We start from the raw sequence: 115,343 nt of genomic DNA, 5'->3' as shown, positions 1-115,343 counted from the left end.
TTGCTATTTCTCTTGCTTTTTCTTCTTTAGCTTTTACTATTTCTTGCGCTTTCGGTTCTTCTTTGACTTTTGCCTCTTCTTTAGGCTTTACTATTTCTTGCGCTTTCTCTTCTTTTTTAACTTTTACTTCTTCTTTGACTTTTAACTCTTCTTTAGGCTTTACTATTTCTTGTGCTTTCGTTGTTTCTTTCGCTTTTGCTACTTTCTGCGTCTTTACTTCTTTCTTTTCTTTAACTGATTTTTGTACTTTCGCTACTTGCTTCGTTTTCTCTTCAGTTTTCTTTTCAGTTGGTGCTGTACTTGATAGGAAAGAAACGTTTGCATAAGCAGTTTTTCCTTTATACTCAAATTGCAGCCATCCGTCTTTTACTTGATGCGTTGATTCAATTACATCATCTTTTTTTAGTCTGCCAAGAATTTCTGAATCCGTGTTTGCTTCAGTGCGTACATTTAACAAATTCGCCGTTACATGATATACATCTTTTGTAAACTCCGAACTTACAAACACTTCTTTACCATTCAACTCAATTTTTGACCAGCCATCTTCGGTATTTATGACTTTTAACTCTTGCCCATTCTTTACTTTTTCGACCACTTTTGATTCTGTAGTCGGTTTTTCACGTACGTTAAGTACATCTGCTGTTACGATTGTTTCTGCGGTAGCAGTTGTGGTAAACGCTCCCAATCCAAAAACAGTTGCTGTTGCTGCGCCAATTACTTTTTTCATATTAACCTCCATTAAATTTTTTTGAATTTTATCAAATGCCTCCGTAAAATTGTATAATTTTACATAATATCAAAACATTTGCAACAGTATATTAATATTGTTTAATATACTGTTATTAAAACTCCTTACTCCAATACTATCAAATTCTCATTTCTAATTCTATATATTATAAATCTCCTTATCTTTTATAAAAGCTCCATACCCTTCTTCACACTAAATAGTTGTGGCAATTCCCGCCAAAAATAAACTTACGATTGCTAAAATTTGAGTAGCAACAATAGCCCCTCTTAAATGAAACTTATAATCTTTATATCCTTTCATACCTTCCGTACTAGGAATCACAACAAACCTTGGAGTAATCCAGCAAAAAATTAGCAAATCAATTATAAGTAAATCTACTAAATTGAAAATCATTAAAATACCAAAAGTGTGTAAATAGGCATCCATATACATTAACTTTTCATGCTTATGTAGTATATATGTAGAAACGAAAGGACTACCGAAAAGAATAGTATTATATACAATATTAAAATAAATGCTTTGCTTTTTTTCATGAATCGATTTTGGAAAAACTACTTTTTGAATATCTTTCGGATAATCAGTTAACGATAGTCGAGGATTATAATATAAGGACCCTAAAATCATTACAGATAGTACAATAGACATGATGACACCAACGTACATCATTTGCTCAAATTGATTCATATGCTGTATTCACCCTTTTCTGTAATTACTATGATGGTCATTCACTTAATTACATATTGTATGTACGTACATAATCAAAAATTAACAACTAGCTTTAATAGCGAAGCAAACAGATGTAAACGTACTAAAAGCAATTATCGATCCGAATAATATCCCTTCTCGCAAAATTTTACTAAGTGTAGGTTTTACATCGGAGAAAGTTTGTGAGATTGATGGATTACCTGGGGAAATTTTGAGCACATACATATAATTCCAAAAAGGCAGCGCTACTTATGTAGCACTGCCTTTTTCTTTATTGGAATAATCCTTTTCCTTTATTCATTTACTTATAAAGTATTGTCAGTTCTTCTTTATGTTCTGTATTTCCACATTATAAATATTTCACGTCAAGGAGAGATGACTGAAATGAATAATCAAAAAATTGAACTTACTGGTCGTATCGTTACACCTAATGATCCTGATTATAATTCAGCGCGTGAAGAATTCAATACATTCTTCAACAAATTTCCGTTAATCATTGTTTTTGCTCAAAATACGCAGGATGTAGTAAACGCTGTTCGCTGGTCAAGGCTACATAACGTTCCTATACGCATGCGCTCTGGACGTCATAATTATGAGGCATTATCCGTCAGTAATGCTGGTCTTGTAATTGATGTAAGTGAAATGAAACAATTAGAAATAGATCACAATAATGGAACTGTAACTATCGGGACTGGATGGAGAAATATTTCTTTAATTGAAACACTTGCAGCTGAAGGGTTAGTTGTGCCGAGTGGTGTTTGTCCTACTCCCGGGATTGCAGGTGTTACTTTAGGTGGCGGACATAGTATTCTCTCTCGTCCGTTTGGATTAACTCTCGATCATTTACTTGAATTAGAAATGGTAGACGCGAATGGTTGTATAATACGCGCTAACGCCAAGTGTAACTACGATCTCTATTGGGCTTCGCGCGGTGCTGGTGGTGGTAACTTTGGAATATGTACTTCGTTTAAGTTTCGAACACATAAAATTAATACGGTAGGATTTGCAGAAATAAGCTGGGGGATATCAGATTTAAAACCTGTATTAACCTCTTGGCAAGAATATACGCTACCTTGCGCTAATAAACGATTTACAACTACTCTTTTTATGTCTGCAGAATTAGAACCATCATTATTAATGCAAGGTGTATTTCTCGGTTCTGTACAAGAATTGCAGTCGCTACTACAGCCATTACTAGAAGCTGGTTCACCAATGCAAGTAACTATCGAAGAAATACCATGGGCAGAAGCAGCAGCGAAAATAGCTGAAAAGCAACCTGCAACACCTTTACCATTTAAAAGTGTTGGTCCATATGTATATGAACTATTACCAGAAGAAGGATTATCCATTATCGATCACTTTATTAATAATGCACCTCCCTTTTCCACCACCTCCGTATTTTTCCACGGATTAGGCGGTGCTGTTGCTGAGGTGCCAAATGAGGCAACTGCTTACTTTTACCGAAAAGCACTATCAAACATGTCAATATTCGCTACTTGGGAGCAACCAGAAGGTGCCGCTGGAAGTATTCGATGGGTTGAAGACTTCCGCTTAGCGATGCTTCCATTTACAAAAGGTGTCTACGTTAATACGCCTGACCTATCCATTAAAAATTGGCCAGATGCATACTTCAGTTGCAACTTTGACCGATTAATGGAAGTAAAAGCGAAATATGATCCGAAAAATATTTTTAACTTTCCGCAAAGTATTCCGCTTTTTTAAACTATATATTACACCTAATATATTAAAATATAAAACATCCATTTTTTAAATGGGTGTTTTATAAATAAAGTTTACATAATATAATTATTGGTTAATTCTTTTACTAAATATCTATTCAACAATCCAAAGTAACACTTTCTCAAACTCTTTTTTGGACAACATACTTTCGTTTATATAGCCATTCTTTTAATTGTACTTCATCCAAAGCTCCGTTCCCCTCTCATGATCCTTCACACTATATTCGCTCGTTTTTCACAAAAGGTTCATTTTACATGAAAATTTATTTATTACAATAAAAATATAAGGTATATTTTTATGAAAAGGAGGAATTCAAGAATGAATACAGAGGATAAAATTTACGCTGAAAAAGTGTTAAAAAATCTCTTTATCGGATCACAAGTTGATGGATTACAATTATCCCTTCTGAATCTTTAGCAATTTTCTATGAAACAGTTACATCTTCAAAGTTCTTCAGAAAATCTGATGAGCTGAATGAGTTAGCTTCAAAAATTGTACAAGCTACAGCAGAACAGAAGTACATGATCCATTATGGGGTTTAAATGTAATTCAAAAAATGCTTAGGATTTCTCCGAAGCATTTTTTGTATGTTACTAATACATTTATTCCTTAACCATTTAGTCAATGCTTGAGCCTATGGTCCCTTCTTTTACAAGTGAGGGCGCCCCTATTAATCTAAATAAGCGTCTCATTTCCAATCTTCCAGCTAAACCATCTCCCATGCCCTTCTGTTTCTCCAACCGTTTCACGATATTCGTTTCCGTTAATATAATAATCAATATGAAGGTCACGATCCCACATGTTGTTATACAGGTGGAATACATCACGTTTTGCGCCAATTTCTTGTATTTGTTTTTCTAACTTATGTTTTACTTGTTCTTGTATTTGATTTGCGACGTGTGTATGGAAAATACAAATAACAGCTTCTTCACTTATTTGTTCAATAATAGATGATAATAGCTCTACACCGTCTCCTTCTATTAATTGGACAGATTCATTTTTCACTAAAGATGCAGCTTGATCAAACATCTCAAACCTTTCTTTATGCTCTGGCCAAATTAAAGCACGTAACCATAAATAATCTTCCTCATTATGTAAATCATTCACATGTAAGTCCAGTCCGATTCTTTCTACGACAGATGGGCTTTCTTTTAGAAAATGCGGCACATTCTCCCCTCTTATTTCAGAAGTTACATGCACATTTGAATCTATATTTCCGTACATTTCATCCGTCCCGTACGAATAACGATATTGGTCCCAGAACAGTTGCAACCCAGAACTTGTCCCAATTTCAATTAACGCTAACGGCTTCTTCACTTTGTTAAATATGTAGCAGAAACTTGGGTATAAGTATGCGCACCGTCTTACTTCATTTGTTTGAACGAGTTTCGTTTGTAACAAAGTAATGATTTCTTCTCGGTACTCTTTACAGAAATCTTTAAAATGATTAAAAGCTTTATCTAAATTTGTATCAGCATTTTCAACTAAACTACTATAATACGTTTTTAAATGATGTTCTTTCCCTGCTAGCAATAAATAATGTACTGCACCTAATAGTAAGTTTGGGACTGGTTGACCTATCTGAGCATAGGACGATAGTGTAAGTACTTCCTCATCTTCAGCAATTTTCATTGATAAATATTCATATAAATCACTTGACCCTTTACATTCCTTTATTGAAAAGTTTCGAAATAAGTTTGAAATTTGTTCTTTTGTACACATTAGAGTCCCTCCTTTTTATTTTTCAGAATAATCTTACCATTACGGAAAGAATAATCCCATAAAAAGGTACTCGATTTAGTCACTTAAGGATACGTAAGCTTTTTCGAGATAATTTTAAACTGTAATTTTTTTCTATTTACCACCTTAAAAGAGCTTGTTAAATAAGATTTTTAGCGAATAAAACGTTAAATAGTTTAAAATTATCAGATAACACTAGATATTTTAGTCTATTAATTATTATAATAGAGTATGAGATGGTTATATAATTGAGACAAAAAAGGTATACACCTAGGTGGGGCCTAGGCGGTGTTTCTCTTTTACGGCTTAGACATAGAAAACACCTACACTTTTTTGCCAATATAGGGGATGGAGAGATTATCATGAGCAACATGCAGCAAAAAACAGACGTTATCTTAATTGGTGCAGGAATTATGAGTGCAACATTAGGCTCATTACTAAAAGAATTAGCACCAGAATGGGAAATTAAAGTTTTTGAAAAACTCGCAAGTGCCGGGGAAGAAAGCTCTAACGAATGGAATAATGCAGGTACAGGGCATTCTGCGCTATGCGAACTGAACTATACTTCCGAAAAAGCTGACGGATCTATAGATATTAGTAAGGCTGTAAAAGTGAATGAGCAATTCCAGCTTTCAAGACAATTTTGGGCATATCTTGTAAAGAGCAAATTAATTCGTAATCCACAAGATTTTATTATGCCACTACCTCATATGAGTTTAGTACAAGGGGAAAAAAATGTTGAGTTTCTAAAAAACCGTTTTGAAGCGCTTTCAAAAAATCCACTGTTTCAAGGAATGGAATTTTCTGATGCTCCTGAAACATTAAAAAAATGGCTTCCACTCATTATGGAAGGTCGCACATCTAATGAACCGATGGCGGCAACGAAGATTGACTCTGGAACAGATGTTAACTTCGGTGCATTAACACGTATGTTGTTTGATTACTTAAAAACAAAAAATGTCGAGCTAAACTACAAGCATAGTGTCGAAAATATTAAGCGCACGAAAAATGGTTTGTGGGAAGTAAAAGTACACGATATGAATAGTGGTAAAATTGAGCATCATACTGCTAAATTCGTCTTTATTGGCGGCGGTGGCGGTAGCCTACCTCTACTCCAAAAGACTGGTATCCCTGAATCAAAGCATATTGGTGGCTTCCCAGTAAGTGGACTATTTATGGTATGTAAAAACCAAAAAGTTGTAGAGCAGCATCATGCGAAAGTGTACGGTAAAGCTAAAGTTGGCGCTCCGCCAATGTCTGTACCTCATCTAGATACGAGATATATAGACAATAAAAAAGCTTTACTGTTTGGACCATTCGCAGGCTTCTCACCTAAATTCTTAAAAACTGGCTCAAATCTTGACTTAATCGGTTCTGTAAAACCGAATAACGTCTTAACGATGTTAGCCGCTGGTGTAAAAGAAATGGGACTTACAAAATACTTAATTCAGCAAGTTATGTTATCACATGAAAAACGTATGGAAGAATTACGCGAATTCATTCCGAACGCGAAAAGTGAAGATTGGGATATTGTAGTTGCTGGACAACGTGTACAAGTAATTAAAGATACTGATGCTGGCGGTAAAGGAACACTTCAATTTGGTACAGAAGTAGTAAGTGCAGCTGACGGCTCAATCGCCGCATTACTAGGCGCATCACCAGGTGCTTCTACTGCTGTTCACGTCATGCTTGAAGTATTAGAAAAATGTTTCCCAAGCCGCATGGTAGAATGGGAAGAAAAAATAAAAGAAATGATTCCTTCATATGGCATTTCACTAACTGAAAATCCAAGATTGTTCCAAGATCTTCACACTTCTACTGGTCGTACACTTGGATTAAACGAAAAAGAAACTGTTCATAATTAATGCAGAAATAAAAAAACGTCCGATATATTCGGACGTTTTTTTGTCTACTAAAAATTATACTTATCAATATTATCTTTCGTAAATACAACTCGTTCTGGTAATACGATAATTCCGTTCCCTTCTGCCTCATAATCATATCCTTGAATGGAGTTTGGCTCTACTTTCACTTTTCCAATTCCTTTTACTTCGAAGCTATCCCCTACTTTTAACTTCTTCCCTTTTACAACAATTTCATTTGCTACATACGTTGCGAGAGCACCTTGTTGTTTTACATCCCATAAACCAAATTGTTGTACTGTTCCTCGTTTTACATAATCACGCATAACGTTCGGTGTAGAAAATCCAGTTACCACTACTTTTTTATCCATTTTTAAGTTTTCAGCTGCCTGCGCCATTGCTGGGAGTGCTGTTGCATCTGGACAAATAACTGCGTTAATATCTGGATACGTTTTTAATATGTTCTCCCCTACGGATAAAGATTTTTGTGCATTATTTTCACCGTACTGCGTCGTTACAATTTCCCAGTTCGGATATTTCTTTTTAATAATTTCTTTCGCTTTCGTTACCCATTGGTTTTGATCCGTTACTGTCGGGCTAGAATAAAAGAATGCTACTTTTCCTTTATCTCCAATTTGCTTAGAAGTCATTTCTATTAATAAGTTAGCAAGTTGGTCTGGTGTTCCTTGGCTTATATAAAAAGAACGATCTTTCGGATTCACATCAGAATCCCATGTTAACACCGTCATCCCTTTTTTCTTAGCACGTTGCAGTGATTGCGATAGCCCCTCCACTGACGTAGATGAAACCATAAGTGCATCATAGTTTTGGTTAATAAAATTATTTATATACTTTACTTGCCCTGATACACTCGCTTCAGACGGTCCATCATACTTCACTTGTACGCCTAGCTTATCTCCCATCTCTTTTGCCCCTTCACCGCCCGATGTAAAGAAGCCAACTCCTGTTAATTTCGGAATAAATGCAAATTTCACATCATCCGCTTTTTTCTTATCTGCCGTTTGACTGGAACAAGCTATTAAACCAATTAGGCAAATACATACGATCAATACAATCCCTAGTTTTCTCTTCATGACATTTCCCCCTTATGCAAACTCTGTCTTTTCCCCGCTAAAAATTGATGTAATTTGAAATGTCTCATAATAACTGAAAGAATAAGGATAATACCTATTACTACATTGGATTGTTCATTTGTTAAACCCGTCATTTGCAAGCCATACTGCATGAGCCCAATGAAAATACTCGCCAGTACAGTACCGATAATGCTTCCTTTTCCGCCTGTAATAAGTGTACCGCCTAAGACGACTGCTGTAATGATTGGTAATATTGTTTCGCTTCCTATATCAGCACGTGCAGAACCGAAATATGCAGTTAAGAAAGCTCCTCCTAATCCACCTCCTAACCCAGAAAGTATGTAAGCAATGATTACTACTTTCTTCGTCTTAATCCCGGTGTATTTTGCTGTATTTTCATTCGCACCTGTTAATTGTACGTGGCGCCCATATATCGTTCGGTGAAACAAAATCGTGCATACAATTGTTAATAAAATAAGTAGCCATAATAAATTGGGTATTCCTATAAAACTACCATTTGCTAGTTGTACATAAGTATCAGGTAAACCGCTTATCCCTTCATATCCAGAAGCACCTGCCCCTCCTGAAACGACAAGCGCAATTCCTCCGTATAAAAACATCGTTCCGAGTGTAACGACTAGTGGCTCTACATCTGTCATTTTTATAATGAGTCCATTTAAAGCTCCTGCTAAGCAACTGACTATAAGTGCCATTATTACTGCTAGTAAAATATGAATCCCATTCATCCAAAACACACCAATTAAAATCGAGGTTAGCCCCATAATTGATCCTACAGATACATCAATTCCTCCTGTTACTATAACAAAAGTCATTGGTATCGCCGCAATTGCGATAAATAGGAAATCATTTGTACTAAAAAGGAGATTACTAATATTTAAGAAATCGCTATTTATAAAACTAAAGAGAATGAATTCTATAAGAAGTAATATGATTAACACACCTTCCCATCTGTAAAAATACTTCATAGATTCATCCTCCTTTCTGCTTTCCACCTCTTCATGACGCTATCTAATATGATAATAAGTAATAGTAAAAAACCTGAAATAGCATTATTCCAAAATGCTGGTATTTTTAAAAAGACGAGTGAGCTACTTATTGTTTCTAAAAATAACGCTCCTAATGCAGCTCCAAATAAAGATCCTGTTCCTCCTTTTAAATGAATTCCTCCTAGTACAGCGGCTGCCATTACTTGTAATTCTAATCCTGTACCTGTTTGATTTGGGACGAACCCGATATTCATAACAAATATGCAACCAGCGAGCGCAGCGCTTATGCCTGAAATCATAAACGCATATATCTTCACTTTATTAACAGGTATACCAATAAGCCTCGCGCCATCTTCATTATCACCTACCGCATAAAAGTATCTTCCCAATGGCACTTTTCTTAAAAAGAAGTATAGTAGTAGTAAAATAATAAGAACGAACCATACAGTTATAGGTAAACCAAGAATGATGATAGATGACAGCTGCTTAAAATCGTTTGGAATATCTTCAATCCACTTCCCGCCTGTGAAGATTAACATTGCCCCCCTAGCAATTCCTAGCATCCCTAATGTCATAATAATGGCTGGTACCCGAAACTTTGCGACGCCAATCCCGTTTATGAAACCAATACTAGCACCAAGCATTACAGCAGCAAAAATTGACAAGAATGCATTATACCCGTTCGTTAACAACATCCCGCAAACTGCCGCGCTTAATCCCATAATTGAGCCAACTGATACGTCTATATTTTTCGTAAATAAGACAAACGATTGACCGATTGCTAGCACGACTAAAATAACGCTTGATTTCATCAGTAAAGATAACGAGTTAAATTGAATAAAACTAGGGTTTATCATCCCTACAGTAGCTATATAAATTAGTAGTAACAGTATGATAGACGTTTCGTGCATTTTATACATACGTTTCATTCCGTTACACCTCCGTATGCAAGGCGTGTAACTTCATTCACACTCAGTTGTTCTTTTTCCATATGAGAAACAAATCTCCCATTTCTCATTACATATACACGGTTTACTAATTGGATAATTTCTTCAACATCTGAAGAGATTAATAAAATTGCGAGTCCTTCCCTTTTCATTTTTTTTATCGTCTCATACACTTCAAGCCTTGCTTTCGCATCAATTCCGCGAGTCGGCTCATCAAGAATAATAATTTTAGGATTACATGCAAGATACTTCGCAAGCACGACCTTCTGCTGATTACCTCCTGATAAAGATGCCAATTCTTTATTCATATTCTGTACAACAATTCGGAACTGTTCTATAAACGAATTAACTAAAGCGCTTTCTTTTTCTTGATTTATAAAAAAGCGATTATTTTGATATAAACTTGCTGCTGCAATATTTTCTTTAACAGAAGCAATTGAGAAAATTCCATTCCTCACTCTATCCTCTGGCACATAAACTAGGCCTTCGTCTAGCCTTTTATGCAAAGAACACGTATCAATTGATTTTCCACCCAATAAGATAGACCCTGATTTTATAGTTTTCAATCCAAATATCGCTTCTGCTAATTCCGTTCTGCCAGATCCTATAATGCCAGCAACACCTACAACCTCACCCGCATGTACAGTGAATGATATATTTTCGAATGCGTGACCATTTATATCAACCACTTCTAATATTTTTTTCGTCTTTGCTGTCTCTTGAACTACTTCTATTTTCTCTTTCTGTTTATATCCTTTTGGCAATAGTCCCTCCATCAGCATGTCATATGTATAGTCACATACATCACCTTGGCTTACAACCATTCCATCACGTAGTATTGCTACTTTGTTGGCAATTTCAAAGATTTCTGGAAAACGATGCGTAATATAAATCATCCCAATTCCTTTTTCTTGTAAACTTTTCATCAACACAAAAAGACTCTTAATTTCGTGTGTTGTTAATGTCGATGTTGGCTCATCTAGAATAAGAATCTCAGCTTCTCTTATTAATCCTCTAACGATTTCTACTAACTGTTGTTGCGCAATAGATAACGATTCTCCCTGTTCATTAAGATCAATATCCCAACTTAAACTGTCAATTAATTGCTGAACTTTTACTTTAAGCTTCTTTCTATTCCCCTTTAATCCAATACATATATTTTCTTCAATGGTCATATGCGGAAAAATGAGCGGTTCTTGTGGTATTAAATAAATCCCTTCTTGGTGTGCTTCTTTTGGATTTGCAAACTGCTGTCTCTTTCCTTTCACATACATTTCTCCACTATCATACGAATATAACCCCGTTAATATTTTCATTAATGTCGATTTCCCGGCGCCATTTCCACCAACTAAAGCGTATATATCACCATGCTCTACTTGTAAGTTCACTTCCTTTAGCACAAGTTGATTCGAAAACGCCTTACTCATTTTCTTCACTTGTAATAAGGGCACATTCTCCACATGATGTCACCTGCCTTTACCCAGAACATTTTTTGAGAAAATGATTATTTGTTCTACTTGTTTTGTAGCATTGTATATTCCTTTTTTCATATCTAGAACACTTTTTTCAATGTACTATTAATCGTTTCAACTGGAATAAACAAAATATGTGACACATATGTTTAAGCATTGGTCAATTGTTGAAAGGGATGAAGAGTATGTCACAGCTGAACTTTGAAGAAAATTTATTAACTAAAGTAGCCTGGTACTATTATAAAGATCAATTAACACAACAAGAGATTGCTTCACTTCTTCATATTTCAAGAAATAAAGTCGTCCGGTTATTAGATAAGGCACGCAGTGAAGGTATCGTTACATTTCACGTAAAAGGAACCGGTTTGCATTGCTTGAGCATTGAACGTGACTTAATGAAAAAGTTCCACTTAAAAGATGCTTTCATTATCCCTACTCCAATAAACAATTATGCTACTTCTCTCGGAAAAGCCGCTGCACAATATTTAGAAACTCATCTCCAACAAGGTGATTTACTCGGCATCGGCTGGGGTGAAACGATAAGTAAAATGCTAGAAAACATTCATTTTGAAAGTTCTATTAATCTTTCATTCGTAACGCTAACAGGCGGAGTAAACCACTATCTCCCAAGAAAACAAAACTATTTACACTACATGCAAGGTGATCTTCATATTATTCCTACTCCTTTTCTAGCATCTTCTACTGAAATGGCACGAAGTATTTTATCAGAACCAAGTGTGAAAGATATGCTTCATGTCGCTTCACTTGCACATACAGCAGTTGTCGGTATTGGCGGGTTATCTCAAGACGCTACAATTGTAAAAGAAGAAAAATTAACGCTACGTGAAATGACATATATTCGAAGTCAAAACGGGGCGGGCGATATTTTAGGACAGTTTTATAATACGAATGGTGAGTTATTAGAGCTCTCGCATCATAATCGTCTAATTGGCACGCCTCTCTCTATTTTGCGCAATATGAATCATGTCGTCGGTGTTGCTGGAGGTATAGAAAAGATAGATGCAATTTATGGTGCCTTAAAAGGAAAGTTTATTCATACATTAATTACCGATGAGGAAACTGCCCTCTCCTTATTACGAAAGGATGGTGATTGTTAATGTCCCATTTATTAGCTTTCGATGCTGGTACAGGGAGCATTCGAGCAGTTCTTTTTGATTTACATGGTAATCAAATTGCAGTAAGTCAAAAAGAATGGATTCACAAATCTGACCTTCGTTATCCAGGCTCTATGAACTTTGATGTAGTAGAAAATTGGAAGCTAGTACAAGAATGTACGAAAGAGGTGCTTCAAAAAAGCAACACTCCTGCCTCTTCTATTCTTGCTATTAGCGCTACAAGTATGCGAGAAGGATTTGTTTTATATGATCAAGATGGGCAAGAAATATGGGCGTGTGCAAATGTTGATGGGCGCGCATCCGTCGAAGTTAGTGAATTAAAAGAAATTCGGTCACATCTTGAAAAAGATTTATATACAAAGTCTGGTCAAACTTTTTCATTAGGTGCTTTACCACGCCTACTCTGGATAAAAAAACATGAACCCGACGTCTATAATAATATTTACTCTTTTACAATGTTAAACGATTGGATTTTATATAAACTAAGCGGCGTACTACAAATTGATCCCTCAAACGGATGCACGTCAGGTATTTTTGACTTACAAAATAGAGTGTGGGATAACGATGTCGCTAAGGAGTGCGGTCTATCTTTGCCATTTTCACCAACAGTAAATGAAGCTGGTACAGTAATTGGCAACGTTACAAAAGAGTGTGCAGCATTAACTGGTTTACTTGAAGGGATTCCTGTCGTCGCCGGGGGTGGAGATGCTCAAATGGCATCGCTCGGAACAGGAATCGTGAAACCGAATCAAACGTTAATATGCGGGGGTAGCTTTTGGCAACAAGAAGTGAATGTTACTGAGCCAATAACAGATCCACATGCTGCGATTCGAGTAAATTGTCACGTCGTTCCGAACCTATGGCAATATGAAACAATCGCCTTTTTCCCAGGTCTCGTTATGCGCTGGTTTCGAGACGCTTTTTGCCAAGAAGAAAAGAAACTTGCTGATAAACTCGGTGTAGATGCTTATGAATTACTAGAAGAACAAGCGAAAGACGTACCTGTCGGTTCACATGGCATTATCCCTACTTTTTCAAACGTTATGAACTACATTTCTTGGCGTCATGCCGCACCTTCATTCTTAAATTTAAGTTTAGACGCTGACAAATGCGGAAAAAAGGAAATGTTCCGTGCTATTGAAGAAAATGCCGCCTTCGTTACACTTGGAAACTTAAAACTAATTGAAAATCTTACTGGTACATTCCCTTCTGAAGTCGTTTTTGCTGGCGGTGCCGCTAAAGGAAAACTATGGCCACAAATTCTATCAGACGTACTCGGTATTCCTGTAAAAGTACCTGTTGTGAAAGAAGCAGCTGCTTTAGGAACTGCGATTGCTGCTGGAGTTGGTGCTGGCATATATTCATCTATGGAAGAAACTGCCGAAGAGTTTGTACAGTGGGAGCAAACATTCGAACCAGTTACTGAAAATCACGAACTATATAAAGAGTTCTATGAAACATGGAAAACTGTATATGACAGTCAGCTCGCTTTAGCTGATAAAGGGCTCACCTCACATATGTGGATTGCGCCTGGTGCACTGTAACACATTACATAAAGGAGTGAACTGTATGTTAAAAGCGAATGAAAATGACTTCTCCTATCGCTTCGGTGATAACGGGCCGAAATATTTAATACAAGGTCCAAATATTGATCTTGGCCTTGTTGTCATTCAACCGGGCCAGGAGTTTCAAAACCATTATCATACGACGTGCGAAGAGGTCTTTTATGCATTAGAAGGTGAAATAGACTTCTATGTAAATAACGAAAGAGTTCCAATTAAACAAGGTGATGTCCTGCAAGTTCGCCCTCATGAATCTCACTATCTGATTAACCATTCTGACAAACCTTTTAAAGCTGTTTTTATAAAGTCACCACATTTACCAAATAAAGATACGGTACAAACGGAAAATCCAACATTAACGAAGGAGTGATTTGGAATGACTTGGGGATTTAAAAATCGATTAAATACAATTTTACCTGATGGCAGAGCGGTAATGTTAGCGATAGATCACGGCTACTTTTTAGGACCAATTCACGGGCTTGAACAGCCACTTGAAACTGTTAAAAACTTACTTCCTTACACGGATTCTCTCTTTTTAACGCGTGGTGTACTTAGCTCCTGTATTCCTGAAAACTGCAGCACACCGATGGTTATGCGTGTATCTGGCGGCGCTACTGTCGTCGGTAAAGATTTAGCGAATGAAACAATTGTTACACCTGTGAAAGAAGCAGTAAAACAAAACGCAATTGGCGTCGGCGTTTCTGTTTTCATTGGATCAGACTATGAAACACAAACTGTTACAAATCTCGCAAATGTAGTTTCTGAAGCTCATGATTACGGCCTGCCAGTACTCGGCATTACCGCAGTCGCAAAAGAATTACAAAAACGTGAAGCTCGCTTTCTAGCACTTGCTTCCCGCGTATGTGTTGAAATGGGTGCTGATATTATTAAAACGTATTACTGTGAAGGATTCGAAAAAATAACGAGCACATGCCCTGCCCCAGTTGTCATTGCTGGTGGACCAAAATTAGATTCAATTGAAGACGCATTAAACATTACGTACAATGCGTTGCAAGAAGGCGCAATTGGAGTAGACATGGGCCGAAACATATGGCAATCCGAGCACCCAGCTGCGATGATTCAAGCAATACATGGCATTGTAAAAAATGGATTGAATGTGAAAGAGGCACTTGAACTTTATGATGATGTGAAGAATTAATGTGAAAAGACAGACTATTTATTAGTCTGTCTTTTTTACTTTACAGTGAAACTTTCTTAATCCGTCTTCTAATATGATACATACTTAAATTCTATACACCTTCAAATGATTACTCTAGATGATTACTATTAAGCTTTGAAACTTTCTTACCTTCTCTATAATCAAGACAAGACACTTCAATTAATAAGCCATTAAATACTGTAAAATAAAAACCATAACTACTACCTCGCATCAAATAAGGTTCCTTGTCTATTTCAATGCCGCCGGCTACTAAACGATTATACGCTTGATCCACTTCACTTGATGTATCCACTAAAAAACCAATATGAAAAGCTTCCGGATACGTAACTTCCTTATTCCCTTTAAATGCTTTTGGATCACTTAGTACAAGTATAAAACCACTCTCATCACTCATCACTACAAGTGCTTTCCCTTTTTGCTCCAAAAATTGAAAATCAAAAAATGTTTCAAAGAAATGTCTCGCTTCCGATAAATCATCAACACATAAATTTAAATGATTCAGCTTCATGTACTCATCTCCTTTTAAACAGAGGGTATATGGATTCATTTTCATAACACTTAAATATGTAAGGCAAGATATTCAAGCGTTCCATCTAAGACTATGCTTTATAAGTCTAATATTTTTTTCTATAGCCTAGAACGTTTTTTATGACTGTAATTCCATAAACTGTTCGACGCGAAATATTATTTTACCTATATAAAATAGCCACATTATTTATTTTTCAAATTGTGTAAAACCCACTCAATCAAGAAAATTGCTGCAGAGGTACGTTCTGTCGTATCACCTAAAAACAGTTTATTGATAAAACCTTTAAAATGAGTTGGTACTTTAGATAATGTTTCAATATACTTCAAAACAGATCCCGCTGGTGGTATAGGCTTATTATTAACAGCCCATATCCCATCTAACAATGTCCAAGTTGAAATTTGAACTATGTATGAAGCTTTTAACTCATCATTTGCTTTCAAGGCAGATTGAATTTTAATTAATGAACTATGCAACCAATGAGAAATGCCCTTCATTTTGTCGCTAGAAACACGATAGTTTTCAAATTCATATGTAGCTATTTCCTTTAACTTTTTCAACTCACCGCTTTTATCAAACAAAATTTCCCCTTCTAGAAATGAGTAAAATTCCATCGGATTGTTTTTAAAGTTTACTTGAATTTGATTAAAATCTGCACTCTTATATTCAACTAAAATATCATCACTCGTTTCAAAATGAAATTTTTTCTTTTGCCCTTCTTCTAAAAGAATATAGAAATCTAAATCCGAATCAGGATATGCGTCACCTCTTGCGACAGATCCAATTAGCATGAATCCATTTACTTTATCTCTAAATAAATATTCATTTAAAATTGTTTGTACCAATTTTTTATGTTTTTCATTTGTAATGAATGAAAAACTCTCCATCATTTCCATCCCCCATTACTACAAAAAGAGGATACATGTTAGCATCTACAACATGTATCCTCTACTTATATATTACGACTGTTGATAAGCCGATTTCGATGATTTCACATAATAAACCGCATGATCCACATTAATAATATGATCTGGCTTCGGTTTACCACGGCCCGCTCTATGTCCAGCTAAGTGTTCTTCACTTGTTTCCCAGTTTTTCCATGCTTCTTCCGATTCCCAGCGAATCATAACGACAACTTCTTCGTCTCCTCGTCTTACTTTTTTCACAAGAACACTCAAGTCGATAAAGCCTTCAAATTTTTCAATAATACCTTCTCCAGTGAAACGTTCTACAACTATATTTGATGTACCTTCTTTTACTGTAAATGTTTTCGTTTCGATAAACATATATCCCACTCCCTCTTTGTAATACGAATACTAGTATTCTTCTATTATAATTGATTATGATAATTATTTTCAATTGTAAAGTTTTAATTTTTTGAATTATGCTGATTTCTTTTCTATCGCCTCATCTAAAAATTTGAAATATGGAAATAACATCCCTATTAAAGATGTAACACATATAATTGCACCGATAATTACATATAGCGCTCTTACTCCCCACATTTCACTCAATATTCCCCCTACTAACACACCTAATGGCATAGCGGATCGTATAAAAAATAAACGCACTGAAAATACTTGTCCTATCATATTATTTGGGACGATTTGTTGGCATATTGTTGTGTTATGAACATTGAAAAATGCAATACAAATCCCTGCTATTACTTCAATTATTATTGCAATGATAATACTATGATTGAACCCTAATGAAATGTATGTGAGCCCCCCTATAAACAATCCTCCAAGCATAAGTATACGCCGGCTTTTATATGTTACTTTTCCCACTAATACTGAGCCAATTACGTAGCCAAGTGGAAAACCTGCCATAAAATAGCCGTACTCTGCATATCCCGCTAACAGCTCGTCTTTTATATAAGGAAGATTTGTGACCATCGTTACCCCTACTCCAAACTGCACGAAAGTAAGAAATATACCGAGCCAAACGATGATTGGTTTTGTAAAAAAATATGTAAAACCTTGAAGAAATTGTTCTAGCCACGTTTTTCGTATATCTGTTGTAGTCCTCTTTTCTTTTATATAAAGTAAGAAAGCACCACTAACAAATAGACAAATACATACGAAAGATAATGTAAGTTCTGTTCCAATGAAATGAATGACTACTCCGCCCAATACTGGCGCAAGAAACATCATGAGACGAGTCATTCCATCAATATACGCATTTGCGTCTTGAAGTTGTCCTTGACTTACAATGCTCGGTGTAATTGCCTGACTCGCAGGTGTATAAAGAGGTGTAATAAGTCCCACTACAATTTGAACAACATAAATGTGCCAAACTTCTATACTACCTGTAACTAGCATCACCAAAGGTAATAAGAATACGGACGCCCGTATCCATTGTGAAAAAATCATAATCCACTTCCGGCTCCATTTATCAATAAATGGGCCACTTATTAATTGCAGTATGAGTGATGGGATGAAATATAATAGCCACATACTACTTAAAGCCATTTCCGATCCTGTTAACTCATATACTAGAATTGAATTACATAACGTTCCGAAAGCCCCTCCTAATTCAGAGATTGCACTACCAATCCACATAAAAAAGTACGAACGATTTTTCAATATATTTTTCAATTTCACACACCAACTTTTCTTTTATATTCCTCCCTTTATGTACATTCTCGTTGTTAATTATCTATTCAAAAACATATCTAATTCTTTCGCTAAAGACTGTACTGCTTTCTTTCTTAATACATACTTTCCGTCATGTATATCAACTAACTTCGCTGCACGTAACAATTTCAAATGATGGTGTACTGTCGATTTACCAAGCTGTAATCTTTCCGTTATTTCCTGTAATGTACGTTCTTTTTCAAACAACATTTTTACAATTCGCAATCTCGCCTCATCCCCAAGAGCCTTATGTTTTTGAACTAAAAAATAATTCGGTTCATACGGATCTTCAGGATGAATGCTTTCATTCGCAACTGGATAATGAAATACTTTCGTATCTTCAATATCCGCTTCAATATTCCACGGTCTGTACGTCATTTGCGGGATAAGAAGCACGTAATGAACACTTGGTTCTGGCATATAGTTAATGCCACCAGTAGCCCACTCAACAAACTCTTCTGGTTTCATCTTTTTATTCATTTCATTTTTTGCTTCATAATCTCGTTTTAATATAGAAAGTATTTGTTCTTCCTCTCTTTTAATAACACTCTCATACCAACCTGTCATAACAGCGATTAAATGCGATTTCAGCACTTGTACATCTACATTACATATAAAGCTAATATAAGTAGAAAAAAACTGATGATTATCTGTTAGTTCCTTTAGTTCGTGTATTGCACATACAACTCCCGTTGCAGCTAAACGTCTTTTCTCTTCATACTTCTCTCCTAAAAACGGTAAACATATAAATTTCAAATCTTCTTCTGAAAGTGAATCAATTTTAAAATTAAACTGCGATAAATCTTGAAAATCCTCTTCATACAATAACTGGAGTAACGCTTTCCACGTATTATGTTCTTCTACAAACTGTAAGTGTTCTCTCATTTCTTCTGTTAATGATTTCTTAATTTCTTCCCATTCACTTTGAGTCTTTTCAAGAGTATCAATTAACCTTTTATGAGTAATCGCTGCAATGCCAAGTGCACACTCGAAAAGTATCGAATATTTCACCTGAACGTTGTATGTTTCCCTTTTTCTGCTCGTTATATGATAGACCTCCATTTTTATCCCCTCCTTGTTTGCTATATAACATATTCTATTTTTATCGAATTTTACCTTCTATATTTTTAGAACCGTTTTGCAACTTAAAAAAAACTTTAATCAATGAGCAAACAGAAAAAGGTTTATACTCTTTTCATTCTGACTCAATGAAAGCCTTGATTATTAAATATCATATTAAAAATGAGATTTTTTAATGGCTCAATTATACGTTGTATTTCACTCTCTTGTTCAACTATAGAGAAGGTTTATTGAAGAGAAAAGCGAACGCTTCAAGTACATGATGCCTTACAATCTTCATTAACCGCCCTTCAAGAAGCAGAACTAGATCAACTAAGTCCTTCTCTACCAGTTTGGCAACAATATATGAATATCCTTTTGCATGATGCTTATCATACAGGACAAATTATACAGCTTCGGAAACTTCAAGGTTCATGGCCAACTCACCGTTCTTATTTATAAAGTGAAATTTTAATCAGCTCTTACCAATCGGGATTTTGCGGGCAGCCCATCCCCACTTCTTTGCTTTCCCTGAATTTTGAGGTAAAAGTCTTACTGCCCGTTAATCCGGGATAAACGATGTTTAAAATCGCATACGTTTAATATCCAACAAAACAATTGAAAACAACTAATTGTTCGATAATTACTGCGATTACTCAAAATAAAGCAAATTAAAATACATTGATTCCTAACATAACTTACATGCTTCATAACTTCTAATCATAATCCAAATTTGGAAGAATAGATGCTTTTTTATATACAAATAATAAGCCTCAAGGAGTTGTTGACATGCATTTCATATTGAATATGTTAGGGATTTTCGTTGTCATATTAATCGTTTTCTTATGTTCGCCTAATAAAAAACATATAAAATGGAGACCAATTGTAATTCTCATCCTATTGGAGCTTTTTATTACATGGTTTATGTTAGGCACAAAGCTCGGCAGTATTATCATTAATAAAATTGCGTCATTTTTCAGTTGGCTACTAGCATGTGCGAATGAAGGTATTCGATTTGCATTTCCTTCAGCTATGGAAAGTCAGCACATTGATTTCTTCTTTAGTGCGTTACTTCCTATCATTTTTGTTATTACTTTTTTCGATATTCTATCTTATTTCGGAATCTTAACTTGGATTATTGATAAAGTAGGTGCAGTTATTTCAAAGATTTCTCGTTTACCAAAGTTAGAAAGTTTCTTTTCGATTCAAATGATGTTTTTAGGAAACACCGAAGCACTTGCGGTTGTTCGTGATCAATTATCTGTGTTAAAAGAAAATCGATTATTAACTTTTGGAATTATGAGTATGAGTAGCGTTAGCGGATCCATTCTTGGCGCTTATTTATCAATGGTGCCAGCAACATATATTTTCAGTGCCATTCCATTAAATTGTATTAACGCATTAATTTTAGCCAATGTATTAAATCCTGTGGAAGTTTCGAAAGAAGAAGACGTTGTTTACACACCTTCAAAACATGAAAAAAAGGATTTCTTTTCTACTATTTCAAACAGTATGTTAGTTGGGATGAATATGGTTATCGTTATTTTAGCTATGGTAATTGGTTATGTAGCTTTAACAGCATGTTTAAATGGGATTTTAGGATTTTTTGTAACGGGGTTAACAATTCAAAAAATCTTCTCCATTATCTTTAGTCCTTTTGCATTTTTACTCGGTTTATCAGGCAGTGATGCTATGTATGTAGCTGAATTAATGGGGATCAAAATAACGACGAATGAATTTGTTGCAATGATGGATTTAAAATCAAACTTAAAGTCGTTACAACCGCATACGGTTGCGGTTGCAACGACATTTCTAGCTTCTTTTGCTAACTTTAGTACAGTAGGTATGATTTACGGAACTTACAATTCATTATTTGGCGGAGAAAAATCATCAGTCATCGGTAAAAATGTTTGGAAGCTTCTTGTTAGCGGGATGGCTGTTTCTTTATTAAGTGCTATGCTCGTTGGGCTATTTGTATGGTAAATAATTTTTATAAAAAAAGACACCCAAGCCAATTAAAATGTACCCTATAGAATAGACACTTGAAAAAAGTCTATTCTATAGGGTATTTCTTGTATAATAAAAGGAAAATTGGGATCGGAGAATGTTGAAAATGACAAAAAAACTATTTACAGAAAGAGAAATTCAAATTCTATCAAATAACCTATACGTAAAATCTGTAAGTCAGAAAGGTATCACTTATACAGAGGAATTTAAGCATATTTTTATTGAGGAAAATGAAAAAGGAAAGCTACCTCGAAATATTTTTGAAGAATGTGGTTTTGATATAGATATGATTGGAATGAAACGAGTTATGTCATCGGGAAGTAGATGGCGTGCTGCTTATAGAAAAAATGGTGTATTGGGTTTAAGGGATACACGTATCGAAAACGCTGGAAGAACTCTTGAGAGAGAGCTTACGTTAGAAGAAAAGTATGCCCGTTTAGAAGCCGAACGAAACTTACTAAAGGCGGAAAACGAATTGCTAAAAAAAATCAAACTTATGGAAGGGAGGATGAGAAGGAAATAACACTACCACCTAGTCAGAAATTCATCTTGATTCGTTCTGTCATCATGAAATACAACTTAAGGAATATGGTCAGTCATTTGTGTAAAGTAGCTGGTGTATCCCGTTCGGGATACTATAATTACTTTTCAGTTTCATCTCAAGAACAACGGAAACAAAAGAGTGATCGAGATGAAATCTTGAAGGAAACCATATTAAAAGCACTTCGATTTAGAAATAGAAACAAAGGGGCTCGTCAGATAAAGATGACATTGGCGGGTCAGTTTCAAGTTGTCTACAATTTAAAGCGTATCCGTAGAATTATGAAGAAATACGAGATTATCTGTCCGGTTCGCAAAGCGAATCCTTATAAAAGAATGCTTAAAGCTACAAAAGAACATCGAATAGTACCAAATCAATTAAATCGGGAATTTAAACAAAATACCCCAGGGAAAACACTTCTTACAGATATCACCTATTTAGTTTACGGTAAGAATCAAAGGGCCTATTTATCTACAATTTTAGACGGCTCAACTAATGAAATTTTAGCTTACCATGTTTCAGAACAGATGACATTAGAGCTCGTAACGACAACTCTCCATAAACTAAAAAGGAATCCGCGGATTCGATTGACTGAAGGTGCTTATATTCATTCAGATCAAGGATCCCACTACACAAGCCCTACCTATCAAAAGCTAGTTAAAAAGCTAAACCTAGGACAATCCATGTCAAGAAGAGGAAACTGTTGGGATAACGCCCCACAAGAATCATTTTTTGGTCATCTGAAAGATGAAGCTCATATAAAACCTTGCGTGTCCTTTAATGAATTGAAACAAGAGATTAAGAAATATATGACGTATTATAATCATTATAGATATCAATGGAATTTAAAAAAGATGACTCCTGTTGGATACAGAAACCATCTTCTTGATGTTGCCTAACTTTTTTCAAAATGTCCTTTACAAAGGGTACAGATTAAATTGAGTGTCTTTTATTATTATTTTCGAATTTGCCCATTTCCACGAATCACATATTTTGTAGAAGTTAATGCTGGAAGCCCCATTGGTCCTCTTACGTGTAACTTTTGTGTACTGATACCAATTTCCGCTCCGAATCCAAATTCGGATCCATCTGTAAAACGAGTCGATGCATTATGATAAAGTGCCGCGGCATCTACAGAAGTAAAAAACTTGCTGACGTTTTCCTCGTTTTCAGTAATAATCGCTTCAGAATGCATAGATCCATACGTATTTATATGATGAATCGCTTCTTCAACAGTGGAAACCACTTTCACTGCTAGTGTGAGAGATAAAAACTCAGTTTCCCAGTCTTCTTCTGTCGCAAGTAAGATAGAAGGATCAATCGCCACTGCTTTATTATCACCACGTAGCTCCACTCCTCTTTCCTTCAAGGAAGAAAACAACTCGCTACCATATTGCTCTGCCCAATTCTCATGAAGTACAATCGTCTCAATTGCATTACATACAGATGGACGCTGCGTTTTTGCGTTTATAATAATATTAAACGCCATTTGTTTATCTGCTGTTTCATCAATGAATATATGACAATTTCCCGCACCTGTTTCAAGTACTGGAACAGACGCTTCTCTCACTACTGTATCAATTAATTGTTTACCGCCTCTTGGTATAAGAACATCCAAGTACTCGTTCAATGTAAACAACTGTTTTGCACTATCTCTCGTTGTATCTTCTATGAGCTGTACACTTTCTGAAGGCAAGCTAGTTTGCTTAAGCGCCCGGTGAATAACGCTAACGATAGCTTTGTTAGAATGTATAGCAGAAGAACTACCACGTAGTATTACTGCGTTTCCTGTTTTTAAACAAATTGTAGCAGCATCAACAGTTACATTCGGTCTTGCCTCATAAATCATTCCGACAACACCAAGTGGTACGCGCATCTCCTGAATAGATAGTCCATTTGGTCGTTCCCATGCACTTACACATTCTCCAATAGGATCACGTAATTCAATTAACTGCTTAATACCCTCTGTCATATCAACAATTCGTTGTTCATTCAGCAAAAGGCGATCAAGGAGTGAATGAGAAAATCCTTTCTCCTTACCTTCTTCAATATCCCGTTTGTTTTCTTCTAAAATATAAGCTGTTTCTACTATCAGCTGATTAGCAATTGCAGCAAGTGCTTCATTTTTTTGATCTGTAGTTTTAAGCACAAGTTCTCTAGCAACCTCTTTTGCTTTTATCCCCTTTGCTAACACTTCATTCATTTTTATTTCCTCCTTTTTAAAGTGAAACCCAATGATCCCTATGGATGACTTCATAACTATGTCTCTCGCCTCTTACTTGAATATCTTGGCTTTGCATACCTTTTACATCTCTTAGTTCCTCTGCACTATATGTGCATTGTCCTTTTCCTATTACGCGCCCTTGTTGCGTTACAACCTCTACAACTTCACCCACTTGGAAAAATCCTGATACATTCGTAACACCAGCTGGAAGTAAACTCTTCCCATGCTGAATGATGGCAGTAGCTGCCCCAGCATCTACTTCAATTTGTCCGCTAACAAGCGAATGCAAGGCAATCCATTGCTTGTTCATCTTCATTTCTTTTTGAGGAGCATTACCAACATACGTTCCATCACCCTTACCCTTCAAAACATCTACAAACTTTTCCTGTCCACGTCCTGTTCCGATAAATACACTCACACCAAGAGAGAGTGCTGTCTTTGCAGCATCGATTTTTGATTTCATACCGCCAGTCCCAAGTTTTGAGCCTGCATCTCCTGCAAGAGAAGAAATTTCTTCCGTAACTTCAGGAAGAAAATAATATTTTTTTGCATCCGCATTTTTCTGAGGATTTTTGTCATATAACCCGTTCACATCCGTAAAGATCATAAGCATATCCGCCGAAACAAGCCCGCTTACTAAAGCTGACAGCATATCATTATCACCGAACGTTAGCTCCTCTAAAGAGATGGAATCATTTTCATTAATAATTGGAAGAGCGGAACGGTTTAATAATTCTCCTAACGTAGCGTAAGCATTACTATATTGTTCTTTTCTAGAAAAATCACTTCTCGTCAGCAAAAGTTGCGCAGTAACGATGCCATATTTACGGAATTCCTCCGTGTACGCCTGCATTAACAAACTTTGTCCGACAGCTGCTGCAGCCTGTTTCCCTTTAATCGTTACAGGTCTGCTAGGATATCCTAGCGCTGAAAAACCTGCAGCGACGGCTCCAGATGTAATTAACACAACCTCGTGCCCATCTTCTTTCAACCGAGCCAATGCGGCAACGTGATCTGAAAGCTGTTCTGTAGAGATGCCTCCATGACTATCTGCCAAGGAACTACTCCCAATCTTTACAACAATTCGTTGTTTTTTCACTTTTTTATCCCCCAAGTCTAAAATCAAAGTTTTTTTATAAATTACACTTCATTCACTTTGTAACTATATCTATTCTCATCAATGCTGCACTGAAGTATTTAAGAGCAAAATAAAAATGACCGCTTCGCCCTTAATAAAATAAAAAGGACGAAACGGTCATTGTTCCGCGGTACCACCTTAATTGATATACATAGATATCCACTTGGTGCCTATAACGCAGGCGAACGCCTAAACTTTCATTTAAGACTCAGGGATAGGTTCGATATATTCTATACGAGGAATCTTTCAGCCGGTGAATTCCACTCTCTTTCGCAAGAAGACATATGTACTAATTCCCTTCAACGATTTTCAATCTAATTTTTTTATATTATGCGATATAGTTCGATTCGGTGTCAAGAGGTATTTTTAAAAATAAATAGAGCCACAAGTTATTTGTATGAAATTATCGCCCTACTGAATGAAAATACAAAATGATATAAGTTTAACTCATATTCATAAACATAAAACCTTACATTATAGTGTATATATTTACATAATGTCGAATATAATTAATTTTTGTCTTTTAGTGTTGCAAAAAGGAATATATTCTCTTAGAATGTTTCTTTATATTGCACAGGGATGTTATTCTTATTCTAAGAAAATAATATCAAACCGATATAATTGATTATAAAAGGAGCAAGATTGAGTTATTATGGATAAACAAATTGGATTCATCGGTTGCGGAAATATGGGAATGGCTATGATTGGCGGAATGATAAACAAAAATATAGTATCTTCAAATCAAATTATTTGTTCAGATTTAAACACTGCTAATTTAAAAAATGCTAGTGAAAAATATGGGCTAACTACAACTACCGACAACAATAAAGTAGCTAAAAATGCTGATATTTTAATTTTATCAATCAAACCAGACCTATATTCATCAATAATTAATGAAATAAAAGAAGTAATCAAAAACGATGCTATCATCGTTACGATCGCTGCTGGAAAAAGTATTGAAAGTACTGAAAATGCCTTTAATAAAAAAGTAAAGGTTGTAAGAGTAATGCCTAATACTCCTGCTCTTGTTGGAGAAGGAATGTCTGCATTATGCCCTAATGAAATGGTGACAGAAAAAGATTTAGAAGATGTACTAAACATTTTCAATAGTTTTGGTCAAACAGAGATCGTAAGTGAAAAATTAATGGATGTTGTCACATCCGTAAGTGGTTCTTCACCAGCTTATGTATATATGATTATAGAAGCGATGGCAGATGCTGCTGTACTAGATGGTATGCCAAGAAATCAAGCATATAAATTCGCTGCTCAAGCTGTGTTAGGCTCTGCAAAAATGGTACTAGAAACAGGAATACATCCAGGTGAATTGAAAGATATGGTTTGTTCTCCTGGCGGAACGACAATAGAAGCTGTAGCAACATTAGAGGAAAAAGGATTACGAACAGCGATTATTTCAGCTATGCAGCGTTGTACGCAAAAGTCTGTTGAACTATCTGGTCAAACTAAAAAATAAAACTATAAAAGAGATTACGTTAGCTATGAATTCACATAATTTTAATTAAAAATTCACTACATGATAAACGGCCAAACTCATATAAAATTGAGCTTGGCCGTTCTACTTTTTAATTATATTAAAATAATTTGATTCGACTCTTCTTTAAAGGTTCTGTTTTATCCCTTACCTATTCCCTACTATGATTGTGTAATTTTATTAGAAACTAATAATTTTTCAATGCATTTCGGTAACATATCTAATAGTGTTTCAAATGCGTAGTTTACATCTAGACGTTCTGTCCATTGATGTGCATCTTTTCCTACCGGTCCCATATTTAATACTGGAACATCAAACTCTTCTAATTCCTGAAGCGGAATTGAATAGCCTTTATCCCATAATGGCATATTGTCTACAAGCGAACTCATTGAATCCAGTGGATACTGCAAGCCTACATAGCTTAAATCTGAAATCCCCCCAAAATAATTTTGGTTTTCAAATGTAATTTTATGATTGTAATGTGCATACTTTTCCATTTCTACAACTACCTCTTTTATTAAAGGATTGTTGCGTGAACTCACAGCTGGATAGTACGGCGGAGCGAAGAAAAGTACAATCATCGGTGCCTTTTCTTTACATAAAATCGCTAATTTATCTACTAAATCAATCGTTACCGCACGATCATCTTTATCTCCTCTATTTTTTATAATATTAGATTGAATATGATCTATTTTTTCTCGTCCATGTTGCTCAATTGCATATGTGATAAGCTCTTCATAAGTTAATACATTTACTTTGAGATTAGGTGGTATAAATGGATTATATTTAGAAAAACGATATGCATGTTTTTCATACGACTCTTCTATTTTCTCTGCTACTTTCGTTACTTTTTGACGTAACAATGAAACTACATCTGTCATTGATTTTTCTAATAAAAACAAATTAAATAATGTGACTGCACGATGCGGAATTTGTACAGAATAATCCTCTTTTAAGTCCCTTTGAAGTAAGTTAGTTGGTGGAGGACTCGCTTCCCCTTCTACAATATCACAAAGGTCTGTGTTTAACTCTAGTTCTGCTGTTATTAATGAAGCCATATAACTCCCATTTAACCCTGCAAAAGGTTCACCTACATGTGTCTCTTTTCCGTAGCAAAGAAAACCAGGTAACACTTTACCAATAGAGCCAGTGTAAATATACTTATTTTGGTCACCAGGATGTCTTGAAAACATAGGCTCTGAGTTTAAGACCGTTTTATAATCTAAATTATGCTCTCTTGCTAAATCTAATAGTCTCGGAACAGCGGCCCTCATCCCTACAGAATTCACTTCTTCATCTGGTACAGCCAATAAAAGAACATTCCCATCGAATCTTCCTTCACATGCTTGTTCAATCATTGCCATTTGTAATGCGAGGCCGCATTTCATGTCCATTGTTCCTCTACCAAACAGCCAATCTCCATGTTCTATATCTTCACGTACATGGTCTGGAAGTTCATCTTTATGAGAATAAAACATAGATGTTAACTTTTTAGGATTAAATGCATCTTCTTTCCACACTCCGTAATCTTGTACATCTACAACATCAAAGTGACTTACTAGAATTACAGTATTTTTTGTACTATCACTTTTCTTTACTAGTGCTGTAACAAAATATCGTCCGTCCCCCGTCGGATTTTTTTGCACATGGTGCGGGTTTTCTTTGAAGTACTGTAAATCAGATAATTGCTCCACAACAAAGTCTGGCAATATCACTTCAGCCTCTGTACCTGTAATACTAGGAATTTCAACAAGACTGCTTAATAATTGAATCAATTGTTCTTTTGATTGCCACCTTGACATATAAATCCCCCTATTTTTCCGCATTATGAAAACGAATTCCAGTATATGAATAAAAAATGACGACAGCCATCAAAATTATAGTTCTGATGTACTGCCGATTTTTATTGATATTTCATGAGCTGCTTGTTTTACCTTGCTAATAAGAAAAGATAGTCGATCATCATTAATACGATGACTAATTAACCCAACACTTAATGCTCCTACTACTTTATGATTAAATCCGATAATAGGTGCAGCTACTGAAGCTGTCCCTTCTGTTTTTTCACCATAACTGACAGCATATCCTTCATTTTTTATTTGCTTTATTTGATTAAGAAGAATTTGCTTTTGTTCTGGTAATGAAGAAAGTAAATGTTCTACAATATGTTCCATTTCATTCGTTTTCATATTGGCAAGCATCGTTTTATTTGCGGCACCAATTGAAAGTGGAATTTGTTCCCCTAGATTATCGATAACTCGAATTTTTAAAGGACTATCAATTCTTTCAATGATAATAGAATGTGTTCCGTTTGGAATATTTAAATAGACACTTTCTTCGACTTCAAAGGCCAACCGCTTCATCACTTCTCTTGCAACTGATCTGTAGTCTACCTTCTCCAATTGACGTAACCCTATTTCCATCCACATTGGTCCAATTTTGTACTGTTTTGTCTCTGGTATTTGTGTAACTAACCCATGCTCCATTAGAGAGTTAAGTAATCTATGTACTGTACTAACTGGGAGATGTGTTCCATCAGCTATATCAGAAATAGCCCAATACTCTTTTTCATTTGTAGAATTCAATAATTTAATAATACTTATCGCTCGATCAATGGACTGTACCATAACTCGCCTCAACTTTACTCGTAGTATGTTAGTACGTTTAATTAACTATCAATTTAGCAAACATTCGAAATGAAATCAATATATTTATTCAATTTTCTAACAATAAAAATATATCACTAACAACGAATTGAAAACGCAAACAAAAAAATATTGACTTTTCTTTTTAATTATCTGAAAATTATAACAAGATTTCACATCACGGAATACATTCCATAATACGGAAAAACATCAAACTTTATTCTATCAACTACGAAAGTGAGGAAAACAATGGCGCAAGTAAACAATACAAACAATGAATTAAAACGTACGATGAAAAGTAGACACTTATTCATGATTGCACTCGGTGGTGTGATTGGAACGGGGTTATTTAACGGATCTGGCTTTATAATAAGTCAAGCTGGACCTGGTGGATCCGTACTTGCCTTTATGGCCGGTGGATTATTAATGTATTTCGTTATGCTATGTCTTGGTGAACTCGCTGTAGCCATGCCTGTTTCGGGTTCTTTCCAGGAATATGCCACTAAATTCATCAATCCTGCAACTGGCTTTACAATCGGATGGTTGTATTGGTTAAGCTGGGCGAATACGACCGGTCTTGAATTTACAACTGCCGGTATTACAATGCAGCGCTGGTTTCCTGATATTCCTGTTTGGGCTTGGTGTTTAATATTTGGCGTTACAATCTTTACTATTAACGCATTATCTGCTCGTAGTTATGCAGAAACAGAATTTTGGTTTTCAAGTATAAAAGTATCTGCCATTATAGCTTTTATAATTCTTGGTGGCGCCGCTATGTTCGGCTTTATTGATTTAAAAGGCGACGAACCAGCTCCACTCCTTTCAAATTTCGTAAATCATGGTGGTTTATTTCCGAATGGACTTGCAGCTATTCTATTAACAATGGTTACAGTCAATTATTCCTTCCAAGGTACAGAGCTTGTCGGAATCGCAGCAGGTGAAAGTGAAGATCCAGCAAAAACTTTACCTCGTTCTATTAGAAATATTATATGGCGCACAATGTTTTTCTTCGTCTTAGCAATCTTTGTTCTTGTTGCTTTAATTCCTTGGGAAGAAGCAGGACTCACAAAGAGCCCATTCGTTGCTGTTTTTGATAATATCGGTATTCCATATGCAGCTGATATTATGAACTTTGTTATTCTTACTGCTGTTCTTTCTGTTGCAAACTCAGGACTATACGCTGCTACTCGAATGCTTTGGTCTTTATCAAAAAACGAAATGGCTCCAGCATTTTTAAAGAAATTATCATCACGTGGGATTCCTCTCAACGCTTTAATCATGACAATAGCTATTTCTGCTTTTTCTCTTTTAACAAGCGTCGTAGCTGCTGAAACGGTTTACTTATGGTTAATTTCCATTTCTGGAGTCATAACAATTATTGTTTGGATGTCAATTTGTGTTTCTCAATTCTTTTTCCGCAAACACTATTTAGCTGAAGGTGGGAAATTAGACGACTTGAAGTTCAGAACTCCACTCTATCCCCTTGTACCAATTCTTGGTTTTGGATTGTATGGCATTATATTAGTAAGTCTTATCTTTATCCCAGATCAAAGACTAGGCATTTATTGTACTGTACCATTTATCATCTTTTGCTATACTTACTATCACTTTAAAGTTAAGAAAAGAATTGCAACTAACACTCAAAGTGAAACTAAAATTAGCGAAACTTCGTAATATTGTACGATACAAAAAAGACAACACGTGGCGTTTCACTTCATGTGTTGTCTTTTTTTATTATTTAAATATGAGTTCACCTGAATTTAATGGATTTTTCTCTTCTCCTACAAAAGTAGTAAAATTTTCATTTGAACTTGCTACCTCAGTTGGATTTATCGTATTTCAATTTCGATATAATAATAAATAGGTATATCAGATATAGCTGTACATTATTAGAACTACATTCATTACTCAACTGGTAGTTATCAAGAAAGAAAGGAATGATCATAATGATACAGAACATATACGAAACTCATTTACATGTAAGAAATTTAGAAAAAGCGATAAATTTCTATCAAAACAAGCTAGGATTAACCTTAGCAAGAAAACTCTCCAAAAGAAGAGTGGCTTTCTTTTGGGTCGGAGAAAATAAAAAACAAATGCTTGGACTATGGGAAGTAAATAATATCGAAGACTTTGAGCTGAGACATTTTGCTTTTGGTGTAAATTTAGAGTTTTTAATGACTTCTAAAGCGTGGTTAGAGGAGCGTGGAATAGAAGTGATAGGAAGTCAAGGAAAAGGAAATCAAGAGCCAATTGTCCAAAGGTGGATGCCCGCTGCAAGTGTATACTTTCTAGATTGTGATAGAAATAAATTAGAATTCATTTCTATGTTACATGACAATCCAGATGAATTAGAATATGCATCCTATTTAAGTGTATGGAATGCGGAACACCAAGAAAAATGAATGAAATTTCCGTTCAAGTCTTTTCTAATTTTTTAGATATACTGTTGTACGATCCCCCTTTTGCTATTAATTTTCGTCGGATTTATGAACAGTTATCGTAATGGAAAATTCATGATAACTCCACTTGTTAACATAATGCATTTATTGTTATCTTGTATTTGTACTTACGTACTAGCAATTCCTAATCTGCTTCCATTACAATTTGAAACATTTAATTTTTCTTCTTATCTGGCATCTAATCTTTAAACAAAAACTCCCCTTAAATCGAAAATGATTAAGGGGAATTTTATATACGATGCAATTATAGTTCAGATTTCACCCGAACAGAAACATTATTTTTAATTATAGTTTTGACATCTTTAAAGCTAACAAAATTGTTACTTTTCTCATCCCAAAGACGGAAACGGAGTGAACGCAAGCTTGTAGCAAGCGTAATTGTTGGTACATTTTTTAAAGGAAGGGTATTGTTGTGTGCCTCTTCTAGTTTATAGTTAGGTACTCTTGGACTTAAATGGTGAACATGATGAAATCCAATATTACCCGTTAGAAATTGCAAAATTTTTGGAAGTTTATAAAAAGAACTTCCTTCCACTGCCGCTTTCACATATTCCCATTCTTTATCTTCTTCAAAATAAGAATCCTCGAATGTGTGCTGTACGTAAAACAGCCAAATCCCTATTGAACCTGCTATTAAAAATATAGAACCATGTACTAAAAGAAACGATTGCCATCCAATTGCCCAGCAAAGCATTCCTACAATAGCAACGATTAAAATATTCGTTAAATAAGTGTTCATACGTTCTTTTTTTCTAGCACCTTTTCGGTTAAATCTATTTTTAAGCAAGAAAACATAAATCGGGCCTAACCCAAACATAACGAATGGATTGCGATATAAACGATATGCTAAACGGAGTCTAAATGGTGCTGCTACATATCCATCTACTGTAAGCGTCCAAATATCCCCTGTACCCCTCTTATCCAAATTACCACTCGTAGCGTGGTGAATAGAATGCTCATGCCCCCACTGATCAAATGGGAATAATGTTAAAACACCCATACACGTTCCAACTATTCTATTTGCACGTCGACTTTTAAAGAATGAATAATGGGTACAATCATGAAAAATAATGAAAATCCTTGTCATAAATCCAGCGGCTAACAGTGCTGGAACTAATGTTAACCAATAAGAAACTGACAAACTTTTATAAGCAAGGTACCATAAAATAATAAATGGCACGATTGTGTTGATCAGTTGCCAAACACTTTTTTTAATCATTGATTTTTCAAAAGGAGCAACTTGTTTTTTAAATTTTTAGTATTTTCTAAGGTCATTGTTCTAATTCCTTTCCTTTTTGTTGCTAATTCATATTATAGCACACTATTAGTAGCAGGTGTTAAAAGTAGCTATAATAAATATTTTATACTATGAAAATCTCTTTTTTCTTACTCATTACTTACAAATTTCTTACGTCCAAAATAGCTTCTATAATTGGACAGACGGAGCATTTTATGTATCAAAGAAACTTCATATTTTTCCAATAAGTACATAAAAAACAGCGAGTTTTTTCACAAGAAGAAAAAAGCTGCAATCAGTCAGTTTCACCGACTTATCGCAGCTTCTCTTCTTTTTACCTTATTTTATCGATGAAGCCAAACTGCACCTGCAGACTTGTCTTCAGCTTGGCCTACCACTTCAAACTTCAGTCCTAGCTTCGGTAACTTACGTCCTGCATCAGGAATAACGCTGTTGATGTATTGCTTAGAATCATCAAATTTTGCCACTCCTGGTAATCCTTTATAATCAAAGATACCGCGTGTTGGTGAATTTACTTTCCATGCTGGTGTTTGATCAAATGAGAATGCCGCATCGGCAATTTGATAACGCGTACTGCTCTTCACAGTAGGTTGTCCGTTTAATGTCCCTACAATTGCCTCTGGATGAGAATCTACTACTCCTAAGAACCCTTCACCTGGATGAACGCCTACCCAGTTATCTGTAAAGCTTTGATCCGCATACCATACAACCATTCCTGTATTAAATACTGGGCCACGTGCATATTGTAACGCAGTGTCAGAACCAGCGTAATTTCTCCACTCTACATAGTAATTATGTTTTTTCTGTTCAAATCCGTTAGACACAGTAAAGCCTTTTAACGTCATTGCAGGCTGACCTTCTGCATCATCAGAGAAAACAACTTTTCCATCTACAGTTAAGGCTGCATTATCTAACGCAAATCCTTTATAAGCTACTGCAATATCTGTTAAGTACTCAAATTGCAGTTTTACTTTTTTTCCTTTGAATTGGCTTAAATCGTATGATTTATCAACCCACTTACCATCAGTTGTATCCGCGCCGCCTTTTATATCTTTTTCGCCCATTCTATCAATGCGTGTCTTCGTTCCATCTTCTGCAATCGCATATACGTCAAGGAAATCATACTTCGCTTCAAGTTCGTAAAATGCCTTATAATCGAACTTAGCATCCTTTGCATTTGTTAAGTCAAATACTGGTGTCTCAAGTGTTGTATGAATGTCATTTCCTTTTGTACTGTAATAGAACTTCTTACCAAACGCTGATTCGATATTTTTTATATCTTTGTCCGGCAAGTTAACACGAACAATTCCAGGTCGTTTAGATTTTGTAGTACTTTGATCTACATATGTTGCAACACCGATTCCTTTGCTAAGTTTGTCATAATCTACTTCAAGAATATTCGCCCAGTTCCCCTTCATATTCTTTTGGAAAAACTCTTTATTTTGTGGCGAGAAACTCGTTGGCTCTGTTCCTGCAATTTTTCCAGCCCAGCTACCACCACTCATAATAGACCATGACTCAACAGGTTCACCTTGTCCTGAGTACTTTGTATCATATTCATCTGGTAAGCCTAAATCATGGCCATACTCATGTGCAAACACACCAACTGCTCCGTCTTCAGGCTCGATTGTATAATCATATGCAGCCATCTTTCCGCCCCAGTTCGAAACAGAAGATTTCGTGCCATCAATTGCATATGGTTTTGAACCTAATTTTGAACGATGTGACCAAATCGCATCATCTTTCAATTTACCGCCGCCAGCTTCTTGACCAACACCAGCATGTACAACCATTAAATGATCAATAATGCCGTCTGGCTCGTTTTTATTTCCATTACCATTTTGATCGTACTGATCATATTGATCAAAGTCTGCTAAATTTATCCCTTTTGCTACCGCTGCTTTTAATGCTTCTTTCACAAGATCTTTTGGTCCTAAAGGTCCCTTGTTATCATGACCAGTACCCGCATCAGCACCATAATCTGATGCTTTTCCTGGAACAGTAAGCCATTCTGTTACAGTCCCATCAACTGTATAGCTACCACCAGATTGTTCTTCATAATATTGCTTAAATGTGTTAATCTTCGATCCATCAAATAAAGTAAATGGTTCATCACCAAATAACATTTTTTGATAATGTTCACGATTAAAGTCCTTAGAATACATGTATCCTGGCTCTTGATCAATATTGTTATGTTTAAAATCGCTAAATTCTACAAGTAAAACAAGTACTTTATCTTTTCGAACAGCTCCATTGTATTCTTCTTGCTTCGCTGATGTAGTAGGTACTTTTCCATTTAATTTCCCAGGGTTCAATGCTGCACCTTGTCCAGCTACTGGGCCTACTTCAGGCTGCTGCGCCTGTTCATTTTCCCTCATTTTTGCATCTTTTACTTTTTTCATAAAGTCAGAGGCTTCTTGCGTAAGACTATCTCCTGTTAAGATTTCTTTCCCAGGGTTTTCCCCTTTCTTTTTCTCAACATATTTTTCGACAGCCTTTGAAGTCTCAGCTTGTGATGCAGATTGATCAATTACCCCCCGTTGTTTTAGCGCTTCAGCCAAACGCTCCTCCGGTATTAAGTGCTCATCTATTGGTAGAGATGATGTTGGTGTCTCAGCATACGCTGCGTGACCTCCAAAAGCAAACGTACTACTTAGTACTGCTGCTGTTGTTAATACCGCTAATGGTTTTAATTTCTTTTTCTTTTTCAATGTATTTCCTCCCCAGTGTCTGCAAATTATCGTTTTTTGCCGATAACAACATAATATTCGTTATAATACGAATATTCAATATTTTTCAACAAATAAAATGTTGAGAAATATTTTTTTATGCAGGGTGAAATACATAAGATATAAAAACAAACAGACTCTCCTATAAATAACAGTGAACTTTTATATGTTCTTAGTTACAATCAAAACCCAGTAAATCTGGGATTCATGCTTTTTTAATAAAAATAAGAATTAAATATTTTCTATACTATTTAATCTATGGATTACCATATTACTCACTATTCTCATTATTACAAGCTAATAGTGGTTCGTACATCATTATAGCGTGATTCTCTGTTACATATTGATCTTCTATTAACTGTTTCTGTTGATTATATACTTTACGTTGAATCACATTATGTCGTATATAACCGCCCCAGTATGCAGGTTGAATTGAGTGTTCTTTCTCATACACTTCATATTGATAAAGTTGCGGATAGACTGTTCTCCATTCACCAACTAAATGTTCATCTGTCATATAAAGGTGAAGTTGATACGGTTGGTCCGTTTCATTTTTAATTTGTAAATCCAAATAGTTATAGGAACAAGTCGCCCCACTCCCAAACGGTTGAGTGCGCCTAGAGTCAGGAAAGACATCAAAGCTATGACGATATCGTTCTGTTACTGTCAGTGGTGTATGTAAAGTCATCCAATATATTAAATTCGAAAGCTGACAAAGACCTCCTCCAATACCTGTTTGAAAAGATCCGTAATGTAATACCATACCTTCTACATACCCTTTTTTCCTCGTTGGCTTACCTATTAAACGCCAGTAAGAAAATGTTTCTCCCGGTCTAATGACGATACCATTTAGTTTTTTAACAGCAATTTTCAAATTAACAACCTTATTCTGTTGATACCACATATCTACATCTTTGAGCTTACGAAGTAATATCGTTCGGTGCTGAATTGCTGTACAAGGTAGCTTTTCTTGTTGAAACCTTTTTGCATATGTTTTTCCGTCTGCTAACCACTGAATGTACCTCTTTGTAGAGTAATACCACTTCCCTAGCATAATGCGATACTTAGACCGCTGTTTAGGACGTAAGTGCACTATATTCATTTTATTCCCTCTCTCTTTCTTCAACTAAATTCTAATATATTTCTAATTCAATAAATTACAGTTTTCTTAGCTGCATAATAATTTCCGCAAAAAAATAATAAATTTACTCTAGTGGAGATTTTATTTTGATGATTGCTTTATAATTATATAAAACTGAGCTTCAATACAATAAATTGAAATAAACATATTATAAATATAACGGATAACCTTAAATAAAAAATAATGAACATTAAAGAAATTCTAAAGTATTAATATATTTTTCGTAAATATTAATTGATAACACATTAGACTTTACTATATGTATAACTTCTTATTCTACAAAACGAAATTTTTTAATGTAAGAAAAAAATATAATTTCCCTTTAACATTTATACAAGTCTCATATGGAAAACTTTACAAAACAATTCGAACACTTATATTTAGAATAAACACAAAAAATTGCCACCAGTTAGCTTAACTGGTTGGCAATTTTTTAACGAGAATGCTTTACAAATAGTTGAATTGCTTCTTCTGGTACATAGCACTTTCCATTACTCTCTACAATAATACTTCTTAATTCATACCCTTTACCATTGATACGAATTATATTTTTGTTACCAAATAATTGTGCTTCTACTTTATTATGTTTTACTACGAGTAACGGGTTTGCTCCTTCGGTTTTGTTGGCTGTTACAGTTGCACCGATTTTCTTAAAGGCTTGTTCACTCTCTAAAAATATTTTATTCGTTACTTCTTCTAAGTTAAAGCCCATCGCTTTCGCCATCGTCTTCGCAATGTCTGTATTTTGGATTAAGCCTTCTGGTTTTTGAGGTCCATAAGAATGTAAGAATACATCCTCACCTGTATGTCCTCCTGTCGTAAAGCCGATATTTGCACGATTAGCCAATAATGTAGTAAGAATTCGTCCTACATCCATTTTCTTTTTTGCCACTTTTAATTTTTCTTTTTCATCATGAGTTAGATTATCCAAACCGTATAGTTTAGCTACATCTTCTACATTTGATAAATCAGATTTCAGTTTATTTATAGTTCCTTCAAGTGTCATTTTCGCCTTTTTCAATGGATCAATGTATGCAGAAACCGGTGTAGTATTGTATCCTTTTGTCGTATTCCTATTCCCTATAGAGATGCCGCTGTTACCATGATCAGTTAAAGCGATGAGCATCGTATCCCCATCTTTCTTCGCAAATTGTAACGCCTTTGCTACCGCTTCATCAAATGCCAATACATCACTAATCATCCCAATTGGATCATTAGCATGAGCTGCCCAATCAGGCTTACTACCTTCTACGAATAAAAAGAAGCCATCTTTATCTTTTGATAATGTTTGAATTGCTTTTTCTGTCATTTGAGAAAGTGTTGGTTGTTCTGGATTTGTTGCTATACGATCCATATCAAACGCAAGAGCATGATGTGAGAAAGAGCCCCAAATTTTATTAGATTTGGAGTTCAATAACGCATCTTTCGTTTCAACAAAGTCGTATCCTTTGTTTTGAATCACCTTTACTAAATCTTCACCATCTTTTCGGATCCCATTACTTTTTATAGGTAGCAGTGCCGCTTTTCCCCCACCTAATACAACATCTATATTTTGATACACTTGTTGCTTCGCAATTACGTCAAAATGTTTGCGATTGACATGGTGAGCGGAGAATCCGGCCGGAGTAGCATGCTGAATTTCAGATGTAGCAACAATGCCAGTTGCACGACCAGTACGTTTTGCGCCTTCTAATACGTTTGCGACCGGCCGTAACTTGTCTTCTTCTTTTATTGGCTGTAAGCTAGGCGAACTTACAATAGAAGGTAATACACCTACATATCCTGAATTCGATTTATTTCCAGTTGCTAAAGCTGTTGCTGCTGGCGCCGAGTCTGTAATAGCTGATTCCGCCGAAAACGTACGAACACCTCCTGTTACAATTTGATCTAACGTAAGCGGTGCCCCTTTATACCAGCGAGCCAATGTTGTCGCCGTTGAACTCGTTCCGTCCATAACCATCATAATTATATTTTTAGGCTGGTGTTCTACTTTTTTCACCTTAGCTTTGGCCGAATGATAATTCATCATACTTTCCGTACTTAATACGCTTACTATTATAGCTCCCACTAATAGTAACTTTTTCATCTTCACACCATAATTCAACATGATTGTTCCTCCATAAACTTTGCATTCATTTCAATACACCTTATTTCCTTTTCCATACCAAAACCTACATATGTTTTATTAGTTCCCAATTCTCATAAAGCTAACAATAGTTACTTTCTCTTTCTTTAATTAAATATCGATATGTATCATTTATCTTATAAAAAAGATTTAACATCCTTTTCATTAATTACTTGTTTAACAATAAATCCTCGATTAAAAGAAATAAAAATTTATTGTTAAACAATAAATTTCATGTTAAATTAATAAGATATTAAATAAATGAGGTGCTTTTTATGAAACAAGGATCCACACTCTTTTTAAAGACCGTTGTAATTCTGATCGGAATCCCCGTTCTTGCTATGTGCATTTTTTTAGTCCCTAAAATAGGAAATTTCGCCGCAGAATTATATCCAGATATTGCATATATTAAATATCTTGTATTTATCAATTTATACGCAACAGCAATACCTTATTACTTCGCACTGTACCAAACATTTAAGCTTTTAAACTATATTGATAAAAATAACGCATTCTCAGAGCTATCTGTTCAAGCTTTAAAAAATATTAAGTACAGCGCATTGGCAATTAGTGTATTATATGTATTAGGTATGCTACTTTTCTATCTCGTGGCAGAGAGAGATGACGCCCCTGGCATTATTATTATCGGGATGATTATGATTTTTGCTTCAATGGTAATCGCGGTCTTTGCTGCCGTTCTCCAAAGACTATTAAAAGATGCTATAGATATAAAATCAGAAAATGATTTAACGGTCTGAGGTGAATAATATGGCAATTATTATTAATATTGATGTAATGTTAGCAAAAAGAAAAATGAGTGTAACAGAACTTTCGGAGAAGGTTGGAATTACAATGGCTAACCTTTCTATCTTGAAAAATGGAAAAGCAAAAGCAGTCCGTTTTTCAACTTTAGAAGCAATATGTAAAGCATTAGAATGCCAACCGGGGGATATTTTAGAATATCAACCTGAAGATACCGAGTAAAAAGAGTCCTTCATACGAGAAGGACTCTTTTTATTACACATTACGGCGCAAAACTAATTTGGCCAGTAAACAATAGGATAATTGCTATGATCCAAAATATAAAAAATGATGAGGACAGTATTAATGAAAGAATAGCAATTCCCTTCTTCTCTGTTCTTTTCGTCATTGTGATTATTGAAAGCATGATACCTACACCTGTAAGGGCAATTGTAATATAATCCCCAACTATATTACCTGCATTGGCTATCCTTGTTGGCGTTATAAAAACGAATAGAAAACACAGAATGCCGATGAGTAAAGATACATAGCTTATTATACTGTACTTCTTTTTAGGAACTATTTCAGTTTTCATACTAACCCCACCCCTTCTATATAGCTATGAGTGCATATTAACATGAATAACCATAATTTAGTTAAAATAAACTGGCCACTTCCTTAATAAAGATGGACGATTATCCTTTAATCTCTAGTAATTATTATATACAGAAAATAAAGTGAAACTTTAATCAGTGGAGGTTTTGTTCACCCTCCACTGATTATTAGTTGAAGCAATCAGGCTGCCCGTTATTACGGAATAAAATGAAAGAGTTCTAAAAAATAAAGACTGTACCTTTAAAATAAAAGATTCAGTCTTTATTAATAACTTTTTTTATAAAGAAAACTCTCTATCACTCACTATCTTAAAAAACTCCGAGTAATGTGATAAAGAATAATCCGCTACATCACAATTACCTTGAAACATACATGTTGAAATACCTAATTCTTTTGCAGGTAATAAATCTAATTCTCTATCTCCAATAGCTAAATCAATATTATGCTTTTTATGTAAATGATTATAAGCTAAAGAGTTGGGCTTTCGGGGAAAGCCATCGTCAATTGTAACCATATCTACAAAGTATTTTTCCCAGCCGTAATATTTTAAAATGTCCATAACTCCTGCCCTATGTTTATGGGTCATAATCACATTTTTATCTGCAAATTTCAAAACCTCTTCGACACCTGCAAAAGGTTTCATATCTTTTGGCGTGAATTTTCCCTTCAAAACTTTAATCTTTTCTTCCTGCTCGCATGAAATATTATAATACTGAATTGCATGAGAGTATGATATTTTTAAGTTTTTGTATATTTCTTGTTTTTCTACTGAGTCACCTAATATTTCAGAAAGCATTATTGTATATGCAGGATACGTATCAAATAACGTCCCATCAAAATCCCATAAAATATTCATTCTATTCACCTTCTATTTTCAAATCATTGGATGACTAAATCCGCCCTATCCCTCGGCAATTCCGTTTCTAAGTAATAATCCTCTGCTTTCCAATACCTATTTTCAAACTTTGAAAGGTTCTTCTGTGTCTCCTCACTCTCACGTAGAAACCTTGTCTCTCTTGGACAGTCCAAATAGACCATATAATGAAAGAAATCTCTCCATTCTTTTCGCTGCAGAAAAACTCCTTCAATAACAATTACGCCTACAATAGGAATCTGTACTTTTTCCATTTCACATATATCTGTTTCTTCGTGAAAGAAAGGTAATTTCAATTTTGTTTCATGTTGTAGCTTTTGAAAAAATTTCTGCCTTAACCATTCAATGTCCCATTGTAAATAATAATACTCGTACCATTCTTCATATCCAGTATGATATCGTTTATTACGCTCCACTATATGATCATCAATATGGAAAATATGAAACGGAATGCCTTCTTGTTTCATATTTTCTTTTAAATTGGCTACAAATGTTGTTTTTCCAGATCGACTTAAACCATCTATACCTAAAATGAATCTATTTTCCCTATGCTTCTTCATAATCGTTATAAGTTCGTTTGTACTCATTACTTCTTCCACTCTTCTTTTAATAAAGAATATAAAATAGTATCATGAGCAACTCCATTTTGAATCATATGTTTTCGAAGTAATCCTTCTTCTTGAAATCCTGCTTTACTTAATAATTTTTGAGAAGCTTTATTTTCTACATATACAACAGCAGCAACTCTAATAAGTTGCAATGTTTCAAACCCGTAAGTTAAAATTGCCTGTAACGCTTCCGATGCATATCCTTGTCCCCAATATGTATCGTCTAATTCATAACCAATTTCAGCTCGTTTATGATGATTATTAATTAAATGAAATCCGCACGTTCCGATTAATTGGCCCGTCCCTTTTTTCTCGATTCCCCAGCGAAATACACTGCCCTCTTCATAACGATTTTTAAACGTTTGAATCGTTGTTTTCGCTTGCTCGATATTTTCGAAAGAATCCATTCCGAAATAACGTATAACAGATTCTTTTGAAAAATAACGGAACATTGTTTCTGCATCTAACAGTGTTAGTTCTCTTAATTGTAAACGTTCTGTTTCTAGTCTCGGAAACCCCATCTCTTTTTCTCCTTTTATTCTAATGAACTGCAAATTTCAATATAATTCCCATCTGGATCGGCAATGTAGGCAATTGTTTGTCCCCACGGTTTCACAATTGGCTCCACTAAAATTTTAATACCTTGCTCTCTAAATTGCTCAATCGTTTCTTGTACATTCTCAACAACGAATCCTAATTCGAAATGAGAAGACTGTAATTCACCTTCTGTAAGCGGTAGTCCTGTTAATTCTTTCACATCTTGCCGCGTATTCATCGCTAAAATGGTAGTTCCAGTATTAAATTCAATATATGTTCCGTGCTCTGCTTTTATAGGTAACTGTAAAATATCTTTATAGAACCTTAAACATGCCTCAAACTTTTCTACATATAAAATGATGTACTTCATTTTTAAATTCATTTTACATCCCCCTTTATATCCATCCCTAAAATTTCGACAAATGTCTCATAAAAACCTTGTTTCTTATAGTAACGAGCACAAAAAAATGAGGCCGATTTCTCGGCCCCCCAGCTTATTGGCATAAAACAGGAGATTTGGTTTGGACATAACCAGTTCGTACTTTTATTATATTTTATTTTTTCTGAATTTTAAATACATTAAACACCTATTTATATTGAGAAAGTTTTTTGCTTGCATAAAATTAAAGATTTTAAGAAATGATACAAATGGAGGTGTATACATATGGAACCAATGCTATGTCCAAGTTGTAAAACAAACCGTACCCGCTTTAATATTCTTGAGCAACAAGTAAAACCAGTCAAATTAAATCCACAAACTGGTCAAGTAGAAGAAGAATACACAAATGAAACGATGAATGCTTTTCATATGGCCTATCAAGGACCTACTTATCGCGTCCAATGCGCTGTATGTGGGCTTGTTGAAAACCCAGAACAATTTATTAAACCTGCTCAAAATCAGTCTTTCTAATAAAAACATGATTATCCCTTATAGAAATAGATTTTTCTATAAGGGATTTTTTCGTTTAATAAGTTAATTAAAAATGGATTTCTTCCTTATTATATGTTAAACTTCGCACTCTTTTGGGAATGTTTACATAAGCGAGGTAAAACAAATAATAAAAAAATAACGCTTCCATCAATATTTCTACTATTAACTTGTCATATAGTCATCTTTTACTTTTGGATCTTCGATTGGGAGAAAATAACGACTCCTTACGGTCTAACAATATGGTTTGTTTCTACTATTTATAGTCTTTTACTTTACTACCATTTTAAAAATTAAAAATCTATTAAATTAATATTAATTGCTAGTTCGTTATTATTGATTATTTCTTCTTCATTTATGATTTTTTTAGGTGTTGTTACTGGTATTATGGTATATTATCTTTGTAACTGTTAGTTCTATGAATTAAAAAGTTGGTCTTTTATTATATAAAAAAGAATGAACAAAATAAATATATATAGAAATTAGAGAAGTTGATTCCCATCAATAATCTTCTCTAAGAATATCACTCTTTGTTAAAATATTTCCTTTTTCAACTTTTTAATCTTCCTAAATAAATTAATAAACGCATATAAATATATACAAACTAAAAACCCAACCATACCTTTATATAATCCTGATTCTGATACTCCAAGAAAACATAAGTAAAGCACTGGAATTAACATTACAAACATAATTGCAACGAACTGTATCAATTCAACAAATTTTTGTATCTTCGTTTCTTTGTCTGAATAAATATCAGGTAACTCATTTTCCACGTCTACTTCTTTACAAAAATAATTCCACTTCGCAAAACTCGTTACATGTTTCCATCCACACATTTCATATATTTCAATATATTCTTTTTGTTTTTCTTTTGAATCTTTATAATCCAGTCTAAAATCCGCTTTATATACTACATCTTTTGGTTCAGTTTTCTTAAACGTATACATTACATTATACTTTTGTAAAGCCCATCCTTTTTGATGCATTTTTCTTAAAAAAGCTTCTTCTTTTTCCAAACTCCATATCGCAAAAGGTTTGAATACCTTCTTTGTCTCCATTTCCCATTCACTCCCCTAATATACTATTTCCATTCCTTACAGATCTCTGCAATCTATTGTACTCCAGTTCCAGCACTTCTCTCCCAAACGGCGTTAACTCATAGCACTTCTTTCTGTCTGTAGAGGCAACTTCAACAATTAACTTCTCTTTTAGTAATTTCGTCGTATTTCCATATAAAGTACCAGGGCCGAGCTTTACTTCCCCATTTGTCATCTCTTCTACCATTTGCATAATTCCGTAGCCATGCAACGGCTTCACGAGTGACAATAATATGTAATATGTCGCCTCAGTTAACGGAATATATTTTTGCGCCTTCCCATTCATTATAACTACCTCCGATACATCGCCTTATGATATATCGACTTACGATACATCGCATATCGATATTGTATAATCATATTCCAAAATATGCAAGAGTAATTTAATAATTAAATATCCATTTCTTTGAATTAAAAAACCATACAAATTTTCTGAATAATTTGTTAAAATATAGAAATATTAGCTCTTTTATAATGAAAGGAATGGTACATATGATAAATAAATTGAAAGAAAACATCGGATCTGTGTTTGTTGGGAAAGAAAATGTTATTGATCTACTGCTCGTTTCACTTCTTGCTGGTGGGCATGTATTGCTCGAAGACGTGCCTGGTACTGGGAAAACGTTACTGGCGAAAACCATTTCCAAAAGTATTGGTGGTAGTTTTTCTCGCGTTCAATTCACCCCTGATGTACTTCCAAGTGATGTAACAGGTATTGAATACTTCAACCCAAAAACAAGCGAATTCGAATTAAGAATTGGACCAGTTATGACAAACATTTTGCTAGCAGATGAAATTAACCGTGCAATGCCGAGAACGCAGTCGAGTTTGTTAGAAGCGATGGAAGAACGACAAGTGACGCTCGAAAAACAATCTACGCCTCTGCCGAAACCGTTCTTTGTTATTGCGACGCAAAACCCAATTGAATCACAAGGGACTTTCCCTCTTCCAGATGCACAGCTTGATCGCTTTTTAATGACGATTTCAATCGGTTATCCTACTCCTGAAGATGAGCTACAAATGATGCGACGTTTTCGGAACGATTTACCATTAGAAAGTGTCACATCTGTCATCTCATTAGAAGATATTTTAGAATCTCAAAAACGAGTAAAAGAAATATTTGTTTCGGAACCGTTAGAACATTACATTATTAAACTTGCTCATGCTACAAGAAATCATGATTATATCGCTAACGGTGTAAGCCCACGTGCCACATTAGCTTTAGTACGTGCTGTTCAAGCTTTAGCCTTTTTACGCGGGAGAGAATATTGCACACCAGAAGATATACAATTGTTAGTTCCTTCTGTTTGGAATCACCGTATCGTCTTATCAATGGAAGGTGCCCTGCGCACGACTAAAAATGATATAATGCAAAGTATTTTAAAAGAAGTTGACGTACCTGTGGAGATTGAGCAAGCATGAATGGACAGCGTGTTGTAACTGTGCCTTTATTTTTTCAACTCCATATTATTCAACTAACCGTTCCAATCGCGTTACTTTTCACATTCTTTTTCCCGCAACGAATGCTTATGTTTCTCTTTTTCTTCTATTATATATTTGCGATTTTTATTTATAAATATGTCGCTTTCATAGAGAAGAAGTTTCAAATCATAAATGAGAAACAAACTACACGGCTTTTTCCTGAGGAATCTGGACAGTTTTTTATTCATTTAAAAAATGGAGCCAGCATACCGCTCGTTAATGGTGTTTGTTACTTTCATTTAAATTCGTCCCTTATACCGCATAAAGAGCAAGGCATTGAACAAATATCAAAAACATTATTCTCTTTCCCATTTTCACAACCCGCACATTCGGCACAAAAATAGGGTTTAACATTAACCGCAACGAAGCGTGGTGTGTTTCAAATTGAACAGTTTGAATGTGTATTAAAAGATCCATTTCATCTATTAACTGTACATTTACCTGTTTTTGATAAATTAAGGACTGAAATTATTGTGTATCCTTCTCCTAAAGAAGTAGCAGGTTTGCAAGAACTTCAGCAACTTTTGAATGGATTTTATCGAACGAATTTTTCTTTTTACAATGATGAAACATCTATTATCGGTGTAAAGCGATATGAGCGTGAGTCTTTCCGCTCTATTCATTGGAAGGCATCTGCTAAAATGCAACAATTACAAGCGAAGCAATATGAACCTGTAAAAAATTATAGTTGGACGATTTGTCTTTCTTTAGCTGCCGATCGTGGATTTGGTTGGAAAGATAATGTAGAAGAACTTATTTCATATGCAACATACATTTTCCAGTACACAACGAAGCACCACATTCCGTTTGAATTGTTTATTAGTGTATTAGCAGAAGGCGGTGCATTACATGTACCGTTAAATGAAGGACAAACACAATATGCAAAAGCTTTAGAAGAATTAGCCCGTATTTCAGATGATAGTACGTTACTTCCGAAACAAGGATTCCTTCATTATGTAAAGAGAAAGAGAGAACGATCGTCTACAATGATATACATTGGTTTACAAAAAAATGAACTCCCTCTTCTCTCGCAGCCAACGTTTCTCATTACTAGTGAAGGGATGGTGGAACCAGTTGAAAACTTGGCTATATCACATTCATGATTTCATTCTGCTCCTCCTGCTTTCATTATTAACAGAAAGAGATGAACTAATTAGTATTGCAATATTTTTAACAACAGGCTATATTGGAGTATTTCTTATTCATAAATTTATGCAGAAAAAAACAACAGGATTTGTAATACTTTTAGTTCTTCAAATCGTTCTTTTCTCTTTATTTTTACCTTTTTCTCTTTTTGGCACAATCATATTACCACTATTTTTCTTTATCGTACATGTGGTCGGACCTGGATATCCAGTTCAAAAATCTTTAGGTGGTATTGTATGGTTTGTCGTTTCAGCTATATTTTATGCACCCTTTCCACCGTTGTGGAAACTATTAATGTTAGCCTTGCATCTTATGATTACATTTTGGTTAACCGGGGCAAATCGCAAACAACAACTATTACGTTTTGCTTCTATCATTACGATTGGCTTAATGAGTATATTAATTGTTCAAGTATTTCCTTTCATTCGACTTATTTTTGGTTTTATAACGGAAGTAGTCGCATTAGGCGTCGGCTATGCTTTAATGCCATTAATTAAAGCAGCGGAATTAAAAGATACTGAAGATGTTTGGGCAAATAAAGGACATCTCTTAAAACCCAAAATTGAAGACGGAAAAAAAATTCCTGATTTTGATCCAATACTCATAAATAGCGCTACAATAATAGTCTGTACAGCTATCGCTATTTACGTCGTTTGGAAAATAGTAAAAAAACGAAAACATTTAAGTTTACCAAATATGCCCGCCTTCGAATCTACTATCATTACTGATAAAGAAGGAATAAGCCAAAATCGTTTTAAACGAAATAAACCGCCACATAACGAAATTCGGAAGGAAATTTTCAAGCTAGAGAGTAAGTTAACCTCTCCTTTAAATAGAAAACGGGGAGAAACTGTTGAGGCTTGGCTAGAAAGAATAAACGATGAAGAAGATGTAAATATTCAAAGTGATATTATTATAGATGCTTATAATACGGTGCGGTATTCAAATGGTGCAAACACTGTACTTCTACATGAATTTATGGAAGAGATTCATAAGCTTTATGCATATCAAAAAAGTTTGAAGAAACGAAAGAAATAACGTAACAAAAAGACTCCTATATTCATAGGAGTCTTTTTATACTTCTACGTTGCTTTTTAAATGGAAGCATTCTTCCCTGCTTCAATTTCTAATGACTCTTCATGCCACCAAAGTGTTTCTTCAGGATCTTCTTTAGCGATTTGGTGTGCTTCTTTTTTCGTTTCTACTGTAGGATATGAACCTTTTAGCGCACGCCCTGAAGTCGTAACGAATAGTACACTAAATACAACTAATCCAATAATACTTACACCTGCTAAATAAAATGCCGGTGCGAGCGGGTTACCAGTTGCATGAACTAAGTATGAACATACAAGCGGTGTTGTTCCACCGAATATCGATACAGAAATATTAAATGAGATCGAAAGTGCTCGATAACGTACATCAGTGAAAAAGAGTGATGGTAATAATGAAGGTAATGTTCCTTCATATACACTTAAGAAGAAACCTAGTACGAAAATACCTGCAAATATAGCTGCAATATGTCCGTTACCTATTAGTAAAAATGCTGGAATTGCAAATACAGTTAAACCAAGTAAACCAATTTGCACAACACGTTTATTACCAATTTTATCACTTAATTTACCGAAATATAGTGCTAGTGGAATCATAAGTGCCATCGTAATAGAAATAATTAATAAGCCTGTTGTTTCTTCGACTTTAAGTACTTGAGTTAGATAAGAAGGAATATACGAAAGAATCATATAATTTGTAATATTAAAGAAGGCGACAATTACTGTGCTTAATAAGAAGTCTTTTTTGTGATATTTAATAATATCCATAAATGAAAATTGTTCATTGTCTTCAGATTCCTCTTGTGCTTTTTCCATCTCTTCAAAGATTGGAGATTCATCTAGATGACGGCGTAAGTATAAACCGACCAAACCAATTGGTGCAGCTATTAAGAATGGAATACGCCATCCCCAGCTGAGCATTTGCTCATCTGTTAACAATAACGTCAAAATGGTAACAATTACCGATGCAGCAATGTAACCTGAGAGTGTTCCAATTTCAAGACCACTACCGAGTATACCACGCTTTTTATCTGGAGAAGATTCTGCGATATAAACCATTGCTCCTGAATATTCGCCGCCTGTAGAGAAGCCTTGAATCATTCGGGCAACTAAAAGTAGTATTGGTGCCCATACACCAATTTGTTCATAGGTTGGTAGTAATGCGATGAATAATGTAGAAAGTGCCATTAAAATAATAGTAGTACTTAACACGATTTTTCGGCCGTACTTATCTCCTATTCTACCAAAGAATACACCTCCGATTGGTCGAACGAGAAAGGCTGCTGCAAATGTACCGAATGTAAGTACAAGTTGCAATCCACTATTATCAACACCTGAGAAGAATAATTGACTTAAAATTACCGCTAAATACGCGTATAATCCGAAGTCAAACCACTCCATTGCGTTCCCTATACCAGTAGCAATTACTGCTTTCCTGGCTTGTTTAGGATTGACAATATTAACGTCTTGAGGTTCAAAATTTAAATCATTATTTTGTTGCATATAATAAAACAGCTCCTTATTTAATTTAACTTCTTTAAGCACACCTTCTCTTATTGAATAAAATTAATTCGAAGCACTTAAGGAAAAACAACGTCTCCTTATCTGTTATTATTATTTCACATAATTAATTATTTGTCCAATTAAATGCTCTTTTTCTATAAAGTTACACCCTGTTTAACTTTTATATAATGACGTGTAGCTTATATAATATATACCTTTACACTACAAATAAATCTTTAATTCATTAGATTGTACAACGTACCTATAATTATTTCCTCTAACTTAAAAACCAGTAACTTTTACTGAAATTTTGCATATATTTAGAAAAGCGAACTCATTAATACGAATTTCTTCTTATTGCATTCAACCATAAAAATATGGAGTATCATTAAATACCTAATTAGATAATATTATTATAATTTTCTTTTTGAAGGAGGATATTTTATGTTGGAGATAATATTTTTGCTTACTTCTTTGTCTTTTCTCTTAATCATTTCTGGTTTTTTCATCATCTTAAAACAATATAAAGAAATAAAAACCATAAGAACAATATTAACTACAAAAAAAGAAAATGAGAAAACTACATCCGAAAACTCAATCCCTATGCAATTAGATCTTAGTGTTCTCAATAATTTAATAGCTTCTGGTATAAACAAAGGTTCTAATTCAGTTAATGAAAATTCGGAGGCAGATAAAACTAAATAATTGCTATGTTTGTAACAAGAAAATATTTATCTCCTATTTTATCTATTCTTATTAATAACTACCTCTGATTAAAAAGGAGACTACTTATGTGTAAAAATCCAATCTCTATTATTATCCCCATACAGCATCAAACAAGCGTTTTACCCGAAATTCTAAAAGCATGTCAACAACTGAAACCTTTAGAAGTTATTCTTATTATTAACGGATGTATTGATGATTGTATTGATATTACACGATCTTACAGTTGTAAAGTTATTACACTAGAAGAATCAACAGAATATAATATTTGTTATACAATTGGAGCAAAAAAGGCAAGAGGTAATTGCCTATTATTTTTAGATGAAAATTACATTATTCAATCTTCCACACTTATACAATTTCTTCAACCATTACTAGACGGATCCGCTGATGTAGTATTAAATAATTTGGATTATTTTTTTTATAAGAAGCAACGGCCTAATATAGCAATGATGTGGCAGCAAGTTACGAATCATTTTTTTCATCGTTCAGATTTAAATGTTAACTCATTATTATTTCCTCCCTATGCAATAACAAAAAAAGTTCTAGAGGCAATTACTCCAGAAAGTTTATCAAATCCGATATTGGCACAAATGAAAATTATTAAATATAAATTTCAGATTTGCAATCATCTAAAAATTTATATACCTCAAATCCCCTCCTTCCCTTCAAAACAACTCACTTGTTATCATCTTGAAGCTATTGAACATTGGATAAATATAGCGCAAGATTCAAGAGGAAACTACACTGATAGTAGCCGAAGGCGGGATATTATTTTAGGGCTTCAAAACGGCGAACAAAAATATATGCCAAAAATAAGTACAGGTAAAGAATTTTATTCGAATACTTATGGGGATAAACAATTATCGGTTATCATCCCTGTTCAAAATGAAGAAAAAACGATAGAATCTGTAATTTATGAGGTACAAAAATTAAAACCTTTAGAGATTATCATTATTGTTAATGGAGCAACAGATAAAACAGAGGCATTGGCAAAGAATTGTGGTGCAACAGTTATTAGCTACAAAGAGCCACTTGGTAATGATACTGGACGTGCTGTTGGCGCACGTTTTGCAAAAGGTGATATATTATTATTTATAGATGGTGATTTCTTAATTCCTAGTTCTGATCTATTACCATTTGTACAATCTGTTCAAAATGGTACAGATTTAGCTTTAAATAAGTTAGAGTATTACTATATGTATCGATTTCCTTATTCTATCGTGACCGCATGTAAATATGTTGTGAATTTAGCATGTAATCGAAAGGATTTAGGGATGGGATCCACAATTGCTGTGCCTCATGCTTTTAGTCGCAAATGTATTGATACAATTGGTTTTGATTCACTTCTTTCACCTACCTCAAGTCAAGTTAAAACAATTTTAGCAGGCCTTCATGTGAAAAATGCCCATTCTGTCGATGTTGATAAGATGAATCGTGTTCGACCAGAAAAACACTTCTCTCAAGAAGGTTTTCTTTCATTAGCAACGCAACAAATCATTGGTGATCATATAGAAGCAATTTCTTACCTCATCGAACAAAAAAGAAACACTGAATGCTTTTAATTGTATATTCTTACCACCAAATAATATATGAATTTATTTTAAATATATAGCAAAATAAAAAAGATGGTTGTAACCATCTTTTTTATTTTTACATTAGATCAAAAGAAAAGTAGCAGGCAGGCTTTTCATTTCTGTATCTTTCTTAAGAAGTTTGAAAATAGAGGCTTGTTAATGAAGATGCAACACTTAAATCATCGTTTAGCGAGATTGAGAAACATGCAATTAATGGTAAAGTAATAACAATTGATCCACTAGAACTAATTACAATTGTAGGACTTGTCCCACATGTACCCCCACAATCCACTACTGCATCAATTCCACTTCCAGGGGTAATTGTAATCTTAAGGCACACATCAAAACAAACATTATTCGTAGTACATGCCATAACTCTCCCTCCTTTCTCTTAACAATATATGCAGTTACTTAAATTCGGATACAACTCTCTTACTAAATTTAATAAATTAGGTGCTTCTTTAATATTAATTGGATAGTTAATTAACGTTTTATTAAACTATCTAAATAAGATAAGAAACTAAAATCATCCTTTACTGAAATAGCTATACATGCAATGAATGGTATTACATTGAAATTAGATGGACATTCATCATTGCACCTTACAAATATTTCTGCCCCACCATTTGGATTAACTATAGATTCTAAGCAAATGTTAAAACAACTCTTGTTGATGCAAGACAAGATATTCCCTCCTTTCTTACACATAATATCAATTTATGAGAAAATAATAATATCGTTACAACTTTATTCAACCCTCACCAATCGTGCTATTATGGGCAGTTGATCTCCCACCTAACTTCTTTGCTACAGCCGAATTTTGAGGTGGGAGTTTTACTGCCCGCAAATAGTGAGATAAAATAAACTAAAGAGGTAAAAACTTCTTCAAATACATGAAGAGATTCTCAACTTTTAATTACAATATTCTATCTTCATAGAGCGTTTGTTTCATATATGGCATAATTTTATTCTTCTCTAAAGGGATGTGCCCTAATTGTTTATCAAAATATAAATCTAATTTAACTTTATTTACAGCATCTATCCTTTCTAATTCTTGTAATCCAGTTATAAAAGGCTCCAAATGATTTTTCATATCAAAATCAGCTGCTATATTTTGCAAGTAATAAATTGGCGGTACATAGCCTATCTTATTATAAAATGCAATAACATTTATTCTCTCTGCAAACGTATCTTTAATTTCTTGTATTGATAAGTTAGGATATGATAGCTGAAAAACTTGTGTAATAGGAGTAGTATACCAATTTGTTAATATGGTTTGAGGATTGTTGACCAATGCGAAAGTCCCTCTTAAATAACCTGCTAATATAAGGGACATAAATCCTCCACCTGAACTTCCATAAAGTAACACATTTTCTTTTAAAATATTTATCTTTCTTATTATTTTTTCTAAAATTATCGCTATATCTTTCAAGTAATACCTATCTATCGTTCCTTGCCCCCAACCTAAAGAAATTTCACCTAAATAAAGGGTTGGATCATTATAAAAAATTACAGATTCTTCGAAATCCTTAATCCAAGTGTATCTTTGAAAAATAGGTGGCGACTGCTTTTCACTTGCCCCCGAACCCAAAATAATAAGTTTTTTTGATTGTAATTTCATTCTAATAATAAACTCATAATTTATTCCTTGCCATTCTACACTTAGTAAAAACGGTTCTTCCATATTAAAATAAATGCCTTCAAGTTGCTCATATGAAATATTTATATTTCTCAATTGATTAATCGACTGAATCACCTCTTAAAATAGAAATAAATCTTTAAAATTCCTATGCTTCAATAAATACGAAAGGCCTTCTAAATGATCACCAGTAATTCTTAATACAGCTGGCGGATGCCCTATTGTCGCGAAGTGCTCATGTGGTCGAATACGATTTGGTTTCATTACATCTACATAATGAACACATTCTACTTTATATCCTTCTAATATTGCTTTTACTTGTGCAATACATGATGTGTGAAGAGTATCCCAGCCAATTCCCTCTAAACATTTTCTACTAATAGCATGAGGAACCGCTACAAGAGATCCCACTCCTAAATCTTTACGGTTACAAGCAATATTCAACATATATTTATATATATTTACAATATATAGAGGGAATCTAAGATTTAAATTTAAATCGTTTAAAGCAATATCAACACCGTCAGTAACAGCTTGCGTTAATGGATGTAAATCTTTTGCTGGAATAGCAAAATCGGCATCTATAAAGAGAAGTATATCTCCTATGGCCTCCTGCGCACCAATTGCACGCCCGACATCATGTCCTAACGCTTCTTGATAGACAATCACTGTTGCTCCTAATTGCTTTGAAATTTCCTCTGTCCGATCTGTCGATCCATTTATAACAACAATTATTTCTTTCGGTTCAATTTTTCTTGCCTCAAGAATAACTTGTTTAATCGTCGCTTCTTCATTTTGTGCTGGTATAATAATTGATAGCTGTTTTCCATTATAAATAGAAGACTTCATTCCCCATCCTTTATGGAAACGCAAATAATTTTTTTGTATTTTTAGTTGCTCTATAATTTCTCTTTTCCTTCCTCCATCCGTATAGTTACCTCTATCACCTTTTCGTTGTAACCAGTTTTCTAATACTTTTACATTTTTTTTAATCTCACGCACTTCTAATTTAGTTAATTCATTTCCAGAGAAAGAGTTTTTATTTGTAGATATATTATTCAAAGAGGTTTTAATAATTGCTGATGAGGTGTGTACTCGCCACCCTTTCTCAATAAGTGTTGCTTGAGCAAGTATAGGATTCTGTAAGATGTCATATCCAATGTCTTCAATTACTTTTTTTGAAATGGCATATGGCATAGATAACATCGAATCATACTTTAAATCCATATGTCCTAATACGTCATTTAATACTTTTCTATACACCATAGCAATACTCGGCCACTCTATTTTCATTTTTTCAAAATATACGGAGTCTGCGTTATTCAATATTACATCTGTTTCTTTTTTTAATAGCGGCTTTAAAAATTGTGCTAACTCCACTGAAAAAACAACATCTTCTCCGTCTAAAAATAAGACAGCATCTCCATTGGCTATTCTTGCCCCATTAACTGGTGCTTTACATTTGTTTTTCTCTTCAATAACAACAACATTACTTTCAACAATTGTCGTTATTGATTGTATAGTATTCATTCTATTATCAGCTACAATGATAATTTCTAGTGGTTTTAAATAATTTAATTTCTCTAAAATTCGATTTAATTTCGACTTTTGCTCTCCCACGACAATAACGACTGACAATTCCACTCCTTCTTTCACCTCTCTTACAGTCTGATTAGGTTTTACCTTTTTTATATATTCAATCGTTTCATTCTTCTCTAAAGCTGCATGCCCTGCTTTCTTGTCGAAATATAAGTCTACTAAAATTTGATTCACTTCCGTATTTTCATCCATTTGCTCTAACCCAGAAATAAATGGTAGTAAGTGATTTTGCACATCAAATTCACATGCGACATTTTGTAAAAAATAAATATTTGGAACGTATTCAATACTCTTAAAAAAATCCGTGATGTTAATTCTTTCGCCAAATTTCTCTTCAATTTCTTCTCTTGATAAGCCTGGATAAGATAAATTGAAAACTTGATTTACCGGTACAGGTATCCATTTCATTAAATTTGTTTGAGGATTATTAACTAAAGCTGTGGAACCCTTTACGAAACCAGCTAATATTAAAGACATAAATCCTCCCCCGGAACTTCCATAAAACAACACATTTTTCGAATCAACTTGCAACTTTATCAATAATAGTTTTAAAATATTTGCGATATCTTGTAAATAAAATCTATCTAACTCCCCCTGTCCCCAACCTAAAGATATTTCTCCATGATATAAAGTAGGATCATTATAATATATAACAGTATCTTCAAATTCTTCCATCCAAGAATGTCTATGAAAAATAGGTGGACCAATTGGTTGTTCTTGAAAACCACCTGCTCCAGAGCCAAAAACAATAACATTGGAAGCATTATGCTTAATACGAATTAAAAATTCATAAGCTACTTTATCCCAATCAATTTTGAGTATAAAAGGTTCCGTAGTTTGAAAATTCATTTGCTGTAATTGTTCATATGAAATATTGATTTTTTTATACTGATCTAACAGTTTAATCACCCTTCCCATCTATCTAAAATATACTTACATTTTGCTATGATTCAACAAATAAGAGAAACCCTCCAAATGATCTCCCAGAATGAGTGATATAGTTGGAGAAATTCCTTTCGCTACAACATTTTCATTCGGGCGGAGCCGATTATTTTTAATTACGTCTACATAATGTACACATTCTATCTTGTAATCATTTAAAATAGCGTTTACCTGCGCAACGCTTGGACAGAGTAATATATCCCATCCGATATCATTTATAAATTGTTTACTAATTGCATGTGGAATTGCTGTAAGTGAACCTACACCTAAATCTTTTCTATCACATGCTAAGTTCAACGCGTATTTAAATAAGGTGACAATATGAAGGGGAAAATGTTTACATAAAAAGGGATTTAAATCATTTAAGGCAACATCACATCCATCTGCAATAGCTTGTGGAAATGGATATAGATCTTTTGCAGAAACAACAAGATCACCATCTAAAAATAAAAGAATATCTCCCTTTGCTGCTACAGTGCCAATTGCTCTTCCCACATCATGCCCTAACGGATTTTTATACGTAATAACAGTAGCACCAAGTTGCGTAGCAACATTTGCTGTATTATCTGTGGAACCATTTACAACGACAATAATTTCTAGGGGCTCAATTTTTCTCACTTCACAAATTACTTGTCCAATTGTTGCTTCCTCATTCTGAGCGGGTATAATTACAGACAATTGTTTTCCGTTATATTTTTGTGATTGAATTCCCCATCCTTTTTGTGAAAAAGGGATGGTATTATGTTTTTTAAGAATATTTACAAGTTTTCGATTTCTTGTAACATCATGATACATTCCCCTAATTCCAGTTTTCATTAACCATTCTGCCATAGCAACTAAGTGTTTGTTCATATTTTTCTTTTCTATATCTACTAATGATCTTTCATTTAATGCTCTTTCTTCTAAACAAAACTCTTTAGCCAATTGTGTTTCTATAAAGTAATGGCAACTAAACTTTTTTTCTTCTTCAATAAGTCTTATTTGCGCCAAAACAGGGTTTTTAAGAGTTTCATATTTAATTTCTTGTAAAGCTTTTTTTGTAATTATATTTGGTAAAGAGAGCAAAGAATTTATTTTTAATTCATTCGCTCCTAACACTTCATTTATAATTTGTCTCCAAATAATATTAGCACCTGGAAATTCTTTTTTCTGTCTTTCAATAAAGAAAGAGTGCAAGTTATTTAAAACCACATCTGCATTATCTTTAATAGCAGGTTGCATAAATTGTTTAAGTTCACATGCAGAAATACTATTACTATCATCTAAAAATAACAATATATCTCCTTTTGCTTCTTTTGCCCCTATAACACGCATATTTTCTGAATCACTTCTAATACATTTAACTCCAGATTCAGTTAGAGTTTTTTTGTTTATGTTTCGCTTCTCATTTATTACTATAATAATCTCATATGGAAATAAACTTTTAGCACTCTGAATAATTTCATTTAACAAACCTATTTCATATTCAACTAATATGATTATGGAAAGTAATTTCTTCATTTTTACACCTCACCAATTCTCTTATATAACTCATTGCCCTAATCTAACTTTTCTATTAAGTAGGAGAGTGCTTCAATATGATCACCCAGAATTCTTAATACTGCTGGAGGATGCCCAGTGTAATCTACATGTTCTTTTAAACGAATTCTATTCGGCTTTACAACATCTACATAGTGCACACACTCTACTCTGTATCCTTGTAATATAGCTTTCACTTGAGCAAGGCTAGGGCATAATAAAGTTTCCCATCCTATTGCATCTAAACATGATCTACTCATTGCATGTGGAATAGCTACTAACGAACCATTACTTAATTCAGGACGATTATATGCTAAATTAAGCATATACTTTACAATATCAACAATATAAAAAGGCGGATTTAAACTTGGATTTAGATTATTTAATGCTATATCTACACCATCTGAGACTGCTTGCGTAAAGCAATGCAAATCACTTCCTGAAATACTAAAATCACCATCAATAAATAAGAGAATATCTCCTATCGCTTCAAGTGCCCCAATTGCACGTCCAACATTATGGCCAAGTCGCTCGTTATATTTAATAACAGTAGCACCAAGACTTTTAGCAATATTGGCGGTATTATCTGTTGACCCATTTACAACAACAATAATTTCTAGCGGTTCTATTTTTCTAGTCTCAAGTATCACTTGTTCTATAGTTTCTTCTTCATCCTGCACCGGTATAATTACAGAAAGTTGCTTTCCACCATAAATTGAAGAATGCATCCCAAAACCTTGATGATAACAAGGGTATTGTTTTAATTCACCTAACCTTTGAATAATATCTCTTCTTTTTCCTGCATCAGTAAACCCTCCTCTTCTCCCTTTTTCCTCTATCCCTTTAGATATTCCAATTAGATATTTTTTCACTTTCTCTTTTTCATTTTTTGATAGTTCCTTTTTTATTAAATATCCTTTTTCTTCTAAAGTTTCATCTTTAGATAAAGTGTTTATTGCATATTGATCGCTAATCCGCCACCCTTGACTCACAATCTTGATATGAGAAAGAATGGCATCTTCTATAAAATCACAACCGATATTAACCAATACTTCCTTCGTAAGCACATATGGTAATGAAAGCATTGAATTGCATTTTAAATCTGGCCGACCTAAAATTTCATTTAACATTTTTCTCCATACAATATCCACATTCGGACATTTATCTATTTCTATAAACTTATCTATTTTATTCAAAATTACATCAGCCTGATTTGTAACAATTGGTTCAATAAATCCCTTCATTTCATCTGTAGATAATGAAAATTTACCATCTAAAAATAATAAAGCATCTCCTCTTGCTTCCTTTATAAAAGCTTCATATCCGCGATAATGCCCACTATATTTCTCTGTCAAAACAATTCGGCATCTATATTTCTTTGCTATTTCATATAATTTACTTCTATCATTAGGGAGCATAACAATAATTTCAATTGGGTTTAGCTCCCATACATTTTTAATTAAATCTTCTAATATTTGTGCTCTATCACTATACGAAATAATAACTGTTAATGATCTCATTACAATCCCCCTTTTTTACACACCATGTGGCATCATTAATATGAACATAAAATATTAAGTATTACTATTCCCTCTAAATTTGCTACTTTATCAATATATTCAAAAATGGATTGTACTGTGTAAAAACAAACGTCCATTTTTTTGAAAATATATGCTTTACGCTTTTATCCTTCCCCCTTCTAATTATGTATATTACAACTCTCGCCTTTTAAAAATCATAAAAAAAGTCCTAATTTTTTAGGACTCTTTTTTAAGTTAATTTATCAATATGATTAATTTTATATAACACTTTCTTCCAGGTTATACCCCTATCTGTTGTAGTAAATATTTCTTCTTTACTACAAGCCCAGCCACTATGCTCATTTATAAAATGTAAACAAAATACATTTTTTAACAACGGATTACTTGATAATTTTATCCATTCCGATGCTTTTTTCTTTACTTGATACACATCTCCGTTCTCACTATTTATAACCCAACCATAATGTGCACTAAAAAAAGAAATAGCAACTTTACTAGTGTTTATTTTTCGATTTGGAGTATGCCATGTATTACCTTTATCAAATGAATAATTTATAAAAAATATATTATCATTCGTTTTAGTTGGTATCGCTAACAAGTTATTTTTATAGATCGTTTTATAAGCCATGGAATTCCCGTTATTAACCTCTTGAATATTCTGATTGTTTTTTATAGGGTGCCAAGTTCTACCACCATCTATCGTTTTATATATCGTTGATTCTTTATATTTTTTTTGTAGAGAAATAAAACCAACTAACCTATTTATAAATGTTACACCTGATATACTATCACTAATATTTATTTTTCTTATTACCTTCCATACTTGTCCTTTAGTTTTCAAATAATACAAATTATGCTCAAATTTATTCGATGCGAGTTTTCTAGATATTATAATCCATATACTATCCATATTCGTGGCATGCAATTGTACCTGAACATCAGTCGATTTCTCCCAATTTTCTTCAATTGGTAAAATAAACTCACTCCATTTTTCCCCTCTGTTAACTGTATAAAATATAGCAGGCACTAGATTATCATTCGTTTTTGTTAAACCATATGCCCAAGAGCTTCGAGAGTTTATCGGATATATGGATAATATTATAGAATTAAGAGGATTGACAATATCCCATTCTTCCCCTCCATTTCGAGTAAATAAAATAGCTTGCTTTTTATTTGTATATTGAATACCGGCCCACCCAAATCTATCAGTTCTCATTTGTAAGGACGTGAATTGAATATCCTTGTATTCCAACATATCACCTCATTCTCATTATATTTATATTCGTATGTTATTTTTTTGAAAATGTTCTAGCATTCTTATTTTTTGGCTTTTTACCAGACAAATGTCGTCTAGTAATATATAAATTACTAAATAAAATAATGCTTCTGAAATAAAACTTTTAAAATTCAAATCAATAACTCAAATTATTCCCCTTTTAGACACATTTTTTTGGTAGATGAAGACATACTATTTTACCAATCACAACTGAAGAAATAATTAAGAATATTTCATAGCTACTGATATATTTATGAAAAAAAGAATGTATTCTGAAGAGTAGAACTTGAAATTTATTTTTAAACAATTGTTAAAACAGCTACTTTAACCAGACAAGAAATAAACTGATTAATAAATGCATCAATTTCCTCTTTTGTAATAATATACGGCGGAAGTAATCGAATAATATTCCCTTGTGTTACATCGACTAACATTCCTTTATTCATTAGCTCAACCTGTAATTTCTTCACATTTTCATTCGTATCATTCAGACTAATTCCAAACATCATGCCAGCATGACGCACTTCCTGAATATAATAAGAATTTTCTTTCTGAATGTCTTGCAGTTTGTCATTCAAATATAGTGACGTTTCATAAGCTTCTTGCATTAACCCCTCATCAAGTAATGTATTTAATACAGTTAAACCTAAAGCTGTTCCCATTGATGAATGAGCAAATGTTGTCCCGTGATCTCCTGGTGAAAATACATCACATAACTTTTCACCTACAATAATTCCCCCTAGCGGTATCCCGCCTCCTGCTCCTTTACCAATTTGAATAATGTCCGGTGTAATATTAAAATTTTGATACGCAAACAGTTTCCCGGTTCTCCCCATACCACTTTGAACTTCATCAACGACAAGAAGTACATTATATTTTTCACATAAATATTGAATACCATGCAAATATTCACTTGATAAAGGATAAATCCCCCCACTTCCTAATACAGGCTCTAGCATAATCGCAATTGGGTTTTCTTTAATAATAGTCTCTTCTAATTGGTCTATATTTTCGCGCTCTACTTCGTATACAGGAATCGATGTTTCAGGGAAATTTTGATATACACTTTCTTGTCTCGTAAAATGTAGTGCCCCTAACGTACGCCCATGGAAACTATTCTTTAGCACTACAATTCCTTCACATTCTTCATTCATATTAGCTCTATATTTATCAATTAATTTCAACGTCGTTTCTGTCGCTTCCGTACCTGAGTTTGTAAAAAAGACCTTTCCGTTTTTTAATGAGCAATCCACTAATTTCTTAGCATACTCAATTGCAACTGGGTTTAAAAAATGAAACGGCAGATGCAACGATTTTGTAACTTGTTCCATTGTTGTTTGCACAATTTTCGGATGATTATACCCTAATACGTTTACTCCGACGCCAGAAAATAGGTCTATATACGCTTTACCATCCACATCATAAAGCTTGCACCCTTCTCCTCTTTCTATTGCAACCTTCGTACGACAATACGTAGACATCATATATTCCTTATCTAATTGAAACCAATCCGACATGTTAAATTCCTCCTAGTTATTTTCCCTGTTTATTTATGTTTATTCTCTATAAATTTATTTTTCAGATTAAAATTTTAATAGTAATTTTCTTCACGATATTCATTTTTCCATAATTTCTTCTATTTCAACAGGTCCACTACATGTGCATTTTTTTCATCTAGCGGTCTGTTACTACTTTGCATGTCATACATAATCAAGGTTATAAAATCATATTTAGTAACAATAGACGAAATAAATTTGGAGGCTATATCGATGAATGAAAACTATGATAAACAGGGGCAATCTTTACTAGGGAATGACTTTAATGAAGATAGAGAACGTAATGAACAAGCTACACTCCACTCACAAACAGTTGGTTCACGTGGACCTGTTCTAGAGCAAGATAGTGTACTTCACGAGACGTTACAAGAATTTATTCATGAAAAAATTTTAGAAAGACCTGTTCATGTAAAAGGATTTGGTGCGTTCGGTTATTTTCAAACGATATATTCGATGTCTGAACATACTAAATTAAGTTTTTTACAAAATTCTAATGAGAAAGTTCCTGTTATGGTGCGATTTTCGTTAGCTGTTAGTACGAAAGGAACACCGGATACTGCTAGAAATGTACGCGGTTTTTCTACAAAATTTTATACAAAAGAAGGCATTTTTGACCTTTTATGTAATCACATTCCTGTTTTTTCTGTCCGTGATCCGATGCGTTTCCCTGAAACGATTCAAGCATTATTGCCTTCACCTAAAAATAACTTAATAGACCCTAATAGATTTTGGAGTTTTGTCGCTAAAGCACCTGAATCTATTCATTTTGTTGTCCGTTTATACTCTAATAATGGTACGGCCAAAAGTCTTCGCCACATTCCAGGACATAGTGTTAATACATATGTATGGAGAAATGCGGAAGGTAATCGAAAGTATGTAAAGTATCATTGGTACCCGTTTGAAGGTGTACAGTACATTACTAGTAAAGAAGCAATTAAACTAGCTGCCGAAAATCCTGATTATAGCGGGAAAGATTTATATGATGCTATTGAAAATGGTAAACCAGTGGAGTATGGTTTATACGTCCAGCTCATGGATCCGAAAGATGAAGCGCACCTTTCTTATGATCCTTTAGATGACACAAAAGTATGGGATGAACAAACGTATCCTCTCATACCAGTCGGGAAAATGGTATTAAATAAAAATCCTGAAAATTTTATGGAACAAGTAGAAAAAGTCGCATTCTCCCCTTCTAATTTACTGGATGGTGCAGAACTATCAGATGATAAAATGCTGCAAGGGCGCGCTAACATTTACAGTGATTCACAAAGAAGAAGAATTGGTCCCGAATTTCGTAAATTAACGATTAACCAGCAGCAAGATTGGACACCTGCTAATCAAATTACAACCGGTGAAGGAAGGTACGTTGAAGGTAAACTTGAAAGAACTTCTATAACGAAACAGGATAACTTTACGCAGGCTAGTGAATTTTATACGAAGTTACAGCCAATAGAAAAAGAACATCTCGCTGAAAACTTAGCTAGTGATTTGAAAGTTATATCCGATGATATTAGGAAGATCGTTTTGGGGTATTTCAATCGAGTATCCACTGATTTGAAAACAAACATTGAGACAAAAATGAAAGAGCATTAAGAAGATTAAAACATGCTTTACGAATGAGAATTCAAATCTATATTAATTATTTTCTTATCAAAATCCAATGAGATTATTTAATTTAAAAATGTAAAGCCAATATATCCCTGTTCTATAATTAGAACAGGGATATATTGAAGTAGTTTAATGTTTAACATTAAACTACTTTATTTCGCTACAAAATGCGATAAGTAGCCTTTCAAAACAAACTATAGTAAACTATTTTACTTGTACCGTATAATTCCCTGTTCCACCACCATACTTATATACACTTAAGTAATATTTCCCTGGCTTTGCATTATAATTTCCAAGCAATTTGTTTCCATCACGTTTTGTTGCATAAGCTACATAATTATTTAGATCTGATTCAGAATATAATACCCAGTTCAATCCAAGATTTTGTTCGTTCGTAACCGAAATTTGTAAATCTTTTTGATCCTTTACATCAATAACAAATTTATCCCCCTGATCTTGATCGCTCAAGGTTCCTCTTAACAAAATATTCAAAGATAGTGGGTTTGCTGTTTCAAATGAATTATTTGGTTCTTTTTCTACAGCCGTACCTTCTTCCGTATTCACTCCGCTAAACACAACATCATATTCAAATTGCCCAGCATTATTTACACGGTAATTTACAAAATAAGCAGTCAATGTTTTATATCCAGTCCACTCTTTTCCTGAAAGGCGTTTCAACATATCATTTGTTGCTTCATTCATCACTTTCCAGTCCTCAACTTCTCCTTTAGCCGCACTTCCTGTATATGTCCCCTGTAGTGTAAATGTATTAAAGAATTGTGATTTATTCTTTGTTACTTTCACATCTTTTAGTTTCGCTTCATTCGTAATATCTGAAGTAACGTCCGAAAGCGATTTTGGATCATGCTGAGTTAAATACTCATCTGATACTTGTGGAATTGTATACTTATCACGATTATCAATAAGCATTTGCATATAAGATTGATATTCTTCATTTAACTTATTATCTTTGCTTAATGTAGCACGGTATTCATCGTAACTTGAAACATCATTTGCGCGAATTAAATCATGTACTTTATCGAACATTTCTGGGCGCTTATTATACATATATGATTGTAGTGCAAACGAATAATTATAAAAATCCCACGTTCCATATTTCGCATTTAATGTTTGTGATGCTGTATAACGTTTTGTAGGATCATTAGATAACCCACCAATTATACTTTTTCGTGGTACTACACTATCTAATCGCGTTGCACCTGCAAAGAACTCTGCATTCCCTTCTTCAAACCATGTTAAACGTTCATTTTGATACATTTCCCCTTGGCCCCATAATCCCTGAACTTCGTACCTTCCCTGTAAGTAGTGCGTAAATTCATGGCGGAACAATTCTTCCAGACTATAAATACTTTGCTCTGGTGTACGTTCATATGTAAAGAAAGTCCCTGTCCCTTCAATATAAATCCCACCATTATTCGTTTCATATCCGTACAGTTGACGATTAAATTGATACTCATCTGGGCTATTATAAATAACCATCGTTAACACATCATCAGCATGTCCACTTTCAAGTGGTTTATCGCTACCAACTGTACGATAAAATTGAGAACGCACTTCTTTTGCCGCCCAGTATAGACGTTTAATTTTCTCTTCGCTAACTTTATCCCCAGCTTTAAAGACAATTGCACCATCATCAAACGTATACGTTTTCGGTAAATATTTCTTTTTACCCTCTTCTCGAATTTGATCTAAATTTACAGTTTTTCCATTCGCATCTATTCCTCCATAATTTGTAGTAATTTGTTCTGCCGCAACAAAGTATTGCTCTCCTAAATATGGATAAATTCGCATTGCATCTGTAGCAACTTGTTGTCCTTTTGTCGGCGTGCTATGAAGCTTGCCCAATCGGCCAGCATAGTAAATTCCATTATTAATTAACCATCCGTTTTTATTTGTTACTGTACCAAGTAGTGCAAAACGATTTATTTCATTAATAAAGTTATCGATATTTCGATACCACATCGTATCTTTTGGCTCTTTTCCAGTCGTGTACATATCCGTCTGAATATCAAAGTCAATTCCCTTCATCAACTCATATATAGCGTCTCCTTTTGTTCGGTCTTCAATGAAAGTTGCAAGATTATCGTTATATTGTTTAAAAATTTCACCTGCATATAAAACCGTTTCAACATCTGCTGATGCATTTCCAATTAATTTTCCATATGATGCAATTACTTTATTTTGTTCTGATGTACCAAGTTTGAAATTTGGATTTTTTGCAATTGTTTTTAAAGCTGGTAAACATTTATCATGGTAGCTACGCTCATTTAGTTTGCTTAATTCATCATGGTAAAAACCTAAATAAAATGCTGCACGTAGAGCTTCTACTAATGTTTCAATTCCTTTTGAATCATCTTTCGTATAAGTTTGTCCTTGTTCTGCTAGTTTATTAATAATTGCTTGCATTCGACTATCATCTTGATAGAATTTAAGACTATCACTATTAAACTGAAATAATTCCGGAATTTGATACCATTTAATTGTCACAAGAAGATCAGTTAATTGTTTGTTATTTAATTGATTTAACTCAGCCATTGAATACTTTTTTTCTTCAGCTAACGGTTTAATATTATCGGTTGGTGCTAGTGGACGCTGCGATAAATCCGCTAATTTTAATCGTTTTGTAAAAGATGCATTTTCTTGTACTTTTGAAGGGTGCGCCAATTCATCAACAGATTTCTGTATTCCTACCGGCTCCATTTGTAATACGTTCTTCACATTTTTCTCTTTTGTCTCTGCTTGAATTTGCAAACCATTACATGTTATCGTCACTAGTCCCACACCAAGAATCCACTTAGAAATTTTCGAATATTTAACCATACCATTGCCCCCTAACAATTTAAAAGAAAATTCAGAATTTTAAAACCAAAAAACCACTTATTTGTATGTATTTACAGTTCCGCCATAAATACAAATATGATTAATAATGCAATAGTAGCTTGTTTTATACTATTACGAGTACAGATTCCTTACATACAATCTCCCTTCCTTACATGTAATACAAGCAAAAACTGTGCCAATTATATTTCTTATGAATAGCCAACATTTTTTATAAATACTGTAGAATAAAATATACATAGGTGATTCGGCAATGTATAAATCATTTGACACAAAATCTAATGTTTATGAAGAACAAATTCATTGAATGCTATAAGCTCATTAGCCAGTAAATAAATTTCAACTAACAACATCCCAATTTTTAAATCTCTCAAACAAAGGTAAACAAACATATTCCATAAAGCTAATATGTTCGTTTACCTTTGTTATTTCATATCAACAGCAAAATATCGTTGAATAAAATAGCATGAATAAGTATTTTGTTATTCATTTCTCTTTTTCATATAATCTTTTTCACATTGCAACGGCTTGAATTTCACTTTTTTCCCTTTCTTCTTTTTCGTTTTTATAACGAGCCATTCCCCTTTTTCAACGTCTAGTTTTAGGCTTTTCATTACATTGATATTATCTTGTTCTTTATAAAGTAAAAATGCTTCTTGCGCCCTCACAAATAGGCTGGGCTGTTCGCTAAATCTACCACTGTCATAAATTTTAGTTAGCGAATTATAATAAGAATCATTTTCCTTTCCACCATACATCAAATGGGCAGCCTCCAAATCTCTTTTACTTACTTCCCAAAAACTATGTTCATCAATATTTAAATTAAATGTGGATTTAATGTCCTGTATTATATTCTTCACATACTTTTCATCTCTAACTTTTCTTTCTTCGAGACAATCCGAAGATAACTCTGGTGCATCTGATTGGGAATGTACAACGTGTTGTATCGATACACACAGAATAAATACGCTTAAAATGTAAAATATTTTTTTCATATTTACATATCACCTCAAATGATTTAGATACTATATCATTTGAGGCTTACAATATTCTTATGCTAATAATAAGAAAGATCCTATAAAATAAAATTTTTATAGGATCTTTCCTTTTAATATTGCTTTATCAAATTCACGGGCGGGGCAACTACCTTACTACTTTTCACATCATATAATCCTATAGGTGTTACTCGTATAAAAGGCAAGTGCGTCGCAGAAAAGAATAAAATTGTAAATGCTGGATCATCATACGCGTAGCCACGCTCTTGTAGTAATTTCACCATCTGTTTCTCTTCCTGTATTAATTCTCTCATTTTTAAATTAGACATAATCCCGAGCAATGGTAATGCTATTTCGTGTAACACTTCATTGTTTTCTACTATGACCATTCCACCACCGAGCTCTTTTACTCTACGAAAAGCTGTTAGCATATCTTCTTTTCTTTTTCCGATAAGAATGATGTCACCTGTACCAGAATAAGAGCTAGCAAGCCCACCTAGTTTTTTCGCAAAACCTTTCACAGCTGTATTCACTTGCCAACTGCCATCACGGGCAATCATCATAAGGAAACATTCATCATGATCTGTGGACAATTCATCACAGTCTATATTGATTTCACTAGTGTATGGTTTTGTAATAACGTTATTTAATAAGTGTATCCCCGTTTTATTAGAGAAAATCATATCCTCTTTTTCTATTGACCAATCTAATGATAATGGAGTTACTTTATGTTTACTCCAGTCTATATGTAATGCCTCATGTGTATTTACACCGTCACGCTTCACCCATTTCCCCTTTGCAAGGACACTAATTGGTACTGGGTTTTCTTTACTTTCTAAAATATTGATATTAGCAATTCTACCTGTCGCAATCGAACCATGTACATGTTCCATATTATAATAACGAGCAATATTATAACTTGCCATATCGTATGCATCTATTACTGGCACTCCTTGTTTTATCGCGGTAGAAATCATAACGTTTGTCATTCCATTCTCATAAAACGAAGGATGTGAGCCGTCTGTTGTAAAAAAGAATCTATCAAACTGCTTTACGCCTAGTTCCAACAATTCTTTCAGTAAAACTTCTAAATCTGGGCGGATTGAAGAATTTCTTAGGGAAACAGTGTAACCTTGCATAAGACGAGTGAAAGCTTCCTGCCCTGTCATCGCTTCATGATCACAATCTGTACCTAACAGTTTTAACTTCGCTAAAGTCGTTTCAGATGCACCTGGAAAATGTCCTTCTACTTTCTTCTGCAATCGCTTCGTTTCCTGCATCCAAGTTAACATTTCATCATCGCCATGTAATAGTTTTGGCCACGCTGTTAGTTCGCCGCCTTGAAGAACTGCTTTATGCTTAAGCCATTCTATTATTTCTTCACGATTAAATAAAGTTTCCCCGTTTTGCAATTCAGTTTGTCCATCAAAACGACACCACCAATACATACTTGCTGGAACCTTTTCAAATTCATCTAATAAACGAAATGCTTCTTCACGTTGTAATGTGAAAAATAAAGTTAAATTATCATTAATAAAAGTTGTTGTCCCAAACTGCATCGCATGATTCGCTAAAGTTTCAGGATTATATAATTGATACGGATGTGCATGAGGTTCTATGTAACTTGGAACTACATACTTTCCATCACAATCAATGACTTCACATTCATGCAGTTGCACTGGCAGCTTTTCCCCTACATAAACAATCCGGTCATCATAGATCCAAATATTTGCTTGCATCCACTCGCGCATATAGGAATTTAAATAAGTTGCGTTCTTACATAAAATGTGCGGACTCCTTTTACCATCTATTACTTCAACATGTTCTCGTAATTGTGTGTTACTCCATCTAAACTGATTTTCTCCCAATGAATTTCACTCCAAATCAATTTACTTTTATTTATTAAAATAAAAACAATTAACAAACTAAAGTATTCTCCATTCATAACTCCCCTGTATATCCCCTATACCTTTCATTATATGGAATGATTGCAAAAATAACAATTTTCAAAATTCAAAACACACCTCTTTGATTCTCAATAAAAAAGGATGTCGTGTAACCGACATCCTTTTTTACCACCAGACTATAAGTTTGAATTACACTTGATGCCATACTATGAATACTAATACTGCCCTTAAAACAGGATCCCATTTACATTCTTTTCATTTATTTCTTAAATTCAATTTGCATCATTTTATTAAACTGTGTAAGAATACCAGCCGCACCTAAAGAGTTAACATTGACAGCAAATGTATGCTTGCCTCCAATTACTCCGCCAGCAAAAGTCATAAACCCAGGAATTGCTCCTCCGTGACCCCAAACTGAAACACCGTTTGGAAGTTTCGTCTCATAGATCCCAAGGCCATATCCATCACCAAGATCTTTTCCTTCTATTGGAACTGTAGTAAGCATTTCTTTTAGCTCGCGTTCTTTCAATAACTTACCACCGAGCAAAGATGAAAAGAACTTATTTAAATCGTCCGCATCTGAAATCATATCTCCCGCTGAATTAGCTAAACTCGGATTATAATACGTCATGTCTTTCAATTCACTTGTTTCGTCAATTTTCATATACCCTCGAGCATGATTCTTTCCTGGGATGACTGGTGAATTACCTGGTAAAAACGTATTTAACAAGTCCAAAGGTTCAATAATTCGCTTTTCAATTTCTTCCGCATAACTATTACCAGTTATTTTTTCAATAAGCATTCCTAGTATTACGTATCCCGTGTTTGAATACGACCAACCTTTACCTGGCGAAAAATCTGGAGGTAGAGCAAGCCCTATTTCCACTATTTCTTCTGCTGTATACGTTTTTTTCGAATTCATAATGTCAGCGTCTTTTGACTTTAAATATTCAGCTATACCACTTGTATGGTTCAAAAGTTGACGTATCGTAATTTGATTGCCATCATATCCATTTCCTTGAATGAGGCCAGGTAGCCACTTTTCAATAGAATCGTCAAGTTGTACACGATTTTCTCCTACTAATTGAAGAACAGTCGTAGCAGTAAAAGTCTTCGTCACACTTCCAATCCGAAAACGATAATCCGATTTCATTGGTTTCTTACTATTTAAATCCGCGACGCCTGCAGTATAACTACTAATCTTTCCATTGTTTGATGCCCTCGCTAATACCCCTGGTGTTCCAAGCTGTACTGTTTCCTGCATTATTTGTTTCCAACTATTCCGATTCTTTTGATCCTGTGCTTGTGACGGACTAGAAATATTTTGAGTAGACTCTGCTTTCACATTAAAACCTGGTGCGAAAAGAGTAGTACCCGCTATTAAAACTGCAAAACTTCCTAACTTTATTGAAGTACATTTTTTCATAAGGTTCTCTCCTCTATCCATATCGTATTGATTCAAGCTACACTTTCATCTTATATAATAAATCTCTCTTTTTTCTTATCCATTCCTTACGAAATACTTACTTTCAAAATTAGACGCCCAGATGAGAAAAAGTAATGTATGAAAATAAAAAAAGAACGTGTTTTCAATTTATCAAAACACGTTCTCTTACATACTTAAAACCCTATATCAACTTTTTAGTTCATTCACTTTTACCATCCTGCACTAGCGTTCATGCCATTCCCGATAAGAGTAAGTAGTAATGGCCACAGCACTGGGGCTAACGTAAGAAATAGATTAAACAGTATAAGTATTCTATATCTCCCAGGAATATTATAATTTTTACGATTAACAAATAATACAAAAACTAATAATATTATGGTCGTTACAAATAAAAGTAACACTAACAACCAATACCAAACCATTAAACTAAGACTCCATGGCTGTAATAGCTCGTGTACAATACCAAATGTGATTCCCAATACTGCAAAACTAAAGGTAGTAATTGTTGCTTTGATAAACAATTCACTTAATTTTTTATCGTATGTATACTTACAATATAAATCTATTAACGTGTATAAAGATAAAAAGGCCATTAATACACCTACCCAAGACAATAACCAATCTCCGTCTCCTCTAACTAACATAAATAGGAACCAACACATCCCTGCTGCAGAAAAAATAAAGGAAAGGAGTATGTTTTTCAATACCGGTTTCATTCTATTTTCACACCCTCACAAAAATTTAAATATAAATTATATTTTTTATTTACATGATACCCGTAATGGATTCATCACTTTTTCATTCTATATTGATGAAGTGAAGATAACCTCAAAAAAAATTCAACGAGCAATACTTTACTAAGGCTACCTTTTTACATTGGTAGAGATATAAAAAAGTAAGTATACATTACCATGTAATTAAATATAAGTAAATGAAATTAATTTACAGTTAATTTCATTTACTTATATTAATGTCACGCCTTCCCGTCTCGCTCTATCCATCGTACAGTCTTCTCTACATCTAACTCCGTATACGTCTTTTCTCCATATCGGACAGACTCATATATCGGAATAATATCTTGCGTTCTACAAATTCTGCTTAACCATTGTTGCATCGTTTCATATGACCTTCTCTGTTCATGAAACGGTAATGTTCTTTCCCATTCCACTAACGTTTGCCTTATCTTATCTTTAAGTAACGGCTGTTCAAACTGATGCTTCACTTTCTTGTTCTTTTCGGTTCTATCCATATTTTCTTTTGTTATCGATTGTTTATCCTGTTCTATTTCTAATTTCGTTACCTTTCTCCTCGTTAATTTATAAAAAGCATAGAGAATGACCACTGCAATAATTACATAAAAAACGACACTAATCCATGCATTTGAAAGAACAGAAAACACATCAGTCCATGAATTTTTTCGTACAAAAAGTGGAATTTTCCTATCTATTTTTGTTCTTGTATCTACAACTCCTGTTTCTTCATCTATAATTCTTTCAGGTTCATCAAACTGTTCATCTAAACTAGTAAAATCATAATTTCTTTCCGATATTGTCTCCGTCTTACTAGAAAAAAGCCCTTTTACTATGTCTTGTACATGCACAACACCTTGTGATAACGTTATCGCACTAACCGTAAAGAAAAGTATCATGAAAACTCTAATACTCCAAACCTTCACCTTCATATGTCGCTCTTTATTAGCCATAACATAAACCCCTTCTTATTCTTTAATTACGACCCATTTATTCGTTCTACTGTATTTCTTTGGGGAAGTACCAAGAATTAAAGGAACTGCATCCAATTCTTTTCGCCGAAAGCCTGCTGTGTAAAAATAAGTAGACGATACAGGAGTATCTTGGTCCGATATTGAGGCAAGTACTTTTAATACATTTTGCAAATGTTTTCGGTTATGACCGTTCTTTATATGTAGCAAACCGTTATCTTTTACGCTATTGATCCATACTTCAAATGAACAGTTTTGCATAAGCAGTTGTTTACATATGCCTGCCGTTAATTCAATGAGTTCCTCTGTATCATTTCGCAAAGAAATACCGCTTTTATTTTGCAAGTTGAGATATATCGCATATTTATCTGATTGTGTTCGCTCGTACTTTTTCGCGGTTATCGTCCCTGTTTTCGCTGTTGCACTCCAGTGGATAGAACGAAAATCTTCATTTTCATACGACTTCACTCCCATTACTTTCGTTTCATCATATAAGGGGGATGACATCGCTTTTCGAAACCCTCGTGACCATTCTTGCAATTCAGGAACTTGCATTTTCGGAACAGCTGGTAAAACTAAATAAGACGGCGTTCCAACTTGTTTATACGTTATATGGTTCGTTATGAATCCAAAGGGATCCGTAATGACAATTTCAACTTCTTCCCATTTCGCGATGCCTCTTTTTAACGCTACAGCTTGCAAATCAAATGAAACTGACTCCCTTCCTTTTAAATTAAAATTCATATAATAATTTGAACCTGTACTATAATTTTTGTTTATTTCATCATGATTCCAAGTTAGCTTATTTTCACATTTAAATCGAAATACGATATTAAGAATAGGAAATATCGACTTGTTTGAAATTTTCATTTTGCACATATTCGTTTCACCTATAAAAACATTCGAACTCCCTTGACTGTATTCCCATTCAACACGAGATACTTTACGTATATATACATGCATAGCACCTATTAAAATTACATATAAAAATACGAGAGATAAAAACAGTAGATTGCTTGAAAATACACTTAAAATAACGGCTACAACTGACATAACCCCCATTACGAAAGGCTCCGCTAAAGGTGTATACACAAGCTGTTGATTCATCGTACATTCTCCACTGGCACACTAATCGTATGAAGAATTTCTTTCATAATTTGTTCTTTCGTCGTTTTCATCTCTCCCTCAATCGTTAACGTTAAACGATGAGCACAAACGGATGCAGCGAGCGTCTTAATATCATCTGGCGTACAGTAATCTCTTTCATTTAATATTGCCCGTGCTTGAATTGCTCTCATAAATGCCAACGTTCCCCGAGGGCTTACACCAATTTCAATTAACTCATGGTTACGAGTTGCTTCAATAATTTCAAGGAGATAATCTTGCACATCATTCCCTACTAACACTTCTCTTGCACGCTTTTGCACTGTAATAATTTCTTCAGTTGAAATAATGGAATGTAACGTTTCTAACGGATCATTTGTTTGGAAACGATTCATCATCTCCTTTTCTGCTTCTCTTGTAGGATAGCCTTGGCGTATAGTAAGTAAAAATCGATCTAACTGAGCATCAGGTAAAGGAAATGTACCGGCGGATTCAAGAGGATTTTGCGTTGCAATTACTAAAAAGGGTTCTGGTAATGAATGTGTCTGTTTCGCAATCGTAACAGTACGTTCTTCCATCACTTCCAGTAACGAAGATTGCGTTCTCGGTACAGCACGATTTATTTCGTCTACTACTATATTTGCAAAAATAGGACCCAACCTCGTTTTAAATTCGGATTCCTTCACATCAAAATATTCAAGACCAATAACATCTCCCGGCAAAGTATCCGCTGTAAATTGTATTCTTTGAAATTTAGCGTCCACACTTTTAGCCAAGCTTTTCGCTAACGTTGTTTTTCCTGTTCCAGGTACATCTTCTAATAAAATATGCCCCCTTGCTATTAGAGCAATGGCTGCTAGTTCTATCGATTCGTTTTTTCCTATAATAACTTTCGAAATATTGTTAGTAATTTTCTTTAATGTACTCATATAGTAATCTACCACCTTTCAATTATCTAAAAATTAAGAATATATTTTTTCCAAATTATAACATGTATTTCAAAGATGAAATAGAGTGAAAATGAATCTTTTATTTTTTCTTCATTGCACGCAAAAAAGCACCTATTGTCGTATATTGACAATGAGGTGCTTAACTCAATCCAACACCCTTCTTTCCCTCTAATTTTTAGTAACGATACATCCTTTTTTCTGCCACGCATGCATTGTTTTCAATTAACTAGTAAAATGCATTCTAATATTACATATAATAAAAAACATTTCGATTTGTTCGTTATAGAACTTCCTCTACATCGACACTCTCTATCTTTACTTCATACATATTTGGGATACTTGCTTCTTTTGGTACCCATGCATAATAATTTTGATCATTTTCTAATATAAATTGAACTAACTTTGTTTCTGAAACATTCCAGAAATTTTTAAGATTATCAATGTAGTCTTCTAAATCTTCTTTATAGTCCAGTTGTAATATATAATCTCTTACCGTCAGGGCAAACACAATTAAACTTCCTAATAGATTTTTTTGTTCATTTTCTTCTTCATACTCTTGTGGTAAGAACCACACTTGACCTATTCCTATCGTTTTTTTGTATTTTTCATAAAAACTACTATCATCCATATTCTCATAGTCATGTATTAATTCATTGACCAATGAATGCCATTTTGGCGGAATAATATTTTCCAATGCAGGATTATGTTCAATTCCTTCTACTATATCCTCGATTTCTTCTGTCTCATCTTCATAGTGATATTCACTTAGGTCTATATGCTTGAATTTCATTTCATTTTTATAATGTGCCAAATCATATGGATAATGATTATTATCTTTTAAACTTGTATCATCAAGTCCGAGTATCTTTACTATTGCAGCTGTCTCAAAGCTCCAATACCCTACATATCCAGGTTCTTTATGCGCATTTTTCCATTCATAATCATAATGGCCTTTAAACCATTCTTTCTCCATGTACGTTTGTAATCTTTTAGATGCTTCTTTTTTATCTGCTTGTGCAAGTTCTATAATCTCTCTCGTTTTTGCATATGGATTTTCTTTAAAATAAACATTCGTCATTTTTGTGTATCCAATATCACTAGCGCATAAGAGGAAATCGATTACTGCATCGTTCATATTTTCTTTCTCAACTAGCTTAGCTAAACTTACAAGATTCTTTTTCTCCGTCTCTAATAAAATCCCTAGAGATATCATCCAAATTAGATTTAAATATCCAACTTCATTTTCCCCTATATGCCTCAAATCAATAAGAGCGTTGTCAAAATCTCCTTCTATTGTATGGATAGCTTCTCCTAGGGAATATTTTGCAATAATATCCTCTAACTCATAATTAAAGCTTGATAAGTAGGTTCCTTCTATAATACTATTATTATCCTTAGAATATCTTTGAATTCCCTTTTTCTCACCTTCTTCTAAACTTTTAATATCCTCTTTATTTTCTTGAATAAACTCTTTATTATATTCAATTCCTTCTCTACATTTTTCTTCTATAATTAAATAATCTCTCATTCTATTTGATTCCTCCTATAGATATTATGATTATTTAGATAAAAAAAACAGTGATAATTCCTAATTAGTTCTGCATCAATCTTACTTCTAGCTCACTAGATCCCTTACCAACATTACCCTTATAGATACTTTAACACAAACTAAAAAATCCACAGTGTAAAAAGTTGAACACTGTGGATTCTTACATTTATTTTCCTTGATAATGCACCATATCATAAGGGTAGTATAAAGTATTTTTTAAACTTGAATCATCTAATTTTAAAATCTTTACGATTGCTCCGCTTTCGTAACTCCAATAACCATTGTAGATATCATTTTTATTTTCATGTGAGTCATACCAGCCTGTATCACTATGCCCCTTATACCATTTCCCCTCTAAATATTCTTTCAATTCCTTTACTGATTCTTCTTTATTCTTTGCATTGATCACATGATAAATTGATTTATATGGGTCTACAAAGATAAATTCTGTGGTATTCCCTTCCCAATTTTCATCTTTATAACTAAATAAAAAATCAATCAAATAATCATTCAATTTCTCTTTTTCTACCAACTTTTCTAATTCAATTATATAATCTTTTGAAACATCAAGCATTATCCCAATAGAAAGAACCCACAATAAATCTACATATCTATATTTGCCACTCCACCCCTTTTTCATCGCCTCAATTATTTCGGGGTAAAAATCTCTTAGTACTTCCATAGGTCTTCCCATTGAATATAAACAATTAAATTTATCAATACAAATTGATTCAATATATCCATAAGCTCTTTTAATACTACCTAAATCATTTGATCTTTCATTTTTTACTTTTATTGCTAATTCTTTATATTTTTCTATTCTATTATTCTGTCTATTTAAATAATCCTCGAAATAATCTTCATTTTTTAAAATATCTCTCATTTCATTCTCCTTACTCAATTATTTTCTTCCCAGAAGAATCCAAAATGTTTTTAACCACATTACCATCCTTGTCAACATTAATTAGTATATTTTGTACATTTTCAGGATTCAAAAGCATTTCTTCTCGAATTTTATCTGCCATTTCTTCTCCAACAGTTGATTCCAAACGTCTAGAACCATCTATCCATATTTGACATTTGTCGTCCATCTTTAGTTTTCCCCAATTGTGAACTACCAAACTTTGCTTCATCAATAACATATTTGATCTTTGATTCTGCATTTGCATTTTCGTATAATCCATCAATTCCTTTTACTATTTTATCATTTATGCCTGATGGTGCACTTTTTCCGACTGGCTTTAAATCAAATCCAGCTTCTTTTAAACTTTGATTATTCAATAAATTGTCACTAGATTTTATTTCACCATAATTACCTTTTTGCTTATTTGTAGCTGTTTTTGCATCAAAATTATCTACAGTTGTATTTTTGTTACTGCTAGGTTTACCGTTAGCCGCACCTCCACCAGAAGACTGGATTTTTTGAATAGTATCCTTAGTATTTTGAATCGATTTATCCCAAACAAATCCACCATGTACAAAAAGACTTGCCCCAGTAGCTGTTGCTGCTATATCTAATGGAATAACAATTGGTGATGCTAATCCGCCAGTTCCTACTTCTGCAACGATAGTTAAGAAATTAGATCCGCCTATGAGCGAAATAGCTTCAAACATTTCTACAATGGACCCGGCTATTTAATAATATTGTCCAGCTTTTTCTAATGTTTCTTTACATTGAAAAACATACTATATAACATCAATTGAAGCCTATGTGCCTGTGAAATGCGAGGTACGAAAGTGCATTCGCTTAAATAATAATTTTCAATTTAAATCAACAAAAGAGACCTCAAATGTGAAGTCTCTTTTGTTGATTATTTTCCATAAGTAACTCGCCTTTTATTTGTTTATTTTAAGACAGATAACATGGTTCATTCAAATATATATCCTAAAGAAAAATTTTTTCCTGCCGTCATAATCTAGTAGAATAGATTCAATTAATTCTTATTAATTGCGATAAACTCACTAGGAATCTCATCTGCTAACCAAGCTTTTTCATTTCCTAAATAAAATTTAACGCCTTCTTCTCTAGCTTTTTCAGTATTAACTTCTAAAATAATAGGATGCTTATCTTTTCTTTTCCCCACTAATTCAGCAGTTACAATATCTTCAGAAAGATGGACATATTGTCTATACATAGGTGATAGCCCATTTAATTCAATAGAATTTAAAAAGCGAGGAGATGTACCATGATAAAGAAATTTAGGTGGAACGCCTTCTTCCTTTACTATTTTCATGGGAATAGAATGTTCATACAACGCACGAATTTTATTTTCTTTTAGCTCATGCCTTTTTTCTCAGATTTCTCAATCATTATTTTTAAATCTTCTATCTTCACATCTCTCCATTCAATGGATTGGTGAAGTGCGTGTAAAAGTTGCTCAACAGACACCCAGCCATTCTCATCTAACTCCAATTCGTATTCCCACGGAGCATGACGTAAAGCATAAGATACTTATTCAATTAAATTTTTAAATGATTTTGATTATTGTTTTTTTCACTTCGATTGTAATCTATCATTTCTTTCATAGCACATTCAACCCAATCCCAAAAGTCATCAAATTCTTTTCTTCGTTCAAAACCTTCACAAGTAAAATCATGAATAAATTGAACTTTACTTCCTTTGTCGATTTCAAAACATGCAGTATCATCATTATCAAATCTTTTAGCAAAAGGAATCAGCTTACGATTAGGATATCTTTTCTTCATACCAGAGTATATGTTAGTAGCCTGTTCTGATTCCATTAAAAACCATATATCAAAATTAACTAAATCTAATTTGACTAATAAGGTAACAGTTTAAATGCCACCTATTATTTACACATTTCTCTTTCCCATACTCTTTTTCCGTCAGTTAAAAACACTGCACTTGGCGGATCATCATAGAGAGAAATTTCAACCAATGAACTTTTTTCTTGTTTTAACCAATTATATACAGTACCTTCGTTTGTATTAGGTCGAGATAAAATATTATTTACTCTAAATACAGCTGCATCATATTCTGTATAATTTATATCATCCTCATCTAGTCCATTGTCTGTTTCAAAAACTGTATCTAGTTCTCCAATAATCCTCAATCCACTTTTCCATTCTAGTATCATGTCACTATGTTCATAATTTATTAATGTTCCAATTAAAGAATCGTACCCCATTCGCATCCTCTTTTCTTATGATTTTTATGGTCTGGATGGTACTATATGAGCGCCATCAAGACCATAATGAATCAACCCTTTAGTAGTCTCATGGTATTCACCAGTATTGCGGTCATAATATTTTCCTATTGGCTCACCAAAGTCTACTCTTTCTCTACCGTTTTTTAATAGTTCACCTTTTCCTGCAAACTTATCAAGCAATTCTTGTGCTATTTTATTATCGCCATAGAAAATGCTCTTATTTTTTCCATTTGCTAATTCTTGTTTATAGTTCGGTGTATCAGGAATATGCTTCTCTTGAGCTCCTGCTTTCACTTTTATTGGATAACCATTTACTTCACGGTATGGACCTTTAGGTACAGAATCTTTTCCATAAGAAGGTATTCGATTACTCGCACCCTTACCCCCACCAGAAGACTGGATTTTTTGAATAGTATCCTTAGTATTTTGAATCGATTTATTCCAAACAAATCCACCATGTACAAAAAGACTTGCCCCAATAGCTGTTGCTGCTATATCTAATGGAATAACAATTGGTGACGCTAATCCGCCAGTTCCTACTTCTGCGACGATCGTTAAGAAATTAGATCCGCCTATGAGCGAAATAGCTTCAAACATTTCTACAATGGACCCGGCTATTGATATAACATTTCCAGCCAACCTTCCAGCTTGGTAAGTTGTCTTACTTTCTAATTTATCATTCTCATGTGGTTGTAGTCCAAAAAAGTTTTCTAGTGCTGCATCACCAGCACCTTGAAAAAATTCGATAACTCCATGCAAAAATGTTTGCGCATAAATGGCTGTTTTTTCATGCCATGATCTATTGTCTTCCTGTTCTTGTAAGTTCATTTCTTGTTTGTGCAAAGTAATTTCTTTCATCTCGTTTTTTCGAGCTGTTTCTTCTATAATCCCCTGAATCGAACTCACCCAATCCATATTCAACCCTTGTGTACTAAACGTCCCACTCACAGGACTAAATCCTTTCCCGCTTTGCACTTCAGCGAGTCCGGCTGTGATGCTAGCCGCTAATTGGAGGGCGGTGCTGTAATTGTTGCTGGACGGATGAATGATTGAATTCATTAAACACACTACTTACTTTACAGAACCATTCGTAAACACAAAAATAGTGGCAGTTGGATTCTCCAAACTACCACTATTTTTAACCTCTTAATTCATTAAATTCCGTATAAATTAGTTTTTTCAACATTACTCATGATACACAATGTTTTAATTTGCTTATTATAGAACTTCCTCTACATCGACACTCTCAATCTTCACTTCATACATATTTGGGATGTTTGCTTCTTTTGGTACCCATGCATAATAATTTTGATCATTCTCTAAAATAAATTGAATTAACTTTGTTTCTGAAACATTCCAGAAATTTTTAAGATTATCAATGTAGTCTTCTAAATCTTCTTTATAGTCCAGTTGTAATATATAATCTCTTACCGTCAGGGCAAACACAATTAAACTTCCTAATAGATTTTTTTGTTCATTTTCTTCTTCATACTCTTGTGGTAAGAACCACACTTGACCTATTCCTATCGTTTTTTTGTATTTTTCATAAAAACTACTATCATCCATATTCTCATAGTCATGTATTAATTCATTGACCAATGAATGCCATTTTGGCGGAATAATATTTTCCAATGCAGGATTATGTTCAATTCCTTCTACTATATCCTCGATTTCTTCTGTCTCATCTTCATAGTGATATTCACTTAGGTCTATATGCTTGAATTTCATTTCATTTTTGTAATGTGCCAAATCATAAGGATAGTGATTATTATCTTTTAAACATGTATCATCAAGTTCCAAAATTTTCGCAAGCGCCGCTGTTTCAAAACTCCAACATCCTACATATCCAGGTTCTTTATGCGCATTTTTCCATTCATAATCATAATGGCCTTTAAACCATTCTTTCTCCATGTACGTTTGTAATCTTTTAGATGCTTCTTTTTTATCTGCTTGTGCAAGTTCTATAATCTCTCTCGTTTTTGCATATGGATTTTCTTTAAAATAAACATTCGTCATTTTTGTGTATCCAATATCACTAGCGCATAAGAGGAAATCGATTACTGCATCGTTCACATTTTTTTTATCAACTATCTTTTTTAATCTTTCTATATTCTTTTTACCCGTCTCTAACAAAATTCCTAAAGAAATTATCCAAAGCATATATATATAACCCACTTTGCTAGTCCCTGTATGCTCTAAATCATCTATCGCATTATAAAAATATACTTCCATTTTACTAATGTCTTCTCCTAAAGAATACATTGCCCTAATATCGTTCATCTCATGTATAAAATTCGACAAATAATTTTCTAATATAATACTTTTGTTATCATTAGGATATCTTTGAATACCATTTTTTTCATCTTCTTCTAAACTTTTAATCTCTTCTCTATTTTCTTCGATAAACTCTTTATGATATTCTATTCCCCTTTTACATTTTTCTTCTATACATAAATGATCTCTCATTCTTTTTAATTCCTCCCCGCTTCTAGATTATGGCCACTCTCCAACGATGTTACCCTTTGCATCTATCTTAAATGTTTTAACCTTTCCACTACTATCAACTTTTGATAATACTCTTTCAACTTTACCTCTTTGCAAGGCTTTCGTAATCTGTTCAGCTAATACTTAATCTCCCTCAACAGCTTTTAATATTCTACTTTTTCCAGTTTCAGAACCTTTCAACCAATCATTTGACATTTGTCGTCCATCTTTAGTTTTCCCCAATTGTGAACTACCAAACTTAGCTTCATCTATAACGTATTTGATCTTTGATTCTGCATTTGCATTTTCGTATAATCCATCAATTCCTTTTACTATTTTATCATTTATGCCTGATGGTGCACTTTTTCCGACTGGCTTTAAATCAAATCCAGCTTCTTTTAAACTTTGATTATTCAATAAATTGTCACTAGATTTTATTTCACCATAATTCCCTTTTTTTCTTTTTTTCATAATATTTTTCTTGGCTTCTACAACTTTTAATTGATGTTCATTTAAGTTTCTAGCAACATAATGCTCTCTGCTACTTTATCAACTTGAACCATACCCTAAATAAAAAGCACTTGTTGCCTTTAGTCGACAATCAAGTGCTATAAGTACATATTTCTGTTACAAGCGTAATTAAATATTTTTTGATTATTTTAACAATAATTATCTCTTTGTACTAATATTATTTTTTCGCATAGAGAATTTATTCATTTTTAAAATGAACCATGTCATAAGGATAATAAGAAATATCTTTTAATATACTATCATCTAATCCTAAAATTTTCATAATTGCTCCACTTTCAAAACTCCAATAACCAAAATATAATTTTTCTTAATGTTTATGGCATTCATACCATACCATACCATATTATTATGCCCAACATACCATTGCCCTAACAAGTATTTTTTCATGAATTCACAAGATTTTGTATTATCATTACACAAAATAACATTAATCAGACTTTTAAATGGCTTTTCAAATAACCAGCTATATTTTCGAACTGTAATCACTTCTTAACAACTACTAATCTACCTCTATTATTTGTATCCCTTCTTTGGTTTCTGGACAATCATTAATGCTTCTTTTTAATACTCATCTTCAAATAAACAATTATATATAGTAACACCTGTTTCCTTTAACTCTAACGAAACATCCTCCACTTCAATACTTAACGTTTCTTTATCAAGATTCTTTATTCCGTTACTATCTAATAATTTTAAAATACTACTTCCTATTTTCTTAGATTCATCATTGTATGGCGAGGACTCTTCAACTAGCTCGATTGTACCATTAGTGTATCTATATCTTAAATATTTAACCACTGCATATGGCGCGATTGCCGAAATCATTAGCATTACACAATTAATTTCTGATTGCTTCCGAACATACTCACTGAATTCTACACTACCAAAACGAAATTTCACATCTAGTGGTAGAAGAATGTAAGAAAAACATGATGAATAACTAAAATCAGTAATATTATCAACGTTTATATTTGATATTTTATTAATTTCTCCATCCCAGAAATGTTTATCAACAAATTTCCCCAAAACATATTGGAAATCACCTTGTTTATATAATTTATTTACAACTTTTAGTATCTCATCACTCATAATTATTCTCCTTTATTGTACAGGGTATCCATGTATATTTCCTTTACCATCCATATGAACCTTTACCCTCGTTTCTCCATTTGGACCTATTGGTTTTCCAAAATCATGTACTCTAACACTTCCATCTGGCTTTACTGGTGTTCCTTTCACCCATGCTTCTTGTGTCTCTACTACTCCATTCTTCCCTGCTCCCCACTGCGATTTGGTTGAGACATTATTCCCATGACCAGGAACATGTTTACCTTGTTTTCCTGCATCAACTTTTGGAGCCCCTGAAACGCCAGCATCAACATGTCCTTGACTTGCTAGTTTATCATTTTTTCCAATGTTCCCTGCTACACTGGCTCCCTGGCCACCATCACCAGTACCCTTACCTCCACCAGAAGACTCGATTCTTTGAAGAGTATCCTTAGCATTTTGAATCGATTTATCCCATACAAATCCACCATGTACAAAAAGACTTGCCCCAGTAGCTGTTGCTGCTATATCTAATGGAATAACAATTGGTGACGCTAATCCGCCAGTTCCTACTTCTGCGACGATCGTTAAGAAATTAGATCCGCCTATGAGCGAAATAGCTTCAAACATTTCTACAATGGACCCGGCTATTGATATAACATTTCCAGCCAACCTTCCAGCTTGGTAAGTTGTCTTACTTTCTAATTTATCATTCTCATGTGGTTGTAGTCCAAAAAAGTTTTCTAGTGCTGCATCACCAGCACCTTGAAAAAATTCGATAACTCCATGCAAAAATGTTTGCGCATAAATGGCTGTTTTTTCATGCCATGATCTATTGTCTTCCTGTTCTTGTAAGTTCATTTCTTGTTTGTGCAAAGTAATTTCTTTCATCTCGTTTTTTCGAGCTGTTTCTTCTATAATCCCCTGAATCGAACTCACCCAATCCATATTCAACCCTTGTGTACTAAACGTCCCACTCACAGGACTAAATCCTTTCCCGCTTTGCACTTCAGCGAGTCCGGCTGTGATGCTAGCCGCTAATTGGAGGGCGGTGCTGTAGTTGTTGCTGGATGAATGTTCGAATTCTTGTAAACGCTCTAGTTTTTCTTCCAGTTTTTTTCTCATTGCACCTAATACCGTTACAATCGCACTTACTCCGGGCATCGGTGTAAGTACTTCTATTGCTTCTATACTTGTAATCGATTGATTAATTCCCCGTATTTGTTCTCTTATTTCTTGTTCGATCACATCTGTCGAAGCAACTTTCGCTTGGAACTCGTTTGGAAATGCTTCGTTTTGGCGAATTAATTCTTCACATAAGCATATGATTCCTTGCGCTAATGGCCGAAATGTTTGGACAAGGTAGGCTTTTGCACTACTGTATGTTTGTCCTTGTAATACTGTGTCTATCGCAAAGGCATCAATAGATTGAATGGCTTGTTCCATACTTTGAATCGTAGCATTACATATAGCGTTCATACTTTGAGTTTGACTTTGTACTTCTCCCAAATACATGTTTAAACTCATGTATTGGCCTCCCTTTGTAGTTGCTGCTGTTCATAGGAAAGGTCGTTTTCTTTCTCACTGAGATGCCGTTTTTCTTTAAGCAACGTCTCTTTTTCATTTTCTAATTCGAATGTAAGTTTTCTTTCATACTGTCCGATTTCTTGCCGCATATTCGTAAAAAGGTGAAACACTTCTTTGTCGCCGTGCCAAGTTTCTAGTATTCGGTTAAATAAACGATTACTTCTATTTTTCCATTCATGAAAACTAACCTCAGCTCGTTCTTGATTTTGCAGCGCAATTCGGTTTTCATTTTGTTCTTCAAATATAATTCGTAATTTTTGATTACATTGACTGATTCTCGTTTCAATTTCTTGACTCATCTTTTCTCCCTACCTTTTCCCCTTTACGTAGGTTGTTACATTATTGAAAAGTCTTTTGAAGTCCTGTATCCATTTTCTCAAATTCATTTGCTACGGAATGGATATTATCAATTGTTTGTTGAAAAGCAGTACAAAATTGTTTCGTGATCTGTAAATTTTGTTGATTTGCCTCTTGTGCTTGGAAGTTCACAGATAGTGTCGTACGCGTTGCCTTATTTATAGAGCGACTAGTAGCACTTTGCATTCTATCTGAAGCATTTCTCATTTTCGTTGCAAGTTGCGTTGCCGTATGCAAATTACTTTGAAATTCTCCCATTACTTACTCCCCTCTACCTTTTATTTACAAGAAAATTATACCACGGAAAAATATCCCAATAAACCGAATGTTCGAATTTAACATACAATTCAGCACTCTTACTGAGGATGCGAGCAACGCTTATCTATCAACATAACTGAGTCCAAAATGGATTCTACTTATACAAAAAAGATGACTTCAGCCATATGCTAAAGTCATCTTTTTCTACCTTATTATTTTACTAATTCTCCATTATAAGCTTTTATATTAAGCGGAGCAGTTAAAAATTGTGCTGCTTTACTAACGAAAGATGTGAAGTGTTCACTCGTATTATGGCTCGCAACTGCTGCTTCATCTTTCCATACTTCTACCATCGTATAAACACTTTCTTTTTCTGTATCTTTATATAAATCATAAGATACATTTCCACTTTCTTCTCTTGAACCGTGAATGAGTGGCTGAATTTCTTCTAAAAATGATTGTTGTTTTGCTGGGTCTACTTGAAATATTGCGTGAATAATAATCATGGTGTTTCCCCTTTCATATTCCATATATTTCTATGACCTAATTAGATTACTTCCACTCAGCAACTTTGTCAATTGGAAGACGTACTGATTGGTAACCACTATCAGCAGCTTTTCCGATTGAAATTAACATTACTGGTACGTAACGTTCTTTATCTAGTCCAAATGCTTCTGCGATTTGGTCTTTTTCAAATCCACCAATTGGACAAGTATCGTAACCGTGAGCACGAGCTGCTAGCATAAATTGCATTGCTACAAGACCACCGTCAATTAGCACTGTATCTTTCATGACTTCTGGTGTAACCATTGAGAAGTAAGCTGAAAGTTTTTTCATTTGATCTTCTTTTACTTCTGCTGGCATTAAACCGCGCTCTACTGCTGTACCGTAAATTTCTTCTGCGTTATCAAAGTTATTTAAATCACCAAATAAAGCGATCATCGCTGAAGATGTTTCTACTTGTGATTGGTTGAATTTCGCAAGTGGCGCAAGTGTTGCTTTCGCTTCGTCACTTTCAATTACTAAAAATCTCCATGGTTGCATGTTTACTGAAGATGGTGCAAGTGTTGCTTCTGTAAGAATTTCTGTCATTTCTTCTTTGCTAATTTTCACTGAAGGGTCGTACTTACGAATTGAACGACGTCCTGTTAAAATTTCGTTAAAATCATTTGTTTTTACTGAGTTAGTCATAGTTGTATTCTCCCTTTTTTATAATTCTTTTATATTTTCTTGAATGTGATTTAACATATTTAAAAGATTATCGCGTTCTTCCTCACTTAATCCTTTAAATGCAGATGCTGCAAAACGTTCTTTTTCCTCTTGAAATGCTTGAATTTTATTTCGTCCCTCTTCAGTAAGAGAAACTAACGTAATTCTGTTATCATCTGGATTTTTACGTCTTACAATCATTTCATTGGCCTCAAGCTGCTTTAAATGCCTTGTTATCGCAGCATTATCAATATTCACTTCTTGTTGAAGTGCTTTTTGACTAATTTCACCTACTTCATATAACCGAAGTATAAGCTCTAATCGAGACTGGCTCATACCCGTACACCCTTCAAATTTCGAACTTACTTCTTTATTTAGAAAGTGTAATTTATATAAAATAATCGCTTCTTTTGAGCATGAACTTGTCAAATTAACCCTCCTTTACAATCAAAATAAAAACATTTGATGTATCAATAGTTGATATGTCAATTAATATAATCTATATCGATTTAGAATGCAAGCATTTTGTTTTCATTTTATTTTTTTCAAATTAAGGCGCTTTGTAGCGTTACAAATAATGTTAATTGCACTATAATAATACTAATTTAAAGAACTGGAGAGTGATTGATAATGCGGCAATATACAAATAGAAATGAGGAATTGAAAATGGAAAATGAAATGAGGATATTCACAAATGACAACAATAAATATAGGGATTGTCGCGCACGTAGACGCTGGCAAGACGAGTTTGACTGAGCGTATTCTTTATGAAACGAATGTGATTAAAGAAATTGGCCGAGTAGATAGTGGTAATACACAAACTGACTCAATGGAATTAGAAAGACAACGCGGAATTACGATTAAAGCATCTGTCGTTTCTTTCTTTATTGATGCTGTAAAAGTAAATGTCATTGATACACCTGGACACGCTGATTTTATCGCTGAAGTGGAGCGATCATTCCGCGTTCTAGACGGTGCGATTTTAGTTATCTCTGCCGTTGAAGGTGTGCAAGCACAAACAAAAATTTTAATGCGAACATTACAGAAACTAAACATACCGACTATTTTATTCGTTAATAAAATTGATCGTAGTGGCGCAAACACTGAAAAAGTTATGAAACAAATAAAAGAGGTTCTTTCAAATGAAGCATTCCCCTTCTACTCTGTTCTAAACGAAGGAACGAAAGAAGCCCGGATCATTGAATACAAATCATATGACGATTGTATGGAACTGTTAGCACCATTTAATGAATCGTTACTTGAATCATATGTAAATAACGAAATAATACCGGACGCACTATTAAGAGAAAAACTAGAACAGCAAATACAGCAAGCGAATGTGTATCCAATCTTTTTCGGTTCAGCAATGACTGGTATGAGCGTAACAGAACTTCTTGAAAAACTTCCGGCTCTCATTCCAACTCTTACATCGGCACAAGAGGAACCATTATCCGGTGTTGTTTTTAAAATTGAACGTGAACCTTCTGGAGAAAAGGTTGCTTATATAAGAGTTTTTTCAGGTAGCTTACATGTTAGAAAATATGTTAATATACAGCGCAGTAAGTCTCTATTCCATAAAGAAAAGATAAAAAAAATGTGCCTATTTCATAATGGAGATACCGTTCAAACTTCTACCGTTCCTAGCGGTGAGTTTTGTAAAGTGTGGGGGCTGAATGATATTAAAATTGGTGATATTATCGGTGAACGTACGGATTATATAAAAGATATTCACTTTGCCGAACCACAAATGGAAGCTGCCATTGATGCGGTACCTAAAGAGCAAATTCATAATTTATACGCTGTTCTTATGGAACTCTGTGAAGAAGATCCGCTCATTAAAGTTTGGAAAGACGATGTTCATAATGAACTATATATTCGCCTTTTCGGTGAGGTACAAAAAGAAGTAATTGAAACAACACTTTATGAGAAATATAATTTGCAGGTTAATTTTTCAAATACGCGAGTTGTATGTATCGAGAAACCAATTGGCGTAGGCAATTCTGTTGAAGTAATGGGTGAAAAAGAGAATCCATTTTACGCAACAATCGGATTCAAAGTTGAACGTGGTGAACTTAATTGCGGTATACCATATAAATTAGGTGTTGAGCTCGGCTCACTACCTTTAGCATTTCATAAAGCGATTGAAGATACGGTATTTCAAACGTTAAAACAAGGATTATATGGGTGGGAAGTTACAGATATTATCGTCACGTTAACACATACTGGTTATGCTAGTCCTGTTACAACAGCGAGTGACTTTAGAAACTTAACACCGCTCGTTTTAATGGATGCTTTAAAACAAGCTGCAACATATGTATATGAACCAGTTAATGCGTTTGAATTAACTGTACCGGAGCAAGCAATTAGTACCGCAATGTATAAGCTCGCTGCCGTTCCAGCAACTTTTGCAGAGCCTATATTCAATAACAATTCTTATCAGTTAACAGGATCATTACCTGTTGCGAAAACAGAGAGTTTCAAACGAATACTACATTCATTTACAGAAGGAGAAGGCATATTTACAACGAAGCCAGCTGGTTTCACAAAACTTATGGCTCCCTTCCCTACTCGAAAACGTGTTGATTATAATCCGCTGAATCGTAAGGATTATTTACTTCATGTTTTGAAGGCTTATTAAAGTAAAAGAGGTGCAATTCGCACCTCTTTTGCATGTATTAATAGGTTAGTTTGTCCTAACAACTTCTTTAAGTTTTCCTATTATTTTCGCTATAGCCTCAATTGAATTTTCCGTTTCATATCCCCCAACATTTACAGAATGATTTGCATTTTTGACAACTTCAATCTGTAAATTCGTTTTATATAACTGATCAATTTGATCTGCATTGTATTGGTGATCTTTATCCCCAATAACTAAAAACCCTTCGTGTCGACTATGTAAGATAAAATCAAAAATTGTATCAAACGTCAGTAAAGGTGTAAGTAGTATCATTTTTGACTGCGCGAATTCTTCTCTCTTCATTAAATCATTTGCAATCGGAATTGTTCCGAGTGACTTCCCTAAAAACATAGTCTCGTTGTATTGCTCATCTTTTAATACTTCATTTATTACAGGATTAATATCATCCATCATTACTTTCGTTACTTCTTCCATTGGTTTATTCATTAATTGTCCATCATAAGAATAATGAATATGTACAACATCTATTTTATGTTCAAGCATTAACATCGTTGCGTAATAAAATAACGGCTTATCATAATTGTATCCTGAACCTGAAAACATAAAACAAACCGTACTAGAACCTTTTTCGATATGTGTGTAACGAATTACTTTGTCATTTATATGTACCTCTTTTTTAGTCCCCTTCACCGTTTTCTCCTCCGAATACGTTTACTTTTGTAATACGATATGTTCTGTGTGAACTGATACATCCTTTACTTTCTCTTTTATAAATGCAGGCTGTAAGTTATATGTATGCAGTTCTTCTACTGGCACCCATCTAAACAAATACGTTCTACCCTCTTCTTCCAAAATATATTGATCCGCTCCACTCGCAGGTAACTCATGTAGCTCTACTTCATAATAAAAACTAATTTCATGAAACTTTCGCTCAGAAAGTGTAAAGAAATTTTCTACTGACCATATTAACCTTTTCCTTTTAATAGGAACACCTATCTCTTCCGCAAGCTCTCGTTTTAATGCATCTTCACTATTCTCTAGCATTTTTACTCTACCGCCGGGTACATACAAAAAATCTTCACCGTCACCTTGCAGAATGAGTATTTTATTATCATGTTTACAAATTGCTCCAACGCGGTAATTAAAACATGTTTCCTCAACTTTAAATGTAAGATCCATCCGTAACGCCCCCTTATATAAATATCGAATTATTACAAAACAATTATGTAATTACTGTACAAATAAGGTTACTAAATTTATCCACTCCATTCAATGATTTTTGAATTTTCTAAACTATTATTTTTCATCATTACAAGTGTATATGCATATGTTACAATCATATTGCACACTAGAAAACATTATGGGGGTACGGATGGAAACGTTATTAATCCAGCAAACTGAGAAATCAAATAAGTTTTGGAAAATCGTTGTGAAAGAAAAAGACTATGTTGTGTTTTACGGAAAAATTGGCACAGCTGGCAGTGTGAAAGCGAAAGAGTTTGAAACAGAAGAAGAATGTATGAAAGAAGCTAATAAACTAGTTGCTTCCAAACGTAAAAAAGGATATACAGACCCGTTGCCTGGGGAAGATTACATAAAAGAAAAAACGATAACAGAAGAAGAATTTTGGGAACTACTTAATCGTGCAAAAACGAAAGGTGAAGACCAAGAAGAACAAATAGAATGGCTTACTTCCCACCTTGCTAAACGTACAGTACATGAAATTGTAGCTTTTGATACGCATATGCATCGTCTTTTGAAAGATTCCTATACCTCCCGTTTATGGGCAGCAGCCTATATTATTATGGGTGGCTGTTCAGATGATACTTTCGATTACTTCCGCGGATGGTTATTATATCAAGGAAAAGAGACATACGAAGCTTGTATTGAAGATCCAGAACGATTAATTCCTGTATTAGAAAATTTGAGTGAGTATGACGTCCCAGAAATAGAAGAACTTTCTTTATATTTCGGTTTCACTGTATATGCAGAAAAAACTGGTGACGAAGATGATACTTACTTTACACTTTACCATGTCTTATCTAATGAAGAATTCGACGATGTAGATTTTGAATTTGACTGGAATGAAGACGATGAAGAAGGTTTAAAAAAGATGTTTCCTAAGCTATGGGAACTGTATGGAGAAGAACCGTTTGAGTGGTAGATTCATTATTCGTGAAAAAGTGCCTTGTTTCTTTAGTAACAAGGCACTTTTTTTGATACTATATTTAAATTATCATCTTTCCACTCTCCCACCACTCCATAAAAGTCTTTAAAGAAAGAGCAACCCACGTTCTACTATCATTTTCATGGTTCCATACATATATATCATCTCTTTGTACTTTTCCATTCAAAATGGAATAGCCAAACAAATCACCATTTCCCCCATCAGCAAAAAATAATAAACAGTCAAAAGGCATGTATAAATCCTTAAAATCAACTATATTTCTCATACTCATATTTTCAGTTTTAATTTTTGAAGCAGACCATATAAAGTCACCGTATTCACCTTCTATACCGTTTGTTTCCTGTAATAATTGATATAAATCATTCGGTAACTCCACATGTAAACATTTTTGTATATCAGTAAGTTCATCCTTCGTAGCTGGGTTTTTCAAGCTTAAATTTGATGAGATACTGTGAATGGTGTCTTTCCACATCACCTTTTCCTCCTTATGTGCAATCAAGCATACTCAAAGAACTCCGCTAAATTTATTGATACCATCTTTCTAACAATTCCTTCTCCCTCTCGCCTGAAATACCTGCTTTTAATTCCCATTCTTCCGTACTCTCCATCCACTCATACACATCTGTAACTGTCTCGTCTATTCTTCTAAAAGTAAGCCCTTCATTAACCGCACTTTCGATACAAATAGAAAACCCGCCTCTCCACGGCTTCGTCTCACCATCTAATGGGAAAGTTTCTGGAATCCACAAAGGCATTTCTGTCCAAGGCTGCACATTGTGTTCACTCATAAACGATTCGTCTACCCAAACAAATTCAGCATCGCTATTCGTAACTTTTTTACACGTATTTAACAGCTCTTCCATCGTCAATTCATCATTCGGACCTGTTATATTGAATGTACCTGCTTTATTATTTTCTGCCATGTTGAGTCCAAATCTCGCGACATCTTTTATATCAACTATCTGCACTGGACGATTTTTTCTTCCTGGAACTAACACGTTACCTCCTTTTGCTACACGCTGAATCCAGTATGGAAGTCGATCTGTATAATCGAACATTCCTGAAAGAAGTCCTGCTCTTACGTGTAAAACACGCCCCGGCCAATACTTCTCTGCTTCTTTTTCGCATAATACTTTCAGCGCACCATAATGCTCATAAGGAGATATTTCACCATTCTCTACAGCCTTTATTTGCTCTTCCGTCGGTTCAGGTTGTAATATATAGTCTTCTTTTATGTCATGCGGAATCCAATCTTTATATACGGAAAGGCTTGAGATGAATATATAGTGTTCAATATTATCTTTAAGCACTTCTCCAACATTCCTAATATGATGTGGAGAAAATCCACATGTGTCTATGACAACATCCCACGTTCGATTTTTTAAACTTGATACATCGTTATTTCTGTCACCGGTTAACTGCTCCACATTAGAAAAAATTTCTTTGTTTGTTCCTCGGTTAAATAACGTAATTTCATGCCCTCTCTGTAAAGCCTCATCTACAAATGCTCTTCCTAAAAATCGTGTACCGCCTAGAATTAGAATTTTCATGGTTCTCCCCCATTCGTGATTAATAACCCTTCCTAATGTTTAACGATTTTTTATTGAGGAAAGTTACGGGGAGCGTTTAAATTTTTCTACAAGTTCACCATTACTCTTTTAAAAGTATATACTCTTTGATTAATCTCCATCTATCCTTTATTTCTGGCACAACTTCAGAAGCCATCACCACCACCAATTCCTTCTCTGGAATACAACAAATCATATTCCCACCATCACCCATTGCACAATACGAATAGACACCCTCTTCTTCTCGTAACCACCATAAGTAACCATATTGATTTGAATTCATCGCTATTGATTCTTTTATCCATGATTTTGATAGTATTTGTTTTCCATTATGAATACCTTCATTCAAATACAGCTGTCCAAACTTAGCTATATCCCTAACCGTTAACGTTAGTCCCCAGCCGCCCGTCGAAATACCGTTTGGATCGTGAACCCATCCTTTCACATCTTTTCCGAATAAGTCATCGAATCCAAATGCTTTCATATTGTAGTTTGGAATTTCGCTCATGCCGAGTGGTTGAAATAAGTACTCATTCGCAAATTCACGTGCACTTTTCCCTGTTGCATTCGTAATCATTGCTGATAGTACATGCGCTCCTGCAGATGAATATTTAAAAGCTCCAATCTCTCCACCGTTCCCCATTCTATGAAGTGTATACTGTACCCAGTCTGGTTGTGTACATAATTCTTCTAACGGTTCCTGCCAGTCTACAAAAGGGTATGGAGCTGTCATTGTAAGTAGGTGTCGCACTGTTACTTCAGATGACTTTACTTTATATTCAGGGAAAAACTCTATTACTTTTTGATCAACACTTTTTATATAGCCCTTATCTATACATATTCCAATTAGCGCAGAGATTATCGTTTTTGTAACTGACGCTACATGAAATGTATCATTTTGTCCGTAATCGTTATAATATTTTTCAAAAATAACATTACCTTTCCGCACTACTAACATACCATTCATATTTTCATATTCTTCTTTTATAATCTGATCTAACTTTTCAGCAGTTTTCATTATTCTTTCCCCTTTAACCTATGATTAAAAAGGTTCGATAGGTACATATATATCAACTATATGTTTATGCTTTGGATGCTGCTTTGGATTATTTCTATATACTTCAAAAGGATACGAGTCTCTCGGTTTATATCCGCTATTTGGCAGCCATTCACCGTATAAGAAATCCCATGCTCCTTTATATTCATCTTGGAATATTTCAAAATGTCCTACTGCATATTTTCCAGAAGGTATTACCATTATTCCAACGTCGTTCGTTTCTACTGTGGATTCATCTGAAATTGTTACACATAGACTTGTTCTTAAATGATAGTCCTCAGTAAATTCATGATGATCGTGGTAAATGGTTAATACTTTCGTATCCTCAAATACATGATAGTTTTTCTTCGCCGCGTAACGAAATAATTTTTCTATCATTTCTGGAAAAGCTATAGCTAACTCTTTATATGTACCTGTATGTCTTATGTATGCGACGTTTATATCGTCCGCTGTTACAATTTCAACATTTCCTCGAACCTTCTTACATTCATTGTATTGAGGAATTCCCCTTACGTCTTTGCAATTCTTGCTATTATCGTTTCGATATTGAGACGGACTTACACCGTAATGACTTTTAAATGTTCGGGAAAAAACTGCTGAATCTGTGAATCCGAAGTGATACGCAATATCTGTAATCGTCATGTCTGCGCGATATGTAAGTAGATGTGTTGCCCTTTCTAGTTTCAAGCGATTCACATACCGAGATAATGGCTCATCAACTATTCCTTTAAAAATCCGATGAAAATGATACTTCGAAAATCCTGCTATATCAGCTAGCTCTTCAATGGATAATGAACTGTCTATGTTTGATTCTATATAATCTTGAACCTTATGTATGCGTCTTACATACTCATTTCTACTCTGTTTATTCTCCATACTCTTTATCTCCTCACAACAAAAAGAACCATCCTAGAATACTTTTAGGACGGCTTTCTATTCGTAATAGATTCTTCCATATTCTATTGTTAAATCGATATAATTTCACTATATTTTTTAAATTGATGGTAATGTGGCAGTATCCCGATTTAATTGAAAGAAACAACTATTTTTTTATAGCCCTACGCAAATTAATAATATTATTGGGATTTAGCTCCCATTGTCTCATAAGTTCTTTTTGTCTTGTTTTTAAGTCTTCAAATGGTTCTTCCACTATGTCGATTTTATTAAATTTCCCTTCGAAAACTAAAGCATTTTTTATCTTTTTATATCCACCAAAACCTAAGTCATCATTTAGTAACCAGACTACTCTCTGTATTTTTGCGAATAAAATACCACCTGTACACATTGGACACGGTTCCAACGTGCTATAAATAGTAAACTTCTCATTTTTTATTTTTGCATCAAACATTGCTTCCCCTGCATTGCGAATAGCGTCTATCTCTGCGTGAGCTGTTATGTCTTTTTGTGGATGCACTCTATTTCTTCCTCTTGCAATGACATTATTATTTCCATCAACAATAACTGCTCCTACTGGATATGTGTTTTCTTTTAATGCCTTTTCTGCTTCTTCCAATGCCATCTCCAAAAAATATCTATCTCTTTCAAAATGCATATAAATCCCCTTCTTTTGATGAAATTATTTTATAGAAATTGCTTTTGACATCCCACTCACTTCTATCAAATTAACAAAATAAAAAAAGATATCATTATGTCTGCAACAACAGGGCAAGAATGGTGTTTTGATATAAACTTAATTTAATAGAATTTGTGATACAATCCAATCGCCATTAAGCTAAGAAAAACAAATACCCTAAAACGAGAAATTTTAAGGGATCATAAAATTTTCAAATTTTTAATTCTTGTTTTGACGTTTCTTTTGTATGCTCCCTATAACCCCAAATACAATCGCTACTGCTAAACATACGATTGAGAAAGTTTGTAATACGTTTGTCGAAAAATAGCCTACCCCTAACACTACTGCTAAAACGATTCCTGCTACTAACATTCTCCGTTGCTGCATATCCATGCAATCATTCCCCTTTTATCTACACATGTTTCAAAAATAAAACTCTACTCCCGCCATTCCCATCATAATTTGTATGTACCGATACACCCTCTACCTCATCATCCCCAGCCTCAATTCGAAAACCGATTTCTTGATGAAACTGTATCGACTTTTTATTAGTTGGTGACGTAATTGCTTTTACAACTTTACGATTATTTGCACGAGCGACATCAAAGAAATAAGAATACAATGTCGATGCGATTCCTCTTCTTCTATACTTCGGATTTACACCGATAAAATGAACGTATGCTTCATCTTTATATGTTTGTGAAAAAAATCCGCATAAGAAACCTAACGTTTCACCCTCTTCTTCAATGATAAAACTCGTTTCTTGAAAGTGAACAAAAAACAGTTTTGGCAACATGGCAACCATGTCTCTCCCGCCCCACCAATCATTTAAAACTGAATGAATCTTTACATAATCTTCCCCTTGGATATTTCTTACTCGCATATGTTTCTCCCTCTCACTCACTTCATTTTTTCATAAATTTTAATGACTGTTTCTACTAATAGGATGAATACCCATATCCCGCAAAATACAAGAACAGACTGGAATATAGATCCAATTATCATAACACCAACTGTACCTGTTATTGAAAAAGATATTCCACCAAGCCCTGGATCTTGTATAAATGCTCCAGCAGAAAAAGCAGTTATAATTGATACTATTAAATAAATAACACTCGTTATTTTTAATATCTTTATAGAAAGATACGAGGTTTTTTCTTGTTCCACTTGTGATAATTCGATTTCCCCGCTCTCAATTCCTTTTTGCAAACAGTCTTCACATAGAAATTCTTCCTTAATTTTTTTACCACCGTGCATCGTACCTGTTATTTCTTTACATCTTGAACATTTTCGATTTATCATGTTGTTATCACTCCAATCTGTTAAGATTATACTTATACAATTCTACGTTTACCTTAATATTCCTTTTATGTATTTTATAGAGAAAGGTCGTGTTTTATGATTTCAAAACTCACATTTGGCTCTAAAAAAATTAACGTTCATTATACATTAAGGCCTAGTTGTTATGCGATTATTTTTCAATCATCTTCTTCAAAGATTGCTGTTATCCAAAAAGGAGACCGTTACTTTTTACCTGGTGGCGGTATGGAAGGTAATGAAACAAAAGAAGAATGTTTGCACCGTGAACTACTAGAGGAATTAGGATGGGCAATTAAAATTGATCAGTATATCGGTAATGCGGCTCGATATTTTTATGCAGAAAAGGAAGATATATATTATTTAAACGATGGATTTTTTTATATTGCGAATATGGTGCAGAAACAAACTGAAAACTGTGAGGAGGATCATGTTCTAAGGTGGATGTCTCCATTGCATGCTATAGAGCTTCTCATACACGATCATCAAAAATGGGCCGTTGAACAAGCGCTTTTATTACAAAAACAAAAAGGATCTCCTTCTATATGAAAGAGATCCTTTTTACTGTTAACTTACTTTTTTCAAATTGAGAGCAGGCTTTTTCATTCCACCTTTTTTTACAACATATAAGCCGATAAAAATAATAAGTCCGCCAACGAGTTGCATCAAATTAATTTGCTCTCCAATGGTTACTGCCGCAAAGATCACTGCAAACAATGGCACAAGATACATATAAACCATTACTTTCGTTGAGCCTATTTTACTAATACCGACATACCACATTGCAAGTCCGAAGATGGTCGCAAAGATGATTGAATATGCAAGCGATCCCCAGCTTGGCGTATCTACTGGCCACGTTAAAGAATTTACGTTGAATAAACAGTATATAACTAGCGGTACAATTCCAATTAAAGTAGACCATGATGTGACTCTCATTGCGGAGTATTTTGTAATAAGAGGTTGCGCTAATATTGGATACCATCCCCACGCAATTGCTGCGACTAATCCAATTACATTTCCGAGCCACGCATACTCGTAAGTAGCTCCTCCTGTATGTCCTGTTAATAAAACGAATGCTGCACCAATAAAGGCTACGATTGAACCAATTTGTACTTTCATCGAAAAACGTTCTTGTTTGTGCAATACTGCTAATATCCCTGTAAAAATAGGTGACATTGCAATTAATAATGAAGCGTTCGTTGCTGAAGTATATTTCACAGATAGCATAAACATCGTTTGATACATTGTCGTTCCAACGATGCCGACTGCTACTAATCGTAACCAATCTTTTCTTTCAATACGTAATGAGCGTTCCATCATAAAAGTAATAAGTAATAATACCGGTGACGCTACTAAAAATCGTAAACTATTAAATTGAATGGATGACATATATGCCACGCCATACTTTCCTATTGTATAATTTGCTCCCCATACTAATGCAACAGATACTAGGAGCCATTCCATTTGCCATCGTTTCATCCGAATCTCCCCTTCCATATTTAGCATAGTAAAATTGGCTGGATATAACACCGTCCAATTGGCTGTTTTTTTACCCAGCCAATTTGTTATACTGAATGTATATAAGAGATGCGGAGGCGTTTGTATGGAATGGAAGCTAGATAACGACAGTAAAATCCCCATTTATCAGCAAGTTGTTGACTTTATTGAAAAACGTATTACATACGGAGAACTTCCTCCAGGAAGCTTCCTACCTTCCGAACGAAAATTAGCTACACAGTTAAATGTAAACCGAAGTACAGTAACGACTGCTTATAACGAACTACGTGCTATGGGAATTGTAGAAAGTACGACTGGTAAAGGTACACGTGTAAGTACACATATGTGGGGCGTTTCTCCAACATTAACGCCGAACTGGAGAAATTTCGTAGAAGGCGGTACGTTCTTACCAAACTTACCGTTACTTCGCCATATTCGGGCAGAAGTACAACAAAATGAAAATATTATTGATTTCGCAAACGGAGAACTCGGTTGTAATCTCTACCCACACGATCAACTACAAACAATTTTACGAGAACAACCGTTAACACATTCATTAAGTTATGATCATCCACAAGGCTATCTTCCGCTCAGACAAGCGGTTGTAAAATATATGAGGGAATATTTAAAAGTTGAAGCAACTGAGCAATCCATTATGATTACATCTGGCGCACAGCAAGCACTTCACCTGATCGTACAATGTTTATTAAATCCAGGTGATGCTGTTGCTTTCGAAAGTCCTTCACACTGTTATTCCCTGCCTCTATTCCAATCAGCAGGTATTCGTATTTTCCCATTACCTGTCGATGAACATGGGATTAACCCAGATGATGTACAGGAGTTATATAGAAAACACCGTATTAAAATGATCTTTTTAAATCCAAATTTCCAAAACCCTACGGGAACGATGCTTCATCCAAACCGTAGAAAAAAACTATTATCACTTTGCGCAGATTTACGAATTGCAATCGTTGAAGATGATCCGTCCAGTTTACTTACGCTAGAAAAGAAACAACCTTGCCCTACTTTAAAATCGATTGATGAAAATGGAACAGTCATTTATGTACATTCTTTATCAAAAATGATTGCGCCAGGATTACGAGTCGGCTGGCTCGTCGCTCCGCAATCCGTAGTAGAAAGGTTATCCGACGCAAGGCACCAAATGGAATTAGGTATGAGCATATTCCCGCAGTGGCTTATGCAGCAGTTTTTCGAAACTGTACCATTTCAGTCGCATATCGTACCGTTACGAAAACAACTAGCAGAAAAAAGAGACGTTATCGTTCGCGCCCTAAACGAGCAACTTCACGATAAAATCTCTTTTTCAAACCCAACCGGCGGTATATACATATGGGGGAAACTAAAAGAACCGATAAACGAAAAACAACTTATTATGCAAAGTTTAAAACAAGAAATCGCGTTTATGCCGGGTAGTATTTTCGGTGCGAAAGATGGTTATATTCGTTTATCTTATGGAAAAGTGAATATTGATCAAATTGAGGAAGGTATTTCTCGTTTGCGTGAGGCTATTTTAGTTTGTGAAAAATAACTTTACATAAAGCTCTATCGTTTGACAAAAGAAAAATCTACCATTATTATCAACACGAACCTAGTTACCCCGCATTAACGGGCAATAAAACTCCCAGCTCAAAATTCAGCTGTAACAAAGAAGTTAGGTGGGAGATTAACTGCCCGTAAATGCCCGATTGGTTCAACTAATAATCAGTGGAGGGTGAATCCCCCCACTGATTAAAGTTTCACTTTATAGGAGTGGTAAAAATGAAAATTTACGTTGATGCAGATGCTTGTCCTGTAAAAGATGTAATTATTTTTGAAGCTACGAGTGCAGAAATTCCTGTAACTCTAGTTACTAGCTTTTCTCATTATTCTAATGCTCAGCAGCCTAAAGGTGTAGAAACAATTTATGTTGATTCCGGAGCAGATGCTGCAGATTACCGAATTATGCAGTTAGCAAAAAAAGAAGATTTAATCGTAACACAAGATTACGGTCTTGCTTCGCTCGCTTTAGCAAAAGGCTGTATCGTTCTACACCATAAAGGCTATAAGTATACGAATGATAACATCGAACAATTGTTACAAACACGATATTTAAGTGCAATGGTTCGAAAAAGTGGTAAACGTACAAAGGGACCGAAACCATTTACAGCAGAAGATAAAGAGAAATTTAGAGAGCTCTTTAAAAGTATGATCGCACTTTAAAAATGAATCGTCTATTTGCAAGGAAAACTTCGCAAAACAAAGAAGAGAATATCGTAATGAACATTCTCTTCTTGAGGTTTACCCTTTAAAATGAAGGTAAATTATCTAAGTTATTTTCTTTTATTCCATCAGGTTCACTACGTATAATATCTCTACCATACTTATGAAATACGTCCACATGAGCTAACTTCCCTGATTTTGCTTCACTAAGAGCAGTCATATAATCTAACTCTCTCCCGCTACTTGTTTTAAAAGCAATCAAATCACCTTCATCATTTTTACGAACAGCAACAATTTGTTCTGCTTCTGAAGTAACTTCCTGAGCTATTTCAAATTGAGCTTGCTCTTCCCCTTGATGTAAATAATCATTATATACTTTTTCAAAGTCTTTTTTGTCCATTAAACTCACCTCCAAAACATTTTATTAGTATGGTTGGGAGGTGTTGGTTTTATGTACTTTTCTGTTAGAAAAACGAATTTTTAATACCTACGCAAACCCTTCAAAGTCTCCAATATATCATCTGTAAAGGCTGTACTACCCTCTGTCTCTAAAGCTCTGAAATAAAAACTTCTTAGGAAAGTTCTAATATTTTGTACTAAAATAGCATGCTGCGGATGTCGGATGTCTTCAACAGTTGCTATACTATGTAACCAGTTGCTCCACTCTTCTTCAGTTAAAAGATTTTGGTCACGTAAAGACATAATTGGCTTTACTAATCTCTCATCTTCAAAGTGTACATATACGTAATCACTTAATCGAACCTTTTGACGAACAGCTGCAAGAATTGCATATGAAAACTCACGATTTTGTATAGTACGCACTAAAGCATCTAGTGCATCAGCAGCGTGTGCAGTAGAGTGTGCCCAGCCTTTTCCTTCTACGTAACCTCTTACATCTTCTTCTAAATATACATATTCCAGCACTTGTTCTGCTACACTGTACAGTTGTTCTTCGGATAACAACGGTTCTCTTTCATGAACAGATAAAATAAGTGGTGGAATTAATCCGGAGAATGCACGTTTAAATACAGAGTCTGTTCCCTTTTCACCAATTTTATAAAATAAATAATCAGGACTAATTGCTTGTAACATTAATCCTCTTAACTCTTTTTGTCTAAATACATCATTTGTAATCCATGTGTGAAGCGTACTATAAATTAAATCATCACGTAATTCAGCATCAGGTGATCCGATATAATCTAGCATCCACTGCGCATATGGATATGCATCTACGTCTTCTGGTACAGCATAATTGTTATTTTTAATTTGTAGTAGTTCTTCTTTTAGTTCTAGTACTTCATTCATTATATTTCTTGTCCCCTTTTTGCGTTTTTTATTGTCTTATCCCCTTTTATTTGCTTCATAAAATTAATTTAATTATAACAATAAACAAAAGGCTATACATATATTTCTGATTATGTATTACGCTCTTTCATGAAATATAACTTCTGGATTTCCTAAATCACTATTCTTAAATATAACATTCGCACACTCTTTCGGATTATGCTCATCTATATACATTTTACAAGCCGCGTGATACCTGTTTAAAAACATCTTCTCTGCTTCTTCATAACTTCCAAAAGCTTCAGTTTCCCGCTTAGCACCACGTTTTCTCGCAATCTCAAAATTTGTATCTACAAAGATTTTGTAATCAAATAAATGCGCAACGTCTTTTTTCAATAGAAACGTTCCATCTACTATTAATATCATATTTTGCGTGGCCAATAGCGGCTCATTATGTACAGGCATATCCGTTATTAAGTTATGAGAAATCGTTTCATACTGTAAATTTCCGTTAGGTCCTAAAGGCATTAATAATCTTTCTTTGAAAGCTGTATAATCGTGTGCATCTTCATAATACCCTCTTGCAGATTCTTTTCCTTTTGCATAGCGAATCACTCTTGGATTATGAAAATCATCAATGCTGGCGCGTGTTACTGGTAATCCTCGTTTTTTTATTTCTTCCGCTAGTTCGCTTGCAAATGTTGTTTTTCCTGAGGCTGTAATACCGCTTACTCCAACTCTTATTGGATGGGTTAAGTTTAGCTTTACAATATGATCTGCAATTTCTTTGATTCGTTGTTTTCGGTTCATGATATCTCCCTTTATAATTAGTTTACATAATATAATTATAGGTAATAATTCATGTCACTATTTGTCGGTAAATCGATATCCTTTCTCGAATCGCTGATATCTCGAAAAAATCGTTGATATATTTTAAGTTATGATAGATATATTTGAAAAATCGTTGATATATTATTAGCTTACTTCCCCTTAAACCCTCGATATAAAGCAGTCCGTAATTCTTGTTTGTATTCTTCAATTTCTGGCATTTCGAGTTCTTCTGCTAGTCTGATAGCTAATTCAATATCATACGGTACTCGTACAAGTTGAATAGAAAAGCTCGCTGCTTCTTTTTCATTGTAAGTTCCTTCAAATATTAAATAGGAAGCTTGTGTTATTTCAAGTGGGTTTCCTACGCTACCGGCATTACATAACGTTTTCCCTCTGAAATTTTGAACGAATGCTTGGTGAACGTCACCGTAACAAACGACATCTGGTTTTCTTTCCCCTTCTATATTTTCCGTCAGATCACTATTTTCGAACATACTAATACGTTCTTCTCTTGAAGCGTGTGGTTGAATTCTTTCATATAAACTTCTCGGTGAAGCGTGAAACATACGAATGAATTTCCCACTCATATAAAACTCGATTGAAAATGGTAAGTTTCTTAAATAGTCATTTTGTTCTTCCGATAATTGTTTTTGATGCCATTTCAATGCTTCAAATTCAGTCGGCTTTGTAATAAAATCATCCCAGTTTCCCATTACGACTACTTCACATTCTTTACGAATGATTTCAATTGCTTCACTGGAATGAGGTCCTTTTCCTACTAAATCTCCAAGGCAAATAATGCGCTCGATTCCTCTTAATTTAATATCATTCAACACGGATTCTAATGCTTGAATATTACCGTGAATATCTGAAATTACTGCTATTTTATCCATATAAATTACTCCTTTATTTATTAAATTCGCTTGATTGATACCATTTTGGAATATAAGATGAAAAATGATTATGATCTTCTAAAATTCCATTTAATCTTTCCTTCATATCATCTACTAAATGCGGTGTACTTCGATTCGTCCAAACGATATCCGCTGGGAATGTCATCGCGACGTACAATGTATACAGTTTCCAAAAATGAAGCGATGGTTCGCCTCCGAAATAACCGTGAACTTGTCCAACCGCAAATGGTTTACTTATTCTTATAGTAAAAATCGCTACGTTATAAAAATCGTGTATTGGATCACCAAAATCATATCCACCAAAATCGATAACGATAAATTCCTTATTATGAATCATGCTATTTGCTGGATGGAAGTCATCATGTAAAAATCTTATTGGACGATTTCCCAATAAATCTTTATGATTTTCTACAAAGGTTAATACTGGCTTCAAATCCAGAAAATTCACCTCGTAATCTGTTAGTGCCTCTATGTATCTTTCGTATTTATTCCATCTAGATGTTTCCCATTTATTACTTGCACTTTCTCTTTCAATTGGGTGAATCCTCTTTAATACTTCCCCCGCTTTTCTTCCTGCCTTATACTGTTCTTCCACCGATAACTTCGTTAAACCTTCTTCACCATTTATACCTCGGGTCCATTCAAATACTTGAACACATTTATTTAATTTCTCAATTATTATGAAATGAATTAACTTGGGTGTTGGAATATGTAATGACTCTAATTGTTTCATATACGTATATTCTTCTTGTTTACGTTCAAAATGAACAGCATCACATACTTTTACAAAATAGGTTTCTTGATTCTTTAATTCAATTTTATATTTCTCATCGAATGAAAAGCCTTTTGAAATAACAGTCGCTTTTAACATGCGAGGCCATTCTAGTATTCTCTCTATCTCTCTAAGCATTTCTTCCACAACGTTCACCTCTATTAATATATGTACAAACTCCCTAACACTTCATGCTCTCGTTTATTTCCCCCTTTAAACTCTACTGCAAATGGATATTCGCCATGATTCTTTATGTATTCTTGCACTAGACCTTCTCCAACCGGTTCACAAAACTGTACTTGAATGTCACCAAACGATACACTTTGACACTCAGCATTCCATTTTTCATTTTTCACAACTGAGCTTGTAGATAGTCCCATTACTTCTTTCCATTTCCGTACTGTTTCTCGAACATTTTTTACTGCGTAATGAATCGTTTCAATTTGTTGCACTTTGTTTTTATGTTCAGTAATCGTCCCACTGTTACGTAAATCGTTTCTTCTTTCTTCGTCCGTTTCATTCCACTGTATAAAGAAAGGTAATTTCGGTCCGTTCTCTTCTTGCTTAACGAATAACATTTTCCATTCTAAAAGTCGGCCATCTTTTCTCATACGTTTCCCTTCAAATGGCCCTATCGTATGTAAGCCGTACTTATTAAAGTTAACTGCTAGCTCCTCAATTGCATCTGTTCGGATCGCGATTTGTAGCATTCCTTCTCCATTTTGTAGTTTCACCACTGTTTCTTGTACTAATGGATTTTCTGCTTCTTTCGCTTTTTCTTCATGTTGAACTGCTAAAAATTCTATATATGATAAATCAAAATAACTTAAACTATTCCAAGTACCCCAATTCGTATGCTCTCCGCCTAATACAGTATGAAATCCCAGTTCCTGCATTTGTTTTGCCGCTTCCTCCGGTGTACCATGAACTGTGTGAACGAGATGATCAAATCGTAACATGTCTTTCTCCCCTTTCTCTCCATCCTTTTATTGTATATTTTATTTTTCTTTCATTCAATTCAAAAACTTTAAAACCCAGTTGATTTATACGATTAATATGTATTATAATGAAACAAATTTAATTATTGCTGATTGGAAAAACCAAAGGCACTTTTCTCATACGGGAAAAGTGTCTTTTTCATTTATTATTACAGGGGGATTATTTATGCAGAAATTAATTGTCTTTGCTATTATTGGATTTTTCGCCCAATTGATCGATGGAGCACTCGGAATGGCGTATGGGGTAACGTCTACTTCACTATTATTAATGTTTGGTATTGCACCGGCTGTAGCTTCAGCATCGGTTCATTTAGCTGAAGTCGTTACAACTGCAGCTTCTGGCGCATCTCATATCAAATTTGGAAACGTTGATAAATATACAGTTTCCAGGCTTACATTACCTGGGGCAATCGGCGCATTTGTTGGGGCATGTTTTTTAAGTAATTTGCCTGGAGATATAATCAAACCGTACATTTCCGTATTTTTATTTACTTTAGGGGTTTATATTTTATTACGATTCATCATTCAAAAACAAATTGTCACTTCAAATAAGCGTATGTCTGCCAAACAACTTGTGCCGCTTGGTTTATTCGCTGGATTCGTTGATTCAACTGGTGGCGGTGGTTGGGGGCCGATTACGACACCCGTTCTTCTAGCAAGAGGAAATGAAGCTAGAAAAGTTATTGGATCTGTAGATACGAGTGAATTTCCTGTTTCACTCGCTGCAACAATTGGCTTCTTCATCTCACTTGGCTGGGAACAAGTAAGCTGGGTTTGGGTATTTGCCTTAATGCTCGGCGGTATTGTCGCAGCTCCAATTGCTGCATGGTTAGTCCGCATCGTTCCGCCCCATTTACTTGGCATATTAGTTGGTGGTCTTATTATCTTCACAAATATTCGTACACTGCTTTCTACATTTAAAGTGGATCCAACTATTATTTCACTTTCTTACGTTGCAGTTGGTCTTGTCGTTATTATTTCTATTTTCATTGCTGTTCGAAATCATTCCAATCGTCCTAACGCATCAACGGCTGAGTATCCGAATGATCAGAAGCAAATGCTACCATAACTATAAAAAATACCGCTCAATTTAGAGCGGTATTTTTTATTTTTCTATTTTCCAATTAATCATCGTTTCTGTAGCATTTACTCTCTTCATATGTAACTTTTCTAAAACACGCATCGAACTATAGTTATCTAGGAGTGTCTCCGCAATTATTGTTTCTACCTCTCCTGTTTTGAAAGCCCAATCGATTAGTTCTCTTACAGCTTCTGTTGCATAGCCCTGATTCCAATATTTCTCAATAAATCCATAGCCTATTTCTACTGTTTGATTCTCGTTTGGTTTCCCTTTAAACCCAATATCACCTAAAACGCTATCATCTTCTTTCCGAAGAACATACCACGCCCCCCATGGTAATAAAGCCGCATCTTGTTTTACATTCTCTACATGCCCTACAATATGCGGACCGCTATTATATCCTTGCTCGTTAGCGACTTGAATACTCTCTTCTGTACACGGCACTATATAGAGCCTTTCTGTTTCTAATTTCATTTTGATTTCCCCTTTTTGCTTAAACGTTACTCTGATTATAACAAATAATATGACTTTATCATGAATGTCGAATTATATTTTTCTGAATTTTCTTTTTATTTAGAGGGTTTTTCAATATTTTTTGCGAAACATTTGTATAACAATTTTTTCTTTGCTTATTGCTACATAATAGTAGGTTCGGGTGGAGTTTTGCAAGCGTTTCCTATACAATAACCGATATTTTTTGACTTTTCCTAACAAAATATCTTGCAATATATTCAGAAAGTCATTACAATTGCCATATATTAAAAATCTTAGCAATATATAAATCCTCATCAATCCGATGAGGTAGAGGTTGCGACTTTTAATAGTAAAACGGACGAGACACAGAGAATGTCACCGACTCCGTTTGAAAGGAAAAGTTGCCGAAGTTTATATTTCTTCTCTGGAAATATGAGCTGGGGCTGTCTCCGAAAGGAACAGAACTGTCACGTTTACAAAATTACCGTGTAAACGTGGGGTGCTATCTTAACGGAAGGGTATGATGGGGTGGTTATTTGTGAAACGTTCCGCCAAATTCCTTTGGCGGTTTTTTGTATTTTTCTCCCCCGCTCCTTCCTAACCTACAAGAAAAGGAGTGTTGAACATGAATAGCGCAACAAATCAATCTACCTCTAAAACGCAAACTACACAAGGACAAGGTGAATTAAAACGCGGATTAAAATCGCGTCACCTTACGATGATTTCTCTCGGCGGTACAATTGGTACCGGACTATTTCTTGCCAGCGGTGGTGTCATCCATTCAGCTGGTCCTGGCGGCGCATTAATTGCATACGCCGCAATTGGAATTATGGTTTACTTCTTAATGACAAGCTTAGCTGAACTCGCAGCTTACATGCCTGTTACTGGATCTTTTAGTACGTATGCAACAAAATTTGTTGATCCATCACTTGGCTTTGCACTTGGATGGAACTATTGGTATAACTGGGCGATTACGATCGCTGCTGAACTTGCAGCCGTAACATTAATTATGAAATTTTGGTTCCCAGATACCCCTTCTCTTATTTGGAGCGGATTATGTTTAGCTATTATTTTCCTTTTAAACTATTTATCTGTTAAAGGATTTGGTGAATCTGAATATTGGTTCGCACTTATTAAAGTAGTTACAATTATTATCTTTTTAATTGTCGGCTTTATGATGATTTTCGGAATTATGGGGGGCGAAACTGTTGGATTCAAAAACTTCACTGTTGCAGATGCACCATTTAACGGCGGTATCATGGCAATTATCGGTGTATTTATGGCAGCTGGTTTCTCCTTCCAAGGAACTGAATTATTAGGAGTAGCTGCTGGTGAAACATCTGATCCAGAACGTAATATCCCAAAAGCAATTCGTTCAATCTTTTGGCGTATTCTTTTATTCTATATCCTTGCGATTCTCGTTATCGGTTTATTAATTCCTTATACAACTGAAAGTCTTGCTGCAAGTGATGTAACAGTAAGTCCATTTACACTTATTTTCGAAAAAGCGGGCGTTGCCTTTGCTGCCTCTGTTATGAACGCTGTTATTTTAACGGCAGTACTATCTGCTGGTAACTCTGGTATGTACGCATCAACTCGTATGCTTTGGGATTTAGCTCGCCAAGGAAAAGCACCAAAATTCTTAGGCAAATTAGATAGCCGCGGTGTACCTGTAAACGCATTAATCGTAACGTCAATTGTCGGTAGTATCGCTTTCATTGCTTCTTTATTCGGTGACGGTGTTGTATACATTTGGTTATTAAACGCATCTGGAATGTCTGGCTTTATCGCATGGGTTGGAATAGCAATTAGTCATTACCGTTTCCGTAAAGCATATACCGTACAAGGCAAAGATTTAAAAGACTTACCATATAGAGCAAAATGGTTCCCATTCGGTCCAATCTTCGCATTTACACTTTGTATCATCGTAATTTTAGGACAAAACTACGGCGCATTTATGGGTGAATCAATCGATTGGAACGGCGTACTCGTTTCTTACATCGGTTTACCACTCTTCTTAGTACTATGGTTAGGATATAAATTTACGAAAAAAACAAAAGTGATTCCACTTGATAAATGTGAACTAAAATAAAGTGAAACGAGCAAACAAATTTGTTTGCTCGTTTTTTGTTGCAAACCTCTTTGCTTCCCTATTGCTCCTGTTTTTGCCATAATAGAAGAAATATAATTAAAGGTTGGGATACAATGAACATTCGCATTACTGATGAAGCAAAAGCAGCTATACATAGATTAGAACGTAAAGACAAAAAGATCATTCGCATTAGAGGGACAATGACAAACTCTTGTAGTATTTTCGTTGATGTCGATTTAATTTGGGATACATATAACGCAGATGATGTTGTATATGAAGATGCAGATCTTATCGTACAAATGGATTCATTCACGAAAGACTACACTGGTGATACGGTGAAACTTGATTATAAGACGACAGGTTTTAGTATTACGACTCCGAGTGAGACTTTAGTTTATGGATTGTCGATTAAAAAATAAAAATTGTTTTCATTTGACCACTGAGGTGAAAAAATGGGTAAATATGTTCCGTTAAAATTTTTATTTAACGAAGAATTAGCAGAAAAAATGGCTGATTCTATTTGTAAACACGATCCTACTTTCTCTAAAAGAAACTTTGTATCTTCCGTAACATGTAAAGTTGAAAATTTAGAGTTAAAGCATCGTATTGAAGTAATTGCAGATGAATTACACAATGCTTTACAAAAAGATTTTAATGCAGCCATACATATATTACTGAAAACATTAGGACCAGAAAATACAACAGAAGTAGGCACATTTACATGTATGAAATAACGAAAAGGAATACTGCTGAATATGCCATTCGGCCTTTTCTTCAAACATACCATGAAGACACACTAGACATATTGCAACAGTGGATTCATGACGAAAACAGCCACATTAGAAGATTAGTTTCTGAAGGTACAAGACCAAGGCTTCCTTGGGCTAAAAAAATTGGAGCTCTAAAAGGTGACTTTAAGAACAATTTACAGCTTCTTGAACCTTTAATGAATGACCCTTCTAAATATGTTCAAAAATCTGTAGCCAATCATATGAACGATATTACGAAAGAAGATAAAGAACTCGTTTTTCAGTGGTTACAGCAATTACGTGATAAACAGCATCCTATTAAACCTTGGATTATAAAACATGGGTTAAGAACAATAATAAAAAGTGGTACTTTACCAAAAGATTTTTGTTTTTGAGTATTTTAAACAAAACCGCTTATGCTTCAAAAATGAAACATAAGCGGTTTTCCTTTTGAATACAGAAATAACAAACATAAAAAGCACTTTAAATTTCTTCTTTATATCATTATTTTACTAACTCTTCTATGTTATTACTTTCCTTAATTTTTTCGGATGATAGCCAGAGTGAATAACTTGTTCCATCCTTGTTCCTTAAATATATGTTAAAATCCTTATTATATAGTTCTTCTTTAAGAATAGTGACTACCTTTCTCAAATCATCTATTACATATGGATCATTTCTATATTTTATCTCACTGTCATTGAAAACTAATGTCAATTCATACTCTAGACAATTGCCGTCTTTCGGGTGTGGACAAGTAATATCCTCAATTTCAAAACGATCATTTTGAATTTCATTTAACCTTACGCCTACTTTTGTTTCAGTTTGAACCAAATATGTCCAATAACTGCTTACTGTGTTTTTCATTGTTAAAAGCAGTTCTTCTTTCGTTATAGCTTTTTGCACATTTTGAAAAGGCAAGCCTATAGATTCACCATTATAATCCTCAATTTCAAGTGTTGTTATCTTTCTATTACTCTTCTGAATGAATTGGATTAGAGCATATAAACGATCTAATTCTTTTGATTCAAATTGACTGTAATCAATCTTGTCACTCGTTTTTAAAGTTAATAATAACTTATCCGTTGGTTTCTCCTCTATATCATCATCCACTATATATTGAAAAACATTTTTATTTTCAGGTTCCACGTAACCTAATTTTTTAATTTCTTCTAGCATTGGTTTAAATTTCTTATATTCCTCATATGTTTTTTTTCCGTATTGATATTCATCACCTTTTATTCTTGAATATAAGAAGCCATCTACCTCTACTCTAAATTGAATATTTTTGTTATTTTTTGCTTGAACAGTATGATATGTATGCCCCATATTTCCTTCGTTTATAGCACCCCAATGTGTTACAATCACATCAATTCCGTGCTTTTTTTTCACATATTTTTTCACCTGATCGTCATCTTTATAATTACACCCACTTAAACATAAGAAACATAACAATAGTAACATTACATTTTTCATTCTTTTCATATAGCACCTTGCCCTCTTTTCGCATAAACAAAATATTCCATATATAAAGAATACTAAATCGCTGAATGTTTTCAAAGAATTAAAATATTTTTACACTCGGTATATATATCTATTTCTTTTATTAATGGCTCTAATAAGTTTTAATATTGATAATCGAATATAATAAAAAGAAACCTAAATTTAAGGTTTCCCATTTTTACCAACAATTTAAATTTTAATAGATATTTTTTAGCCAAGTAATAATTCGTAGTACCTGAAACGACTCAAACCAAGTAATGAAAAACAGGACAACAAAGAAAGAGATAAGTGATATGAATTTTAATCTTCCATCTTCACGTCTAGCAATCGCTATAATACTCAGAACCACTCCAATTAAAAAAGAAATATACCCTAATAGGATAATAGGCTCAGAATAGCTATCTATTATCCTATTTAATCCAAATAATAACATTCCAAAAGTCATCAAGGTTATTGAAAATACACTAAATTTTTTCATAATTCAACCTCCAATATAATTTTACTATTTTATGGAGAGAATAATTTTTTTATGCGTATGAATGAACAATTACACTATAAAAGTAGATAACTCAATTTACTTTTTCATTAAACAACTGCCTTCTTTTATACCCTCAAAGGATTTTCACTCAATTAACCCGAATATATAAATAACAATTTTCACAAGGAGTAACTTTATATGAATCTATTCGAACACGAAACATAAAACCGTTCCACTTTAATAAGAGGTCCTCCCTTTTTCTTTTCTCATCATATCATCCATTAAAAAAATAGGAGGACATAATTATGAAACGTGATCCATTATTTTTAACTTTATTAGAAAGTGCAAATACACATTTTAGCGGTTGGGATTTTTCTTTCATTTCAGAAACGGGTCGAATGAAGAGCGAGCCTTTATCGTGGTCGTACGGCAGTACTGCTTTTCAGCTTATGCAACGTGCAGAATCAATGCTCGATATGGGTACTGGCGGCGGAGAGTTTTTATCTATGTTACAACCGTTCCCGTCAACTATATTCGCTACTGAGGGCTACGCTCCAAATGTGCCAATTGCTCGAAAGAAATTAGAGCCTTTAGGGGTTGCCGTTGTAGAAGTGACCGATGATACTGCTTTGCCATTTCAAGATGGTCAATTTAATTTAATTATAAATCAACATGAATCGTATGCTGCTTCTGAGGTAAACAGAATTCTTTCTCCAAGTGGCGTTTTTCTTACACAACAAGTTGGCGGTCTTGATTGCGCGGAACTTAATGAGCAGTTTGGCTCACCACTAAATAGCGAATTTGCAAGTTGGTCTCTCGAAACCGCATGCAGTGAGTTAAAGCAAAATGGATTTACTATCTTAGATGCAAAAGAGGAATTCCCTTTCCAACGCTTTTATGACATTGGCGCTATCGTCTATTATTTAAAAGCGATTCCGTGGCAAATTCCTGATTTTACTGTTGAAAGGTATTGTGAGGAATTATATCGTATACATGAAATCATCTTACAAAAAGGTTATTTTGATGTGAAGCAACATCGTTTTATGATTAAGGCGATTTGTAGCTAACAAAAAGAGGTGGCAAAGCCACCTCCTTTTTGCTCCGTTTACATATGTTCTCTACTCTTTCATAATAAGAAAAGTTATATCATGCATATTACAATTATGACCAATGAATTGTATTTCTGAAACATATAATCACCTCGCATATATGATGAGAGCAAAAACGTGATTTTTCACTTTCCTCTTCTATTGAGAAATGAGTTGTTTTTCATATCGCTTGTTCGCATCATCTTCTGTCAAACATGCAGTTGTGTAATGAATAATATTCCGGTTATCATACGTAAACATATGTTCTAACTTATTTTCTTCTGTTAATACTGTCGGTAAGTATTTTGGTAAATTGCTAACTACTCCTCTATTATCACCATCTAATATCCAATCAATTTCTTTCCATTCTAATAGACCTTCAGCCGTACGTAATGGTGTATTCATTTGCATTCCATCTGGCAAATCAGCAACGAACACATACATTCCTTCACTAGCCTGGGGCTCATCTTTACCTTTAAAACCAACAGTCCCTTTATACGTTACACTTGAAAGTTCTATGCCCGTTTCCTCAAATGTTTCTCTAATTATTCCTTCGTATGGCGTTTCATTATCTTCTATTTTTCCTCCAACACCATTCCACATCCCCATATTCGGCTTTTTATTTCTATTTAATAGCAGTATTTTATCGCTTTTTCTAATAAAGCAAATTGTGTATTTGTACATACGATCATTTCCTTTCATTTTCCACATGAGTTATTTGGCTTATTTTCAAGTATCGACGAGTCTAAACATAAATTTTTCATATCATTTAATCCAAAAGGTTTTTTAAAGAAAATAAAGTGAAACTTTAATAAGTGGGGTTTTGCTCCTCTCCCACTTATTCTATTATTTTCATTTTTGAAAAAGGATAATATACAAATTCCACCTTGCCAATTATGTTATCTTCTTCAATATATCCTAAGCCATTTCGACTATCTCTACTTACTTCGCGGTTATCTCCCATTACAAATAACTTATTTGGTGGAATTTTTGTCTTTTGAAAGTTATAAAACACTTGTGTGTTGTTAAATAAATCTTTGTTTGTATATGGTTCTTCTTGCTTTTTATCGTTCACATATACCTTTCCGTTCGTTATGTTAATTACATCACCAGGAAGCCCTATTACACGTTTCACATAATATTTCGATTCATCCGCTTCCTTTATAATGACAATTTCTCCGTGTTGTAAATTAGAAAGACGTACTACTGCTTTATTTACAAATACGTAGTCTTCTTCATATAAAGTCGGCTGCATCGATTCCCCTTCCACCTTACATAAAGTAAAAGAATGGTAGCCTATGACTATCACCAATATAAATAGTATGTACTTTCCCCAGCCTCTCTTAATCTCCTTTTTCATATCCATTCCCACCTTATAAAGCGCTTTTTAACTCAAAAAATATATCACTGCACAATATGTTTCCATGCAGTGATACTATTTTTACTGTGCCTTGTTCGGTTGTTCTACTGGAATTGAATTTGTATTTGATCTATTTGTTTTTAATTCAAAATACGCATCCAAAATCTCTTTACCAATCGCAGAATTAATTCCTGATTTATCATCATTCACCCATGGTACAACAACTGAAAAAGCTACTTCCGGATCAGCATCATATGGTGCATAACCGGCAAGAGTTAAATTATAACATTTTTTTCGGTTGTTGTTCTCATCTCTTCCAATATCACTTTCTCCACCATATACTGTCTCAGCTGTTCCTGTTTTTCCCGCTGGTTTATATGGTAGACCTTTAAACGTTCCGGTACCTGTTCCGTCAGCTTCTTGAAAAACTCTTCTAAATCCTTCTTTTACATGATTAATGTACGAAGTGTCCATATCCACTCTATTTAATACAACTGGTTCAATCGACCGAACGACTTTTCCTACATCCTCTGGTCTATTCGGTTGCTCTCTAACTTCTTGTACAATTTGTGGCTTCATTCGGTAACCGCCATTTGCAATGGTTGAAATATATTGTGCAAGCTGAAGCGGCGTATATGTATCATACTGTCCAATCGCGTAATCAAGTAAAAATCCGGGTATGTTATCAGTTCTACCTACTTGACCAATTGATTCATTTGGCAGGTCAATACCAGTCGACACACCTAGGCCAA

At 34.2% G+C, this 115,343-nt stretch carries 106 protein-coding genes, 13 pseudogenes, 1 riboswitch and 1 other annotated feature (2 of these 121 cut by a window edge); of the genes and pseudogenes, 35 read left to right on the top strand and 84 right to left on the bottom strand.

Annotated elements, in window-relative coordinates:
• On the bottom strand, positions 1 to 727 hold the 5' portion of the coding sequence (locus tag QCI79_RS25815; RefSeq protein WP_021728020.1) for a 3D domain-containing protein. Its footprint begins 395 nt before the window's first position; the window shows 727 of its 1,122 coding nt (coding positions 1–727); it begins with the start codon at positions 725 to 727; its stop codon lies off the left edge, out of view.
• 213 nt (positions 728 to 940) lie between these two features.
• Complete coding sequence (locus QCI79_RS25810) at positions 941 to 1,432, bottom strand: hypothetical protein (protein ID WP_001071232.1); 492 nt, start codon at positions 1,430 to 1,432, stop codon at positions 941 to 943.
• 85 nt (positions 1,433 to 1,517) lie between these two features.
• Here QCI79_RS25810 and QCI79_RS25805 point away from each other — a divergent pair.
• The 3 genes and pseudogenes from QCI79_RS25805 to QCI79_RS25795 all read left to right on the top strand — a co-directional run.
• A pseudogene (locus QCI79_RS25805) lies at positions 1,518 to 1,682 on the top strand (GNAT family N-acetyltransferase); the annotation flags it as partial.
• A 155-nt stretch (positions 1,683 to 1,837) separates the two neighbouring features.
• The gene (locus tag QCI79_RS25800) at positions 1,838 to 3,175 is read left to right on the top strand and encodes an FAD-binding oxidoreductase (RefSeq protein ID WP_001064645.1); all 1,338 of its coding nucleotides are present in this window, start codon (positions 1,838 to 1,840) and stop codon (positions 3,173 to 3,175) included.
• Positions 3,176 to 3,582: 407 nt separating this feature from the next.
• A pseudogene (locus QCI79_RS25795) lies at positions 3,583 to 3,735 on the top strand (short-chain dehydrogenase); the annotation flags it as partial.
• A 133-nt stretch (positions 3,736 to 3,868) separates the two neighbouring features.
• Here QCI79_RS25795 and QCI79_RS25790 read toward each other — a convergent pair.
• A complete protein-coding gene (locus QCI79_RS25790; protein WP_000337429.1) occupies positions 3,869 to 4,915 on the bottom strand; it encodes a DUF2332 domain-containing protein in 1,047 nt (348 codons plus the stop codon).
• A gap of 380 nt (positions 4,916 to 5,295) precedes the next feature.
• Here QCI79_RS25790 and QCI79_RS25785 point away from each other — a divergent pair, with 380 nt between their 5' ends.
• The gene (locus tag QCI79_RS25785; protein ID WP_000069138.1) at positions 5,296 to 6,798 is read left to right on the top strand and encodes a malate:quinone oxidoreductase; all 1,503 of its coding nucleotides are present in this window, start codon (positions 5,296 to 5,298) and stop codon (positions 6,796 to 6,798) included.
• Between the two features lie 47 nt (positions 6,799 to 6,845).
• Here QCI79_RS25785 and lsrB read toward each other — a convergent pair whose 3' ends face one another.
• From lsrB to QCI79_RS25765, 4 genes are read right to left on the bottom strand one after another with little or no spacing between them, the layout of a single operon-like run.
• Positions 6,846 to 7,889, bottom strand: a complete 1,044-nt coding sequence (lsrB, locus tag QCI79_RS25780; protein WP_000823655.1) for an autoinducer 2 ABC transporter substrate-binding protein LsrB — start codon at positions 7,887 to 7,889, stop codon at positions 6,846 to 6,848.
• The gene (locus tag QCI79_RS25775; protein ID WP_000873526.1) at positions 7,886 to 8,875 is read right to left on the bottom strand and encodes an ABC transporter permease; all 990 of its coding nucleotides are present in this window, start codon (positions 8,873 to 8,875) and stop codon (positions 7,886 to 7,888) included. Before QCI79_RS25775 ends, lsrB begins: the two co-directional genes overlap by 4 nt.
• Positions 8,872 to 9,825 carry an ABC transporter permease subunit gene (locus QCI79_RS25770; RefSeq protein WP_000827678.1) on the bottom strand — a complete coding sequence of 318 codons (954 nt, stop codon included), beginning with the start codon at positions 9,823 to 9,825 and terminating at the stop codon, positions 8,872 to 8,874. Before QCI79_RS25770 ends, QCI79_RS25775 begins: the two co-directional genes overlap by 4 nt.
• The gene (locus QCI79_RS25765) at positions 9,822 to 11,303 is read right to left on the bottom strand and encodes a sugar ABC transporter ATP-binding protein (RefSeq protein ID WP_000432631.1); all 1,482 of its coding nucleotides are present in this window, start codon (positions 11,301 to 11,303) and stop codon (positions 9,822 to 9,824) included. Before QCI79_RS25765 ends, QCI79_RS25770 begins: the two co-directional genes overlap by 4 nt.
• Positions 11,304 to 11,500: 197 nt before the next feature.
• Between QCI79_RS25765 and QCI79_RS25760 the strand changes: the two genes are divergently transcribed.
• From QCI79_RS25760 to lsrF, 4 genes are read left to right on the top strand one after another with little or no spacing between them, the layout of a single operon-like run.
• On the top strand, positions 11,501 to 12,433 hold the full coding sequence (locus QCI79_RS25760; RefSeq protein ID WP_000080662.1) for a sugar-binding transcriptional regulator: 933 nt from the start codon (positions 11,501 to 11,503) through the stop codon (positions 12,431 to 12,433).
• Positions 12,433 to 13,995, top strand: a complete 1,563-nt coding sequence (gene lsrK / locus QCI79_RS25755) for an autoinducer-2 kinase (RefSeq protein WP_000018814.1) — start codon at positions 12,433 to 12,435, stop codon at positions 13,993 to 13,995. Before QCI79_RS25760 ends, lsrK begins: the two co-directional genes overlap by 1 nt.
• A 25-nt stretch (positions 13,996 to 14,020) precedes the next feature.
• Positions 14,021 to 14,383 (top strand): cupin domain-containing protein, encoded by a 363-nt coding sequence (locus QCI79_RS25750; RefSeq protein ID WP_000909986.1) that lies wholly within the window; start codon positions 14,021 to 14,023, stop codon positions 14,381 to 14,383.
• Positions 14,384 to 14,389: 6 nt separating this feature from the next.
• Complete coding sequence (gene lsrF, locus QCI79_RS25745; RefSeq protein WP_000219770.1) at positions 14,390 to 15,172, top strand: 3-hydroxy-5-phosphonooxypentane-2,4-dione thiolase; 783 nt, start codon at positions 14,390 to 14,392, stop codon at positions 15,170 to 15,172.
• Between the two features lie 109 nt (positions 15,173 to 15,281).
• Here the strand turns inward: lsrF and QCI79_RS25740 are convergent, their stop codons facing one another.
• From QCI79_RS25740 to QCI79_RS25720, 5 genes are all read right to left on the bottom strand, one after another.
• Positions 15,282 to 15,701 carry a VOC family protein gene (locus QCI79_RS25740; RefSeq protein ID WP_000773085.1) on the bottom strand — a complete coding sequence of 140 codons (420 nt, stop codon included), beginning with the start codon at positions 15,699 to 15,701 and terminating at the stop codon, positions 15,282 to 15,284.
• Positions 15,702 to 15,904: 203 nt separating this feature from the next.
• Positions 15,905 to 16,609 carry a nucleotidyltransferase domain-containing protein gene (locus QCI79_RS25735; protein WP_000970658.1) on the bottom strand — a complete coding sequence of 235 codons (705 nt, stop codon included), beginning with the start codon at positions 16,607 to 16,609 and terminating at the stop codon, positions 15,905 to 15,907.
• A 69-nt stretch (positions 16,610 to 16,678) separates the two neighbouring features.
• Positions 16,679 to 17,005: a heme-degrading monooxygenase HmoA gene (hmoA, locus tag QCI79_RS25730; RefSeq protein ID WP_000469498.1), complete on the bottom strand. Its 327-nt coding sequence runs from the start codon at positions 17,003 to 17,005 to the stop codon at positions 16,679 to 16,681.
• A 96-nt stretch (positions 17,006 to 17,101) separates the two neighbouring features.
• Positions 17,102 to 18,322, bottom strand: a complete 1,221-nt coding sequence (locus QCI79_RS25725; RefSeq protein WP_000769181.1) for an MFS transporter — start codon at positions 18,320 to 18,322, stop codon at positions 17,102 to 17,104.
• Positions 18,323 to 18,373: 51 nt separating this feature from the next.
• Positions 18,374 to 19,417, bottom strand: coding sequence for an ArsR/SmtB family transcription factor (locus QCI79_RS25720; protein ID WP_000454580.1), 1,044 nt, complete (start codon positions 19,415 to 19,417; stop codon positions 18,374 to 18,376).
• Between the two features lie 258 nt (positions 19,418 to 19,675).
• Here QCI79_RS25720 and QCI79_RS25715 point away from each other — a divergent pair.
• From QCI79_RS25715 to QCI79_RS25705, 3 genes and pseudogenes are all read left to right on the top strand, one after another.
• Positions 19,676 to 19,876: pseudogene (locus QCI79_RS25715) on the top strand (DinB family protein); the annotation flags it as partial.
• 327 nt (positions 19,877 to 20,203) lie between these two features.
• The gene (locus tag QCI79_RS25710; RefSeq protein WP_000545484.1) at positions 20,204 to 21,397 is read left to right on the top strand and encodes a NupC/NupG family nucleoside CNT transporter; all 1,194 of its coding nucleotides are present in this window, start codon (positions 20,204 to 20,206) and stop codon (positions 21,395 to 21,397) included.
• A gap of 121 nt (positions 21,398 to 21,518) precedes the next feature.
• A protein-coding gene (locus QCI79_RS25705) for an IS3 family transposase (protein ID WP_087942833.1) occupies positions 21,519 to 22,861 on the top strand; the annotation gives its coding sequence in 2 pieces (ribosomal slippage) (positions 21,519 to 21,900 and positions 21,900 to 22,861; 1,344 coding nt in all).
• Between the two features lie 56 nt (positions 22,862 to 22,917).
• Here QCI79_RS25705 and QCI79_RS25700 read toward each other — a convergent pair.
• Together QCI79_RS25700 and proB are read right to left on the bottom strand one after the other, a co-directional pair.
• Complete coding sequence (locus tag QCI79_RS25700; protein ID WP_001006620.1) at positions 22,918 to 24,165, bottom strand: glutamate-5-semialdehyde dehydrogenase; 1,248 nt, start codon at positions 24,163 to 24,165, stop codon at positions 22,918 to 22,920.
• A gap of 16 nt (positions 24,166 to 24,181) precedes the next feature.
• On the bottom strand, positions 24,182 to 25,285 hold the full coding sequence (proB, locus tag QCI79_RS25695; RefSeq protein ID WP_000744736.1) for a glutamate 5-kinase: 1,104 nt from the start codon (positions 25,283 to 25,285) through the stop codon (positions 24,182 to 24,184).
• A gap of 140 nt (positions 25,286 to 25,425) precedes the next feature.
• Positions 25,426 to 25,636: a binding site (T-box leader), on the bottom strand.
• Between the two features lie 340 nt (positions 25,637 to 25,976).
• Here proB and proC point away from each other — a divergent pair.
• Positions 25,977 to 26,795, top strand: coding sequence for a pyrroline-5-carboxylate reductase (gene proC, locus QCI79_RS25690; RefSeq protein WP_000360729.1), 819 nt, complete (start codon positions 25,977 to 25,979; stop codon positions 26,793 to 26,795).
• Positions 26,796 to 26,974: 179 nt separating this feature from the next.
• Here proC and QCI79_RS25685 read toward each other — a convergent pair whose 3' ends face one another.
• Both QCI79_RS25685 and QCI79_RS25680 read right to left on the bottom strand, forming a co-directional pair.
• The gene (locus QCI79_RS25685; RefSeq protein WP_113623474.1) at positions 26,975 to 28,639 is read right to left on the bottom strand and encodes a M20/M25/M40 family metallo-hydrolase; all 1,665 of its coding nucleotides are present in this window, start codon (positions 28,637 to 28,639) and stop codon (positions 26,975 to 26,977) included.
• Positions 28,640 to 28,690: 51 nt separating this feature from the next.
• On the bottom strand, positions 28,691 to 29,440 hold the full coding sequence (locus QCI79_RS25680; protein WP_000250746.1) for an IclR family transcriptional regulator: 750 nt from the start codon (positions 29,438 to 29,440) through the stop codon (positions 28,691 to 28,693).
• 267 nt (positions 29,441 to 29,707) lie between these two features.
• On the opposite strand from QCI79_RS25680, the gene QCI79_RS25675 reads away from it, so the two are divergent.
• A complete protein-coding gene (locus tag QCI79_RS25675; protein ID WP_000079962.1) occupies positions 29,708 to 31,132 on the top strand; it encodes an amino acid permease in 1,425 nt (474 codons plus the stop codon).
• Positions 31,133 to 31,404: 272 nt separating this feature from the next.
• Entirely contained in the window at positions 31,405 to 31,863 is a 459-nt protein-coding gene (locus QCI79_RS25670; protein ID WP_000615639.1) for a VOC family protein, read from the top strand.
• Between the two features lie 301 nt (positions 31,864 to 32,164).
• Here QCI79_RS25670 and desA read toward each other — a convergent pair.
• From desA to QCI79_RS25650, 4 genes and pseudogenes are all read right to left on the bottom strand, one after another.
• Positions 32,165 to 33,195, bottom strand: a pseudogene (gene desA, locus QCI79_RS25665) (Delta(5) desaturase DesA).
• Between the two features lie 306 nt (positions 33,196 to 33,501).
• Positions 33,502 to 35,889, bottom strand: coding sequence for an immune inhibitor A domain-containing protein (locus tag QCI79_RS25660; RefSeq protein WP_000727451.1), 2,388 nt, complete (start codon positions 35,887 to 35,889; stop codon positions 33,502 to 33,504).
• A gap of 289 nt (positions 35,890 to 36,178) precedes the next feature.
• Positions 36,179 to 37,009 (bottom strand): VanW family protein, encoded by an 831-nt coding sequence (locus QCI79_RS25655; protein ID WP_001028242.1) that lies wholly within the window; start codon positions 37,007 to 37,009, stop codon positions 36,179 to 36,181.
• 472 nt (positions 37,010 to 37,481) lie between these two features.
• Positions 37,482 to 39,155 carry an alkaline phosphatase gene (locus QCI79_RS25650; RefSeq protein WP_000935931.1) on the bottom strand — a complete coding sequence of 558 codons (1,674 nt, stop codon included), beginning with the start codon at positions 39,153 to 39,155 and terminating at the stop codon, positions 37,482 to 37,484.
• Positions 39,156 to 39,448: 293 nt separating this feature from the next.
• On the opposite strand from QCI79_RS25650, the gene QCI79_RS25645 reads away from it, so the two are divergent.
• Positions 39,449 to 39,931 (top strand): DUF2975 domain-containing protein, encoded by a 483-nt coding sequence (locus QCI79_RS25645; protein ID WP_000809117.1) that lies wholly within the window; start codon positions 39,449 to 39,451, stop codon positions 39,929 to 39,931.
• 10 nt (positions 39,932 to 39,941) lie between these two features.
• Positions 39,942 to 40,157, top strand: a complete 216-nt coding sequence (locus QCI79_RS25640; RefSeq protein ID WP_000974619.1) for a helix-turn-helix domain-containing protein — start codon at positions 39,942 to 39,944, stop codon at positions 40,155 to 40,157.
• Between the two features lie 40 nt (positions 40,158 to 40,197).
• On the opposite strand, the gene QCI79_RS25635 is transcribed toward QCI79_RS25640, so the two are convergent.
• The 5 genes from QCI79_RS25635 to QCI79_RS25615 form a co-directional block, all read right to left on the bottom strand.
• The gene (locus QCI79_RS25635) at positions 40,198 to 40,509 is read right to left on the bottom strand and encodes a hypothetical protein (protein WP_000845560.1); all 312 of its coding nucleotides are present in this window, start codon (positions 40,507 to 40,509) and stop codon (positions 40,198 to 40,200) included.
• A 297-nt stretch (positions 40,510 to 40,806) separates the two neighbouring features.
• The gene (locus QCI79_RS25630; RefSeq protein WP_001024220.1) at positions 40,807 to 41,385 is read right to left on the bottom strand and encodes an HAD-IA family hydrolase; all 579 of its coding nucleotides are present in this window, start codon (positions 41,383 to 41,385) and stop codon (positions 40,807 to 40,809) included.
• Positions 41,386 to 41,408: 23 nt separating this feature from the next.
• Positions 41,409 to 41,990 carry a kinase gene (locus QCI79_RS25625; protein ID WP_000106112.1) on the bottom strand — a complete coding sequence of 194 codons (582 nt, stop codon included), beginning with the start codon at positions 41,988 to 41,990 and terminating at the stop codon, positions 41,409 to 41,411.
• Positions 41,990 to 42,532: a GNAT family N-acetyltransferase gene (locus QCI79_RS25620; RefSeq protein ID WP_000506714.1), complete on the bottom strand. Its 543-nt coding sequence runs from the start codon at positions 42,530 to 42,532 to the stop codon at positions 41,990 to 41,992. Before QCI79_RS25620 ends, QCI79_RS25625 begins: the two co-directional genes overlap by 1 nt.
• A 14-nt stretch (positions 42,533 to 42,546) precedes the next feature.
• Positions 42,547 to 42,930, bottom strand: a complete 384-nt coding sequence (locus QCI79_RS25615; protein ID WP_001049847.1) for a VOC family protein — start codon at positions 42,928 to 42,930, stop codon at positions 42,547 to 42,549.
• Between the two features lie 282 nt (positions 42,931 to 43,212).
• Here QCI79_RS25615 and QCI79_RS25610 point away from each other — a divergent pair, with 282 nt between their 5' ends.
• Positions 43,213 to 43,458, top strand: a complete 246-nt coding sequence (locus QCI79_RS25610) for a hypothetical protein (RefSeq protein WP_000433609.1) — start codon at positions 43,213 to 43,215, stop codon at positions 43,456 to 43,458.
• 93 nt (positions 43,459 to 43,551) lie between these two features.
• A pseudogene (locus QCI79_RS25605) lies at positions 43,552 to 43,903 on the top strand (hypothetical protein).
• A gap of 106 nt (positions 43,904 to 44,009) precedes the next feature.
• Here the strand turns inward: QCI79_RS25605 and QCI79_RS25600 are convergent.
• Positions 44,010 to 44,537, bottom strand: coding sequence for a DUF2812 domain-containing protein (locus QCI79_RS25600; protein ID WP_000448426.1), 528 nt, complete (start codon positions 44,535 to 44,537; stop codon positions 44,010 to 44,012).
• A 7-nt stretch (positions 44,538 to 44,544) separates the two neighbouring features.
• A complete protein-coding gene (locus QCI79_RS25595; protein WP_001013432.1) occupies positions 44,545 to 44,862 on the bottom strand; it encodes a PadR family transcriptional regulator in 318 nt (105 codons plus the stop codon).
• 206 nt (positions 44,863 to 45,068) lie between these two features.
• Between QCI79_RS25595 and QCI79_RS25590 the strand changes: the two genes are divergently transcribed.
• The 3 genes and pseudogenes from QCI79_RS25590 (at position 45,069) to QCI79_RS25580 (ending at position 48,242) form a co-directional block, all read left to right on the top strand.
• A complete protein-coding gene (locus tag QCI79_RS25590) occupies positions 45,069 to 45,998 on the top strand; it encodes an AAA family ATPase (RefSeq protein ID WP_000608798.1) in 930 nt (309 codons plus the stop codon).
• A pseudogene (locus QCI79_RS25585) lies at positions 45,995 to 47,161 on the top strand (DUF58 domain-containing protein). Before QCI79_RS25590 ends, QCI79_RS25585 begins: the two are co-directional and overlap by 4 nt.
• Entirely contained in the window at positions 47,133 to 48,242 is a 1,110-nt protein-coding gene (locus QCI79_RS25580; protein WP_000860486.1) for a DUF4018 domain-containing protein, read from the top strand. The pseudogene QCI79_RS25585 and the gene QCI79_RS25580 overlap by 29 nt, the downstream one beginning before the upstream one ends.
• 56 nt (positions 48,243 to 48,298) lie before the next feature.
• Here the strand turns inward: QCI79_RS25580 and QCI79_RS25575 are convergent, their stop codons facing one another.
• Positions 48,299 to 49,756, bottom strand: coding sequence for an MFS transporter (locus QCI79_RS25575; RefSeq protein ID WP_001186926.1), 1,458 nt, complete (start codon positions 49,754 to 49,756; stop codon positions 48,299 to 48,301).
• A 444-nt stretch (positions 49,757 to 50,200) separates the two neighbouring features.
• On the opposite strand from QCI79_RS25575, the gene QCI79_RS25570 reads away from it, so the two are divergent.
• Positions 50,201 to 50,461 (top strand): hypothetical protein, encoded by a 261-nt coding sequence (locus QCI79_RS25570; RefSeq protein ID WP_000889686.1) that lies wholly within the window; start codon positions 50,201 to 50,203, stop codon positions 50,459 to 50,461.
• Between the two features lie 86 nt (positions 50,462 to 50,547).
• Entirely contained in the window at positions 50,548 to 52,044 is a 1,497-nt protein-coding gene (locus QCI79_RS25565; RefSeq protein ID WP_000335240.1) for a glycosyltransferase, read from the top strand.
• Between the two features lie 142 nt (positions 52,045 to 52,186).
• Here the strand turns inward: QCI79_RS25565 and QCI79_RS25560 are convergent, their stop codons facing one another.
• The 8 genes from QCI79_RS25560 to QCI79_RS25525 all read right to left on the bottom strand — a co-directional run bounded on the left by QCI79_RS25560 (position 52,187) and on the right by QCI79_RS25525 (position 62,088).
• Entirely contained in the window at positions 52,187 to 52,429 is a 243-nt protein-coding gene (locus QCI79_RS25560) for a hypothetical protein (RefSeq protein WP_000752467.1), read from the bottom strand.
• 110 nt (positions 52,430 to 52,539) lie between these two features.
• A complete protein-coding gene (locus QCI79_RS25555; RefSeq protein ID WP_033676526.1) occupies positions 52,540 to 52,740 on the bottom strand; it encodes a hypothetical protein in 201 nt (66 codons plus the stop codon).
• Positions 52,741 to 52,972: 232 nt separating this feature from the next.
• The gene (locus QCI79_RS25550; RefSeq protein ID WP_002101073.1) at positions 52,973 to 53,740 is read right to left on the bottom strand and encodes a hypothetical protein; all 768 of its coding nucleotides are present in this window, start codon (positions 53,738 to 53,740) and stop codon (positions 52,973 to 52,975) included.
• Between the two features lie 75 nt (positions 53,741 to 53,815).
• On the bottom strand, positions 53,816 to 56,143 hold the full coding sequence (locus tag QCI79_RS25545) for a glycosyltransferase family 2 protein (protein ID WP_170857912.1): 2,328 nt from the start codon (positions 56,141 to 56,143) through the stop codon (positions 53,816 to 53,818).
• An 84-nt stretch (positions 56,144 to 56,227) separates the two neighbouring features.
• Positions 56,228 to 57,736, bottom strand: coding sequence for a glycosyltransferase family 2 protein (locus QCI79_RS25540; RefSeq protein ID WP_000735456.1), 1,509 nt, complete (start codon positions 57,734 to 57,736; stop codon positions 56,228 to 56,230).
• 38 nt (positions 57,737 to 57,774) lie between these two features.
• Positions 57,775 to 59,274: a glycosyltransferase gene (locus QCI79_RS25535; RefSeq protein WP_001257269.1), complete on the bottom strand. Its 1,500-nt coding sequence runs from the start codon at positions 59,272 to 59,274 to the stop codon at positions 57,775 to 57,777.
• Positions 59,275 to 59,524: 250 nt separating this feature from the next.
• Positions 59,525 to 60,547 carry a VPS10 domain-containing protein gene (locus tag QCI79_RS25530; protein WP_000455780.1) on the bottom strand — a complete coding sequence of 341 codons (1,023 nt, stop codon included), beginning with the start codon at positions 60,545 to 60,547 and terminating at the stop codon, positions 59,525 to 59,527.
• A 323-nt stretch (positions 60,548 to 60,870) separates the two neighbouring features.
• The gene (locus QCI79_RS25525; protein WP_001286499.1) at positions 60,871 to 62,088 is read right to left on the bottom strand and encodes an aspartate aminotransferase family protein; all 1,218 of its coding nucleotides are present in this window, start codon (positions 62,086 to 62,088) and stop codon (positions 60,871 to 60,873) included.
• Positions 62,089 to 62,340: 252 nt separating this feature from the next.
• Here QCI79_RS25525 and QCI79_RS25520 point away from each other — a divergent pair, with 252 nt between their 5' ends.
• Complete coding sequence (locus QCI79_RS25520; protein WP_001005108.1) at positions 62,341 to 63,720, top strand: catalase; 1,380 nt, start codon at positions 62,341 to 62,343, stop codon at positions 63,718 to 63,720.
• A 219-nt stretch (positions 63,721 to 63,939) separates the two neighbouring features.
• Here QCI79_RS25520 and colA read toward each other — a convergent pair whose 3' ends face one another.
• The 25 genes and pseudogenes from colA to QCI79_RS25390 form a co-directional block, all read right to left on the bottom strand.
• Positions 63,940 to 66,576, bottom strand: a complete 2,637-nt coding sequence (colA, locus tag QCI79_RS25515) for a collagenase ColA (RefSeq protein WP_000241875.1) — start codon at positions 66,574 to 66,576, stop codon at positions 63,940 to 63,942.
• A 500-nt stretch (positions 66,577 to 67,076) separates the two neighbouring features.
• Complete coding sequence (locus QCI79_RS25510) at positions 67,077 to 67,589, bottom strand: hypothetical protein (RefSeq protein WP_000719376.1); 513 nt, start codon at positions 67,587 to 67,589, stop codon at positions 67,077 to 67,079.
• 113 nt (positions 67,590 to 67,702) lie between these two features.
• On the bottom strand, positions 67,703 to 69,457 hold the full coding sequence (locus QCI79_RS25505; RefSeq protein WP_021728700.1) for an adenine deaminase: 1,755 nt from the start codon (positions 69,455 to 69,457) through the stop codon (positions 67,703 to 67,705).
• A 298-nt stretch (positions 69,458 to 69,755) separates the two neighbouring features.
• Positions 69,756 to 70,922: a serine hydrolase domain-containing protein gene (locus tag QCI79_RS25500; RefSeq protein ID WP_000710662.1), complete on the bottom strand. Its 1,167-nt coding sequence runs from the start codon at positions 70,920 to 70,922 to the stop codon at positions 69,756 to 69,758.
• 230 nt (positions 70,923 to 71,152) lie between these two features.
• A complete protein-coding gene (locus QCI79_RS25495) occupies positions 71,153 to 71,659 on the bottom strand; it encodes a DUF3902 family protein (RefSeq protein WP_000805742.1) in 507 nt (168 codons plus the stop codon).
• A gap of 257 nt (positions 71,660 to 71,916) precedes the next feature.
• A complete protein-coding gene (locus QCI79_RS25490) occupies positions 71,917 to 72,645 on the bottom strand; it encodes a hypothetical protein (RefSeq protein ID WP_001284445.1) in 729 nt (242 codons plus the stop codon).
• 15 nt (positions 72,646 to 72,660) lie between these two features.
• Positions 72,661 to 73,770 carry a DUF58 domain-containing protein gene (locus tag QCI79_RS25485; RefSeq protein WP_001075950.1) on the bottom strand — a complete coding sequence of 370 codons (1,110 nt, stop codon included), beginning with the start codon at positions 73,768 to 73,770 and terminating at the stop codon, positions 72,661 to 72,663.
• Positions 73,767 to 74,696 (bottom strand): AAA family ATPase, encoded by a 930-nt coding sequence (locus QCI79_RS25480; protein ID WP_021728699.1) that lies wholly within the window; start codon positions 74,694 to 74,696, stop codon positions 73,767 to 73,769. The genes QCI79_RS25485 and QCI79_RS25480 overlap by 4 nt, the downstream gene beginning before the upstream one ends.
• Positions 74,697 to 74,997: 301 nt before the next feature.
• A complete protein-coding gene (locus QCI79_RS25475; protein ID WP_001205872.1) occupies positions 74,998 to 76,245 on the bottom strand; it encodes a PoNi-like cognate immunity protein in 1,248 nt (415 codons plus the stop codon).
• 187 nt (positions 76,246 to 76,432) lie between these two features.
• On the bottom strand, positions 76,433 to 77,149 hold the full coding sequence (locus QCI79_RS25470; protein ID WP_001204725.1) for a PoNe immunity protein domain-containing protein: 717 nt from the start codon (positions 77,147 to 77,149) through the stop codon (positions 76,433 to 76,435).
• Positions 77,150 to 77,159: 10 nt separating this feature from the next.
• Positions 77,160 to 77,901: pseudogene (locus QCI79_RS25465) on the bottom strand (hypothetical protein); the annotation flags it as partial.
• A gap of 299 nt (positions 77,902 to 78,200) precedes the next feature.
• A pseudogene (locus QCI79_RS25460) lies at positions 78,201 to 78,679 on the bottom strand (RNA 2'-phosphotransferase).
• A 47-nt stretch (positions 78,680 to 78,726) separates the two neighbouring features.
• Positions 78,727 to 79,050: pseudogene (locus tag QCI79_RS25455) on the bottom strand (hypothetical protein); the annotation flags it as partial.
• Between the two features lie 26 nt (positions 79,051 to 79,076).
• On the bottom strand, positions 79,077 to 79,415 hold the full coding sequence (locus QCI79_RS25450) for a hypothetical protein (protein ID WP_000540188.1): 339 nt from the start codon (positions 79,413 to 79,415) through the stop codon (positions 79,077 to 79,079).
• A gap of 24 nt (positions 79,416 to 79,439) precedes the next feature.
• Positions 79,440 to 80,480, bottom strand: a pseudogene (locus QCI79_RS25445) (polymorphic toxin type 50 domain-containing protein); the annotation flags it as partial.
• Between the two features lie 174 nt (positions 80,481 to 80,654).
• Positions 80,655 to 81,902: a PoNi-like cognate immunity protein gene (locus QCI79_RS25440; RefSeq protein ID WP_038415357.1), complete on the bottom strand. Its 1,248-nt coding sequence runs from the start codon at positions 81,900 to 81,902 to the stop codon at positions 80,655 to 80,657.
• Positions 81,903 to 81,929: 27 nt separating this feature from the next.
• A pseudogene (locus tag QCI79_RS25435) lies at positions 81,930 to 82,382 on the bottom strand (hypothetical protein); the annotation flags it as partial.
• A 247-nt stretch (positions 82,383 to 82,629) separates the two neighbouring features.
• Positions 82,630 to 82,713 carry a hypothetical protein gene (locus QCI79_RS25430; RefSeq protein ID WP_021728820.1) on the bottom strand — a complete coding sequence of 28 codons (84 nt, stop codon included), beginning with the start codon at positions 82,711 to 82,713 and terminating at the stop codon, positions 82,630 to 82,632.
• 299 nt (positions 82,714 to 83,012) lie between these two features.
• Positions 83,013 to 83,540 carry a hypothetical protein gene (locus QCI79_RS25420; protein WP_001278747.1) on the bottom strand — a complete coding sequence of 176 codons (528 nt, stop codon included), beginning with the start codon at positions 83,538 to 83,540 and terminating at the stop codon, positions 83,013 to 83,015.
• A 12-nt stretch (positions 83,541 to 83,552) separates the two neighbouring features.
• Complete coding sequence (locus tag QCI79_RS25415) at positions 83,553 to 85,025, bottom strand: T7SS effector LXG polymorphic toxin (RefSeq protein ID WP_000056118.1); 1,473 nt, start codon at positions 85,023 to 85,025, stop codon at positions 83,553 to 83,555.
• Positions 85,022 to 85,384 carry a DUF3958 family protein gene (locus QCI79_RS25410; RefSeq protein ID WP_000076595.1) on the bottom strand — a complete coding sequence of 121 codons (363 nt, stop codon included), beginning with the start codon at positions 85,382 to 85,384 and terminating at the stop codon, positions 85,022 to 85,024. Before QCI79_RS25410 ends, QCI79_RS25415 begins: the two co-directional genes overlap by 4 nt.
• A gap of 40 nt (positions 85,385 to 85,424) precedes the next feature.
• Positions 85,425 to 85,700 (bottom strand): TIGR04197 family type VII secretion effector, encoded by a 276-nt coding sequence (locus tag QCI79_RS25405; RefSeq protein WP_000503641.1) that lies wholly within the window; start codon positions 85,698 to 85,700, stop codon positions 85,425 to 85,427.
• A gap of 212 nt (positions 85,701 to 85,912) precedes the next feature.
• The gene (locus QCI79_RS25400) at positions 85,913 to 86,206 is read right to left on the bottom strand and encodes a putative quinol monooxygenase (protein WP_000583816.1); all 294 of its coding nucleotides are present in this window, start codon (positions 86,204 to 86,206) and stop codon (positions 85,913 to 85,915) included.
• A 46-nt stretch (positions 86,207 to 86,252) separates the two neighbouring features.
• Positions 86,253 to 86,891, bottom strand: a complete 639-nt coding sequence (locus QCI79_RS25395) for a nitroreductase family protein (RefSeq protein WP_000185373.1) — start codon at positions 86,889 to 86,891, stop codon at positions 86,253 to 86,255.
• Between the two features lie 18 nt (positions 86,892 to 86,909).
• Positions 86,910 to 87,338 carry a MarR family winged helix-turn-helix transcriptional regulator gene (locus QCI79_RS25390; RefSeq protein ID WP_021727847.1) on the bottom strand — a complete coding sequence of 143 codons (429 nt, stop codon included), beginning with the start codon at positions 87,336 to 87,338 and terminating at the stop codon, positions 86,910 to 86,912.
• A 265-nt stretch (positions 87,339 to 87,603) separates the two neighbouring features.
• On the opposite strand from QCI79_RS25390, the gene QCI79_RS25385 reads away from it, so the two are divergent.
• On the top strand, positions 87,604 to 89,547 hold the full coding sequence (locus QCI79_RS25385) for an elongation factor G (protein WP_021727846.1): 1,944 nt from the start codon (positions 87,604 to 87,606) through the stop codon (positions 89,545 to 89,547).
• Between the two features lie 45 nt (positions 89,548 to 89,592).
• Here QCI79_RS25385 and QCI79_RS25380 read toward each other — a convergent pair whose 3' ends face one another.
• Both QCI79_RS25380 and QCI79_RS25375 read right to left on the bottom strand, forming a co-directional pair.
• The gene (locus QCI79_RS25380) at positions 89,593 to 90,237 is read right to left on the bottom strand and encodes a hypothetical protein (RefSeq protein WP_000679152.1); all 645 of its coding nucleotides are present in this window, start codon (positions 90,235 to 90,237) and stop codon (positions 89,593 to 89,595) included.
• Between the two features lie 21 nt (positions 90,238 to 90,258).
• Positions 90,259 to 90,726, bottom strand: coding sequence for an NUDIX hydrolase (locus tag QCI79_RS25375; protein ID WP_000366228.1), 468 nt, complete (start codon positions 90,724 to 90,726; stop codon positions 90,259 to 90,261).
• A 193-nt stretch (positions 90,727 to 90,919) separates the two neighbouring features.
• On the opposite strand from QCI79_RS25375, the gene QCI79_RS25370 reads away from it, so the two are divergent.
• Positions 90,920 to 91,711 (top strand): DUF4240 domain-containing protein, encoded by a 792-nt coding sequence (locus QCI79_RS25370; RefSeq protein ID WP_000449121.1) that lies wholly within the window; start codon positions 90,920 to 90,922, stop codon positions 91,709 to 91,711.
• A gap of 64 nt (positions 91,712 to 91,775) precedes the next feature.
• Here the strand turns inward: QCI79_RS25370 and QCI79_RS25365 are convergent, their stop codons facing one another.
• The 8 genes from QCI79_RS25365 to QCI79_RS25330 all read right to left on the bottom strand — a co-directional run bounded on the left by QCI79_RS25365 (position 91,776) and on the right by QCI79_RS25330 (position 97,235).
• Positions 91,776 to 92,207, bottom strand: coding sequence for an SMI1/KNR4 family protein (locus tag QCI79_RS25365; protein ID WP_000265341.1), 432 nt, complete (start codon positions 92,205 to 92,207; stop codon positions 91,776 to 91,778).
• A gap of 52 nt (positions 92,208 to 92,259) precedes the next feature.
• On the bottom strand, positions 92,260 to 93,285 hold the full coding sequence (locus QCI79_RS25360; RefSeq protein ID WP_000697694.1) for an SDR family oxidoreductase: 1,026 nt from the start codon (positions 93,283 to 93,285) through the stop codon (positions 92,260 to 92,262).
• A gap of 100 nt (positions 93,286 to 93,385) precedes the next feature.
• A complete protein-coding gene (locus tag QCI79_RS25355) occupies positions 93,386 to 94,321 on the bottom strand; it encodes a serine hydrolase domain-containing protein (protein WP_000844658.1) in 936 nt (311 codons plus the stop codon).
• Between the two features lie 24 nt (positions 94,322 to 94,345).
• Positions 94,346 to 95,236, bottom strand: a complete 891-nt coding sequence (locus QCI79_RS25350; RefSeq protein WP_000428669.1) for an AraC family transcriptional regulator — start codon at positions 95,234 to 95,236, stop codon at positions 94,346 to 94,348.
• 166 nt (positions 95,237 to 95,402) lie between these two features.
• Positions 95,403 to 95,912: a nucleoside deaminase gene (locus QCI79_RS25345; RefSeq protein WP_000545359.1), complete on the bottom strand. Its 510-nt coding sequence runs from the start codon at positions 95,910 to 95,912 to the stop codon at positions 95,403 to 95,405.
• Positions 95,913 to 96,152: 240 nt separating this feature from the next.
• On the bottom strand, positions 96,153 to 96,326 hold the full coding sequence (locus QCI79_RS25340; protein ID WP_000367555.1) for a hypothetical protein: 174 nt from the start codon (positions 96,324 to 96,326) through the stop codon (positions 96,153 to 96,155).
• Positions 96,327 to 96,345: 19 nt separating this feature from the next.
• Positions 96,346 to 96,816 carry a GNAT family N-acetyltransferase gene (locus tag QCI79_RS25335; RefSeq protein WP_001266063.1) on the bottom strand — a complete coding sequence of 157 codons (471 nt, stop codon included), beginning with the start codon at positions 96,814 to 96,816 and terminating at the stop codon, positions 96,346 to 96,348.
• 17 nt (positions 96,817 to 96,833) lie between these two features.
• Positions 96,834 to 97,235: a DUF3980 domain-containing protein gene (locus QCI79_RS25330; RefSeq protein WP_000610500.1), complete on the bottom strand. Its 402-nt coding sequence runs from the start codon at positions 97,233 to 97,235 to the stop codon at positions 96,834 to 96,836.
• A 96-nt stretch (positions 97,236 to 97,331) separates the two neighbouring features.
• Between QCI79_RS25330 and QCI79_RS25325 the strand changes: the two genes are divergently transcribed.
• Positions 97,332 to 97,799, top strand: coding sequence for an NUDIX hydrolase (locus tag QCI79_RS25325; RefSeq protein WP_000623999.1), 468 nt, complete (start codon positions 97,332 to 97,334; stop codon positions 97,797 to 97,799).
• A gap of 18 nt (positions 97,800 to 97,817) precedes the next feature.
• Here QCI79_RS25325 and QCI79_RS25320 read toward each other — a convergent pair whose 3' ends face one another.
• Positions 97,818 to 98,729, bottom strand: coding sequence for a DMT family transporter (locus tag QCI79_RS25320; protein ID WP_000832987.1), 912 nt, complete (start codon positions 98,727 to 98,729; stop codon positions 97,818 to 97,820).
• 124 nt (positions 98,730 to 98,853) lie between these two features.
• Here QCI79_RS25320 and pdxR point away from each other — a divergent pair, with 124 nt between their 5' ends.
• Complete coding sequence (gene pdxR, locus QCI79_RS25315; protein ID WP_000454903.1) at positions 98,854 to 100,296, top strand: MocR-like pyridoxine biosynthesis transcription factor PdxR; 1,443 nt, start codon at positions 98,854 to 98,856, stop codon at positions 100,294 to 100,296.
• A gap of 230 nt (positions 100,297 to 100,526) precedes the next feature.
• Positions 100,527 to 100,967, top strand: coding sequence for a YaiI/YqxD family protein (locus tag QCI79_RS25310; RefSeq protein WP_000708774.1), 441 nt, complete (start codon positions 100,527 to 100,529; stop codon positions 100,965 to 100,967).
• Positions 100,968 to 101,052: 85 nt separating this feature from the next.
• Here QCI79_RS25310 and QCI79_RS25305 read toward each other — a convergent pair whose 3' ends face one another.
• The 6 genes from QCI79_RS25305 to QCI79_RS25280 form a co-directional block, all read right to left on the bottom strand.
• Positions 101,053 to 101,367, bottom strand: coding sequence for a DUF3892 domain-containing protein (locus QCI79_RS25305; protein ID WP_021727845.1), 315 nt, complete (start codon positions 101,365 to 101,367; stop codon positions 101,053 to 101,055).
• Between the two features lie 80 nt (positions 101,368 to 101,447).
• A complete protein-coding gene (locus tag QCI79_RS25300; RefSeq protein WP_001006669.1) occupies positions 101,448 to 102,272 on the bottom strand; it encodes a DUF2785 domain-containing protein in 825 nt (274 codons plus the stop codon).
• A 117-nt stretch (positions 102,273 to 102,389) separates the two neighbouring features.
• On the bottom strand, positions 102,390 to 103,061 hold the full coding sequence (locus QCI79_RS25295) for a nucleoside/nucleotide kinase family protein (RefSeq protein WP_001080555.1): 672 nt from the start codon (positions 103,059 to 103,061) through the stop codon (positions 102,390 to 102,392).
• A 170-nt stretch (positions 103,062 to 103,231) separates the two neighbouring features.
• Positions 103,232 to 103,975, bottom strand: a complete 744-nt coding sequence (locus QCI79_RS25290; protein WP_000357653.1) for a metallophosphoesterase family protein — start codon at positions 103,973 to 103,975, stop codon at positions 103,232 to 103,234.
• A 13-nt stretch (positions 103,976 to 103,988) separates the two neighbouring features.
• Positions 103,989 to 104,915, bottom strand: coding sequence for an aminoglycoside phosphotransferase family protein (locus QCI79_RS25285; RefSeq protein WP_000392080.1), 927 nt, complete (start codon positions 104,913 to 104,915; stop codon positions 103,989 to 103,991).
• A gap of 14 nt (positions 104,916 to 104,929) precedes the next feature.
• Positions 104,930 to 105,727: a VOC family protein gene (locus QCI79_RS25280; protein WP_000943371.1), complete on the bottom strand. Its 798-nt coding sequence runs from the start codon at positions 105,725 to 105,727 to the stop codon at positions 104,930 to 104,932.
• Positions 105,728 to 105,932: 205 nt separating this feature from the next.
• On the opposite strand from QCI79_RS25280, the gene QCI79_RS25275 reads away from it, so the two are divergent.
• On the top strand, positions 105,933 to 106,835 hold the full coding sequence (locus QCI79_RS25275; RefSeq protein ID WP_001170734.1) for a sulfite exporter TauE/SafE family protein: 903 nt from the start codon (positions 105,933 to 105,935) through the stop codon (positions 106,833 to 106,835).
• A gap of 36 nt (positions 106,836 to 106,871) precedes the next feature.
• Here the strand turns inward: QCI79_RS25275 and QCI79_RS25270 are convergent, their stop codons facing one another.
• The gene (locus QCI79_RS25270; RefSeq protein ID WP_000764631.1) at positions 106,872 to 107,321 is read right to left on the bottom strand and encodes a GNAT family N-acetyltransferase; all 450 of its coding nucleotides are present in this window, start codon (positions 107,319 to 107,321) and stop codon (positions 106,872 to 106,874) included.
• A gap of 320 nt (positions 107,322 to 107,641) precedes the next feature.
• Positions 107,642 to 107,834, top strand: a riboswitch (Lysine riboswitch).
• A gap of 112 nt (positions 107,835 to 107,946) precedes the next feature.
• Here QCI79_RS25270 and QCI79_RS25265 point away from each other — a divergent pair.
• From QCI79_RS25265 to QCI79_RS25255, 3 genes and pseudogenes are all read left to right on the top strand, one after another.
• Positions 107,947 to 109,413: an amino acid permease gene (locus QCI79_RS25265; RefSeq protein ID WP_001083389.1), complete on the top strand. Its 1,467-nt coding sequence runs from the start codon at positions 107,947 to 107,949 to the stop codon at positions 109,411 to 109,413.
• Between the two features lie 113 nt (positions 109,414 to 109,526).
• Positions 109,527 to 109,832, top strand: a complete 306-nt coding sequence (locus QCI79_RS25260) for an iron-sulfur cluster biosynthesis family protein (protein WP_001026196.1) — start codon at positions 109,527 to 109,529, stop codon at positions 109,830 to 109,832.
• Between the two features lie 33 nt (positions 109,833 to 109,865).
• Positions 109,866 to 110,557 (top strand): annotated as a pseudogene (locus QCI79_RS25255) (DNA alkylation repair protein).
• A 109-nt stretch (positions 110,558 to 110,666) separates the two neighbouring features.
• Here the strand turns inward: QCI79_RS25255 and QCI79_RS25250 are convergent.
• Both QCI79_RS25250 and QCI79_RS25245 read right to left on the bottom strand, forming a co-directional pair.
• Positions 110,667 to 111,647: a hypothetical protein gene (locus tag QCI79_RS25250; RefSeq protein ID WP_000827148.1), complete on the bottom strand. Its 981-nt coding sequence runs from the start codon at positions 111,645 to 111,647 to the stop codon at positions 110,667 to 110,669.
• Between the two features lie 214 nt (positions 111,648 to 111,861).
• Positions 111,862 to 112,143, bottom strand: a complete 282-nt coding sequence (locus tag QCI79_RS25245; protein WP_000714731.1) for a hypothetical protein — start codon at positions 112,141 to 112,143, stop codon at positions 111,862 to 111,864.
• Positions 112,144 to 112,448: 305 nt separating this feature from the next.
• On the opposite strand from QCI79_RS25245, the gene QCI79_RS25240 reads away from it, so the two are divergent.
• Positions 112,449 to 113,210 (top strand): class I SAM-dependent methyltransferase, encoded by a 762-nt coding sequence (locus QCI79_RS25240; protein ID WP_000817569.1) that lies wholly within the window; start codon positions 112,449 to 112,451, stop codon positions 113,208 to 113,210.
• A gap of 180 nt (positions 113,211 to 113,390) precedes the next feature.
• Here QCI79_RS25240 and QCI79_RS25235 read toward each other — a convergent pair whose 3' ends face one another.
• Positions 113,391 to 113,915, bottom strand: coding sequence for an NUDIX hydrolase (locus QCI79_RS25235; protein WP_000280182.1), 525 nt, complete (start codon positions 113,913 to 113,915; stop codon positions 113,391 to 113,393).
• 51 nt (positions 113,916 to 113,966) lie between these two features.
• Here QCI79_RS25235 and QCI79_RS25230 point away from each other — a divergent pair.
• Positions 113,967 to 114,035, top strand: a pseudogene (locus QCI79_RS25230) (cephalosporin hydroxylase); the annotation flags it as partial.
• Positions 114,036 to 114,069: 34 nt separating this feature from the next.
• Here QCI79_RS25230 and lepB read toward each other — a convergent pair.
• Both lepB and QCI79_RS25220 read right to left on the bottom strand, forming a co-directional pair.
• Positions 114,070 to 114,591, bottom strand: a complete 522-nt coding sequence (gene lepB / locus QCI79_RS25225) for a signal peptidase I (protein WP_001986493.1) — start codon at positions 114,589 to 114,591, stop codon at positions 114,070 to 114,072.
• An 81-nt stretch (positions 114,592 to 114,672) separates the two neighbouring features.
• A protein-coding gene (locus QCI79_RS25220) for a peptidoglycan D,D-transpeptidase FtsI family protein (RefSeq protein ID WP_021727844.1) crosses the window boundary here: on the bottom strand, positions 114,673 to 115,343 show its 3' end. Its footprint extends 1,483 nt past the window's final position; 671 of the gene's 2,154 nt are visible here — the last part of the coding sequence; its start codon lies beyond the right edge, outside the window; the stop codon is at positions 114,673 to 114,675.

The sequence above is a fragment of the Bacillus cereus group sp. MG1 genome (assembly GCF_040460035.1).
GTDB classification, from domain to species: domain Bacteria; phylum Bacillota; class Bacilli; order Bacillales; family Bacillaceae_G; genus Bacillus_A; species Bacillus_A cereus.
This window is presented reverse-complemented; position numbering and strand designations above follow the sequence as displayed.

Bases quoted from the DNA above. Each gene is read 5' to 3' on its own strand.
- QCI79_RS25810 (WP_001071232.1), bottom strand. From the start codon at position 1,432: ATGAATCAATTTGAGCAAATGATGTACGTTGGTGTCATCATGTCTATT.
- QCI79_RS25800 (WP_001064645.1), top strand. From the start codon at position 1,838: ATGAATAATCAAAAAATTGAACTTACTGGTCGTATCGTTACACCTAAT.
- QCI79_RS25790 (WP_000337429.1), bottom strand. From the start codon at position 4,915: ATGTGTACAAAAGAACAAATTTCAAACTTATTTCGAAACTTTTCAATA.
- QCI79_RS25785 (WP_000069138.1), top strand. From the start codon at position 5,296: ATGAGCAACATGCAGCAAAAAACAGACGTTATCTTAATTGGTGCAGGA.
- lsrB (WP_000823655.1), bottom strand. From the start codon at position 7,889: ATGAAGAGAAAACTAGGGATTGTATTGATCGTATGTATTTGCCTAATT.
- QCI79_RS25775 (WP_000873526.1), bottom strand. From the start codon at position 8,875: ATGAAGTATTTTTACAGATGGGAAGGTGTGTTAATCATATTACTTCTT.
- QCI79_RS25770 (WP_000827678.1), bottom strand. From the start codon at position 9,825: ATGAAACGTATGTATAAAATGCACGAAACGTCTATCATACTGTTACTA.
- QCI79_RS25760 (WP_000080662.1), top strand. From the start codon at position 11,501: ATGTCACAGCTGAACTTTGAAGAAAATTTATTAACTAAAGTAGCCTGG.
- lsrK (WP_000018814.1), top strand. From the start codon at position 12,433: ATGTCCCATTTATTAGCTTTCGATGCTGGTACAGGGAGCATTCGAGCA.
- QCI79_RS25750 (WP_000909986.1), top strand. From the start codon at position 14,021: ATGTTAAAAGCGAATGAAAATGACTTCTCCTATCGCTTCGGTGATAAC.
- lsrF (WP_000219770.1), top strand. From the start codon at position 14,390: ATGACTTGGGGATTTAAAAATCGATTAAATACAATTTTACCTGATGGC.
- QCI79_RS25740 (WP_000773085.1), bottom strand. From the start codon at position 15,701: ATGAAGCTGAATCATTTAAATTTATGTGTTGATGATTTATCGGAAGCG.
- QCI79_RS25735 (WP_000970658.1), bottom strand. From the start codon at position 16,609: ATGATGGAGAGTTTTTCATTCATTACAAATGAAAAACATAAAAAATTG.
- hmoA (WP_000469498.1), bottom strand. From the start codon at position 17,005: ATGTTTATCGAAACGAAAACATTTACAGTAAAAGAAGGTACATCAAAT.
- QCI79_RS25720 (WP_000454580.1), bottom strand. From the start codon at position 19,417: ATGGAGGTCTATCATATAACGAGCAGAAAAAGGGAAACATACAACGTT.
- QCI79_RS25710 (WP_000545484.1), top strand. From the start codon at position 20,204: ATGCATTTCATATTGAATATGTTAGGGATTTTCGTTGTCATATTAATC.
- QCI79_RS25700 (WP_001006620.1), bottom strand. From the start codon at position 24,165: ATGAATGAAGTGTTAGCAAAGGGGATAAAAGCAAAAGAGGTTGCTAGA.
- proC (WP_000360729.1), top strand. From the start codon at position 25,977: ATGGATAAACAAATTGGATTCATCGGTTGCGGAAATATGGGAATGGCT.
- QCI79_RS25685 (WP_113623474.1), bottom strand. From the start codon at position 28,639: ATGCGGAAAAATAGGGGGATTTATATGTCAAGGTGGCAATCAAAAGAA.
- QCI79_RS25680 (WP_000250746.1), bottom strand. From the start codon at position 29,440: ATGGTACAGTCCATTGATCGAGCGATAAGTATTATTAAATTATTGAAT.
- QCI79_RS25675 (WP_000079962.1), top strand. From the start codon at position 29,708: ATGGCGCAAGTAAACAATACAAACAATGAATTAAAACGTACGATGAAA.
- QCI79_RS25670 (WP_000615639.1), top strand. From the start codon at position 31,405: ATGATACAGAACATATACGAAACTCATTTACATGTAAGAAATTTAGAA.
- QCI79_RS25655 (WP_001028242.1), bottom strand. From the start codon at position 37,009: ATGAATATAGTGCACTTACGTCCTAAACAGCGGTCTAAGTATCGCATT.
- QCI79_RS25650 (WP_000935931.1), bottom strand. From the start codon at position 39,155: ATGTTGAATTATGGTGTGAAGATGAAAAAGTTACTATTAGTGGGAGCT.
- QCI79_RS25645 (WP_000809117.1), top strand. From the start codon at position 39,449: ATGAAACAAGGATCCACACTCTTTTTAAAGACCGTTGTAATTCTGATC.
- QCI79_RS25640 (WP_000974619.1), top strand. From the start codon at position 39,942: ATGGCAATTATTATTAATATTGATGTAATGTTAGCAAAAAGAAAAATG.
- QCI79_RS25635 (WP_000845560.1), bottom strand. From the start codon at position 40,509: ATGAAAACTGAAATAGTTCCTAAAAAGAAGTACAGTATAATAAGCTAT.
- QCI79_RS25630 (WP_001024220.1), bottom strand. From the start codon at position 41,385: ATGAATATTTTATGGGATTTTGATGGGACGTTATTTGATACGTATCCT.
- QCI79_RS25625 (WP_000106112.1), bottom strand. From the start codon at position 41,990: ATGAGTACAAACGAACTTATAACGATTATGAAGAAGCATAGGGAAAAT.
- QCI79_RS25620 (WP_000506714.1), bottom strand. From the start codon at position 42,532: ATGGGGTTTCCGAGACTAGAAACAGAACGTTTACAATTAAGAGAACTA.
- QCI79_RS25615 (WP_001049847.1), bottom strand. From the start codon at position 42,930: ATGAATTTAAAAATGAAGTACATCATTTTATATGTAGAAAAGTTTGAG.
- QCI79_RS25610 (WP_000433609.1), top strand. From the start codon at position 43,213: ATGGAACCAATGCTATGTCCAAGTTGTAAAACAAACCGTACCCGCTTT.
- QCI79_RS25600 (WP_000448426.1), bottom strand. From the start codon at position 44,537: ATGGAGACAAAGAAGGTATTCAAACCTTTTGCGATATGGAGTTTGGAA.
- QCI79_RS25595 (WP_001013432.1), bottom strand. From the start codon at position 44,862: ATGAATGGGAAGGCGCAAAAATATATTCCGTTAACTGAGGCGACATAT.
- QCI79_RS25590 (WP_000608798.1), top strand. From the start codon at position 45,069: ATGATAAATAAATTGAAAGAAAACATCGGATCTGTGTTTGTTGGGAAA.
- QCI79_RS25575 (WP_001186926.1), bottom strand. From the start codon at position 49,756: ATGCAACAAAATAATGATTTAAATTTTGAACCTCAAGACGTTAATATT.
- QCI79_RS25570 (WP_000889686.1), top strand. From the start codon at position 50,201: ATGTTGGAGATAATATTTTTGCTTACTTCTTTGTCTTTTCTCTTAATC.
- QCI79_RS25565 (WP_000335240.1), top strand. From the start codon at position 50,548: ATGTGTAAAAATCCAATCTCTATTATTATCCCCATACAGCATCAAACA.
- QCI79_RS25560 (WP_000752467.1), bottom strand. From the start codon at position 52,429: ATGGCATGTACTACGAATAATGTTTGTTTTGATGTGTGCCTTAAGATT.
- QCI79_RS25550 (WP_002101073.1), bottom strand. From the start codon at position 53,740: ATGGAAGAACCGTTTTTACTAAGTGTAGAATGGCAAGGAATAAATTAT.
- QCI79_RS25545 (WP_170857912.1), bottom strand. From the start codon at position 56,143: ATGAATTTTCAAACTACGGAACCTTTTATACTCAAAATTGATTGGGAT.
- QCI79_RS25540 (WP_000735456.1), bottom strand. From the start codon at position 57,736: ATGAAGAAATTACTTTCCATAATCATATTAGTTGAATATGAAATAGGT.
- QCI79_RS25535 (WP_001257269.1), bottom strand. From the start codon at position 59,274: ATGAGATCATTAACAGTTATTATTTCGTATAGTGATAGAGCACAAATA.
- QCI79_RS25525 (WP_001286499.1), bottom strand. From the start codon at position 62,088: ATGTCGGATTGGTTTCAATTAGATAAGGAATATATGATGTCTACGTAT.
- QCI79_RS25520 (WP_001005108.1), top strand. From the start codon at position 62,341: ATGAATGAAAACTATGATAAACAGGGGCAATCTTTACTAGGGAATGAC.
- colA (WP_000241875.1), bottom strand. From the start codon at position 66,576: ATGGTTAAATATTCGAAAATTTCTAAGTGGATTCTTGGTGTGGGACTA.
- QCI79_RS25510 (WP_000719376.1), bottom strand. From the start codon at position 67,589: ATGAAAAAAATATTTTACATTTTAAGCGTATTTATTCTGTGTGTATCG.
- QCI79_RS25500 (WP_000710662.1), bottom strand. From the start codon at position 70,922: ATGAAAAAATGTACTTCAATAAAGTTAGGAAGTTTTGCAGTTTTAATA.
- QCI79_RS25495 (WP_000805742.1), bottom strand. From the start codon at position 71,659: ATGAAACCGGTATTGAAAAACATACTCCTTTCCTTTATTTTTTCTGCA.
- QCI79_RS25490 (WP_001284445.1), bottom strand. From the start codon at position 72,645: ATGGCTAATAAAGAGCGACATATGAAGGTGAAGGTTTGGAGTATTAGA.
- QCI79_RS25485 (WP_001075950.1), bottom strand. From the start codon at position 73,770: ATGAATCAACAGCTTGTGTATACACCTTTAGCGGAGCCTTTCGTAATG.
- QCI79_RS25480 (WP_021728699.1), bottom strand. From the start codon at position 74,696: ATGAGTACATTAAAGAAAATTACTAACAATATTTCGAAAGTTATTATA.
- QCI79_RS25475 (WP_001205872.1), bottom strand. From the start codon at position 76,245: ATGAGAGATTATTTAATTATAGAAGAAAAATGTAGAGAAGGAATTGAA.
- QCI79_RS25470 (WP_001204725.1), bottom strand. From the start codon at position 77,149: ATGAGAGATATTTTAAAAAATGAAGATTATTTCGAGGATTATTTAAAT.
- QCI79_RS25450 (WP_000540188.1), bottom strand. From the start codon at position 79,415: ATGGGGTACGATTCTTTAATTGGAACATTAATAAATTATGAACATAGT.
- QCI79_RS25440 (WP_038415357.1), bottom strand. From the start codon at position 81,902: ATGAGAGATCATTTATGTATAGAAGAAAAATGTAAAAGGGGAATAGAA.
- QCI79_RS25430 (WP_021728820.1), bottom strand. From the start codon at position 82,713: ATGAAAATTTTAGGATTAGATGATAGTATATTAAAAGATATTTCTTAT.
- QCI79_RS25420 (WP_001278747.1), bottom strand. From the start codon at position 83,540: ATGAGTGATGAGATACTAAAAGTTGTAAATAAATTATATAAACAAGGT.
- QCI79_RS25415 (WP_000056118.1), bottom strand. From the start codon at position 85,025: ATGAGTTTAAACATGTATTTGGGAGAAGTACAAAGTCAAACTCAAAGT.
- QCI79_RS25410 (WP_000076595.1), bottom strand. From the start codon at position 85,384: ATGAGTCAAGAAATTGAAACGAGAATCAGTCAATGTAATCAAAAATTA.
- QCI79_RS25405 (WP_000503641.1), bottom strand. From the start codon at position 85,700: ATGGGAGAATTTCAAAGTAATTTGCATACGGCAACGCAACTTGCAACG.
- QCI79_RS25400 (WP_000583816.1), bottom strand. From the start codon at position 86,206: ATGATTATTATTCACGCAATATTTCAAGTAGACCCAGCAAAACAACAA.
- QCI79_RS25395 (WP_000185373.1), bottom strand. From the start codon at position 86,891: ATGACTAACTCAGTAAAAACAAATGATTTTAACGAAATTTTAACAGGA.
- QCI79_RS25385 (WP_021727846.1), top strand. From the start codon at position 87,604: ATGACAACAATAAATATAGGGATTGTCGCGCACGTAGACGCTGGCAAG.
- QCI79_RS25375 (WP_000366228.1), bottom strand. From the start codon at position 90,726: ATGGATCTTACATTTAAAGTTGAGGAAACATGTTTTAATTACCGCGTT.
- QCI79_RS25370 (WP_000449121.1), top strand. From the start codon at position 90,920: ATGGAAACGTTATTAATCCAGCAAACTGAGAAATCAAATAAGTTTTGG.
- QCI79_RS25365 (WP_000265341.1), bottom strand. From the start codon at position 92,207: ATGTGGAAAGACACCATTCACAGTATCTCATCAAATTTAAGCTTGAAA.
- QCI79_RS25360 (WP_000697694.1), bottom strand. From the start codon at position 93,285: ATGAAAATTCTAATTCTAGGCGGTACACGATTTTTAGGAAGAGCATTT.
- QCI79_RS25355 (WP_000844658.1), bottom strand. From the start codon at position 94,321: ATGAAAACTGCTGAAAAGTTAGATCAGATTATAAAAGAAGAATATGAA.
- QCI79_RS25350 (WP_000428669.1), bottom strand. From the start codon at position 95,236: ATGGAGAATAAACAGAGTAGAAATGAGTATGTAAGACGCATACATAAG.
- QCI79_RS25345 (WP_000545359.1), bottom strand. From the start codon at position 95,912: ATGCATTTTGAAAGAGATAGATATTTTTTGGAGATGGCATTGGAAGAA.
- QCI79_RS25340 (WP_000367555.1), bottom strand. From the start codon at position 96,326: ATGGATATGCAGCAACGGAGAATGTTAGTAGCAGGAATCGTTTTAGCA.
- QCI79_RS25335 (WP_001266063.1), bottom strand. From the start codon at position 96,816: ATGCGAGTAAGAAATATCCAAGGGGAAGATTATGTAAAGATTCATTCA.
- QCI79_RS25330 (WP_000610500.1), bottom strand. From the start codon at position 97,235: ATGATAAATCGAAAATGTTCAAGATGTAAAGAAATAACAGGTACGATG.
- QCI79_RS25325 (WP_000623999.1), top strand. From the start codon at position 97,332: ATGATTTCAAAACTCACATTTGGCTCTAAAAAAATTAACGTTCATTAT.
- QCI79_RS25320 (WP_000832987.1), bottom strand. From the start codon at position 98,729: ATGAAACGATGGCAAATGGAATGGCTCCTAGTATCTGTTGCATTAGTA.
- pdxR (WP_000454903.1), top strand. From the start codon at position 98,854: ATGGAATGGAAGCTAGATAACGACAGTAAAATCCCCATTTATCAGCAA.
- QCI79_RS25310 (WP_000708774.1), top strand. From the start codon at position 100,527: ATGAAAATTTACGTTGATGCAGATGCTTGTCCTGTAAAAGATGTAATT.
- QCI79_RS25305 (WP_021727845.1), bottom strand. From the start codon at position 101,367: ATGGACAAAAAAGACTTTGAAAAAGTATATAATGATTATTTACATCAA.
- QCI79_RS25300 (WP_001006669.1), bottom strand. From the start codon at position 102,272: ATGAATGAAGTACTAGAACTAAAAGAAGAACTACTACAAATTAAAAAT.
- QCI79_RS25295 (WP_001080555.1), bottom strand. From the start codon at position 103,061: ATGAACCGAAAACAACGAATCAAAGAAATTGCAGATCATATTGTAAAG.
- QCI79_RS25290 (WP_000357653.1), bottom strand. From the start codon at position 103,975: ATGGATAAAATAGCAGTAATTTCAGATATTCACGGTAATATTCAAGCA.
- QCI79_RS25280 (WP_000943371.1), bottom strand. From the start codon at position 105,727: ATGTTACGATTTGATCATCTCGTTCACACAGTTCATGGTACACCGGAG.
- QCI79_RS25275 (WP_001170734.1), top strand. From the start codon at position 105,933: ATGCAGAAATTAATTGTCTTTGCTATTATTGGATTTTTCGCCCAATTG.
- QCI79_RS25270 (WP_000764631.1), bottom strand. From the start codon at position 107,321: ATGAAATTAGAAACAGAAAGGCTCTATATAGTGCCGTGTACAGAAGAG.
- QCI79_RS25265 (WP_001083389.1), top strand. From the start codon at position 107,947: ATGAATAGCGCAACAAATCAATCTACCTCTAAAACGCAAACTACACAA.
- QCI79_RS25260 (WP_001026196.1), top strand. From the start codon at position 109,527: ATGAACATTCGCATTACTGATGAAGCAAAAGCAGCTATACATAGATTA.
- QCI79_RS25250 (WP_000827148.1), bottom strand. From the start codon at position 111,647: ATGAAAAGAATGAAAAATGTAATGTTACTATTGTTATGTTTCTTATGT.
- QCI79_RS25245 (WP_000714731.1), bottom strand. From the start codon at position 112,143: ATGAAAAAATTTAGTGTATTTTCAATAACCTTGATGACTTTTGGAATG.
- QCI79_RS25240 (WP_000817569.1), top strand. From the start codon at position 112,449: ATGAAACGTGATCCATTATTTTTAACTTTATTAGAAAGTGCAAATACA.
- QCI79_RS25235 (WP_000280182.1), bottom strand. From the start codon at position 113,915: ATGTACAAATACACAATTTGCTTTATTAGAAAAAGCGATAAAATACTG.
- lepB (WP_001986493.1), bottom strand. From the start codon at position 114,591: ATGAAAAAGGAGATTAAGAGAGGCTGGGGAAAGTACATACTATTTATA.